Annotated in this window: 98 protein-coding genes, 2 tRNA genes and 3 pseudogenes; 39 read left to right on the forward strand and 64 right to left on the reverse strand. The window is 66.0% G+C overall.

Features of this window, described 5'->3' with window-relative positions; all coding sequences use genetic code 11:
• The 5 genes from CY652_RS08730 to CY652_RS08755 form a co-directional block, all read right to left on the reverse strand.
• On the reverse strand, positions 1 to 1,252 hold a 1,252-nt coding region (locus CY652_RS08730), incomplete at its 3' end, for an efflux RND transporter periplasmic adaptor subunit (protein WP_102130326.1).
• 430 nt (positions 1,253 to 1,682) lie between these two features.
• A complete protein-coding gene (locus CY652_RS08735) occupies positions 1,683 to 1,994 on the reverse strand; it encodes a putative quinol monooxygenase (RefSeq protein WP_102130327.1) in 312 nt (103 codons plus the stop codon).
• Positions 1,995 to 2,552: 558 nt separating this feature from the next.
• Positions 2,553 to 2,876: a DUF3861 domain-containing protein gene (locus tag CY652_RS08745; protein ID WP_102130329.1), complete on the reverse strand. Its 324-nt coding sequence runs from the start codon at positions 2,874 to 2,876 to the stop codon at positions 2,553 to 2,555.
• Positions 2,877 to 2,907: 31 nt separating this feature from the next.
• Positions 2,908 to 3,126 carry a tautomerase family protein gene (locus CY652_RS08750; RefSeq protein ID WP_102130330.1) on the reverse strand — a complete coding sequence of 73 codons (219 nt, stop codon included), beginning with the start codon at positions 3,124 to 3,126 and terminating at the stop codon, positions 2,908 to 2,910.
• Between the two features lie 60 nt (positions 3,127 to 3,186).
• The gene (locus tag CY652_RS08755) at positions 3,187 to 3,927 is read right to left on the reverse strand and encodes an SDR family oxidoreductase (RefSeq protein ID WP_102130331.1); all 741 of its coding nucleotides are present in this window, start codon (positions 3,925 to 3,927) and stop codon (positions 3,187 to 3,189) included.
• A gap of 205 nt (positions 3,928 to 4,132) precedes the next feature.
• On the opposite strand from CY652_RS08755, the gene CY652_RS08760 reads away from it, so the two are divergent.
• Positions 4,133 to 5,056 (forward strand): LysR family transcriptional regulator, encoded by a 924-nt coding sequence (locus CY652_RS08760; RefSeq protein ID WP_102130332.1) that lies wholly within the window; start codon positions 4,133 to 4,135, stop codon positions 5,054 to 5,056.
• Between the two features lie 154 nt (positions 5,057 to 5,210).
• Here the strand turns inward: CY652_RS08760 and CY652_RS08765 are convergent, their stop codons facing one another.
• Positions 5,211 to 6,134 carry a LysR family transcriptional regulator gene (locus CY652_RS08765; RefSeq protein WP_258002244.1) on the reverse strand — a complete coding sequence of 308 codons (924 nt, stop codon included), beginning with the start codon at positions 6,132 to 6,134 and terminating at the stop codon, positions 5,211 to 5,213.
• 156 nt (positions 6,135 to 6,290) lie between these two features.
• On the opposite strand from CY652_RS08765, the gene CY652_RS08770 reads away from it, so the two are divergent.
• A complete protein-coding gene (locus CY652_RS08770; protein WP_102130501.1) occupies positions 6,291 to 6,683 on the forward strand; it encodes a tautomerase family protein in 393 nt (130 codons plus the stop codon).
• A gap of 34 nt (positions 6,684 to 6,717) precedes the next feature.
• Here CY652_RS08770 and CY652_RS08775 read toward each other — a convergent pair whose 3' ends face one another.
• Complete coding sequence (locus tag CY652_RS08775; RefSeq protein WP_102130333.1) at positions 6,718 to 7,413, reverse strand: FadR/GntR family transcriptional regulator; 696 nt, start codon at positions 7,411 to 7,413, stop codon at positions 6,718 to 6,720.
• A 131-nt stretch (positions 7,414 to 7,544) separates the two neighbouring features.
• On the opposite strand from CY652_RS08775, the gene CY652_RS08780 reads away from it, so the two are divergent.
• From CY652_RS08780 to CY652_RS08800, 5 genes are all read left to right on the forward strand, one after another.
• Positions 7,545 to 8,426, forward strand: coding sequence for a fumarylacetoacetate hydrolase family protein (locus CY652_RS08780; protein ID WP_102130334.1), 882 nt, complete (start codon positions 7,545 to 7,547; stop codon positions 8,424 to 8,426).
• 203 nt (positions 8,427 to 8,629) lie between these two features.
• Positions 8,630 to 9,820 (forward strand): CaiB/BaiF CoA transferase family protein, encoded by a 1,191-nt coding sequence (locus CY652_RS08785; protein WP_102130335.1) that lies wholly within the window; start codon positions 8,630 to 8,632, stop codon positions 9,818 to 9,820.
• Between the two features lie 10 nt (positions 9,821 to 9,830).
• On the forward strand, positions 9,831 to 10,805 hold the full coding sequence (locus tag CY652_RS08790) for a hydroxymethylglutaryl-CoA lyase (RefSeq protein WP_102130336.1): 975 nt from the start codon (positions 9,831 to 9,833) through the stop codon (positions 10,803 to 10,805).
• A gap of 1 nt (position 10,806) precedes the next feature.
• Positions 10,807 to 11,202, forward strand: coding sequence for a VOC family protein (locus CY652_RS08795; RefSeq protein ID WP_102130337.1), 396 nt, complete (start codon positions 10,807 to 10,809; stop codon positions 11,200 to 11,202).
• A gap of 195 nt (positions 11,203 to 11,397) precedes the next feature.
• Positions 11,398 to 12,846 carry an MFS transporter gene (locus CY652_RS08800; RefSeq protein WP_102130338.1) on the forward strand — a complete coding sequence of 483 codons (1,449 nt, stop codon included), beginning with the start codon at positions 11,398 to 11,400 and terminating at the stop codon, positions 12,844 to 12,846.
• Positions 12,847 to 12,893: 47 nt separating this feature from the next.
• Here CY652_RS08800 and CY652_RS08805 read toward each other — a convergent pair whose 3' ends face one another.
• The 9 genes from CY652_RS08805 to fdnG all read right to left on the reverse strand — a co-directional run bounded on the left by CY652_RS08805 (position 12,894) and on the right by fdnG (position 23,894).
• Positions 12,894 to 13,811: a LysR family transcriptional regulator gene (locus CY652_RS08805; RefSeq protein ID WP_102130339.1), complete on the reverse strand. Its 918-nt coding sequence runs from the start codon at positions 13,809 to 13,811 to the stop codon at positions 12,894 to 12,896.
• A 52-nt stretch (positions 13,812 to 13,863) separates the two neighbouring features.
• Complete coding sequence (locus tag CY652_RS08810) at positions 13,864 to 14,151, reverse strand: putative quinol monooxygenase (RefSeq protein WP_102130340.1); 288 nt, start codon at positions 14,149 to 14,151, stop codon at positions 13,864 to 13,866.
• A 135-nt stretch (positions 14,152 to 14,286) separates the two neighbouring features.
• Positions 14,287 to 14,940 (reverse strand): oxygen-insensitive NAD(P)H nitroreductase, encoded by a 654-nt coding sequence (gene nfsB / locus CY652_RS08815; protein ID WP_102130502.1) that lies wholly within the window; start codon positions 14,938 to 14,940, stop codon positions 14,287 to 14,289.
• Between the two features lie 111 nt (positions 14,941 to 15,051).
• Positions 15,052 to 16,065, reverse strand: a complete 1,014-nt coding sequence (locus CY652_RS08820; RefSeq protein WP_102130341.1) for a zinc-binding alcohol dehydrogenase family protein — start codon at positions 16,063 to 16,065, stop codon at positions 15,052 to 15,054.
• Between the two features lie 545 nt (positions 16,066 to 16,610).
• Positions 16,611 to 18,044: an L-seryl-tRNA(Sec) selenium transferase gene (gene selA, locus CY652_RS08825; protein WP_102130503.1), complete on the reverse strand. Its 1,434-nt coding sequence runs from the start codon at positions 18,042 to 18,044 to the stop codon at positions 16,611 to 16,613.
• A gap of 145 nt (positions 18,045 to 18,189) precedes the next feature.
• Positions 18,190 to 19,122, reverse strand: a complete 933-nt coding sequence (fdhE, locus tag CY652_RS08830; protein ID WP_102130504.1) for a formate dehydrogenase accessory protein FdhE — start codon at positions 19,120 to 19,122, stop codon at positions 18,190 to 18,192.
• A 113-nt stretch (positions 19,123 to 19,235) separates the two neighbouring features.
• Entirely contained in the window at positions 19,236 to 19,862 is a 627-nt protein-coding gene (locus tag CY652_RS08835) for a formate dehydrogenase subunit gamma (RefSeq protein WP_102130342.1), read from the reverse strand.
• Positions 19,852 to 20,808, reverse strand: coding sequence for a formate dehydrogenase subunit beta (gene fdxH / locus CY652_RS08840; protein ID WP_102130343.1), 957 nt, complete (start codon positions 20,806 to 20,808; stop codon positions 19,852 to 19,854). Before fdxH ends, CY652_RS08835 begins: the two co-directional genes overlap by 11 nt.
• Before the next feature lie 14 nt (positions 20,809 to 20,822).
• Entirely contained in the window at positions 20,823 to 23,894 is a 3,072-nt protein-coding gene (gene fdnG / locus CY652_RS08845) for a formate dehydrogenase-N subunit alpha (RefSeq protein ID WP_102130344.1), read from the reverse strand.
• Between the two features lie 523 nt (positions 23,895 to 24,417).
• Here fdnG and CY652_RS08850 point away from each other — a divergent pair.
• Entirely contained in the window at positions 24,418 to 24,624 is a 207-nt protein-coding gene (locus CY652_RS08850; RefSeq protein ID WP_180970483.1) for a hypothetical protein, read from the forward strand.
• 99 nt (positions 24,625 to 24,723) lie between these two features.
• Here CY652_RS08850 and CY652_RS08855 read toward each other — a convergent pair whose 3' ends face one another.
• The 3 genes from CY652_RS08855 to CY652_RS24405 all read right to left on the reverse strand — a co-directional run bounded on the left by CY652_RS08855 (position 24,724) and on the right by CY652_RS24405 (position 26,209).
• Positions 24,724 to 24,984, reverse strand: a complete 261-nt coding sequence (locus tag CY652_RS08855; RefSeq protein WP_102130345.1) for a hypothetical protein — start codon at positions 24,982 to 24,984, stop codon at positions 24,724 to 24,726.
• Between the two features lie 350 nt (positions 24,985 to 25,334).
• Positions 25,335 to 25,628 carry a DUF1488 domain-containing protein gene (locus CY652_RS08865; RefSeq protein WP_102130506.1) on the reverse strand — a complete coding sequence of 98 codons (294 nt, stop codon included), beginning with the start codon at positions 25,626 to 25,628 and terminating at the stop codon, positions 25,335 to 25,337.
• 227 nt (positions 25,629 to 25,855) lie between these two features.
• The gene (locus CY652_RS24405; protein WP_180970485.1) at positions 25,856 to 26,209 is read right to left on the reverse strand and encodes a hypothetical protein; all 354 of its coding nucleotides are present in this window, start codon (positions 26,207 to 26,209) and stop codon (positions 25,856 to 25,858) included.
• Positions 26,210 to 27,069: 860 nt separating this feature from the next.
• Here CY652_RS24405 and galU point away from each other — a divergent pair.
• The 6 genes from galU (at position 27,070) to CY652_RS08905 (ending at position 32,689) form a co-directional block, all read left to right on the forward strand.
• Positions 27,070 to 27,957 carry a UTP--glucose-1-phosphate uridylyltransferase GalU gene (galU, locus tag CY652_RS08880; protein WP_102130349.1) on the forward strand — a complete coding sequence of 296 codons (888 nt, stop codon included), beginning with the start codon at positions 27,070 to 27,072 and terminating at the stop codon, positions 27,955 to 27,957.
• A 363-nt stretch (positions 27,958 to 28,320) separates the two neighbouring features.
• Positions 28,321 to 29,112 carry an SDR family NAD(P)-dependent oxidoreductase gene (locus CY652_RS08885; RefSeq protein ID WP_102130350.1) on the forward strand — a complete coding sequence of 264 codons (792 nt, stop codon included), beginning with the start codon at positions 28,321 to 28,323 and terminating at the stop codon, positions 29,110 to 29,112.
• Between the two features lie 14 nt (positions 29,113 to 29,126).
• On the forward strand, positions 29,127 to 30,182 hold the full coding sequence (locus CY652_RS08890; protein ID WP_102130351.1) for an SDR family oxidoreductase: 1,056 nt from the start codon (positions 29,127 to 29,129) through the stop codon (positions 30,180 to 30,182).
• Between the two features lie 197 nt (positions 30,183 to 30,379).
• Positions 30,380 to 30,664 (forward strand): hypothetical protein, encoded by a 285-nt coding sequence (locus CY652_RS08895; RefSeq protein WP_102130352.1) that lies wholly within the window; start codon positions 30,380 to 30,382, stop codon positions 30,662 to 30,664.
• Positions 30,654 to 30,971, forward strand: coding sequence for a hypothetical protein (locus tag CY652_RS08900; protein WP_102130353.1), 318 nt, complete (start codon positions 30,654 to 30,656; stop codon positions 30,969 to 30,971). The genes CY652_RS08895 and CY652_RS08900 overlap by 11 nt, the downstream gene beginning before the upstream one ends.
• Positions 30,972 to 31,030: 59 nt before the next feature.
• A complete protein-coding gene (locus CY652_RS08905; RefSeq protein WP_102130354.1) occupies positions 31,031 to 32,689 on the forward strand; it encodes a PepSY-associated TM helix domain-containing protein in 1,659 nt (552 codons plus the stop codon).
• Positions 32,690 to 32,729: 40 nt separating this feature from the next.
• Here CY652_RS08905 and CY652_RS08910 read toward each other — a convergent pair whose 3' ends face one another.
• Positions 32,730 to 34,937, reverse strand: a complete 2,208-nt coding sequence (locus CY652_RS08910) for a TonB-dependent receptor (RefSeq protein WP_102130355.1) — start codon at positions 34,935 to 34,937, stop codon at positions 32,730 to 32,732.
• Between the two features lie 354 nt (positions 34,938 to 35,291).
• Between CY652_RS08910 and CY652_RS08915 the strand changes: the two genes are divergently transcribed.
• The 4 genes from CY652_RS08915 to CY652_RS08930 all read left to right on the forward strand — a co-directional run bounded on the left by CY652_RS08915 (position 35,292) and on the right by CY652_RS08930 (position 40,389).
• Positions 35,292 to 36,236 (forward strand): LysR family transcriptional regulator, encoded by a 945-nt coding sequence (locus CY652_RS08915; protein ID WP_102130356.1) that lies wholly within the window; start codon positions 35,292 to 35,294, stop codon positions 36,234 to 36,236.
• Positions 36,237 to 36,306: 70 nt separating this feature from the next.
• Complete coding sequence (gene tcuA / locus CY652_RS08920) at positions 36,307 to 37,710, forward strand: FAD-dependent tricarballylate dehydrogenase TcuA (RefSeq protein WP_102130507.1); 1,404 nt, start codon at positions 36,307 to 36,309, stop codon at positions 37,708 to 37,710.
• Positions 37,697 to 38,875 carry a tricarballylate utilization 4Fe-4S protein TcuB gene (tcuB, locus tag CY652_RS08925; protein WP_102130357.1) on the forward strand — a complete coding sequence of 393 codons (1,179 nt, stop codon included), beginning with the start codon at positions 37,697 to 37,699 and terminating at the stop codon, positions 38,873 to 38,875. The genes tcuA and tcuB overlap by 14 nt, the downstream gene beginning before the upstream one ends.
• A 197-nt stretch (positions 38,876 to 39,072) precedes the next feature.
• Positions 39,073 to 40,389 (forward strand): MFS transporter, encoded by a 1,317-nt coding sequence (locus CY652_RS08930; protein ID WP_102130358.1) that lies wholly within the window; start codon positions 39,073 to 39,075, stop codon positions 40,387 to 40,389.
• 97 nt (positions 40,390 to 40,486) lie between these two features.
• Here the strand turns inward: CY652_RS08930 and cyoD are convergent, their stop codons facing one another.
• Genes cyoD through cyoA form a run of 4 tightly spaced genes read right to left on the reverse strand, consistent with a single transcriptional unit; the run spans position 40,487 to position 44,339 of the window.
• Positions 40,487 to 40,867: a cytochrome o ubiquinol oxidase subunit IV gene (cyoD, locus tag CY652_RS08935; protein ID WP_102130359.1), complete on the reverse strand. Its 381-nt coding sequence runs from the start codon at positions 40,865 to 40,867 to the stop codon at positions 40,487 to 40,489.
• A complete protein-coding gene (gene cyoC / locus CY652_RS08940; RefSeq protein ID WP_102130360.1) occupies positions 40,864 to 41,493 on the reverse strand; it encodes a cytochrome o ubiquinol oxidase subunit III in 630 nt (209 codons plus the stop codon). Before cyoC ends, cyoD begins: the two co-directional genes overlap by 4 nt.
• 3 nt (positions 41,494 to 41,496) lie before the next feature.
• Entirely contained in the window at positions 41,497 to 43,476 is a 1,980-nt protein-coding gene (gene cyoB / locus CY652_RS08945) for a cytochrome o ubiquinol oxidase subunit I (RefSeq protein WP_102130361.1), read from the reverse strand.
• A 5-nt stretch (positions 43,477 to 43,481) separates the two neighbouring features.
• On the reverse strand, positions 43,482 to 44,339 hold the full coding sequence (cyoA, locus tag CY652_RS08950) for a ubiquinol oxidase subunit II (protein WP_374703639.1): 858 nt from the start codon (positions 44,337 to 44,339) through the stop codon (positions 43,482 to 43,484).
• A gap of 374 nt (positions 44,340 to 44,713) precedes the next feature.
• On the opposite strand from cyoA, the gene CY652_RS08955 reads away from it, so the two are divergent.
• From CY652_RS08955 to CY652_RS08970, 4 genes are all read left to right on the forward strand, one after another.
• A complete protein-coding gene (locus tag CY652_RS08955) occupies positions 44,714 to 46,123 on the forward strand; it encodes an aminotransferase-like domain-containing protein (RefSeq protein WP_102130363.1) in 1,410 nt (469 codons plus the stop codon).
• A gap of 88 nt (positions 46,124 to 46,211) precedes the next feature.
• Complete coding sequence (locus CY652_RS08960) at positions 46,212 to 47,639, forward strand: aminotransferase-like domain-containing protein (RefSeq protein WP_102130364.1); 1,428 nt, start codon at positions 46,212 to 46,214, stop codon at positions 47,637 to 47,639.
• Positions 47,640 to 48,036: 397 nt separating this feature from the next.
• Positions 48,037 to 49,836: a nitrite/sulfite reductase gene (locus CY652_RS08965; RefSeq protein ID WP_102130365.1), complete on the forward strand. Its 1,800-nt coding sequence runs from the start codon at positions 48,037 to 48,039 to the stop codon at positions 49,834 to 49,836.
• Entirely contained in the window at positions 49,833 to 50,228 is a 396-nt protein-coding gene (locus tag CY652_RS08970) for a DUF934 domain-containing protein (RefSeq protein ID WP_102130366.1), read from the forward strand. Before CY652_RS08965 ends, CY652_RS08970 begins: the two co-directional genes overlap by 4 nt.
• Positions 50,229 to 50,621: 393 nt before the next feature.
• Here CY652_RS08970 and gcvA read toward each other — a convergent pair whose 3' ends face one another.
• Entirely contained in the window at positions 50,622 to 51,512 is an 891-nt protein-coding gene (gene gcvA, locus CY652_RS08975) for a transcriptional regulator GcvA (protein WP_102130367.1), read from the reverse strand.
• A 457-nt stretch (positions 51,513 to 51,969) separates the two neighbouring features.
• Between gcvA and CY652_RS08980 the strand changes: the two genes are divergently transcribed.
• Positions 51,970 to 52,746 carry an enoyl-CoA hydratase/isomerase family protein gene (locus tag CY652_RS08980; RefSeq protein ID WP_102130368.1) on the forward strand — a complete coding sequence of 259 codons (777 nt, stop codon included), beginning with the start codon at positions 51,970 to 51,972 and terminating at the stop codon, positions 52,744 to 52,746.
• A gap of 97 nt (positions 52,747 to 52,843) precedes the next feature.
• On the opposite strand, the gene CY652_RS08985 is transcribed toward CY652_RS08980, so the two are convergent.
• The 10 genes from CY652_RS08985 to selB all read right to left on the reverse strand — a co-directional run bounded on the left by CY652_RS08985 (position 52,844) and on the right by selB (position 64,219).
• Complete coding sequence (locus CY652_RS08985) at positions 52,844 to 54,052, reverse strand: CaiB/BaiF CoA transferase family protein (RefSeq protein ID WP_102130369.1); 1,209 nt, start codon at positions 54,050 to 54,052, stop codon at positions 52,844 to 52,846.
• Between the two features lie 63 nt (positions 54,053 to 54,115).
• Positions 54,116 to 54,553, reverse strand: coding sequence for a MaoC family dehydratase (locus tag CY652_RS08990; RefSeq protein ID WP_102130370.1), 438 nt, complete (start codon positions 54,551 to 54,553; stop codon positions 54,116 to 54,118).
• Between the two features lie 30 nt (positions 54,554 to 54,583).
• Complete coding sequence (locus tag CY652_RS08995) at positions 54,584 to 55,795, reverse strand: CaiB/BaiF CoA transferase family protein (RefSeq protein WP_102130371.1); 1,212 nt, start codon at positions 55,793 to 55,795, stop codon at positions 54,584 to 54,586.
• A 57-nt stretch (positions 55,796 to 55,852) separates the two neighbouring features.
• Positions 55,853 to 56,779: a dihydrodipicolinate synthase family protein gene (locus CY652_RS09000; RefSeq protein ID WP_102130372.1), complete on the reverse strand. Its 927-nt coding sequence runs from the start codon at positions 56,777 to 56,779 to the stop codon at positions 55,853 to 55,855.
• A gap of 107 nt (positions 56,780 to 56,886) precedes the next feature.
• Positions 56,887 to 58,419: a tripartite tricarboxylate transporter permease gene (locus tag CY652_RS09005; RefSeq protein ID WP_102130373.1), complete on the reverse strand. Its 1,533-nt coding sequence runs from the start codon at positions 58,417 to 58,419 to the stop codon at positions 56,887 to 56,889.
• A 3-nt stretch (positions 58,420 to 58,422) separates the two neighbouring features.
• Positions 58,423 to 58,911 carry a tripartite tricarboxylate transporter TctB family protein gene (locus CY652_RS09010; RefSeq protein ID WP_102130374.1) on the reverse strand — a complete coding sequence of 163 codons (489 nt, stop codon included), beginning with the start codon at positions 58,909 to 58,911 and terminating at the stop codon, positions 58,423 to 58,425.
• 66 nt (positions 58,912 to 58,977) lie between these two features.
• Positions 58,978 to 59,973 carry a tripartite tricarboxylate transporter substrate binding protein gene (locus tag CY652_RS09015; protein ID WP_180970487.1) on the reverse strand — a complete coding sequence of 332 codons (996 nt, stop codon included), beginning with the start codon at positions 59,971 to 59,973 and terminating at the stop codon, positions 58,978 to 58,980.
• 43 nt (positions 59,974 to 60,016) lie between these two features.
• On the reverse strand, positions 60,017 to 61,813 hold the full coding sequence (locus tag CY652_RS09020) for an FAD-binding protein (RefSeq protein ID WP_102130376.1): 1,797 nt from the start codon (positions 61,811 to 61,813) through the stop codon (positions 60,017 to 60,019).
• A 351-nt stretch (positions 61,814 to 62,164) separates the two neighbouring features.
• Positions 62,165 to 62,257 (reverse strand) — tRNA-Sec (locus CY652_RS24410).
• Positions 62,258 to 62,299: 42 nt separating this feature from the next.
• Positions 62,300 to 64,219 (reverse strand): selenocysteine-specific translation elongation factor, encoded by a 1,920-nt coding sequence (gene selB, locus CY652_RS09025; RefSeq protein WP_102130377.1) that lies wholly within the window; start codon positions 64,217 to 64,219, stop codon positions 62,300 to 62,302.
• A 344-nt stretch (positions 64,220 to 64,563) separates the two neighbouring features.
• On the opposite strand from selB, the gene selD reads away from it, so the two are divergent.
• Positions 64,564 to 65,637: a selenide, water dikinase SelD gene (gene selD, locus CY652_RS09030; RefSeq protein WP_102130378.1), complete on the forward strand. Its 1,074-nt coding sequence runs from the start codon at positions 64,564 to 64,566 to the stop codon at positions 65,635 to 65,637.
• A gap of 55 nt (positions 65,638 to 65,692) precedes the next feature.
• On the opposite strand, the gene CY652_RS09035 is transcribed toward selD, so the two are convergent.
• The 6 genes from CY652_RS09035 to CY652_RS09060 form a co-directional block, all read right to left on the reverse strand.
• A complete protein-coding gene (locus CY652_RS09035; protein WP_102130379.1) occupies positions 65,693 to 67,069 on the reverse strand; it encodes a hypothetical protein in 1,377 nt (458 codons plus the stop codon).
• Positions 67,070 to 67,319: 250 nt separating this feature from the next.
• Positions 67,320 to 68,573, reverse strand: a complete 1,254-nt coding sequence (locus CY652_RS09040) for an MFS transporter (RefSeq protein WP_102130380.1) — start codon at positions 68,571 to 68,573, stop codon at positions 67,320 to 67,322.
• Positions 68,573 to 69,655: an ACR3 family arsenite efflux transporter gene (gene arsB / locus CY652_RS09045; RefSeq protein ID WP_102130381.1), complete on the reverse strand. Its 1,083-nt coding sequence runs from the start codon at positions 69,653 to 69,655 to the stop codon at positions 68,573 to 68,575. The genes CY652_RS09040 and arsB overlap by 1 nt, the downstream gene beginning before the upstream one ends.
• Complete coding sequence (locus tag CY652_RS09050; protein WP_102130382.1) at positions 69,642 to 70,163, reverse strand: arsenate reductase ArsC; 522 nt, start codon at positions 70,161 to 70,163, stop codon at positions 69,642 to 69,644. The genes arsB and CY652_RS09050 overlap by 14 nt, the downstream gene beginning before the upstream one ends.
• A complete protein-coding gene (locus tag CY652_RS09055) occupies positions 70,160 to 70,618 on the reverse strand; it encodes an ArsI/CadI family heavy metal resistance metalloenzyme (RefSeq protein WP_102130383.1) in 459 nt (152 codons plus the stop codon). The genes CY652_RS09050 and CY652_RS09055 overlap by 4 nt, the downstream gene beginning before the upstream one ends.
• Positions 70,615 to 70,947 carry an ArsR/SmtB family transcription factor gene (locus tag CY652_RS09060; RefSeq protein ID WP_102130384.1) on the reverse strand — a complete coding sequence of 111 codons (333 nt, stop codon included), beginning with the start codon at positions 70,945 to 70,947 and terminating at the stop codon, positions 70,615 to 70,617. Before CY652_RS09060 ends, CY652_RS09055 begins: the two co-directional genes overlap by 4 nt.
• 162 nt (positions 70,948 to 71,109) lie before the next feature.
• On the opposite strand from CY652_RS09060, the gene CY652_RS09065 reads away from it, so the two are divergent.
• Positions 71,110 to 72,372 (forward strand): multidrug effflux MFS transporter, encoded by a 1,263-nt coding sequence (locus tag CY652_RS09065; RefSeq protein WP_102130508.1) that lies wholly within the window; start codon positions 71,110 to 71,112, stop codon positions 72,370 to 72,372.
• Positions 72,373 to 72,431: 59 nt separating this feature from the next.
• On the opposite strand, the gene CY652_RS09070 is transcribed toward CY652_RS09065, so the two are convergent.
• From CY652_RS09070 to CY652_RS09080, 3 genes are all read right to left on the reverse strand, one after another.
• The gene (locus CY652_RS09070; protein WP_180970489.1) at positions 72,432 to 76,745 is read right to left on the reverse strand and encodes an autotransporter domain-containing protein; all 4,314 of its coding nucleotides are present in this window, start codon (positions 76,743 to 76,745) and stop codon (positions 72,432 to 72,434) included.
• Positions 76,746 to 76,939: 194 nt separating this feature from the next.
• Complete coding sequence (locus CY652_RS09075; protein WP_102130386.1) at positions 76,940 to 78,133, reverse strand: EAL domain-containing protein; 1,194 nt, start codon at positions 78,131 to 78,133, stop codon at positions 76,940 to 76,942.
• Between the two features lie 36 nt (positions 78,134 to 78,169).
• On the reverse strand, positions 78,170 to 78,532 hold the full coding sequence (locus CY652_RS09080; RefSeq protein WP_180970491.1) for a hypothetical protein: 363 nt from the start codon (positions 78,530 to 78,532) through the stop codon (positions 78,170 to 78,172).
• Positions 78,533 to 78,605: 73 nt separating this feature from the next.
• Between CY652_RS09080 and CY652_RS09085 the strand changes: the two genes are divergently transcribed.
• Entirely contained in the window at positions 78,606 to 78,863 is a 258-nt protein-coding gene (locus CY652_RS09085; protein ID WP_102130387.1) for a helix-turn-helix domain-containing protein, read from the forward strand.
• A 345-nt stretch (positions 78,864 to 79,208) separates the two neighbouring features.
• Positions 79,209 to 79,622: a PPC domain-containing DNA-binding protein gene (locus CY652_RS09095; RefSeq protein ID WP_102130389.1), complete on the forward strand. Its 414-nt coding sequence runs from the start codon at positions 79,209 to 79,211 to the stop codon at positions 79,620 to 79,622.
• A gap of 53 nt (positions 79,623 to 79,675) precedes the next feature.
• On the opposite strand, the gene CY652_RS09100 is transcribed toward CY652_RS09095, so the two are convergent.
• The gene (locus tag CY652_RS09100; RefSeq protein ID WP_102130390.1) at positions 79,676 to 80,623 is read right to left on the reverse strand and encodes a LysR family transcriptional regulator; all 948 of its coding nucleotides are present in this window, start codon (positions 80,621 to 80,623) and stop codon (positions 79,676 to 79,678) included.
• A 157-nt stretch (positions 80,624 to 80,780) separates the two neighbouring features.
• On the opposite strand from CY652_RS09100, the gene CY652_RS09105 reads away from it, so the two are divergent.
• Both CY652_RS09105 and CY652_RS09110 read left to right on the forward strand, forming a co-directional pair.
• Complete coding sequence (locus CY652_RS09105) at positions 80,781 to 82,082, forward strand: MFS transporter (RefSeq protein WP_258002246.1); 1,302 nt, start codon at positions 80,781 to 80,783, stop codon at positions 82,080 to 82,082.
• Between the two features lie 69 nt (positions 82,083 to 82,151).
• The gene (locus CY652_RS09110; RefSeq protein WP_102130392.1) at positions 82,152 to 83,648 is read left to right on the forward strand and encodes a M81 family metallopeptidase; all 1,497 of its coding nucleotides are present in this window, start codon (positions 82,152 to 82,154) and stop codon (positions 83,646 to 83,648) included.
• Positions 83,649 to 83,827: 179 nt separating this feature from the next.
• On the opposite strand, the gene CY652_RS09115 is transcribed toward CY652_RS09110, so the two are convergent.
• Both CY652_RS09115 and CY652_RS09120 read right to left on the reverse strand, forming a co-directional pair.
• The gene (locus tag CY652_RS09115; RefSeq protein WP_102130393.1) at positions 83,828 to 84,610 is read right to left on the reverse strand and encodes an ABC transporter permease; all 783 of its coding nucleotides are present in this window, start codon (positions 84,608 to 84,610) and stop codon (positions 83,828 to 83,830) included.
• Positions 84,611 to 84,621: 11 nt separating this feature from the next.
• Positions 84,622 to 85,419 (reverse strand): ABC transporter ATP-binding protein, encoded by a 798-nt coding sequence (locus tag CY652_RS09120; RefSeq protein WP_374703640.1) that lies wholly within the window; start codon positions 85,417 to 85,419, stop codon positions 84,622 to 84,624.
• A gap of 842 nt (positions 85,420 to 86,261) precedes the next feature.
• Between CY652_RS09120 and CY652_RS09125 the strand changes: the two genes are divergently transcribed.
• Together CY652_RS09125 and CY652_RS09130 are read left to right on the forward strand one after the other, a co-directional pair.
• Complete coding sequence (locus CY652_RS09125; RefSeq protein ID WP_258002247.1) at positions 86,262 to 87,356, forward strand: ABC transporter substrate-binding protein; 1,095 nt, start codon at positions 86,262 to 86,264, stop codon at positions 87,354 to 87,356.
• 30 nt (positions 87,357 to 87,386) lie between these two features.
• On the forward strand, positions 87,387 to 88,715 hold the full coding sequence (locus CY652_RS09130; protein WP_102130394.1) for an acyl-CoA thioester hydrolase/BAAT C-terminal domain-containing protein: 1,329 nt from the start codon (positions 87,387 to 87,389) through the stop codon (positions 88,713 to 88,715).
• A gap of 915 nt (positions 88,716 to 89,630) precedes the next feature.
• Here CY652_RS09130 and CY652_RS09135 read toward each other — a convergent pair.
• The 3 genes from CY652_RS09135 to CY652_RS09145 are packed head-to-tail and all read right to left on the reverse strand — an operon-like array spanning position 89,631 to position 93,836.
• Positions 89,631 to 91,085 (reverse strand): efflux transporter outer membrane subunit, encoded by a 1,455-nt coding sequence (locus CY652_RS09135; RefSeq protein WP_102130395.1) that lies wholly within the window; start codon positions 91,083 to 91,085, stop codon positions 89,631 to 89,633.
• A complete protein-coding gene (locus tag CY652_RS09140; protein WP_102130511.1) occupies positions 91,082 to 92,263 on the reverse strand; it encodes an HlyD family secretion protein in 1,182 nt (393 codons plus the stop codon). The genes CY652_RS09135 and CY652_RS09140 overlap by 4 nt, the downstream gene beginning before the upstream one ends.
• Positions 92,264 to 92,279: 16 nt before the next feature.
• A complete protein-coding gene (locus tag CY652_RS09145; protein WP_102130396.1) occupies positions 92,280 to 93,836 on the reverse strand; it encodes an MFS transporter in 1,557 nt (518 codons plus the stop codon).
• Between the two features lie 134 nt (positions 93,837 to 93,970).
• On the opposite strand from CY652_RS09145, the gene CY652_RS09150 reads away from it, so the two are divergent.
• Positions 93,971 to 94,753, forward strand: a complete 783-nt coding sequence (locus CY652_RS09150; RefSeq protein WP_146010050.1) for an IclR family transcriptional regulator — start codon at positions 93,971 to 93,973, stop codon at positions 94,751 to 94,753.
• A 171-nt stretch (positions 94,754 to 94,924) separates the two neighbouring features.
• On the opposite strand, the pseudogene CY652_RS09155 reads toward CY652_RS09150, so the two are convergent.
• Positions 94,925 to 96,055: pseudogene (locus tag CY652_RS09155) on the reverse strand (IS3 family transposase).
• A 134-nt stretch (positions 96,056 to 96,189) separates the two neighbouring features.
• Between CY652_RS09155 and CY652_RS09160 the strand changes: the two are divergent.
• The 3 genes from CY652_RS09160 (at position 96,190) to CY652_RS09165 (ending at position 99,336) form a co-directional block, all read left to right on the forward strand.
• Positions 96,190 to 96,576 carry an MFS transporter gene (locus CY652_RS09160; protein ID WP_146010051.1) on the forward strand — a complete coding sequence of 129 codons (387 nt, stop codon included), beginning with the start codon at positions 96,190 to 96,192 and terminating at the stop codon, positions 96,574 to 96,576.
• An 817-nt stretch (positions 96,577 to 97,393) separates the two neighbouring features.
• Positions 97,394 to 97,579, forward strand: a complete 186-nt coding sequence (locus tag CY652_RS23920) for a hypothetical protein (protein ID WP_146010052.1) — start codon at positions 97,394 to 97,396, stop codon at positions 97,577 to 97,579.
• A gap of 227 nt (positions 97,580 to 97,806) precedes the next feature.
• Complete coding sequence (locus CY652_RS09165; RefSeq protein ID WP_102130399.1) at positions 97,807 to 99,336, forward strand: helix-turn-helix transcriptional regulator; 1,530 nt, start codon at positions 97,807 to 97,809, stop codon at positions 99,334 to 99,336.
• 73 nt (positions 99,337 to 99,409) lie between these two features.
• On the opposite strand, the gene CY652_RS09170 is transcribed toward CY652_RS09165, so the two are convergent.
• Complete coding sequence (locus CY652_RS09170) at positions 99,410 to 99,598, reverse strand: CsbD family protein (RefSeq protein WP_102130400.1); 189 nt, start codon at positions 99,596 to 99,598, stop codon at positions 99,410 to 99,412.
• 298 nt (positions 99,599 to 99,896) lie between these two features.
• Here CY652_RS09170 and CY652_RS09175 point away from each other — a divergent pair, with 298 nt between their 5' ends.
• Positions 99,897 to 100,574 (forward strand): sensor histidine kinase, encoded by a 678-nt coding sequence (locus tag CY652_RS09175; protein WP_102130401.1) that lies wholly within the window; start codon positions 99,897 to 99,899, stop codon positions 100,572 to 100,574.
• 40 nt (positions 100,575 to 100,614) lie between these two features.
• Here the strand turns inward: CY652_RS09175 and CY652_RS09180 are convergent, their stop codons facing one another.
• The 3 genes from CY652_RS09180 to CY652_RS09190 form a co-directional block, all read right to left on the reverse strand.
• Positions 100,615 to 101,694, reverse strand: coding sequence for a zinc-binding metallopeptidase family protein (locus CY652_RS09180; RefSeq protein ID WP_102130402.1), 1,080 nt, complete (start codon positions 101,692 to 101,694; stop codon positions 100,615 to 100,617).
• 88 nt (positions 101,695 to 101,782) lie between these two features.
• Positions 101,783 to 102,238 carry a hemerythrin domain-containing protein gene (locus CY652_RS09185; protein ID WP_102130403.1) on the reverse strand — a complete coding sequence of 152 codons (456 nt, stop codon included), beginning with the start codon at positions 102,236 to 102,238 and terminating at the stop codon, positions 101,783 to 101,785.
• Between the two features lie 117 nt (positions 102,239 to 102,355).
• Positions 102,356 to 103,537 carry an AI-2E family transporter gene (locus tag CY652_RS09190; protein ID WP_102130512.1) on the reverse strand — a complete coding sequence of 394 codons (1,182 nt, stop codon included), beginning with the start codon at positions 103,535 to 103,537 and terminating at the stop codon, positions 102,356 to 102,358.
• 988 nt (positions 103,538 to 104,525) lie between these two features.
• Here CY652_RS09190 and CY652_RS09195 point away from each other — a divergent pair.
• Positions 104,526 to 105,422 (forward strand): hypothetical protein, encoded by an 897-nt coding sequence (locus CY652_RS09195; RefSeq protein ID WP_102130404.1) that lies wholly within the window; start codon positions 104,526 to 104,528, stop codon positions 105,420 to 105,422.
• A gap of 31 nt (positions 105,423 to 105,453) precedes the next feature.
• Positions 105,454 to 107,847, forward strand: coding sequence for a catalase (locus CY652_RS09200; RefSeq protein WP_102130405.1), 2,394 nt, complete (start codon positions 105,454 to 105,456; stop codon positions 107,845 to 107,847).
• 515 nt (positions 107,848 to 108,362) lie between these two features.
• Here the strand turns inward: CY652_RS09200 and CY652_RS09205 are convergent.
• From CY652_RS09205 to CY652_RS24825, 6 genes and pseudogenes are all read right to left on the reverse strand, one after another.
• The gene (locus CY652_RS09205; protein WP_102130406.1) at positions 108,363 to 109,259 is read right to left on the reverse strand and encodes a diguanylate cyclase; all 897 of its coding nucleotides are present in this window, start codon (positions 109,257 to 109,259) and stop codon (positions 108,363 to 108,365) included.
• A gap of 827 nt (positions 109,260 to 110,086) precedes the next feature.
• Positions 110,087 to 111,262 (reverse strand): helix-turn-helix transcriptional regulator, encoded by a 1,176-nt coding sequence (locus tag CY652_RS09210; RefSeq protein ID WP_102130407.1) that lies wholly within the window; start codon positions 111,260 to 111,262, stop codon positions 110,087 to 110,089.
• Between the two features lie 350 nt (positions 111,263 to 111,612).
• Positions 111,613 to 111,807, reverse strand: a pseudogene (locus CY652_RS24810) (integrase core domain-containing protein); the annotation flags it as partial.
• Positions 111,808 to 111,869: 62 nt separating this feature from the next.
• Positions 111,870 to 112,073 (reverse strand): annotated as a pseudogene (locus CY652_RS24815) (DDE-type integrase/transposase/recombinase); the annotation flags it as partial.
• A gap of 86 nt (positions 112,074 to 112,159) precedes the next feature.
• Positions 112,160 to 112,414, reverse strand: a complete 255-nt coding sequence (locus CY652_RS24820; RefSeq protein WP_258002248.1) for a hypothetical protein — start codon at positions 112,412 to 112,414, stop codon at positions 112,160 to 112,162.
• Between the two features lie 92 nt (positions 112,415 to 112,506).
• Positions 112,507 to 112,701 carry a transposase gene (locus CY652_RS24825; protein WP_258002249.1) on the reverse strand — a complete coding sequence of 65 codons (195 nt, stop codon included), beginning with the start codon at positions 112,699 to 112,701 and terminating at the stop codon, positions 112,507 to 112,509.
• A 206-nt stretch (positions 112,702 to 112,907) separates the two neighbouring features.
• Between CY652_RS24825 and CY652_RS24830 the strand changes: the two genes are divergently transcribed.
• On the forward strand, positions 112,908 to 113,105 hold the full coding sequence (locus CY652_RS24830) for a hypothetical protein (RefSeq protein ID WP_374703643.1): 198 nt from the start codon (positions 112,908 to 112,910) through the stop codon (positions 113,103 to 113,105).
• A gap of 212 nt (positions 113,106 to 113,317) precedes the next feature.
• On the opposite strand, the gene CY652_RS09225 is transcribed toward CY652_RS24830, so the two are convergent.
• The 3 genes from CY652_RS09225 to CY652_RS09235 all read right to left on the reverse strand — a co-directional run bounded on the left by CY652_RS09225 (position 113,318) and on the right by CY652_RS09235 (position 115,306).
• Positions 113,318 to 113,680: an aldolase/citrate lyase family protein gene (locus CY652_RS09225; RefSeq protein WP_102130408.1), complete on the reverse strand. Its 363-nt coding sequence runs from the start codon at positions 113,678 to 113,680 to the stop codon at positions 113,318 to 113,320.
• A 76-nt stretch (positions 113,681 to 113,756) separates the two neighbouring features.
• Positions 113,757 to 113,850: transfer RNA gene (locus CY652_RS09230), tRNA-Ser, on the reverse strand.
• A gap of 205 nt (positions 113,851 to 114,055) precedes the next feature.
• A complete protein-coding gene (locus tag CY652_RS09235; protein WP_102130409.1) occupies positions 114,056 to 115,306 on the reverse strand; it encodes an aspartate kinase in 1,251 nt (416 codons plus the stop codon).
• Positions 115,307 to 115,343 lie beyond the last annotated feature (37 nt).

The following is a 115,343-nucleotide window of genomic DNA, read 5'->3' on the forward strand; positions in this document are numbered from 1 at the left end:
CGGCCGCGTCCGATGCGCGCGCGTGCCGGCGGTGGCCGCGAGCGCCGCTGCCCGCGGCCGGGCCCGACGCGTCGTCCGCGTCCGCCGCCGCGCCCGAGGCCGGCCGCGCGCCGGCGGCCCGGATGTGCGCGCCGTCGCTCAGGCGGTCGGTGCCGTCCGTGACGACGCGGTCGCCGACCGCAAGCCCGGAAGTAATGACCGTGTGCCGGCCGTCGCTCGGCCCGAGCACGACCTTGTGCACCGAGACGGTGTCGTCGGCATTGACGAGGTAGACGTAGTCGCCGGGCGCGCCCGTCAGCACGGCGGGCGTCGGCACGAGCACGGCGTTGTGCAGCGTGTCGACGAGCAGCTTCACGTTGACGAACTCGTTCGGGAACAGCGCTTCGTCGTCGTTGGGGAACGTCGCGCGCAGCGTGACCGTGCCGGTCGAGGTCGCCATCTGGTTGCTGATCGCGTAGAGCGTGCCGGTCGCGAGCTGCTTCGTGTTGTCGCTGTTGTAGGCGACGACGGACAGCTTCGCGCCCGAGTTGAAGCGCTGAAGCACGTTCGCGAGCGCGTTCTGCGGCACCGTGAATTCGATCGTGGTCGGCTTCATCGTCGTGATGACGGCGATGCCGGGCTGGCTCGACGCCGTGACGTAGTTGCCCGGATCGACGAGCTGCAGCCCGACCCGGCCCGACACCGGCGCCGTGATGTGGCAATACTCGAGGTCGAGCGTGTACTGCGCGATGCTGGCCTCGTCGGACTTGACGGCGGCCTCGTCCTGCTGGACGAGGAACTGCTGGTCGACGTAGGTCTGCTCGGCGATCGACTTGCTCTGGCTCAACTGCGCGTAGCGGGCGAGGTCGGAGCGCGCCTGGGCGAGCGAAGCCTGGTCTTTCGCGAGCTGCGCTTCGGCCTGCTGTTTGCTGATCTCGTACTGGCGCGGGTCGATCTGCGCGAGGAACTGCCCCTTCTCGACGTCCTGGCCTTCGCGGTAGCCGACCGCCGTCAGGTAGCCGCTCAACTGCGGCAGGACCGTCACCGTCGCGACCGGCGTCACCGTGCCGAGTTCGCTCAGCGTCTCGGGCATGTCGCCGGCAACCGCCGCGGCGACCGTCACCACCTGGGCCGGCGTGCCGCGATGCGGCGCCTTCCGGTTGAGCAGGTGGAAAACGACGAGCGCGATCACCGCAAGCAGCACGATGACGAAGATCCACCGCCGCGTTCGTTTCGGATGCGGTTTCGGCGCGTTCGCGGAAACGTCACTCATGCTGGGTTCCTCCGATCACGTGGGCCGGCACTGGACGGGCGGGATGGACTGGCGCAGCGCTCGCGCGGGATTGTCTGTCGGATAGCGACATGTGAGTTCAGGCAGTTGGGCGTCCCCGTCGACGACGGAGACCGGAATGACCAGGAGACGAACTGTATCCGAGCCCGGCCGGACTTTCGGTACAGGTATCTGACGGCAAATTTCAGTTTGTTACGGCAGGCGCTTGAGTAATATAACGTAACAGCTACGCCCCACTCCGTAACCGGGCGAGCCCGGCCGGCAAGGCGCGGCGGACGTTCGCCCGCCATGCCGGCGGATGGAAACGGCGACTCGCGACACCCCTCTCGCGCCTCCGATTCGGCAAAGACGAAAAGGTTGGCAGCCCCTGGCAACGTTGCCGCCCGGCGGGGCGATGCAAAAAACGCCGTGCTCAGGAGCAGGCCTGCAGCACGTTGATGACCCGGTTCGCGAGCAACGGCGCGGCATTGCGCCCGTATTCGGCCATGTGCGCCGAGGCGGCGTGCGCGCGCAACGCTTCCGCGCTTTCCCAGCGCTCGATGACCTTGAAGGTGTCCTCGCCGATCGGCGTCTGGTTTCCCCCGAAACCGGGCACGTCGACGACCGCCTCGTAGGCGATGCAGCCTTTTTCCGCGAGGACGGCGGGACGGTTCCGGTTGAACAGGGCAAGTACGGCGTCGCGCTGGCCGGGTTTGGCGGTGATCGTGGCAATGACATGAATCATCGGGGCATTCTCCTCCGTTGCGAAGACGGCATACGTAGCAGGGTGCAATCATAACCGCCTTCCGGCCTTCGAACATTTATGGTGTCGCGCCGACGCCAACGGCGCTCGCCGGGACCGGAGCACAGGCAGCAAAATCCTTGCCGGCGCGCAGCGCGAGGCCTTCCGCGTGCCATTCGACGCGCCCTCCGCGATCCGCTTCCGGAAAAATAAAAACCCCGCGAAAGGCCGGCCTCGCGGGGTTTCAATCTGCCGACAGCCAGGCTATGTATCGGCTGTGCGGTGGGCTGTATATCGCATGCCTTACCAATCAAAAATCCGGGGCGGATAATTTCCGCCTATGTCAAGCGACGAGGACGCTCTTGCCGCGCGCCCGGTTCGTCCCGATCGGCTCATGCGCCCGACGCAGCGTCGCCGCATCGACCTTCCCCGGCACCGGCCTCAGCGTCGTGCGCACGATCCCCTCGCCTATCAGATCTCGCGCGAGGCCCTCGCCCCCCGCGGATGCCGCGTCGACCGTGCCGCGCCGGCTGGGCGGCAACGGTCCGCGGTTCAGTCCGGTTAGTCCGAAGCGGGCGGAACCGACGGGGCGACCCGCGCTTTCAGGTCGCCGATGAACGCCCGGATCGCGGGCTCGACCCCGGCGAACAGCGGATCGCGACGATGCGCGAGCATCACGCCGCTGAACAGCTTGAGCCCGATCGCGAGGGCAGCCGCGTCGTCGGGCGGGAACGCCGTCCCCGCCCGGACCCGGTCCGCGATCGCGAGGATGTCGTCATGGCTCCAGACCTCGAACGCCAGCGGCGCGACGCCGTCCGACGGGCTCGCGTCCCCGTCCGCCCGCTCCACGCTGATCCGGAAGCGACAACCCGCTTTCTTCTGCATGAAAAACTCCTTCGTCTACGCGCGCGGCCGTCTATTTCGTCTGGCGCGTGATACCCATCTTCTCGAGCGTCAGCGTCTCGTCGGCGCGGCCCCAGCCGCCGTCGGCGACCTCTTCGACGAGCACCATCGAATACGGCCGGACGCTCTCGCCGAAATATTCGACGAACATCGCCGTCGTGCGATGGATGATTTCCTCCTTGCGGGCGTGATCGAGAATCCCTTCCGGGAATTTGTAGTTGGCAAACGGCATGACGCGCTCCTTCGGTTGAGTGTCGAGTGTTGCGTACGGCCTTCCAGGCCGGACCGGGATTCAGGCGAAGCCGCCGTTCACGCGCACGACCTGCGAATTGACCCATGCGCCGTCGGGCCCCGCGAGGAACGAGACGGCCGAGGCGATTTCCTCTGGCGTGCCGATGCGTTCGAGCGGCGCGAGCTTCGCGATCTGCGCGACCTGCTCGTCGGTCTTGCCGTTGAAGAACAGCTCGGTGGCCACGGGGCCGGGCGCGATCGCGTTGACGGTGATCTCGCGTCCGCGCAGCTCGTTCGCCAGCACGTGCACGAGCCCCTCGACGCCGGCCTTGCTCGCGATGTACGGCCCGTAGCCCGGAAACGATTTGGCGATCACGCTCGAGGAAAGCGCGATGATCCGGCCGCCCCGGCCCAGGTGGCGGGCCGCCTGCGCGAACACGAGGAAGGTGCCGCGCAGATTGGTGGCGATGGCGTTGTCGAACGCATCGAGGTGATGTTCGTCGATCGTCGCCATCGGCATGACGCCGGCGCTGTTGACGACCACGTCGAGGCGGCCGAAGGCGTCCAGCGTCGCGGAGAACAGGCGTTCGACGTCCTCCCGGCTGCCGACGTCGCCCTGGATCGCCACGGCCCGGCCGCCCGCGGCCTCGATGGCGGCGACGGTTTCCCGGGCCTTTTCCGCATTGCCGGCGTAATGGACGGCCACCGCGAAGCCGTCGGCGGCGAGACGCGCCGCGATAGCCCGGCCGATGCCGCGCGAGGCGCCGGTGACGATGGCGCTCTTCAGTGTAGGGTTGTTCATGAACCTGCTCTCCTTGTCAAAACGGGCAACGTCGCCCTCAGGTAGTAATTGTTCCCATTCGGCCGAGCCGGATAAAGACGCCGGCATTGGCAAGACAATTCAACCACTGCCAACAATCACCAGAAGTTCAGCCCTATAATTCAAAAAAACCGATTCGTCCCGACCCGGATTCGATCCGGACCCGTCCCATTTGCCGAGGGTCGCCATGGACCGCCTCGACGCGCTCCAGCTCTTCACCCGCATCGTCGAAACCGGCAGCTTCAGCCGGGCCGCCGACCTGCTCGACATTCCGCGCGCCACCGCCACCCATGCCATCAAGCAGCTCGAGGCGCGGCTCGGCGTCCGGCTTCTGGAGCGCACCACGCGCCAGGTGCGGCCGACGCTCGACGGCCAGGCCTTCTACGAGCGGTGCGTCCACGTGCTCGGCGAGCTCGACGACGCCGAATCCTCGCTGCGGCACGTGGCGGCCAACCCGCGCGGCGTGCTGCGCGTGGACATGCACGGCACCCACGCGACGCGAATCATCCTGCCGAACATCGACGATTTCCGCGGCCGCTACCCGGGCATCGATCTCGTCGTCAGCAGCGGCGACCGGCTCGTCGACCTCGTGCGCGAGGGCGTGGACTGCGTGATCCGCTCGGGCCGGCTGCGCGACTCGACGCTCGTGGCAAGGCCGCTCGCGACGATGCCCCAGGTGATCTGCGCGAGCCCCGGGTATCTGGCCCGCTTCGGCGCGCCGGGCCATCCCGACGACCTGCCGGCCGCGCAGGCGGTCCGGTTCTTCTCGAGCAGCGGCGGGCTCGACTATCCGTTCGAGGTGATCGTCGACGGCCAGCGCCGGACGTACCCGGTCAAGGGCGGGGTATCGGTCAACGACGCGGAGAATTACGTGATCTGCGCGCTGCGCGGCTGCGGGCTCATTCAACTGCCCCGCTTCCACGTCGAGGACCAACTGCGCGACGGGCAGCTCGTCGAGGTGCTCGGCGCATGGGCGAGCCCCGACATGCCGGTCACGGCGCTCTACCCCTACCGGCGGCAGTTGTCGCCGCGCGTGCGCGTGTTCGTGGAGTGGCTCGGCGAGCTCTACGGACAGAAATTCGGCCGGCTGCCGCGGGCCGAGGCGGCCTGAGACGGCACCCCTGGCGACCCGTTGGGAGACACCCTGGGCGAGACCTCTCAGGCCGCCCGGAACGGCCGGGCCCAGGCGGCCTGGCCGGCGGGCGAACCGCCCCGACCGTAGGCCATATCGCGCATATCGCCCATATCGCCGGCATCAGCCCGCATCACCCACGGCGGCTCCGGCGCGCCGCGCGAGGCCGCGCGAGCGACGACGACACAGCATCGGCCAGCACCTCGACGGCCCGCCGCAAATTGCCGACCGCATGCGGATGCGCGAGCCAGACGTCGATCGTCAGCGCGAAATCGCGGACGTCGACCACGGCGAGCCGCGACTTCCACGGGCTCGCCTCGAGCATTTCTCGCGGCACGAGGCCGAGGCCGAGCCCCGCCGAAACGAGCCGCATCTGCATGTCGCCGGCATGGGTGTCCACGCCCAGCCGCAACGGCGCGCCGGCCCCGGCCATCGCGCGCTCGAGCGCGGCCCGATATCCGCAGCCCTCGGGGTTCAGAATCCATTCGCAGTCCGCCAGCGACCGGATCGGCATTCTCCCCTTCACGAGCGGCTTGTCGCGGCTTTGCACGACCACCACGTTGAACGTCAGCATCCGCCGCGCCGCCAGCTCGTCGGGCAGCGGCGCGCCCGTCGCCAGCATCAGCACGGCGGCGTCGAGCGCGCCCGTTTCGAGCCTTCGCAGCAGGCCCGTGGTCCAGTCGGTCTGCCACCTCACGTCGAGCGCCGGGAACGCCGCCTTCATCGCCGTCACGGCATCGGGCAGCGCCATGTCGGCGACGACCTGCGGAAAACCGAAACGCAGCAGGCCCGACGGCGGCGCATCCTCGTTCGCGAGATGAAACAACTGCTCGAACCCGCGCAGCAGCGGAACGACCTGCCCGTAGATCCGGCTCGCCACGGCCGTCGGCTTCGGCGGTTTGGAGTTGCGGTCGAACAGCGCCGTGCCGAGTAGCGCCTCGAGACGCTGGATACGCTTCGAGACGGTCGACTGCGACACGCAGAGCCGGTCGGCCGCGCGCGTCAGCGAGGCATCGTCGACGACGGCGACGAACGATTTCAGCTCATCCAGCATCATTCCACTCGATCATGTTGATGATGAAAATTATGCGCTTGTAGAAACATCGTCCCTAGCCTACGCTCATCCCTGCTCGCGCGCCACCGCCAGCCGAAACGGCGCGCGCCGACCCTACCGGCGTAGCCGGCGGACCGCTTTCACCCCATGGAGACGAACATGCCGCTCGTGCGAATCAACCTCTCGAAAGACGCCTCGCCCGACGCCGTGCGCGCCATCGGCGATACGGTCTACGAAGCGATGATCGACGTCGCCAACGTGCCGCCGCACGACAAATTCCAGATCGTTTCGCGTCACGGCGCGGACGAGCTCGTCTACCCCGCCGAAGGCTACCTCGGCGTCACCTACACGCCGGGCATTGTCTTCATCCAGGTCACCTGGAACGCGGGACGCAGCATCGACGTCAAGAAGGCCTTCTACAAGGCCGTGGCGGACGGCATTCATGCGAAGGCCGGCATCCGCCGGGAGGACGTCTGGATCAGCCTCGTCGACGTCGCGCGCGAGAACTGGTCGTTCGGCAACGGCGAGATGCAGTACGCGCCGAAGGATTGAGCGCCCGCCGGGTCGGTGCCCGGTCGGTGCGGGGTCACTGCTCGAAGAGATTGCGCCGGATCTGCAGCAGATGCGAGCGCATCGTCGCGGTCGCGCTCTCGGCGTCGCGATCGCGCAGCGCCGCCACGATCTCGCGGTGCTGCGCCTCGTATTCGGCCCGGCGCGCCGGGCTCAGCGATTGCCGCTTCAATTGCCCCCACTCCGCGCGGGACCGCACCGCGTTGACGAGGTCGAGAATCTTGAGGAAGAACGCGTTGTGCGTCGCCTCGGCCAGCGCGCGATGCAGCTCGGCGTCCCACTGCTCGAAGTCTTCGAGCGACTGCGCCTGCTCGGTCTGCGCGAGGCATGCGTCCATTTTCAGGAAGTCGGAACGGGTCGCGTTGCGCACGATGAGCGCCGGCATCAGCGGCTCGATGAGCAGCCGCGCCTCCATCAGCTCGGCCGGACTCGTCTGCGACGAGGCGTCGTCGCCGGCAGCCGACGCGGTCGGACGGCGCACCGTCGCGGCCGCGGCCTGCACGAACGTGCCGCTGCCGACCGCCTTGCTCAGCAAACCACGGTTCGCGAATTCCTGCAGCACGCGCCGGACCGCCCCGCGAGACGTGCCGAATCTTTCGCTGAGCTCCCGCTCGGCGGGCAGCTTCATGCCCTCGCGCAGACGGCCGGCCGCCATTTCCTGCTGCAGATAGTTGGCGAGGGCCCGCGCCCCCGGCGCCCGCACCGCCGTCATTGTCTTGCCTCGTGCACGGCCACCCCCGATATAGACCAATTGGCCCCGATTATAGCGGGTTTCGCTGTTTCAGCAGGACCATATTGGTTATCATTTCCACCCTCACCCATTACCGCCACGGAGCGACAGCCATGCGCATTGCCACGATTCTCCAGAACGGCCGAAAGACGGTCGCCGTCGTCTCCGCCGACGCTGCCACGTTCTGGCCCGTCTCCGGTCTGGTACCGGGATTCGCCGGCGACATGGTCGAATTGGTACAACAATTCGATTCCATCCGAGACCGGCTCGAGCCTGTCACGCCGGGGCTGCCGCTCGCCGACGGCGCACTGCTCGCGCCGCTCGACCAGCCGCGCCGCAACGTCTTTTGCGTCGGCAAGAACTATTACGAGCACGCGGCGGAATTCCAGAAGTCGGGCTTCGACCACAGCGCGAAGGACGGCGAGCATGCGCCCGAGGCCCCGGTCGTGTTCACGAAGCCGGCCTCGGCCATCATCGGTCCCGGCGCGACGATTCCGCGCCACGCCGGCGTGACGAACCAGCTCGATTACGAGGCCGAGCTTGGCGTGGTGATCGGCCTCGCCGGGCGCGGCATCCGCAAGGCCGACGCGATGCGCCACGTGTTCGGCTACACGATCATCAACGACTTCACCGCGCGCGACCTCCAGAAGCTGCATCGCCAGTGGTTCATCGGCAAGTCGCTCGACGGCTTCTGCCCGATGGGGCCGTACATCGTCACGGCGGACGAGGTGGACGGACAGAACGTCGACGTGCGCTGCTGGGTGAACGGCGAGCTGCGCCAGCACGCTAACACCCGCCAACTGATTTTCGACATTCCGACGCTGATCGAAACGCTGTCGGCCGGGATCGAGCTGCAGCCCGGCGACGTCATCGCCACGGGCACGCCGGCCGGCGTCGGCATCGGCTTCAACCCGCCGCGCTTCCTCGACACGGGCGACGTCATCCGCATCGAGATCGAGGGCGTCGGCACGCTCGAGAACCGGGTCGGCACGTAAGACCGGCGTCGGGTCGCGCGCCGGACAGGCCCGACGCACCCGGCACATTCGGCGCCCCCCGGAAGGAGACTTTCCGGAACGGAAAGGGTCCTTGAGCATCCGTCGCTTATCGCCGCGGCCGGAATCGGCCAACATGGAGGCCCCGACGGATTCGAACCGCGGCATTCACGCGGCATTCCAACAGACAGGAAGGAGACAGAGTCATGAAGCGTCCTCTGGAGGGCGTCCGGGTGCTCGAAATGGGCCAGCTCATCGCGGGCCCGTTCGCCAGCAAGATGCTGGCGGAGTTCGGCGCCGACGTCGTCAAGATCGAACCGCCGGAAACCGGCGATCCGCTGCGCAAGTGGCGCCTGCTTCACGACGGCACCTCGGTCTGGTGGGCCGTCCAGTCGCGCAACAAGAAGTCGGTCACGCTCGACCTGCGCGCGCCCGAGGGGCAGGACGTCGCGCGCCGGCTGATCCGCGAAAGCGACGTGCTGATCGAGAACTTCCGCCCCGGCACGCTCGAGGAATGGGGGCTCGGCTGGGACGCGCTCAAGGAGATCAACCCCGGGCTCGTCATGCTACGCGTGTCGGGCTACGGGCAGACCGGCCCGTACCGCGACCGGGCCGGCTTCGGCGTCGTGGCCGAGGCCATGGGCGGCTTGCGGCACCTGAGCGGCGAGCCGGGCCGCACGCCGGTGCGCGTGGGCGTGTCCATCGGCGATTCGCTCGCGGCGCTGCACGGCGTCGTCGGCATCCTGCTGGCCCTGCGCCATCGGGACCAGCAGGGAGGCAAAGGCCAGGTGATCGACGTGGCGCTCTACGAAGCCGTCTTCAACATGATGGAGAGCCTGCTGCCCGAATACGCCGTGTCCGGCACGGTGCGGCAGCCGGCCGGCAGCAGCCTGCCCGGCATCGCGCCCACCAACGCCTACCGCTGCCGGGACGGCAAATACGCGCTGATCGCCGGCAACGGCGACAGCATCTTCCGCCGGCTGATGGAGCTGATCGGCCGGCCCGACCTCGGCGGCGACCCCGACCTCGCGCACAACGACGGGCGCGTGCGCCAGGTCGAGCGCATCGACACGGCCATCGGCGAGTGGGCGGCCCGGCACGCGCTCGACGACGTGCTCGCGGCGCTCAACGAGGCGCGCATTCCGGCGGGCAAGATCTACGACATCGCAGACATCGCGTCGGACCCGCACTACCGGGCGCGCGGCATGATCGTCGACGACGTGCTGCCCGACGGCACGCCGGTGCAGGTGCCGGGCATCGTGCCGAAAATGAGCGAAACCCCGGGCGGGATCTACGAAGCCGCCCCCGCGCTGGGCCAGCACACGGACGCGGTGCTCGACGCCCTCGGCATCGACGCGGCCACGCGCGCGGCATGGCGCGCGCGCGGCATCATCTAGGAGACACGGCATGTCCGGCAAAGGCAGGAAACTCTACATCCAGGAAGTCGCCACGCGCGACGGGTTCCAGAACGAGGCCCGATTCGTGGAGACGGACGACAAGATCGCCCTCGTCGACCGGCTGAGCCGGTGCGGCTACGCCAAGATCGAGGTCACGTCGTTCACCTCGCCGAAGGCGATTCCGGCGCTGCGCGACGCCGAGGAAGTCGTGCACCGCATCGAGCGCGTGCCCGGCGTCGTCTACACCGTGCTCGTGCCGAACGTGCGCGGCGCGGAGCGCGCGCTCTCTTGCGGCGTCGACGAGGTCAACCTCGTGATGTCGGTCAGCGAGAGCCACAACCGCACCAATCTGCGCATGACCCGCGAGCAGTCGTTCGCCCAGTTGCGCGACGTGATCGCCGTGGTCGCGTCGACGCCGGTGGCGATCAACGTGTCGCTCTCGACGGCGATGGGCTGCCCGATGGAAGGCGACGTGCCGGCCGCCGGGGTGCTGGACTGGATGCGGCGCTTCGCCGAACTCGGCGTGCGCGGCATCACGCTGTGCGACACGACGGGCATGGCCTTTCCCTCGCAGGTCGGCGCGCTCTGCCGCGCGGCGCGGGAGACCTTTCCCGGGCTCGAGCTCACGCTGCACTTCCACAACACGCGCGGCATGGCGCTCGCCAACACGCTCGCGGCGCTCGCCGCCGGCGTGGACCGCTTCGACTCGTCGCTCGGCGGCCTCGGCGGCTGCCCCTACGCGCCGGGCGCCACGGGCAACGTCTGCACGGAGGAGCTCGTCCACATGCTCGAACTCGACGGATACGACACCGGCGTGAATCTCGCCGCCGTGCTCGAGGCGTCGGCGCGGCTGCCCGCGTTGATCGGCCACGACGTGCCGAGCCAGTTGCTCAAGGCCGGCCGGCGGCTCGATCTGCATCCTGCGCCCGACTTCGCGGCCGCCGCCATGCCGGCGCAACGCGCCTTCGCCCAACCGGGAGCCTGACATGCCCCTGATCGACCACCTCGATCATCTCGTGCTGACCTGCGTCGACCCCGAGGCGACGAAGCGTTTCTACACCGAAGTCCTGCAGATGGAACCCGAAACGTTCGGCGCCGGCCGGCTGGCTTTCCGTTTCGGCAATCAGAAGATCAACCTGCACGTGCGCGGCGCCGAATTCGAGCCCAAGGCGCATGTGCCGGTGCCGGGCGCGCTCGACCTCTGCTTCATCGCCTCGGTCCCGCTCGACGACGTCATCGCGCATCTGAACCGGGTGAACTGGCCGATTGTCGAGGGGCCGGTCGAGCGCACGGGCGCCACGCAGAAAATCCGCTCCGTCTACGTGCGCGACCCGGACCTGAACCTGATCGAGATATCGGAGCCGCTGCGCGGCGCCCGATGAGGGCCGCCCGCTCCCCCCGCCCGGCCCCGACGATGCCGCCGCCGGGCGCGCCGCCGCTGCGGGATGCGAGCGCGCGGAGCCGCTCGCCCGGTTTGCGGCGAATACCCGACGCATAATGGTCGCCATCCCATGACGAACCGGGCGAAGACCCGCAAGCTGTCCCGCAGTACCCCTATATAAAATCCAGGAGACACCATGACTAGCAACCCGCTGAACCTGGGCGGCGAAGCGGCCGCCCACGCCGCGTCCGCTTCGTCCTCGCTATCCGCCCCGACCGCTCCCGCGAGCGCCCAAGGCCCGACGCTCAGCCGCTTCATGGACGACATGCCCGTCGGCGCGCTGCATCGCTTCGTCGTCTGGGTCGTCGGCATCGGGCTCTTCTTCGACATGTACGAGATCTTCCTCGTCAGCTCGATCGGCACCGCGCTGCAAAACGAATACGGCATCGACCGGCACAGCACGGACTTCAAGCTGCTGCTCGCGTCCGCGTTCATCGGCATGTTCTTCGGCTCGTGCTGCCTCGGCAGCCTCGCCGACCGCATCGGCCGCCGCCGCGCCTTCCTGTTCACGCTCGTGCTCTACAGCGGCTTCTCGCTCGTCGGCGCGTTCTCGACGAGTTCGGACATGCTCGTCGTGTGCCGCTTTCTCACCGGCGTCGGCGCGGGCGCGATCTACCCGGTCGCCGACAGCTTCCTGTCCGAAATCCTGCCGAAGGAACGGCGCGGCCGGCTGGCCGCCTGGGCCTACACCACGTCGTTCGTCGCCGTTCCGGCCGTGGGATTCCTGGCCGTCTGGCTCAATCCGATACACCTGGGCACCGTGGCGGGATGGCGCCTGATCCTCGCCATCGGCAGCCTCGGCGCGGTGTTCGTGCTGTTCGTGCAGCACCGCCTGCCGGAAAGCCCGCGCTGGCTGCTCGCCCAGGGCCGCGTCGAGGAAGCGCACGCCATGCTGCGCCGTTTCGCGCAAAGCGCGGGCGTTGCCGTGCCCGAACTTTCGCCCGACCCGCAACGGCAGGCGCCGCCCGGCCTGGGCGAGCGCATCGCCCTGCTGCGTCGGGCGCCCTATAACAGGCGCTACCTGATGCTCGTCGTGTTCCACCTGTTCCAGGCCTTCGGCTATTACGGCTTCGGCACGCTGGCCGCCACCGTGGTCAGAAGCCGGGGCATCGACGTGACCGACGGCACGTTCTTCGCCGCGATGTCGTTCCTCGGTTATCCCGTGGGCTCGCTGCTGTCGATCCCGTTGCTCAACTGGATCGAACGCCGCACGCTCGTGATCGTCTCCATTCTGTCGATCGCGGTTTTCGGCCTCGGCTTCGCCTACTCGAACAGCGCGACGCTCGTCATCGTCTGCGGCGTGCTGACGACCTGCGCCTCGAACGTGTTCAGCAACGCCTATCACGTCTACCAGGCCGAGATTTTCCCGGCGCAAGTGCGCTCGACCGCGATCGGCAGCACCTATTCGCTGTCGCGCTTCATGAGCGGCGCGTTGCCGTTCATCCTGCTGCCGGTCCTGAACGAGTACGGCGCCGGCGCCATGTTCGGCCTCGTTTCCGTCGTGCTCGCGGGCGTGGCGTCGGTCGTCCTCGCGCTCGGTCCGCGGACCACCCGGCGCAATCAGGACGAAATCAATCCGGTCTGAGTCCCGCGCGGCGGTAAGAAAACGGGCGACGGCCGGAGGCCCGCGCGTCAGGCGGCGGGCACCCCGGCCGTCGCCCCGGACAGGAAGTCGAACAGCCGTCCGGCCTCCGGGGTCAGCGCGCTCGCGTCGTGCGCGCCGACCCAGAGCGTGCGGATGGCCCACGGGTCCGCCAGCCGCACGATGCGCAGCCGCGTCGCGACGAGCTCGGGCCGCACGGCCGCGTGGGGCAGGATGCCGATGCCGAGCCCGGCCTCGATCATCCGGCAGATGCCGTCGAAACTCGAGACCTGAATCCGGAGCCTGAGCGGCAGCCCGGCCGCGAACGCCGCGTCGGTCATGCGCGCGAGCAGCGAGCTGCCGGAATTCAGGCCCACGTATTCTTCCTCGAGCGTCTGCGCGAAGGCCAGCCGCTCGTGACGCGCAAAACGATGCGACTGCGCAACGAGCAGCACGAGTTCGTCCTGACGGTAAAGCCGGCGCTCGATGCCGTGCGTGGGCACGTTGTCGGCGAACACGCCGAGATCGGCGCGCCCCGAGCGGACGGCCTCGACGATCTCGCCGCTCAGGCGCTCCTCGAGGCTGATCCGGATCGAGCGGTTCGCGTCGAGGAAATGGGAGAGATCGGCGGGCAGAAACTGGACGATCGACGACGTGTTCGCCCAGAGCCGCACGTGGCCCTTCACGCCGATCGCGTAATCGCCCATCTCGCTGGCCATGCTGTTGATCTCGTCGAGCACGCGGCTCGCATGCTGCTGCAGGCCGCGGCCGGCCGGCGTCAGCTCGACGCCGCGCGGCCGGCGGATCAGGAGCGCGCAGTCGGTGACGCTCTCGAGTTCGGCGATGCGCTTGCTGATCGCGGAAAGCGTCAGCCGGCCCCGCTCGGCGGCCTTCGTCAGGCTGCCGTGCTCGGCCACGAGGAGAAAGATCCTCAGCGACTGCAGATCGAAGTGGGTGGGATTGACCATGGCCGGAGCGCGCGACGCGCGGCGGGAGGCTGCGCCCGTCGTGTCGGGCGCGTCAGACGATCTTCGCAAGATCGAGGATGTCGAGCGACGCGCGGCCGTTCAGCACGCCCGAGAGCTGCCGGAACGCGGGCGCTTCGCTGTGGAGCTTCAACGCCTCCGCATCCTGCCACTGCTCGACCATCACGAACCGGCCCGGTTTCGACTGGTCGTGATGCAGTTCGTACTGAAGGCAGCCGGGCTCCTGGCGCACGACGGGCACGGCCGCTTCGAGCGTCTTCTGGACGACGTCCGCGTGGCCGGATTCGGCGGTAATCACGGCGACGATGAATTTGATAGCCATGGAAGTGGACTCGGTGAGAGGTTAACGATGCCCGGAAAGGGCCGTGCGCGCCGACTCGCGCCCGCCTTCGCCCGCAGGCGTATCGGCGGAAAGAACCACAAGAGGGAATCGGCGCGCCGGCCCTGCCCCGGAAAATCAGAGGTCGGTGAACACGACTTCGGCCGGCAGGCGCGACTTCGGCAGCGCCTTGTTGAAATCGCCTTCGCCGCTATAGCCGAGGCCGACGATGACGGCGCTCGTGAAGCCCTTCTGGCGCAGGCCCAGCTCCTCGTCGAGCGCTTTGGCGTCGAAGCCTTCCATCGGGCAGGCGTCCACGTCGAGCGTGGAGGCGCCGAGCAGCAGCGTGCCGAGCGCGAGGTAGACCTGCTTCTCCATCCAGTGCTGCGCGTCCTTCAGCTCGTAGCGGTGCACGTCCACGTAGGACTGTCGTGCCGTCTGCTGCCCCTTGCGCGCATCGGCGTTGACGAAGCGCCGGTCGTCGTCCTCCTGGCTGAGCAGGCCGGCCAGATGCGCGTCGTCCATCGCCGCGCGCGTACACAGCACGAACACGTGGGAGGCGTCGCGGATCTTCGGTTCGTTGTAGGCGAAACGTCCCTGCGCGGCCTTCGCGACGCGAGCCTTCGCCTCGTCGCTCGACGCAACGACGAAGTGCCACGGCTGCGAGTTCACCGACGACGGGCTGAAACGGATCAGTTCGCGCAGTTGCGCGATCGTTTCCTCGGGCACCTTGCGCGCGGGATCGAACGCCTTCGTGGTGTACCTTTTCTTCGCGTAGCTTGCAATATTCACAGCATTTACCTCGACAATCGATAAAAAGACCATGCGCCGCCCGACGACGGGCATGACGAAAAAGACCGGGGCGCCGTTCACGACACGGCCCCGGCAAAAAGACCAGCGGGTTCAGAATCCCTCGAGCACGATCTTGCCGCGCGCCCGGTTCGTCTCGATCAGCTCGTGCGCCCGGCGCAGCGTCGCCGCGTCGATCTTCCCCAGCACCTCCGTCAGCGTCGTGCGCACGACTCCCTCGTCGATCAGGTACGCCACGTCGTTCAGCAATTCGTGCTGGCGAATCTGGTCCGCCGTCGAGAACATCGAGCGCGTGTACATGAACTCCCAGTGCAGCGACACGCTCTTCCTCTTCAGCTTCCGGAAGTCGAACACCTCGGGGTCGTCGATCAGCGCCACGCTCCCCTGCGGGTTCACCGACGCCACGATCTCGTCGAAGTGATGATCCGTCTGGTTCAGGCTCGCGATGTAATCCACCCCCTCGAACCCGATCCGCTTCAGCTCCGCCGACAGCGGCTTCGAGTGGTCGATCACGTGATGCGCGCCCAGCTCCTTCACCCACTGCGTCGTCTCCGCCCGCGAGGCCGTCCCGATCACCGTCAGCCCCGTCAGCTTGCGCGCCAGTTGCACCAGGATCGAGCCCACCCCGCCCGCCGCCCCGATCACCAGCAGCGTCTTGCCCGTCGGCAGCGTCCCCTGCGGCGCCCCCAGCCGGTCGAACAGCAGCTCCCACGCCGTGATCGTCGTCAGCGGCAGCGCCGCCGCCTCCGCGAAGCCCAGCTTCTGCGGCATCCGCCCCACGATCCGTTCGTCCACCGCGTGCAGTTCGCTGTTCGTCCCCGGCCGCACCAGCGAACCCGCATACCACACCCCGTCGCCCGGCTTGAACAGCGTCACCGCCTTGCCCACCGAGCGCACCACCCCGCTCGCGTCCCAGCCCAGCACCCGCGCCTGACCGTCTTCCGGCGGCATGCCGCGGCGCACTTTCGTGTCCACCGGATTGACCGACACCGCGCGCACTTCCACCACGAGGTCGTGATCGCCCGCCACCGGCTCCGGCAACTCGAGGTCTTGCAGCGACTCCGCCTCGCCGATCGGCAGGCTCCGGTAATAACCAATTGCTTTCATGGTCCGTATCTCTGGCTTGATTGAGTAAAAGGATGGCGTCGACACGGCAGATCGGCAGGCGGCAGGGCAACCTGCCGGCGCCCTCGCATGCCCGGTCGAGCGTGCGCCGAACGACAGGGGAAAGGCCCGATCCCCGTTTCAGGACGACATTGAAAATCCCGCCCGACATCGCGCTTGCGTCCGCGTCGGCGCGTCGGCAGTTTTCAAAATTATCACGAAGGCGATTGTAGCGCTCGCACCCGCTCCGGCGCAGCGCGCCTCACCGCCGCGCCGTCGTCGGCCCGTCGCTGGCTTGCGCGCGGAGGGCGACCGGCACGGCCGGCCTGGACGAGGACGTGTTCGACGCGTTGATTCTCGTCGCGGCGAGCGGGATCGGCCCCGCCGCAATCGAGTGCGGCGCGTGCAGGTAGTTGACGCTCGGGATGGTCGCCGGCCGCCTGGACCGCCTTGGGCTACTCATCATGCCGCTCGGGTTCGCGCGCGGCCGGGCCGGGCGGCTGCCCGCTCAACACACGCGCGATTTCGCGCAACGCTTCGACGAACGATTACAGGCGCAACTGCGCGAGTTGCGCGACGAGCACCGCCTCGTCGCCAGCCTCGACGCAGCGCAGGTCGAGCCTCAGCGCATCGTCGGCGATGCGTCCGACGACGGGACGCGGCAACGCACGCAGCGCGCGCTCCAGCTTGCCCAGCGCGCGGCCGCTGCCGCCCGCGCGGCGCCCGGCGCCGGGATCGTGCCGCACGACGAGCCCGTAGCTCGGCAGCACGTCGACGGGCAGCGCGCCGCTGCCGATCTGGCTGAACATCGGTTCGACGCCGACGCGCCAGCCCTCGCCGAGCGCGCGCTGCAACACGGGCGACACGCGCATCGCCGCCGCCTGGATGTCGGCGCCCGGACGCGTCAGCAACCGCAGCGTGGTCAGCCGTTCGCGCAGGAATTCGGGCGCCCGATAGAGGCGCAGCACGGGCTCGAGCGCTGCGAGCGTGAGCTTGCCGACGCGCAGCGCGCGCTTGAGCGGATGCTTCCTGATCTTGCGGATCAGCTCCGCGCGCCCGACGATGAGGCCGGCCTGCGGACCGCCGAGCAGCTTGTCGCCGCTGAACGTCACGAGATCGGCGCCGGCCTCGACGGTCGCGCGCACGGTCGGCTCGGCGGGCAGCCCCCACTGCGCGAGATCGACGAGCGTGCCGCTGCCGAGGTCCACCGCCACGGGCAGCCCGCGCTCGCGCGCGAGCGGCGCGAGCTCGTCGAGCTCGACGCTCTTCGTGAATCCCGTGACCGCGTAATTGCTGCAATGGACCTTCATCAGCAAGGCGGTGCGCGGGCCGATCGCGTTCGCGTAGTCGTGCAGATGCGTGCGGTTGGTCGTGCCGACCTCGCGCAGCTTCGCGCCCGCTCGGCTCATGATGTCGGGAATCCGGAACGCGCCGCCGATCTCGACGAGCTCGCCGCGCGAGACGACCACCTCCTTGCCCGGCGCGAGCGCGGACAGCGCGAGCAGCACGGCCGCCGCGTTGTTGTTGACGACGGTCGCCGCTTCCGCGCCGGTCAGCTCGCAGACGAGCTCGTCGATGAGGTCGTCGCGGTCGCCGCGCTTGCCGGTCGCGAGATCGAATTCGAGGTTCGTCGGTTGCGTGAGCGCCTGCACGACCGCGCGCACCGCTTCGTCGGGCAGCAGCGCGCGGCCGAGATTCGTGTGCAGCACCGTGCCCGTCAGATTGAACACCGCGCGCACGCGGCTGCGGCCGCGCTCGTCGAGCACCCGCGAGGCGTCGGCCAGCACGCGTTCGACCGGGAATGCGCCATCGGCGCCCGCCGGCCCGTCCTCGCCGGCCGCCGCGGCGAACGTGCCGGCCTGCACCGCGCGCCGCCAGCCGTCGAGCGTCGAGCGAATCGCGGCCAGCACCTGCGTGCGCCCGTACTGCCCGATCAGCGGCTGCGCGGAGGCCGATGCGATCACGCGCTCGACCGACGGCATCTGCGCCAGCCGCGCGTTCAGCAACGACGACTCGTCCCGTTGCCCGGCGTTGCCTTCCGTCTCGTGTTGCGCCGTGTCGCTCACGTTGTCGTCGCTCCCCGCATGGTCGTCTCCTCGATGGTCCGCTTTCGCGTCGCGCGTCACGCTACGGCTCGCCCGGTACCTCGGGCCAGAGCAGCGGGTTCGGACTCGCGCGCCGATAACCGGCGTCGTTCATCAGCAAGTCGAGCGTGAGGCTCGCGAGATCGTCCGCGAGCGGCTCGAATGCGTAGTCTTTCTCGAGGTAGCCGATCTTGCGATAGGCCCGGCACTCGTCGCACGATTCCGCCTTCAGTGCGCCGCTACCGCCCTCGATCCCGTGATACGCAATACCCTTCGTCGAATCGCAATTCGTACACTTCACGCGCACCACGTGCGATTCGGTTCCGCACAGCCCACACTGGACGTAGCGATAGCCCTGATACGCGCCGCCGATCCGCACGACGCTCGCGACGGGCGCCGAGCCGCATACGGGGCAGATTCCCGGCGTGCCGACGTACGGCACGTCGCGCGCGTCGAGCCGGCTCGCGAGGTCGGTCCAGACGACCTGCAACGCGGCCATGACGAACGGCGCGCTCGCGGGCACGACTTCGGCGAAACGCTGCGCGAGCAGCGCGTCGGCCTGCGCATCGAGTGCTCCGGTGCTCGCCGCGCGCAGCGTGCCGAGCACGTTCGCGAGCGCCGGCGTCGCGGCGCCCGCCGCCTCGACTCGATCGAGCAGCCGGTGCAGCACGTCGCGCCACGCGGGATCGCGCCCGGACGACAACGCCGGGAGAACCGGCATCGAATGCCGCTGCGCCTGCTCGATGGCGGCGCGCTCGGGCATGCGTGCGTCGAAGTGCTCGAGCGCGCGCTGCTGCGCGTCGACGAGCACGGCCATCAGGCGCACATAGCCGCCGATCGGGTTGTGGTCTGCAAGCGACGCGAGCCGCGCGGCACGCGTTGCGAACAGCGTGCCGCGCGCAGGCAGCGTGATGCGGGGAATCGCGGTCGGGTCCTGCGACTGGATGGCTTCGGGATCGAGAATGCGCTGAGTAATAGCGACCTCCAGACGGATCTTCGGACGGAAAGCGGAAATGCCACGGCCGTTCCGGGCGAAGAGCAAAGGGCGAAAGACGGCGGCTCGCAGCGCGCCCGACGAAGCGTCGGGCGTTACTTGATGCTCTCGCGAAACCAGCGGCGATGATGCTTGCGCGCCCAGCCCAGCGTTACCGTGCCGCGCACCATCGCGCCGATCGAGCCCTTCACCCACAGCGCCGCGTAAATATGCACGATGATGCTCGTGATCAGCACGAACGCCGCCGCCGCATGAACGAGCGCCGCGGCCCGGATCACGAAAATCGGGAAGTACAGCGAAAAATACGCGCGCCAGATCACGATGCCGCTCACGAGCAGCAGCAAGAGGCACGCTACGAGCGTGAAGAATAGCAGCTTCTGTCCCGCGTTGTAGCGGCCGACTTCGGGCAGGTTGTCCTCGCGGTTCGCGAGCACGTCGTCGATCTGCGCGAGCCACTTGCGGTCGTTCGCGTCGAGCACGTTGTGGTGCCAGTAGCGGATCGTCATCACGAGGAACGACACGAACATCACGAGGCCGACGAACGGATGCAGGATGCGCATCCACTGGCCGCCGCCGAACAGGTTCGAGAGCCAGAACATCGCCGGATGGAACATCGCGAGCCCGGACAGCGCGAGCAGCACGAACGTGATCGCGGTGATCCAGTGGTTCGTGCGCTCGTTGGGCGAGTAGCGCACGATCAGCTTCGTCTCGTCATTTGACATGATGCGGCTCCTCGCGCTCGCTGGACGCTTTCCCAGCCCCGCCGTCGCGAATCTGCGCGGCGTCCCGTTCGGCCTCGGCCTCGTCTTCGGCACTCACTTCGTTCGGGCCGGTGCGCGTGTAATGGAAGAAACCCGCGAGCGCCGTGAGCGCCATGACGGCGAGCGCGAGCGGCTTCGCGATGCCTTTCCAGACCTGCACCATCGGACTGATGCGCGGGTCGTCGGGCAGCCCGTGGTACAGCGACGGTTTGTCCGCGTGATGCAGCACGTACATCACGTGCGTGCCGCCCACGCCCTGCGGATCGTACAGGCCGGCATGCGCGAAACCGCGCTCCTTCAGGTCGGCGATGCGGTCGTCGGCGGACAGCTTCATGTCTTCCTTCGTGCCGAACGTGATCGCGCCCGTCGGACAGGTCTTCACGCACGCGGGCTCCTGGCCGACCGCGACGCGGTCCGAGCACAGCGTGCACTTGTAGGCGCGGCTGTCGGTCTTCGAGATCCGCGGAATGTTGAACGGGCAGCCCGTCACGCAATAGCCGCAGCCGATGCAGTTTTCCTCGTGGAAATCGACGATGCCGTTCGTGTACTGGACGATCGCGCCCGGCGAGGGACAGGCCTTGAGACACCCGGGGTCCTCGCAGTGCATGCAGCCGTCCTTGCGGATCAGCCACTCCAGATCGCCGGCCGGGTTCTCGTATTCGGCGAAGCGCATCACCGTCCACGAGTGTTCGGTCAGGTCGCGCGGGTTGTCGTAGACGCCCGTGTTGATGCCCACCTCGTCGCGCAGATCGTTCCACTCCATGCACGCGGTCTGGCAGGCCTTGCAGCCGATGCACTTCGAGACGTCGATCAGTTTCGCGACGGTGCCGGTCACCGGCACGCGGTCCCCGGGCGGCGGCGTCGTCGTGGCCGACAGCCGCTTGATGTCGAGTGATTGCAGTGCCATCTCGTCGTGCCTCCTTAAGCCTTCTCGACCTTCACGAGGAACGCCTTGAACTCCGGCGTCTGCGAATTGCCGTCGCCGACGGGCGGCGTCAGCGTATTCGTCAGATACCCCGGTCTGGTCTGGCCGAGGAACCCCCAGTGCAGCGGCACGCCGACCACCTGCACCGTCTTGCCGTCGATCGTCAGCGGCTTGATCCGCTTCGTCACGACCGCGACCGCGACGATGTAGCCGCGGTTACTCGACACCTTCACGTTCTCGCCCGCGACCACGCCAACCTGCTTCGCCAGCTCCTCGCCGATCTCGACGAACTGCTGCGGCTGCACGATCGCGTTCAGTCGCGCGTGCTTGGTCCAGAAGTGGAAATGCTCGGTGATCCGGTAGGTCGTCGCGACGTGCGGGAACTCGCCGCCCGCCTTCGCGAACGACGACCAGTCGTCCGGGAACACGCGCGCGGCCGGGTTGCTCGTCGCGACCGGGTTCTTCGGATGCAGCGGGTTGTAGCCGAGCGGCGTCTCGAACGGCTCGTAATGCTCGGGGAACGGGCCTTCGTTCATCCCGTCGCGGGCGAAGAAGCGCGCCACGCCCTCGGGATTCATGATGAACGGGCCCATGTTCTGGTCCGGCGCCTCGTCGACCTTGTAGTCGGGAACGTCGGCCCCCGTCCACGCCTCGCCGTTCCACGCGATCAGCTTGCGGGTCGGGTCGAACGGCTTGCCCTGCAGGTCTGCCGAGGCGCGGTTGTACAGCACGCGCCGGTTCACGGGCCACGCCCAGGCCCAGTTCAGCGTCTGGCCGATGCCGGTCGGGTCGGCATTGTCGCGCCGGCCCATCTGGTTGCCCGCCTGGGTCCAGGCGCCGCAAAAGATCCAGCAGCCGCTCGACGTCGTGCCGTCCGCCTTCAGTTGCGCGAAGCCCGCGAGCTGTTCGCCCTGCTTCACGAGCACCTTCTTCGGATCGGCCGGGTCGGTCTGGTCGGCCAGCGCGCGGCCGTTGTACTCCATCGCGAGCTCTTCCGGCGTCGGGCTCTCCGGGTTCGAATACGGCCAGCTCAGCTTGACGATCGGGTCGGGATACGGGCCGCCGTCCTTCAGATAGGCGGCCTTCATGCGCAGATAAATACCCGACATGATCTCTAGGTCGCTTCTCGCCTCGCCCGGCGGCTCGGTGCCCTGCCAGTGCCATTGCAGCACGCGGCTCGAACTGACGAGCGAGCCGCGCTCCTCGGCGAAGCAGTTGGTCGGCAGGCGGAACACCTCGGTCTGGATCTGCGAAGCATCGACGTCGTTGTGCGGGCCGTAGTTCTTCCAGAACTCGGCCGTCTCGGTCGCGAGCGGGTCCATCACGACGAGCCACTTCAGCTTCGCGAGGCTCGCGGCCATCTTCGCCTTGTCCGGCGCCGACGCGATCACGTTGAAGCCCTGGCAGATGTAGCCGTTCATCTTGCCCTGGTGCATCAGTTCCTGCGCCTGCAGCAGGTCGTAGGACTTGTCGAGCTTGGGCAGGAAGTCGTAGCCCCAGTCGTTGTCCTTCGTCGCCGCGTCGCCCCACCACGACTTCATGAAGCTCACGAAGAACGCCTCGTAATGCTGCCAGTAGCTGAGCTGGTTCGGCCGCAGCGGCTGCAACGCCCGTGCCTTGATGTAGCCCCCGTAGTCCTGCTCGGCTTCCGAGGGTAGCGTCATGTAGCCCGGCAGCAGGTTCGACATCAGCCCGAGGTCCGTCAGGCCCTGGATGTTCGAGTGGCCGCGCAGCGCGTTCATCCCGCCGCCCGCGATGCCGATGTTGCCGAGCAGCAGTTGCACCATCGCGCCCGTGCGGATCATCTGCGAGCCGACCGAGTGATGGGTCCAGCCGAGCGCGTACATGATCGTGGCCGCGCGGCCCGGCACCGCCGTACCCGCGAGCATCTCGCAGACCTTCAGGAACTTGTCCCGCGGCGTGCCGCAGATCCGCTCGACCTCGTCGGCCGTGTAGCGCGAGTAGTGCTGCTTCATCAGGTTGTAGACGCAGCGCGGGTCCGCGAGCGTCGGGTCGGTCTTCACGTAGCCGTCATCGCCGTACTCGTAGTTCCACGTCGTCTTGACGTACGCGCGCTTCGCCGCGTCGTAGCCGGAGTAGATGCCGTCGTCGAACGCGAAGTCCTCGCGCACGATGAACGCGAAGTCCGTGTAGTTCCTGACGTACTCGTGCTGGATTCTGTCGTTCGACAGCAGATAGTTGATCACCCCGCCGAGGAACGCGATGTCCGAGCCCGGCCGGATGGGCGCGTAGAAATCGGCGACCGAGGCCGTGCGCGTATAGCGCGGATCGACCACGATCAGCTTCGCCTTGCGATGCGCCTTCGCCTCCGTGACCCACTTGAAACCGCACGGGTGCGCCTCGGCCGCGTTGCCGCCCATCACCAGGATCACGTCCGCGTTCTTGATGTCGACCCAATGGTTCGTCATCGCTCCACGGCCAAACGTCGGGGCAAGACCTGCCACCGTCGGACCGTGTCAGACACGCGCCTGGTTGTCGAATGCAAGCAGGCCCATGCTGCGGGCCACTTTGTGCGTGAGATAGCCGACTTCGTTGCTGCCCGCCGAGGCCGCCAGCATCCCGGTGGTCAGCCAGCGGTTGACGGTCTTGCCGTCGTCCGTCTTCGCGACGAAGTTCGCGTCGCGGTCTTCCTTCATCAACTGCGCGATACGGTCGAGCGCTTCGTCCCACGAAATGCGTCGCCACTCGTTCGAGCCGGCCGCGCGATGCTCGGGATACAGCAGGCGGCTCGGGCTGTGGATGAAGTCGATGAGGCTCGATCCCTTCGGGCACAGCGTGCCGCGGTTCACGGGGTGATCCGGGTCGCCTTCGATGTGGATGATGCTCGGCTGCGCGTTCTTCGCGCCGTCTCCGAGGCCGTACATGAGGATCCCGCAGCCGACGGAACAATAGGGGCAGGTGTTGCGGGTTTCGGTGGTTCGCGTCAGTTTGTACTGCCGGACTTCCGCAAGCGCGCTGTCGGGCGAGAAACCCATCAGCGCCAGGCTGGACCCTGCCAGCGTGCTTGCCGAAACCTTCAGGAACTGACGCCGGGACATCTGCAGCATGCTGGTCCTCGGCTCGGTGGGGTGATTGGCGTTTTCATTCTATACGACGTTTTTATAATCAGGTTTCCGTAGTGTACGGTCGACGCCGAATTTTCTTCCGACGTTCGAACTGAAGCCTCGCCGGAAAAATTCGGGCCGTCGGCACCGCATGCCGCCCCGCCGGAAAGCCGCTTCATGGCTCGGGTAGTTTTCTTTCCTGGCGTCCGGAAAGATTGCGCATCCGGGTAAATCCCGACCCGATCGAAATGCAAATGGCGCGGCCGAGCAATCCACTCAGGCGGATGTTTCGAAACGATCCGGTTCAACCCGCTCACCCGTTCGTGCCGCTTATCGGCATGTCGAAAGAATGACGGTCGACGCCTCGATCGCAGGCTTCGCGACGACGGCACGCGCGATGCGCCGTTCATGAGTCGCCGGGCTCGCCCATGCCGAAAGACGCGCGAGCCCGGCGTTGCGCGTTCGCGCCGCTTGCGGGACGGCGCGGGCGCGTGGTTCGCGGCGATCCCGCCAACGGAGAGCAATCATGAATCACCACGCAGGCCGTTCGCAAGACGAGCGCATCGCACAGCGCAAGCGCCAGAAACAGCCGTCGCAGGAACCGCCGGGCGGCGAAATGGCCGAGCACGGCACCGAGCCCGATGCCGAACACAGCAGCGGCCAGTTGTCCGAACGCGGCAAGGACGTCTGGCGTCAAGGCGCCGGCATCGACGGCGGTGGAAAAACGCAGTGAGTCGAGCACCGTCCCGCGACGACGCCGGTACTGCGCGGATTCCTATCGCTGCGATCGCTGCGGCTCGTCACCGGCCGGAGCGTTCGTCCGCCAGGTCGGTCAACGCCGTCCCGGCGGCTTGCCGGACTTCGCGTTCCGGTCCGCATGCGCGTCGTTTTGCGTGCGCTTCTGATAGTCGTCGCCGCCGCGCCGGTCGGTATCTTCCAGTCCGCGCTCGAGATCGTGATGCGCCTGGCGTCCGACCGAGCGTGGCTCCTGCTCCGGGCGCCGCGCGACAGGTTCGTCGCCTTCGTGACGCGGGCGCTTGCCGGTGCGCTCGCGCGCCGGCGGTTGCGGTTTCGGCTGGGGATGTTCGGTCATCGCATGCCTCCGTTGAGTTCGCGTGCAGCGGTAGCGCCCCGGAACGCGGAATGCGCGACGGCATGGCGCCTCGCCCGGAAAGGCGGCGACGCGCACGGACGCGGATAGCGTAGCCGCACGACGCCGGACGGTAACGCCGCGAGGAAAATCGCGGGAAAGACGAAGAGGGCCGCGGTGCCTGCGGCCATGCCGCCGAAACCGGACACCACGGCGATGATGGCGAGGGTGAAAAAAACGGCTGCGTATCGAAGCACGGTTTGAAACATGGGTTTTCTCCCGTTGCGGATTGAACGGTCCGACGTCTGCCCGCGCCATGAAGCTGGAGCCCTGCCGCGCCCGCACGGGAAGCCTCATTCGTCGACCAGGCGGAACTGTCCGCTATGCAGCACCACGCTGCCGCCCGTCTCGCGGATCGCGTCCTCGCATGCGGCGCGGATGCTCTCCCGGCCGCGTTCGAACGCGCCGCACAGCATGGCTTCGAGCGCCGAACGGGCGCCGAAGTGATCCTCGAGCGCCTCGACGGTAATCGCACAGACGACGGGCTCGCCGTCGAGATGGACGACGAAGCGCATCAGCATGCTCGCGCCGTCGAACACCGGCGACTCCTCAGGAAAATGCACCTGCATGACGGACTCCCTGTTCATGTTCGTCGACGTACGGACGATGGGCGATGGGCGATGCGCCGGCGCGAGACACGAAACCACTTCGGAGGCGGCGCCGGCGAACATCCTGCGTCCGCCGGCCTTCGCGCCGGTCGCCTCCGGGGCAAGCCGGGCGCCTTGCCGGCTGCAAAACCGGCACGCCCGAAGCCGGGCGCGATGCCGACGCTCAGGGCTGCATGCCGGGCTTGCCCCGCATGCCGCCCGTCGCGTCATTGCCCGGTGTTGTCGCGCTTCGAACTCGGCGGCACCGGCGCATGCGTCGAATCGCTGTTGCCGGACGTCGAGTTGGCCGGGTCCTGAGGCGCGGAATATTGCGTCGTGCCGCCCGCGCCGCCGTGCGTGACGCCCGGCGAGCCGTAGCCGCTGGTATCGCCGCCCGGGCTGGCGCTACCGCCGCCGGTGCCGACACCCGCGCCGCCGGGGCCGGTGCCGGCCGCGCTTCCCATGCCCTCGCCCGCGCCGCCGCCACCTCCACCGCCACCTGCCTGGGCAAACGCCACACTCGAACCCGAAAGTACCGTCGCCAACGCCAACGTCATCAGTTTCTTCATGGATCTACTCATCGTCGCTCTCCTTCTCAAGACGATTCCGTTCGTGGACACGGCACGCCGCCGGATGGGCCGACCGACGCGCCGCACGTGCATCGTCTTTCTCGCAAGCAGTGTGCCGCTCGCCGTAAAGAGAATGCGGGCGATTCGCGGGAACACCCGTTGCGGCACACCGCCCGGATCGTCGCATCCCGAATCGCCCCGACCGGAGGACTATGTCCGCATGAAGTCCCGTTCGTTCCGTTTCGAATCGCGCGCCTCAAGCACGCCTTGCATAACGCGACCGCCGCGCCGTCGTCGCGATTGCCGCGCAACGTTGCCCGGAGCCGCCCATGGATGAAACACCCGTGCGTTTCGCGCATCGTGGCGCGATGCCTATACGATTCTGACGGACCGTCCCGAATCAAACGGACAGTCGGCTGGATCTCGACGACGATCGCCGTGGTCGGGATCGAGGCCCTGGGTAAATCCGGTACGGGTTACACGGACGCGCACGCCGGCGCGCCGCGCACGACATCGGCCGGATCGGTCGCGCGATGCAGCGCGCCGTACGCCGCGTCGGTCGTCCGGAATTGGCGGCCTGCGCGATTTCCGCGATCGACGCCGCGCGAAAGGCGATCGGCAACTCGGCGCTTTTCGTCGACGCGAACGGCGCGTACGCGCCGAAACAGGCGCCGCGCCTCGCCGCTGGCTTCGCGAAGAACGATATAAAAGGGCGCTCTGCACAAAAACGTTAGCAATCATTTATCAGGCATGGCATGCCGAAAGGACAAGCGCGGCAAGGACTGCGCGGCCGGGGCTGCGCACCGGTCCGGACGCCCGATATCGAGGTGCTATACACTGCGGCGATCGATATTCAGCGGACAGGGGGCGCCATGCTCAGCGTGCGCAAGGCGGTATTTCCGGTTGCGGGATTTGGTAGGCGCTTTCTGCCTGCCACCAAGGCCAGTCCGAAGGAAATGCTGCCCATCGTGGACAAGCCGCTGATCCAGTACGCGGTCGAGGAAGCGATTGCCGCCGGCATCACCGAACTGATCTTCGTGACGGGACGCAACAAGCGCGTCATCGAAGATCACTTCGACAAGTCCTACGAGATCGAAGACGTGCTGAAGGCGCAGGGCAAGCAGTCCCTGCTCGATCTCGTGCAGAACATCAAGCCGGGCAACGTCGAGTGCATATACGTCCGGCAATCCGAGCCGCTCGGGCTCGGCCACGCGCTGCTCTGCGCCGAAAAACTCATCGGCGACGAGCCGTTCGCGGTCGTGCTCGCCGACGATCTGCTCGACAGCGACCCGCCCGTGCTTTCGCAGATGGTGCGCGCGTTCAGCCACTACGACTGCTCGCTCCTCGCCGTCAAGGAGCTGGAGCCCGGGGAATCGCTGTCGTACGGCATCGTCGACGGCCACTACTGGGACGAGCGGATCGTCAGCGTCGACAGCATCGTCGAGAAGCCGTCTCCGGAAACGGCGCTGTCGAACCTCGGCGTCGCCGGCCGCTACGTGCTCATGCCCGGCATCTTCGCGTATCTGCGCGCGCAACCGCCGGGCCCGAAGGGCAAACTCCAGTTGAGCGACGCCATTCAGACCATGCTCAGGGACGAGCAGGTGCTCGCCTATCACTTCGACGGCACCCACTACAACTGCGGCACCAAGCTCGGCTACCTGAAAGCGACGGTCGACTTCGCGTTGCGTCACCGCGAGGTCAAGGACGCGTTCGACCCGTGGCTGCGCAATCGGGTGGGCGGCATGGGGCCGGTCGCCTGACGATGCCCGCGTCCGCCGTCGGTTCGTGAAGTCTCCGGCATGGCGTCGTAGCCGGGGAACGGCCCATATCCGCCGCCCCCGTCCGATCCCGAAGACAGCGCCCCGAACGACAGCACGCCGGACCGCCCGCCCGCACCGCCCATTGTTCCGCTTCAGGATAGAGTCAATCGCCGATCCTTCCATTTAATCGATCGCCGTTCCGGGCGACAATAGGCCGGTTTCATTTCCACCGGCAACCGTGACTCACCCTCCCCCTCTCGCGCGCAGACACCGGCCGCCCGTTTCGTCGGCCGGCCCGCGTGGCCGCCTGCCGTCACGCCTAACGCGCGCGAACCCATCCTTGCGCAATCGGAGAACGGATTCATGCATATCGACCTGACAGGAAAAACCGCCATCGTCACCGGCTCGACCGCCGGCATCGGCCTCGCCGTCGTGAAGGGGCTCGCCGCGAGCGGCGCCGCGGTGGTGCTCAACGGCCGCTCGCAGGCGTCCGTGGATCGCGCGCTGGCCGCCGTGCGCGCCGAACAGCCGAAGGCGAAGGTGACGGGCTTCGCGCAGGACCTCGGCACGGCCGCGGGCTGCGCCGCCCTCGTCGCCGCGCATCCGGCCTGCGACATCCTCGTCAACAACCTCGGCATCTTCGAACTGCAGGATTTCTTCGAGACGCCCGACGAGACCTGGACGCGCTTCTTCGAGGTCAACGTGCTGTCCGGCGTGCGGCTCGCGCGCGCCTACACGCCGGGCATGGTCGGCAAAGGCTGGGGACGCGTGGTGTTCGTCTCCTCCGAATCGGCGCTGAACATTCCGGCGGACATGATCCACTACGGCATGACCAAGACCGCGCAGGTGTCGGTCGCGCGCGGGCTGGCCAAGCGCGTGGCCGGCACCGGCGTGACCGTCAACACGGTGCTTCCGGGCCCGACGCTTTCCGACGGTCTCGCCGACATGCTCGCCGACGAAGCCCGGAAAAGCGGCAAGTCGCTCCAGGAAGTCGCGGACGGGTTCGTGCGCGAGCATCGGTCGAGCTCGCTGATCCAGCGCGCGGCGACGGTCGAGGAAATCGCCAACATGATCGTCTACGCGTGCTCCCTCCAGGCATCGGCCACCACCGGCGCCGCGCTGCGCGTCGACGGCGGCACGTTCGACAGCATCTGAACGGAACCCCAGCCATGACGCAGACAAAGAAACACGCATTGGTCGCCGGCGGCCTCGGCGTAATCGGCCGCAATCTCGTCGAACACCTCGCCGCGCAGCCGGACTGGACGGTAACGGCGCTCTCGCGCCGCCGTCCCGAGTTCGACACGCCGGCCCGCTTCGTCTCCGTAGACCTGACCGACGCGACGGCCACGCGCGCCGCCCTCGCCGGGTCCGGCGACGTGACGCACGTCTTCTACGCCGCCTACCAGGAGCACGCCGACGCGCGCCGCCAGGTCGACGTCAACCTGACCATGCTCGCGAATACGGTCGACGTCGCCGAGGCCGTCTCGCCGGCCCTGCGGCGAGTCGTGCTCTACGAGGGCGCGAAATACTACGGCGCGCATCTGGGCGCGTTCACGACGCCGGCGCAGGAGGACGATCCGCGCCAGATGCCGCCGATGTTCTACTACGACCAGGAAGACTGGCTCCGGGACAAGGCGGCCGGCAAGCGCTGGGACCCGGTGGTGCTGCGGCCCGACGTGGTCTGCGGCTTCGCGCTCGGCAATCCGATGAATCTCGCCATGGTCATCGCCGTCTACGCGACGATCTCGAAGGAACTGGGCCTGCCGCTGCGGTTTCCCGGCACCGTCGATTGCTACGGCCGGCTCGCGCAGGTGACGGGCGCGGCGCAACTGGCCCGGGGCTCGCAATGGGCGGCCGAACACGCGGCTGGCGGCGAGGCCTACAACCTCACCAACGGCGACGTCTTCCGCTGGAACCGGCTCTGGGAAGCGTTCGCCCGTTATTTCGACATGCCGCTGGCGGCGCCGATGACGATCCCGCTCACGACGATGATGGCCGACAAGGGCGGCGTCTGGGAGCGCATCGTCGCGCGGCACGGGCTCGTTTCCGTTCCCTACGGGCAGGTCGCGTCGTGGGCCTTCGGGGACTTCATTTTCCGCTGCGACTGGGACGTCATTTCCTCGACGACGAAGATCCGTCAGGCCGGGTTCCATCCGGTCGTCGACTCCGAAACCATGTTCCTGCAGCTATTCGACGAATTCCGCACCCGCCGGGTCATTCCGTAGGATCGTCGGCGCGGTCGACGCTTACCGGATTCACCCCATCCGCCCCGCGAGCCGTCTTTCGCTCGCGGGGCGTTTCTTTTGCCGGCCGCCAGCGCTTTCGGTGGCATCATTCAACTGCTTTCGACCGACTGCCGTCGTGTATGATAATGATTCTCATTAATAAATAGACGGCATCCGGAAAGCCTTCCCGTTCACTCATGAAAGACAGTTTCATCGTCGTGCTGGCCGGCGCCGGCGCGCTGCTCGCGTACCTCGGCTCCTCCAGGCAGCGCTGGCTGCGCAGGCCGTGGCCCGCCCGCCCGACGCGCGTCGCGGCAACGCTCTGCCTCCTGGCCGCGTGCGGGCTCGGCGCGCAAGCGCGCCCCGTCGCCGCCGCGCTGTCGCTCGTCGTCACCGTCGTCATGGCCTGCCTGAGCGCCAGTCCGTTCGTCGGCCTGCTCGTCGAGCGGTGGCGCCACCGAGTGACCGCTCATGGCCGCTAAGCCGGCGAACCGCCCGCCCCGCCGTGCCGTGGAGCGCCACCTGCTGGCGAAATCGGCCGCCGGCATCGCGGGCGGCTTCGGCCTCGCCGTCGCCGCGAGCACGCTGCTCGCCCAACTGTCTCCGGGCGACCCGACCACGTCCGGCAAATTCCAGGCCGCCCTGTGGATGGTCCCGCCCGTCTGGATTGCCGTCGCGGCCGCCGCCCCGCTGTTCCGCAGCGGCCTGCGCGCGACGCTCGCGCTCGCGGCGGCCAACCTCGGGGCGTTCGCGCTCGTCGTCGCGTTCTGCCGGCATCCGCTCGCCTGACTGTTTCGCCGCCGCGCCGACCTCCGCGCAGCCGCCCCTTCCCAACGCCGTCCTTCACCATGCGCAGCGACGTTCTTCGTGCCTATAAGGCGATCCACACCTGGACCGGCATCGTCTCCGGCCTGCTCCTGTTCATCGCGTTCTACGCGGGCGCCGTCACGATGTTCAAGGACGCGCTGACCGTCTGGGCCACACCGCCGGCTGCGTCGGCCCAGCCCGCCGTGCCGCTCGCGCAGGCGGACGCGCTGATCCGGCGCACGCTGGCGGCCCATCCGGAGGCACAACCGTATTTCACGCTGTCGCTCGCCGACGGCGACCGCGCGCGACTTTCGTGGCCGCCCGCGCCGGGGCGGCAGGAAAGCGCGTGGCTCGACGCCCGGGGGCAATTGCGGACCGTCGTGCGCGCGCCGTCGGACGCCGCCCGTTTCGTCGACGTCCTGCACATGACGGCCGGCATTCCGGGCAGCTACGCGGTCGGCATGGGCGCGATGGGCGTCGTCTCGCTGCTGTACGGGCTCGCGCTCGTGTCCGGCGTGATCGTGCTGCTGCCGACGCTCGCGAAAGACCTGTTCGCGCTGCGCGTCGGCAAAAACCTCAAGCGCATGTGGCTCGACGTGCACAACGCGCTCGGCGTCCTGAGCCTGCCGTTCCATCTGGTGATGGCGCTCTCCGTCGTCGCGTTCGGCCTCGGCGACTACGTGTCCGGCGTTCAGGACACCTTCGTCTACGACGGCACGCTCAAGCCGCTGTTGCTCCGGCAGAACCCGTACTACGCGAGCGCGCCCGGCACCGCCGCGCTCCCCGCGATGCTGCCGCCGGAGCGGCTGCTCGCGCGGGTACGCCAGCGCGCGCCGCGGTTCGTGCCGACCGCGCTCGTCTACCGCCACGCGCTCGCGCCGGGCCGCACCGTGTTCGTGGCCGGCCACGACGACCGCTATCTCGCGCGCGACGGCGGCTTCGCGCTGATGGACCCGGCCACCGGCGCGTTCCTCAACGACCAGTTCCTGCCGGGCCGGGGCAACGGCTGGTCGGCGGCGACGAGCGCGTTCTACGCGCTGCACTTCGGCAGCTACGGCGGCGCGGTGGTCCGCTGGTGCTATTTCTTTCTCGGGCTCGCGGGCGCGGGCCTGTTCTACACCGGCAATCTGCTGTGGATCGAGAGCCGCCGCAGAAACCAGCGCCCCGACGGCCGGCCGGTCCTGCAGCGGCGCGCGGCATTCGTGCTGGCGGCGTTGACGGTGGGCGTGCCGCTCGGCTGCGTCTGCGGCGTCTCGCTGACGATCGCGGCCGGCAAGCTGCTCGCGCCGCACGTCGGCAATCCGCACGCGTGGCACGCGGGCGTCTATTACGCGACGTTCGCGGCGTGCATCGCCTGGGGACTCGCGCGCGGCGGCGCGCGGGCGTCGGTGGAATTGCCGGCGCTCGCGGCGATCGCCACCGCCGCCATTCCGGCCGCGAGCGTCATCGGCTGGCTCGCGCCGTCGACCGGCCTGTGGGCCTCCACGGCGCCCGGCGTCGATGCGGTTGCCGCGCTGGGCGCGCTGGGCTTCGGATGGATCGCGACGCGCGCGCGCCGGCGCGTGGCGACGGGCGGCGCCGATAGCGTGTGGTCGCTGCCTGCGCGACGCGACGCGCAGGCAGCGCCGGCTTGCCCCGGCGCCGATCGCGCCGGCGCCCGGGCGGGCGACCGCGCTGGAGACCACGCCCGGAACCGATAAGGCCCGCGGCCCGCCGCGACGTCGCCGATCAAAAGTCCGATCAGAAGTCCGTCGTCACCGACATCAGCAGCGTGCGCGGCGCGCCCTGGGTCAAGTAGCCGCCGATCGCCGACGCCCAGTAGGCCTTGTTCGTGACGTTCAGCACGCTCGCGCGGAACGTCGTCTGCTTGCCGAACACTACCGTGGCGTAGCGCGCGCCGACGTCGAAACGGTCCCACGCTGGAATCGACAGCGTATTCGCCGCGTCCAGGTACTGCGGGCCGGTATGGACCCAGCGCGCGTTCAGCGTCAGCCCCTGCAGCAGCGGCACGTCGTACTCGGCGCCGAGGTTGAACATGAAGCTCGGCACGCCGATCGGCCGGTTGCCGTCGGTACCGCTGTCCGTGTCGAGCTGGCGCGCGTCGAGGTAGGTCGCGCCCGCGATCACGCGCACGCCGCGCCAGGGTTCGCCGTACACCGACGTCTCGAGCCCGCGATGGCGCTCGTTGCCGTCGGCGACGAAGTACCCCGACGAATTCGTGAACGTGAACGGCTCCTCGATCTGGAACGCCGCGAGCGACGCGCCGATGCGGCCGTCGTCGTACTTCACGCCCATCTCGTACTGCTTCGAGCGCTCGGGCGGCAGCAGCGCGCCGGCGTTCAGCGCGGTCGACGGCGCCTGCGCGCCGGCCGCCAGCGCCTCGCTGCGGTTCGCGAAGAACGACACGTTGCGCCACGGCTTCACGACGAGACCGAACACGGGCGTCGTGATCGCATCGTTGTAGGCCTCGGTCTGCGCGCCCGTGTAGTCGTAGTTGTCCGCGACGATCGACTGGTGCCGCAGGCCGGCCGTGAACAGCACGCGGTCGCCGAGAAAGCCCAGCGTGTCAGACGCGGCGACGCTGCGCATCAGGGTCAGCGAGCTCGTGCCCGGGTTGGCCAGGTTGCCGCCCGAGTAGATCGTCCCCGGATACGGGAGCTGCGCCGTGTCGTAGAGGCTTGTCGCGTAGGTGCCGCTCAGCGTGTAGGCGTAATGCGCGTCGATGTCGACGATCGAGGCGCCGGCCGTCACGAAGTGCGAAACGGGCCCGGTCATGAAATGGCCGCGCACGCCGGCCTCGGCCGAGTTCGCGTCGTCGTCGCGCGGCACGCCAAGCCGCGAGGCCGTCGTCACGCCGTCGTCGCCGACCGACGGCGACGCATACTCGCCGCGCTCGTTCGTATGGCGCGCGCCGCCCGTCACGTAGGCGGTCCAGCCAGGCAGGAAGTCGTATTCGGCGCGCAGGATGCCGACCGTGTCCTCGAGCGTGCTGTCGCTCCACGTCTGCGCGTAGTTGTAGGTCGCCGACGGGACCGCCGGCACCTCGTCGCCGGTCACGTAGACGACGGGCCGGCCGTCGTCGACCTGCTGCTTCTGATAGAGGAAGTCGCCGTACAGCCGCAGCTTCTCGCCGCGCCAGTCGAGCGACACGGCCGTCGTGTCGTCGCGCCGGTGCTCGCCGTCGACGCTGGTTTCACCGTCGTGGTTCGCCTGATTCACGCGGATGCCGAACTGCCCTTCGCTGCCGAAACGCCGCCCGACGTCGACGTGCTCACCGATGCCGCCCGAGCCGGTCCCCTCGACGGTCACGCTCGTGAGCGGCGCGTCGTCCGCGCGCTTCAACTGCAGGTTGATCCCGCCGCCGATCGCGGAGCCGGCCGGCGAGGCGCCGTTCAGGAACGCGTTCGCGCCCTTGAACACGTCGACGCGGGCCAGCGCGTCGGTCGACACGAGCTGGCGCGGCGTGAGGCCGTACAGGCCGTTCAACGACACGTCGTCGCCGTCGAGCTGGAACCCGCGGATGACGAACACCTCGGAGAAATTGCCGTAGCCGTAGGCCGTCCGTACCGACGGATCGTTGGCGAGCACGTCGGCGAGCGTGCGGGCCTGCTGGTCCTCGATCAGCTTCTCGGTGTAGCTCGTCATGCTGAACGGCACGTCGAGGCTCTTCTGCTGGCCGAGCACGCCGAAGTCGCCGCCGCGCGCCACCTGCCCGCCGGCGAACACCGGGGACGCCGCGCCGGCCGAGATCCTGACCGCGGGCAGCGTGCTGCCCGGCGACGCCGCCGAGGCGGCCATGGCCGGCGCGGCCGTGGCCCCGGCGGACTGCGCGTGACCCAGCGCGGGCCAGGCCAGCGCCGCGATCGCGGCGACGATGGCGGCGCGGCCGGCCGGAATTTTCGGGGAAAGCGGAGAAGAGACGACAGACGGGTAGCGAGAAGCGGTCATGTTCGATTGGAAGCGTGTTGGTCGACGTACCGTTGCGGGACGCGCCTCGCGCCCGAACGCGGTATTCGTATGTGTTGTATCGGCCCGTTCGTGCCGGGCCGCCGGACTGGCACGGCCGCTCGATATGTCAGCCGATACGCCGGGCCGTGCGGCTGACGATTCTATATTAAATACGAATCATTATCATTAGTATTTGTAAGGTTGTCGAGACTTCCCGGCCCGCACCATAGTGAAAACGCGTACGCCGGACCCGCGCGGAAGCGCCCTATAATCGGGCCACCAGGCCGGCGGCGCCCCGCCGCCCCTCGTCCCGAATCCGCCGCCAGCCACCCTCCTCGCGAGCCCGCCCGCCCCATGGAACTCCGGCAGTTACGCTATTTCGTCAGCGTGGTCGAACACGGCAGCATGGGCAAAGCGGCACTCGAGCTGGGCGTCGTCACGTCGGCGCTGAGCCAGCAGATCAGCCGGCTCGAAGGCGAGCTCGCGACGCGGCTGCTGCGCCGGACCTCGGCCGGCGTCGTGCCGACCGACGCCGGCCTCGCGTTCTGGCGCCAGGCGCAACTGGCGCTGCGCCACGCCGAGGCGGCCGCGCTCGCGGCGCGCGAGGCGCGGCTGTCCGGGCACGTCAGCGTCGGGCTCGCGCCGAGCACGACCGGCGTGCTCGGCCTGCCGTTCATCGAGGCGATGCGCGAGCGCTACCCCGAGGTGCGGCTGCGCATGGTCGAGAGCCTGTCCGGCTACCTGAGCGCGATGCTCGGCGCCCGCCAGATCGACCTCGCGATCCTGTTCCAGACCGAACCCGCACAGCACTGGAGCAGCCAGCCGCTGCTGGACGAGCATCTGTTCGTGATCGGCAACCGCACGCTGGCCGGCATGCCGGCCGGCCCGACGGCGTCGCTCGCGCAGCTCGGCCGCCTGCCGCTCGTGCTGCCGAGCGGACCGCACGGACTGCGCGCGCTGCTGACGGCCGCGTTCCGGCGCGCGGGCTACGAGCCGGAGATCGCCGCCGAAATCGACGGCCTCGCGATGCTGATGGACGCCGTACGCGCGGGCCACGGCGCGACCATCCAGCCGGGCGCCGCGCTGGCGCGCCCGGAGAACTCGCAGCTCGTCAGCCTGCCGATCGTCGAAGCCGACGTCACGCGCCCAAACCTGATCGTCAGCACCTCCGACGACGAACTCTCGCCCGCCGGGCTCGCGGCGCGCGTCGTCCTCGCGAACGTCGCGCGGGACGTCGTCGCCGCGGGCCGCTGGCCCGGCGCGACGCTGCGCCCGGCGCCCATCCTTCACGAATCGTGAAGTCCTCTTGTCGCGCCGCGATGGCGGCAGCTCCCGCACGCCCGTACAGTGCGCGCCAAAGGAGACAATGATGGTCGACGTACTCGTCATCGGCGGCGGCAACGCGGCCTTGTGTGCCGCCCTCATGGCCCGCGAGGCAGGCGCCTCCGTGCTGCTGCTCGAAGCCGCGCCGCGCGCCTGGCGCGGCGGCAACTCGCAACACACGCGCAACCTGCGCTGCATGCACGACGCCCCGCAGGACGTGCTCGTCGACGCCTATCCCGAAGAGGAATACTGGCAGGACCTGCTGAAGGTCACGGGCGGGCAGACCAACGAGGCGCTCGCGCGGCTCGTCATCCGCGCGTCGTCGACGTGCCGGCCCTGGATGCACCGCCACGGCGTGCGCTTCCAGCCGTCGCTGTCGGGCGCGCTGCATACGGCACGCACCAACGCGTTCTTCATGGGCGGCGGCAAGGCGCTCGTCAACGCCTACTACCGCAGCGCCGAACGGCTGGGCGTGCGGATTCGCTACGAAACGCCGGTCGAGCGGATCGAGCTGGACGGCTCGCGTTTCGTCGCCGCATGGGCCGGCGGCGAGCGCATCGCCGCGCGCAGTTGCGTGCTCGCGGCGGGCGGCTTCGAATCGAACCGCGCCTGGCTCAGCGCCGCCTGGGGCACCAACGAGCGCGGCGAGCGCCCGGCCGACAACTTCCTGATCCGCGGCACGCGCTTCAACAACGGCACGCTGCTGCGCTTCATGATCGACGCCGGCGCCGAGACGATCGGCGATCCGGTCCAGGCCCACATGGTCGCGATCGACGCGCGCGCGCCGCTCTACGACGGCGGAATCTGCACGCGCATCGACTGCGTCTCGCTCGGCATCGTGGTCAATCGGGACGCCGAACGCTTCTACGACGAAGGCGAGGATTTCTGGCCCAAGCGGTACGCGATCTGGGGCCGCCTCGTCGCGCAGCAGCCGGGACAGATCGCGTATTCGGTGATCGACGCCAAGGCCATCGGCCGCTTCATGCCGCCCGTCTTCCCCGGCACGCGCGCGAACAGCCTGCCCGAGCTCGCGCGCGCGCTCGGCCTCGACGAGGCGCACTTCATGCGGACGCTGAACGCCTACAACGCCGCGTGCCGCCCCGGCACGTTCGATCACACGCAGCTCGACGACTGCCGCACCGACGGCATCGCGCCGGCCAAGACGCACTGGGCCCGCCCGCTCGACACCGCGCCGTTCTTCGGCTACGCGCTGCGCCCCGGCGTCACCTTCACCTATCTCGGCCTGAAGACCGACGAGACGGCCGCCGTCCGCTTCGGCGGGGAACCCAGCGAGAACCTGTTCGTCGCCGGGGAAATGATGGCGGGCAACGTGCTCGGCAAAGGCTATACGGCCGGCGTCGGGATGAGCATCGGCACCGCGTTCGGGCGCATCGCGGGCACGCGCGCGGCCGCGGCAGCAAGCAAGGAAGGCAGTCATGCAAGCGCTTGAAACCCTGATCGAACAGGCCGGCGAATGGACCGGCACGCCGGTGACGAACGCCGCATCGCCGCTCCTGCCGGTTCCCGAGGACGAGGCGTCCCGCATCCTGCAGATCTGCAACGCGTGCCGCTATTGCGAAGGCTTCTGCGCCGTGTTCCCGGCGATGACGCGGCGCCTCGAGTTCGGCGCCGCCGACGTCCATTACCTCGCGAACCTCTGCCACAACTGCGGCGCCTGCCTGCATGCGTGCCAGTACGCGCCGCCGCACGAGTTCGCCGTGAACGTGCCGCAGACGATGGCGAGCGTGCGCGGGCGCACCTACCGGCTGTACGCGTGGCCGCGCGCGTTCGCCGCGCTGTACGAGCGCAACGGCCTCGTGCTCGCGCTGGCGCTCGCGGCCGGCATCGCGCTGTTCCTGATCATGGCGCTCGCCCTGCGCGGCAACCTGTGGCAAGCGGCGGCCGGCGGCGCGTTCTACGACGTCTTTCCGCACGGCCTCATGGCCGGTATCTTCGCTCCGGTGTTCGTCTTCGCCCTCGGCGTGCTCGGTGTCGACCTGCGGCGTTTCTGGCGCGAGGCGGACCCCGGTCCCGCGAGCGGCGCGGCGCTCGCGGAAGCCGGCGGCGCGGTCGCGACGCTCCGCTACCTCGGCGGCGGCCACGGCGAAGGCTGCAACAACGACAGCGACCGTTTCTCGCTCGCGCGCCGGCACTGCCATCACGCGACCGCCTACGGCTTCCTGCTGTGCTTCCTGTCGACCTGCGTCGCGACGCTCTATCACTATGCGTTCAGGCTCGAAGCGCCGTATGCGTACACGAGCGTGCCGGCGCTGCTCGGCACGGCCGGCGGGATCGGCATCGCGCTCGGCACGCTCGGCCTCGGCTGGCTGAACCTGCGCCGGCACCCACTGCAGGGCGACCTCGCGCAAAAGCCGATGGACCTCGGGTTCATCGCCCTGCTGCTCGTCGTGGCCGTCAGCGGACTCGCGCTGATGGCGCTGCGCACGACGGCGGCGATGCCGATCCTGCTCGCGCTGCACCTGGGCGCGGTAATCGCCTTGTTCCTGACGCTACCGTACGGAAAATTCGCGCACGGGCCCTTGCGCGCGGCCGCGCTGCTCAAATGGGCGATCGAGCGCCGGCAGCCGAACCGGCTCGGCCTCGCGGAAGACTGAGCACGGCGGCGTGCCGTGCCGCCGTACCGGCACGCCGCGAGGTTTCGGGGCCGGACGTTCCGGACATGGACGGGCGCCGCGCGCGTCCATGTCCGGAGAGAATCCGGTGCGGGACCGGCGCCGGCGACATACGATACGGAAATCCGATGCGACGGACATCGGCATACCGACGAATAGAACACACATGGAGACGTACTATGACAACGACCACGGCCGTCCCGGCCGCCCCATCGCAACAGCAGATCTTCAAGGTCGCGCTCGCCAGCATCATCGGCTCGGTCATCGAGCAGTACGACTTTCTCGTGACGGGCATCGTCGCGGCGACGGTCTGGGGTGACGTCTTCTTCAAGCTGCAAAGCCTCGCGTCGATCGCCGCGGCCATCGGCGTATACGGCCTCGGCATCGTGATCCGTCCCGTCGGCGCGTTCCTCTTCGGCAACATCGCCGACCGCCACGGGCGCAAGAACGCGATGGTCTACGCGCTGCTGATGATGGGCCTGAGCACGCTCTTCATCGGCCTGACGCCGACCTACGACAGCATCGGCCCGGTCGCGCCGGTCCTGCTGATCGTGTTCCGCCTGATCCAGGGCATCAGCTTCGGCGCCGAGTTCGGCACCGCGTCGACGTGGGTCGTCGAGCAGGCGGCCCATTCGAAATTCCGCGCGTTCTGGGGCGCGTGGGTCGGCTTCGCCATTCCGCTCGGCCTGCTGCTCGGCTTCGGCTCGGTGATCTTCGTGAAGTCGCTGATGTCGGCCGCCGACTTCAACGCCTGGGGCTGGCGCATCTTCTTCTACGTCGGCTTCGCGGTGGCCATCGTCGGCATCCTGATCCGCACGCGCACGCGCGACAGCTTCGTGTTCGAACGCTTCCAGTCCGGCTCGGACACGCTCGCGAGCCCCGCCGTGCAGGTCTGGAAGGAAATGCCGGGACGCATCCTGCGCACCTCGCTCGTCAACGCGATGTTCGGCGGCGCGTTCTTCCTGTGCTTCGTGTTCGGCACGAGCTACATGAAAGCGGTCGGCTATTCCGGCAACCAGGCGGAAACGATCGGCTTCATCGCGGCCGGCGCGATGTTCGTGTTCATGGTGATCGGCGCGCTGCTCGCCGACCGGATCAACCGCCGCACGATCCTGCTGATCGCCGCCGTGGTGTTCCTCGTCTGGGCCATTCCGTATTTCTACCTGATCAACACCGGCAGCTACTGGCTCGCGGTGCTCGCGGAGGTGATCGGGTTCGGCTTCGTGTTCGGCTTCGGCTACGGCGCGATTCCGACCTTCTACACGGAGAACTTCCCGACCCGCTATCGCGCCTCCGGCGCGAGCGCCGGCTACCAGATCTCGCAGATTTACGGCGGCGGGCTCATTCCGATCATCGCGGGCCTGATCCTGCACGCGTACGGAATCCACCGCGCGTACATCTATATCGGGCTGTTCGTCATGGTGTACGCCGTGGCGGCGATCTGGGCCATCCTCGTGACGCCCGACACCAAGGGCGTCGATCTCGAGCGGAACTGACGGAGGGCCGACGGGCGGGAAGGTCCGCCGCGGCCGCCGCATGCGCGCCGCGTTGCGCATGCATGGCGCGCCATGCCGGCCAGCCCGCGCCGGCCGCCTACTCGTGCGCCATCGCGCCGTTCACCGACATCTGCGTGGGCATCATGTTCACGTTCGCGTTGTGCATCACCCAGAGCGAAAGCCCCACGATCACGGCGATGAGGAAAGCCGTGCAGAGGAAGATGCCCGTGTTCGAGCGCTGATCGCGCGCCGTGCCGATGTGCAGGAAATACACGAGCTGCACGACGAGCTGCGCCACGCACAGCACGACGATCGTCGCGAGGCCGAAGCCGCGCGGAACGACGCCGCTCATCACCGCGCCGAACGAGGCGAACGTCAGCAGCAGCGACAGCACCATGCCGGTGACATAGCCCTTGAGCGTGCCGTGCGCGGGCTCGCGGCCCGCTTCAGGTGCGATATTCGAATCGTGCTTGCTCATACAAATCCACGCAGATAGACGAAGGTGAAAACACAGATCCAGACCAGATCGAGGAAGTGCCAGAACAGGCTCAGGCACGCGAGCCGCCGGCGGACCACGCCGGTCAGGCCAAACTTCAGCGTCTGGTGCATCATGACGGCGATCCAGACGAGGCCGCAGGTCACGTGCAGGCCGTGCGTGCCGACGAGTGTGAAGTACGCGGACAGAAACGCACTTCTGTCCGGCCCCGTCCCGTCGTGAACGAGCTTCGCGAACTCGAACACCTCCATCGCGACGAAGCCCGCGCCGAACAGGAACGTGAGCGCCAGCCAGCCGATCACGCGCGCCTTGCGGGACGCATGCAGATTCAACATCGCGAGCCCGAACGTGAAGCTGCTGACGAGCAGCAGCAGCGTCTCGCCGAGCACGTAGCGCAGCTCGAATAGCCCGCTGCCGGCCGGGCCGCCGGCCGTCGCGTTGACGAGCACGCCGAACGTCGCGAACAGCGTCGCGAAGATCAGGCAGTCGCTCATCAGGTAGATCCAGAACCCCACCGTGGTTTTGGTGCCGTCGTCGTGACCGGCATCGTGTCCGTGGTCGTGTCCGCTATCGCGGCCATGCGCGTGTCGAATCGGAACGGTAGACATGGCTCAGGCCACCTCCTTCAGTTGGGCATAACGGGCGTTCTCGATGCGCGCCACTTCCGCGGCCGGCACGTAGTAGTCGACGTCCTGGTCGTAGCTGCGCACGAGCAGGGTCACGATGGCGCCGGCGAGTCCCACCGCCGCGAACAGCCACATGTGCCAGACGAGCGCGAAGCACAGCAGGAAACAGAAGGCCGCGATGATCGCCCCCGCTGCCGTGTTGCGCGGCATGTGAATGTCCTCGTAGGCGCGGGACGGCGGGACCCAGGCGCGTCCGGCCTGCTTGTTCGCCCAGTGCTGCTCGAGCGAGGTAATCTCCGGCACGTGCGCGAAGTTGTAGAACGGCGCCGGCGAGGACGTCGACCATTCGAGGCTGCGGGCGTCCCATGGGTCGCCGGTCAGGTCGCGATTGGCCTCGCGGTCGCGAATGCTCACGACGAGCTGGACGATCATCGCCAGAATGCCGGCGCCGACGAACAGCGCGCCGACGAGCGCGACCACCAGCCACGGATGCCATTGCGGCACGGCGTAATGGTTCATCCGGCGCGTCATCCCGTCGAAGCCGAGGATGTAGAGCGGCGTGAAGGCCAGCCAGTAGCCGACGAGCCAGCACCAGAACGACACCTTCCCCCAGAACTCGTTCAGCGTGAAGCCGAACACCTTCGGGAACCAGAAGCTGATGCCGGCCAGCATGCCGAACACGACGCCGCCGATGATCACGTTGTGGAAGTGCGCGACGAGGAACAGCGAGTTGTGCAGCACGAAGTCGGCGCCCGGCACGGCGAGCAGCACGCCCGTCATGCCGCCGACCGCGAACGTCACCATGAAGCCGATGGTCCACAGCGTCGCCGAATGGAAGCGGATGCGGCCGCGATACATCGTGAAGAGCCAGTTGAACAGCTTCACGCCCGTCGGGATCGAAATGATCGTGGTCATGATCCCGAAGAACGCGTTGACGTTCGCGCCCGAACCCATCGTGAAGAAGTGGTGCAGCCAGACGAAGAACGACAGGATGCCGATCGACGCCGTCGCATAGACCATCGACTTGTAGCCGAACAGCGGCTTGCCCGAGAACGTCGGGATGATCTCCGAGAACGCGCCGAACGCCGGCAGGATCAGGATGTACACCTCGGGGTGGCCCCACACCCAGATCAGGTTGATGTACATCATCCCGTTGCCGCCGGCCTCGTTCGTGAAGAAATGCATGCCGAGGTAGCGGTCCATCGTCAGCAGCGCGAGCGTGGCGGTCAATACCGGAAACACGGCGACGATCAGGATGTTCGTGATGAGCGAGGTCCAGCAGAACACCGGCATCTGCATCAGCTTCATGGTCGGCGCGCGCAGGCGCAGGATCGTGACGATGAAGTTCACGCCGGTGAGCAGCGTGCCGAGGCCCGACGCCTGCAACGCCCAGATGTAGTAGTCCACGCCGACCGTCGGGCTGTAGCCGAGCTCGGAGAGCGGCGGATACGCGACCCAGCCCACGGCCGCGAAGTCGCCGACCCACATCGAGATCATGACCAGTACGCCGCCGACCACCGAGAGCCAGAAGCTCAGCGAGTTCACGAACGGGAAGGCCACGTCGCGCGCGCCGAGCTGCAGCGGCACGACGACGTTCATGAGGCCGAGGATCAGCGGCGTCGCCACGAAGAAGATCATGATGACGCCGTGCGCGGTGAAAATCTGGTCGTAGTGATGCGGCGGCAGGTAGCCCGCGGCGTCGTTCGACGCCATCGCCTGCTGCGTGCGCATCATGATCGCGTCGGCGAAGCCGCGCAGCAGCATGACCAGCGCGAACACGATGTACATCACGCCGATGCGCTTGTGATCGACCGACGTGAACCATTCGCGCCACAGATAGCCCCACTTTCCGGCCCAGGTGATGGCGGCGAGTATCGCGATGCCGAGCACCGCGACGACGACGCCCGTTCCCATGATGATGGGCTGGTCCCAGGGAACGGCGTCGAGCGTAAGTTTTCCGAACATGATGACTACTCCGCAGCCAGGGCCGCGCGAGGCTGCGCGCCGGCCCGTTCTTGAGAAACCGCGGGCGCATTCGTCCCGCACATCGGATTGCCTGCGCCGTTGCGCATGTACTGGTCGACGACGCGGTCGAACAGGCCCGGGGCGACCGACGAATAGACCGTCACGGGCGCCTTGATGCCAGGTTGCCGCAGCGCCTGATACGCCGCCTCGCCAAGCGTCAGCGGCGAGCGCTTCGCCTTCGCGATCCAGGCGTCGAATGCGCCGCGGCTCGTCGCGAGCGTGTCGAAATGCATGTCCGAGAAGCCCGGCCCGCTGAACGCCGAAGAACGGCCCAGATACACGCCCGGCTGGTCGGCGATCAAATGCAGTTGCGTCTGCATGCCCGACATCGCGTAGACCTGGCTGCCCAGTTGCGGGATGAAGAACGAATTCATCAGCGACTCGGCCGTGATCCTGAAGTCGATCGGCGTATCGACGGGAATGGCCAACTGGTTCACCGACGCGACGCTGTAGTCCGGGTAGATGAAGAGCCACTTCCAGTTCAGCGCGACGACTTCCACGCGAACCGGCCGCTCCTGCGAGTCGATCGGCCGGTACGGGTCGAGCGAATGGGTCGAGCGCCAGATCAGCACGGCGAGCGCGATCACGATCAGGCAGGGAATGGTCCAGACGACCACCTCGATGGCCGTGGAATGGGCCCACGTCGGCGCATAGGTCGCGCGCGTATTGGCGCTGCGATAGCGCCAGGCGAAATACAGGGTGAGCAGAATGACGGGGATGACGACGAGGAGCATCAACCCCAGGGCGAGGAGGATCAGGTTCTTTTCCTGTACGCCGATATCGCCCTTCGGATCGAACAGCACCCAGTTGCATCCGCCAAGGAGGCCGGATGCCCCGAGCGCCGCCACCCGGAGCACGGCCGGGATGCCCCGCCCCGCCCGTCCGCCGTCGGGCGGTCGCCCCGTTGCGGCAGGAAAATGTCTTCTTCGGAAAATCGGATTCCGCATGTCATGTACCTTGTTGATCTATCGACATGATCCATACATGAACCCGCCACGGTCGACATGAACGTCTGCAAGCCATTCGTTTCAGACCAGGATGTCCTGAGTTACCATGCAACAGACAGGCCGTGGCGATGCGAATCACGTATGGATTAATACGCTGCGACCGGCATAGTAATTTAAAACATTACCCATACATTCCGAGATAACTGCGCGGCATTTTGACGCCAAAACACATGCAAGACCCATACATAAAACCCACCTGGCTCACGGAACTCCGGTCCGGCACCGGTCCCCGCTACGTCCAGATCGCGGACATGCTCGAGCGGGCCGTCGCCACGGGCGTACTGCGGCCCGGGCAGCGTCTTCCGGCGCAGCGCAAGCTCGCGGAACTGCTGCAGATCGACCTGACGACCGTGACGCGCGGACTCAACGAAGCCCGCCGCCGCCAGTTGATCGACGCCCGGGGCCCGCTCGGCACGTTCGTCTCGCGCCCTAGGGTCCAGCTCGCCGCGCGAATGGACCTGAGCATGAACATCCCGCCGCCGCCGGCGCACGTGGACTTCGAGGCGCTGCTCAGGGACGGCATCGCGCAGGTGCTGACGAGAAGCAACATCGACCTGCTGATGACCTATCAGGTCGGCGGCGGCAGCGGCCCCGACCGCGCGGCGGCCATCCAGTGGCTGAAACTAGCGCTCGAACAGGTCGATCGCGAACGCCTCGTCGTGTGTCCCGGCGCGCAGGCCGCCCTCGCCGCGATCCTGCTGGGCGAAACCGCCCCCGGGGACGTCGTCCTGACCGAGCCGCTCGTCTACCCGGGGCTGGCGCTCGTCGCCTCGCAGCTTGGGCGGCGGATCGAGGCGGTCGGCGTCGACGACGCCGGCATGCGTCCCGACGCGTTGCGGGCGGCCTGCCGGACCCACGGCGCACGCCTGATCTATCTGAACCCGACGCTCCAGAACCCGACCGCCGCGACGATGCCGGAAGCGCGCCGCCGGGACCTCGTCAAAACGGCCGCGGAATGCGACGCGAAAATCATCGAGGACGATCCGTACTGGCTGCTCGCCGACGACGCGCCGCCGCCGCTCGCGCGCTTGATGCCGGGGCAGGTCTACTATCTGTCGACCCTGTCCAAGTGCCTCTCGCCGGGACTGCGGACGGCGTTTCTCGCGCTTCCCGAAGCGGCCGTGCGCGACCGGTTTCTGACCGCGCTGCGCGCGGTCGCGTTGATGTCGGCGCCGCTGATGAGCGCACTCGTGACGCAATGGATACACGACGGAACGGCCGCGCAGTTGCTGGCCGGGATCAAGGCCGAATCGCGTGCCCGTCAGCAGCTTGCCGCGGAAATCCTGCCGGCCGGCCCTGCCGCCGCCGACGCTGCCGCCGCCGGTCAGGGCATTCATCTCTGGCACGTGCTGCCGGCGCACTGGGCCTCCCAGGACCTCGCCAACGCGGCGCTACGGGAAGGACTCGTCGTTGCCCCCTCGCGGGCGTTCCATGCCGGCCCCGCGGGATCGGCCCCGCCCAATGCCATCCGGATCTCGCTCGGCGGCGGCTCATCGCAAACGGAACTGGCGGATGCGCTGCGGCGGCTCGCCAACATGCTCACGCGCAAGCCGGCCGATCATCAGGACATCGTCGTTTGAAGCGGGACGATTCGAATCGGCTGCCTTTACCGCCGGGCAGTCGGCCCAACTTTCGCCGCGGCAAAAACGATGCCGCCGACCGGAACCCATGACCCGATATCGCACCCTGGCCCAGACGATGGCCGACGAGATCCGCTCCGGCAGCATTCCCGTCGGCGCGCGCATGCCCTCGCTGCGCCACGTCATGGCCCAGCACGACGTGAGCCAGGCCACCGCGTCGCGCGCGTACTACCTGCTCGAGGAATGGGGCCTCGTGCGCGCGCAGGAACGTTCGGGGTACTACGTGGCTCCCGGCGCGCGCGTCGACGGGCAAGCCGCGAAGCCGCGCGAATCGGCCGGGCTGTCCGGCAAGGTGGACATCAGCGATCTCGTCTTTTCGGTGCTCGACGCGGCGAAGCATCCGGGCATTGTCCCGCTCGGCTCCGCTTTCCCCTCGCCCCATCTGTTCCCGCTGGAACGCCTCGGGAAATCGCTGTCGCATTCGGTCAGGCTCATCGACCCGTGGAGCACGGTCGTCGACCTGCCGCCCGGTAACGAGCACCTGCGACAGCAGATCGCCCTGCGTTACATGGGGATGGGCATCGGACAGCCGATCGGGGAAATCGTCGTCACCAACGGCGCGCTCGAGGCGCTCAATCTGTGCCTGATGGCCGTCACGCGGCCGGGCGACGTCGTGGCGGTCGAAGCGCCCGGGTTCTATGCGGCGCTCGAGGCCATCGAAAGGCTCGACCTGCGCGCGATAGAAATCCCGGTCGATCCGGTGACGGGCCTCGATCTCGAGGCGCTGTCGAACGCGCTCGACACGCATCCGGTTCGGGCATGCTGGTTCATGACGAACTTCCAGAATCCGACGGGGGCCACGCTGTCGCTCGCCCGGAAAAAGGCGCTCGTCGAATTGCTCGCGAAGCACCAGGTGCCGCTCATCGAAGACGACGTGTACGGCGAACTGCATTTCCAGCCCGACTATCCCCTGCCCGCGTTCGCCTTCGACCGCGAGGGCCTCGTGATGCATTGCGGCTCGTTCTCGAAGACGCTGGCGCCGGGTTACCGGATAGGCTGGGTGTCGGCCGGACGCTTTACCGCGCGGGTTCAGCGTCTCAAGCTGATGACGACGCTCTCCGCCAGCATTCCGGCGCAGGCCGGCATAGCGGACTACCTGCAGCACGGCGGTTACGACCGGCATCTGCGCAAGCTGCGCGGCGCGCTGCATCGCCAGCTCGACGCCATGGACGCCGCGATCCGGCGCTGGCTGCCGCGCGACGTCGTGTACGCGCCGCCCGCCGGCGGCTATTTCGTCTGGCTGGAATTTCCGGAAGACATCGACGCGATGGCGTTGCACCGGCTCGCCATCGCGCGGGGAATCAGCCTCGCGCCGGGCCCGATCTTCTCGGCAAGCCGCGGGTTTCGCAACGGTATCCGCCTCAATTACGGCCACCCGTGGTCCCCGCAGATCGACGACGCGATCCGCGTGCTGGGAAAACTCGTGGCGGACACCACCGTGCGTCCGGCGGCTTGACCGGGCGGGCTGCCGGACGGACATCGGCGGGCATCGTTGAGCGGCCTGTCCGGCTCCGGATATTCGACGCGCGCCGCGCGGCCGGTCCCACGGATGCCGGCTCGCGCGGTACCGACCGTGCCGACCCGCCACTGCTTCCATGAAATTTTCGCCATCTGCTCCTTCCCGGATACGGCGCGCCGGCTTACCGTGCAAAGTCCGCGCCGCAAGGCGCGCGGCCCCGCCGCCGGCAATCCCGAGTCCGCGAAGCGTGGTTCGCCAGGTTCGACCAAAGCGGGTTCGCTCCTCCGGACTCGAGGCGTCCGCGCGCAACGACGCCGATTCCGCGCCCTCGCCCGGCCGTCGATCGGGGCGCCTTGCGCCGACGACCACAACGTGAACGATTTTCCGCCCGACGATGTATCGATATAACGAGTTCGACAAGGCCTTCCTGCGCAACCGTGCCGCCCAGTTTCGCGACCAGATCGCGCGCTGGCAGCATGGCCGCCTGAGCGAGGACGCGTTCCGCCCGCTGCGCCTGCAAAACGGCTGGTACGTGCAGCGGCATGCGCCGATGCTGCGTGTCGCCGTGCCCTACGGAGAGCTGTCGGGCGTGCAACTTCGCGTCCTGGCCCGCATCGCGCGCGAGTACGACGAACCCGAGGCCGAGGTCTATCGCCGCGCGCTCGATGCGCAGCGCCGGCTCGGCACCGTGCGGCTAGCCACGCATCACGCGCATTTCACGACGCGCACCAACGTCCAGTTCAACTGGATTCCGCTCTCGAAAGCGGCCGACGTAATGGACCTGCTCGCGACAGTCGACATGCACGGCATCCAGACGAGCGGCAACTGCATCCGCAATATCTCGTGCGACGAGCGCGCCGGCGTCGCGCCCGACGAAATCGCGGACCCGCGCCCGTTCGCCGAAATCATGCGCCAGTGGACGACGCTGCATCCCGAGTTCGCGTTCCTGCCGCGCAAGTTCAAGATCGCGATCACGGGCGCACGCGAGGACCGCGCCGCCACCGACTGGCACGACGTCGGCCTGCGGCTCCGCTACGACGGGCACGGCGAGCTCGGCTTCCGCGTGACGGCCGGCGGCGGCATGGGTCGTACGCCGGTCGTCGGCACCGTATTGCGCGAGTTCCTGCCGTGGCGGCACATCATGAATTACATCGAGGCGGTGGTGCGCGTGTACAACCAGTACGGCCGCCGCGACAACAAGTACAAGGCGCGCCTCAAGATTCTCGTGAAGGCGGAAGGCCAGAAGTACCTCGACGAAGTCGAGGAGGAGTTCCGCCAGATCGTCGAGCAAGACGGCGGCCCGCATACGATTCCGGAGGCCGAGCTCAAGCGCGTCGGCGCGTTCTTCGTTACGCCGTCTCAACTCGCCGCTCCAACTCGCCGTGCCGGCATCGACCCGCAGGCTGCGCAACGCCTGCGCGAAGCGTCGGCCCAGACGCCGCCACTCGCACGCTGGCTCGAGCGCAACGTCGCCGCTCACAAGGACCCGTCGCTGCGGATCGTCACGTTGTCGTTCAAGCGTCCGCTACAGGCGCCGGGCGACGCGTCCGCCGATCAGCTCGACCTGCTGGCCGATCTGGTCGAGCGCTTCTCCGCCGGCGAGGCGCGCATCACGCACACGCAGAACGTCGTGCTGCCGTGGGTTCGTGCGGACGATCTGCTCCCGCTGTGGGAAGCGGCCCGCGACGCGGGGCTTGCCAGCGCGAACGTGCATCTGCTGACCGACATGATCGCGTGCCCGGGCGGCGACTTCTGCGCGCTCGCGAACGCGCGCTCGCTCCCGATCGCCGAGGCGATCTCCGGGCGCTACCAGGACCTGGACGAACTGGAGGACATCGGCGAGATCGATCTGCACATCAGCGGCTGCATCAATTCGTGCGGCCATCATCACAGCGGCCACATCGGCATTCTGGGCGTCGACAAGGACGGCGCCGAGTGGTACCAGGTGACGCTCGGCGGCTCCGACGGCTCGGCCGCGAGCGGCCCCGCCCAGCCGGGCAAGGTGATCGGCCCGTCGTTCTCCGCGCACGAAGTCCCCGATGCGATCGAAGCCGTACTGGAAACCTATCTGCAGCTACGCCAGGCGGTGGGCGCGCGCCGCGAAACGTTCATCGAGACGGTGCGGCGCACCGGGCCGGACCCGTTCAGGGCCGCCGCGGACCGCATCCGCTCGTCGGCGGAGAACGTCGCATGAACGACGGACAGCGCATCCGCCTGCTCACCGTCGCCGAACACGCGGCGGACACGCACGACGGCGTCGTGTCGCTCGCGAACGACGTCGATCCGCTCACGCAGCGCGACGCGATCGCGCGCGCCCGGCGCGTCGAACTTCACTTTCCTGCTTTCACGGACGGCCGGGCCTACAGCCAGGCTTATCTGGTGCGACGCCGGCTCGGCTTCTCCGGAGACCTGCGCGCGACGGGCGACGTGCTTGCCGACCAGTTGCTCCAGATGGAGCGAACGGGCTTTTCCAGCGCGGTGCTCAAGGACGACGTCGATCCCGCCGACGCGCAACGCCAGCTTGCGCGTTTCCCCTCCTTCTACCAGGGGGACGTGACGCGCGATGCCCCGTTCCGGCATCGTTAGCCCGATCCGATAGCCGTCGGAGCCCGGCGGAAAGCGGCGGCTATTTTCGGGCGCTCCGTAAAAGAAGCCCCGGCACGGGCGTGCCGGGGCTCAGTGCCTGCCGCGCGACCGGCAAAGGTACCGCAGGCTCTGCGGGTTTTTAAGGGGTGATGACCCGGGCACTCGCGCAGTAATCCCAGTGCGTTCGTGCGCGCCAAACAGGTATGACGGGAACGATTGCACTGACGGAATTATTGGCCGATACGATGCTTCGGTATAGAAGCAGCAGGCGCGAGTTGGAGCGCAGCAGCACCGGAGACGGTCGGGCGACCCGATCCTCATGGACCGCGACGGATCGCACGTCGCGGCACGGACCAACCGATCGCCGTCGGAAGCGGCCGATCGGCGCGCCGTTCACTCCGCCGCTTCGTTCAGCACCCACTCGCGGAAAATCTCGAGCTTCGGATCGCTTTTCTTCGCGGCCGGATAGACCAGAAAATAGGCATCCTCGACGACGAACGTGTCGCCGAACGGATTGACCAAGCGGCCCAGCGCAACCTCGTCGACGACCAGCACCCTCGGCAGCAACGCCAGCCCGAGCCCCGCGACGGCCGCCTGCATGACCATGTAGACGTGCTCGAAGCGCGGGCCCGCCCACGCATTGACGCCCGGCACGCCGTGAAAGCGCAACCAGTCGGACCAGCGGTTATAGCGCGTCGTCTGCTGCAGCAGCACGTGATGCTGCAAATCCGGGCCGACAGTGAGCGGCGGATTCTTTTTCGCGTACTCGCGAGAGCACACGACGACCAGCTCCTCGCCCAGCAGCCGGTCGGCAATCACGTCCGGCCAGTCGTTGCGGCCGTAGTGGATCGCCATGTCGAACCGTTCGGCGTTGAAATCGAACGGCTTCGCGCGCGTGGAAATGTTCAGCATGATTCCCGGATGCTGGCTCGAGAACCGGTCGAGACGGGGAATCAGCCATTTCGAGCAGAAAGCCGGAGGGGACGCGAGATTCAACAGCCCGCCCCGGCCCTTGTTCGCCAGCAGATTGACCGTCGCCGCACTCATCTGGTCGAGGCACGCGCGAATGTCGGCCACGTAGCTGCGGCCCGCCTCGGTCAGGATCAACGTTTTATTGACCCGCTGGAACAACAGCACGCCGAGATAGTTCTCCATCTGCCGAATCTGCCGGCTGACCGCGCTTTGCGTCAGATTCAATTCCGTGGCTGCCCGCGTGAAGCTCAAATGGCGAGTCGCCGCCTCGAAGACACGCAATGCCGAAAGAGAAGGAAGTTGCCAGCTCATTCCAGTCCGTCGATGAATGGTCCGTGACGGAAACCCGGCACATGGGCAGGGTGCCCCGCATGTCCGGCAAGGCCGGACCGGGCAGGCCTGCCGGCCGCGCGCAAGAGACCGTCGACAGAAAAAACGACCTAGGGTAAAACAGGACCGCCGCTCCGCAAACGGATTGGGCCGCCCGATGCGTTGGACGAGCCGCTGTCGGAATGCAGATTGTAACCGGACGCAAAGACGTGCCGGCACCGCCGATTTCCACGCCGGAAAAACGGGCAGCGCACGCAGACTCGACGCCATCGCATTGCGACAGACGCTCCGTATTTTTAAAAATATTCAGTATTCCCTATGACAAGTCGATGCGATAATGATCCTCTAAAAATAGCGTTCTTCAACGTACGGGGCATGACGATCCGATGGTTCGAATCCGTTCGTCGATCCCGCATCTCAACTCACTGGAGGAGCCACCATGGAGATTCTGAAAACGACCCGCCGCGGCAGCGCGCTGATTCTGACGATGAATCGCCCGGAAGCGCGCAATGCGCTGTCGATTGCGCTGGTGCACGCGCTGCACGAAGGCGTGACGGCCGCGGGCGGGCAGCGCGACGTACGAGCCGTCATCATCACCGGCGCAGGCGACAAGGCGTTCTCCGCGGGCATCGACCTGAAGGAGCGCGCGACTTTGTCCCCGGAAGGCAAGGCGATACAGAGCCGCTCGCTTCTCACGCTCGGCGAGGCCATCTCGGCCTCGCCGAAACCGGTCATCGCCGCCGTCGGCGGCTGGTGCCTCGGCGGCGGCAGCGAATTGGCCCTGGCCTGCGATTTGCGCATCGCCGCGGACGACGCCCGTTTCGGATTCCCCGAAATGACGCTGGGCGCCTATCCCGGCAGCGGCGGTCCCGTCACGTTGAGCCGGCTCGTGGGCGCGGCCCGGGCCCGGGACATCCTGTTCACCGCCCGGACGCTGGACGCTGTACAAGCGGAACAACTCGGCCTCGTGCAACGCGTCGTCCCCCGGGATGCGTTGCTCGAGCAGGCGCTGGCATGGGCCGGCGAAATGGAGGTCACCAGCCCGCTCGCCCTGGCGGCGCTGAAACGCTCGATCAATACCGGCATGTCGATGTCGCAACACGATGCGCTGGAATTCGATCAGGCGCTGCGCCGCCCGCTGGATCTCACGCGAGACTACGCGGAAGGCATGCGTGCCCACTTCGAGAAACGCAAGCCCGTGTTTACCGGCGAGTAGCGGTCCGTGCCGCCTCCGTGCAAATACGTGGGCGACACGCAACGGTATCCGCCGCCCGCCAGCGTGAGCCGCCCGGACCCGATCGGGCCGACCCGGCTCAGGCAGGCTCGATGATCCCATCGCCCGCGAGATCCGCGATGTCCGACTCGTCCATTTGCAGCCAGTCCCGCAAAACGGCGGCACGATGCTCGCCCGGCTCGAGCGGCGGCGCGGTCCAGTCCTGCTCCACGTCGAAGCCCGAATAACGGACGGCGGAGGCCATCTGCGGAAGCCGGCGCCCTTCCGGGCCCGGCACATGACGAACCATTTCGCGATCGAGGTTATCGCGGCAGCAGGACAGCGCGTCCGCAATGCTGTTCACGCGCGCATGATTGACCCCTGCGCGCGCAAGCCGGTCGACGAGTTCGTCCGTCTCCCGGCGGCGCACCGCTTCGTCGAGAATCCGGTAGAGTTCGACGCGATGCCGCGCGCGTAACGCCGGATCGGCGAAGCGCGGATCGCGGCCCATCCCCGGCCGCTCGAGCACGGCGACCAGTGCCGCGAAAGACGTCTGCTCCGCGGCCGAGATCAGCAGCCAGCCGTCGGCCGTCCGGAACACCTTGTGCGGGGCCTCGCGTGCGTGAGCGGCACCGTGCCTGCCGGGCAATACCGACGTCGTCAGATACTGCAACGCCACGTCGGCCAGACACACGACCTGGGACTCCAGCAAGCTCGTCTCCACTTTCTGGCCGCGCCCCGATACCCGTCTCTGCAACAGCGCCGCCAGAATGGCCGCCTGACAATTCATCCCCGCGGCCAGATCGAATGCCGACGTGCCGAGTTTGATCGGCCGCCCCTCCGGATCTCCGGTAATGCTCATGTATCCGCCGAGCGCCTGGATGGTCAGGTCGAATGCGCCGCTCAGGCTGTCGGGACCGTCCGCGCCGAAGCCCGATATCGACGCGTAAATCAGGCCCGGATTCTCCGGCTCCAGTTGCCCGTAGCCGAGACCCAGACGCGCCATGACGTCCGGGCGGAAATTCTCGACCAGCACGTCGGCGCGCGCGCATAGCCGGCGCGCAAGCGCTGCGCCGCGTTCCGATTTCAGATTCAGCGTCAGCGATCTCTTGTTCCGGTTGGCGGCAAGATACGTCATGCCGTTGCCATGCAGAAACGGCGGCCCCTGATGGCGAAGCGGATCGCCGCCCGACGCGGACTCGATCTTGACCACGTCCGCGCCGAGGTCGCCCAGCAGCATCGTGCAATACGGCCCGGCCAGCACCCGGGTGAAGTCGATCACCTTGATGCCCGAAAGCGGCTTCATCATGGGTATGAACGAACGTTGTCCGGCAGCGGCGCCGGGCGGCGGCTCGCGCCCATCCGGGAGGCATCAGTCCACATAGGCGCGGATGTTCGTTGCGACGGCCGCGAGGTCGCCATGCTGGTTCACGCATCTGACGTCGGCCATGACGCGACGCCTGGCGAGGTCCGTCGAGGCGATGGTGTAGGACGTCCTGATCGTGTCGCCGAAACGCACCGGTCCGACGAAACGCACCCTGTCGTAGCCGAGCGAAACCGTCCTGCCGATCCGCATCCGCGCCGACGCCGTGGACATGAAACCGAGCAGCAGCGTGCCGTGCGCGATGCGCCCGCCGTATTGGCCGGCCTTCATATATTCCTCGTCGATGTGGTTCGGCGAAAAGTCGCCGGTGATGCCCGCGTACAGGTAGACGTCGGACTCCGATACGGTCTTGGTGAACACCACGCTGGTCCCGACGACGACGTCCTCGATCTTGCCGCTGGGTAACTGAAAATATTCAAGCTCCATCTGCTTTCCTCGCTCGCGTCGCCGCGTTGACTAGATGATTTTTTCCTCGCGCAGGCGCCCGATCCGCTCGTCCCCGTAGCCCAGCCAGTCCTTCAGGACGCCGTCGGTATGCTCGCCGACCAGCGGCGGCGCCGTCCAGCCGTCGGTCACCTCGAATGCCGAATAGCGCGCGGCCGGCCCGAGCGTCGGCACGGCGCCGTAGGCCGGATGCCGCAGTTCCCGGCGAAGCTGTCGATGCTGGACCTGGCGGTGCGCGAACACCTGTTCCATGTTGTTCACCGGCGCGCATGGAACCCGGGCCTCCTCGAGGGCCGCGATGATTTCCGCCGTGGCGAACCTGAGCACCTCGGCATCCAGAATCGCGTAGAGCGGCTCCCGGTTCGTCACCCGCCCGCTCATCGTGCTGAACCTCGGGTCCGACGCCAGATCCGGGCGGCCGAGGATGTTCACGAACGCTTCGTACAGGTTCTGGAATCCCGCCGCGATGACCGCCCAGCCGTCGGCGGTCCTGAACGCCTTGTACGGCACCTGCTGCGCATGCTCGGAGCCCCACTTCTGCGGCTCGTTGCCGGTAATCAGGAACTCCAGCGCGGCATTCGCGAGAAACGCCACTTCGCTTTCGAGCAGGCTGGTTTCGATCTTCTGCCCGTGGCCCGTAACCGCGCGCTGGAGCAAGGCGGCCAGGATGGCGGACTGGCAGTTCATGCCCGCCAGCATGTCGAACGCCGACGTCCCGAGCTTGATCGGCGCGCCATCGCGATCCCCGGTAATGCTCATGTAGCCGCCGAGCGCCTGGATCGTCAGATCGAACGCGCCCTGATCCGCATCGGGACCGTCCGGCCCGAAGCCGGAAATCGACGCATAGATCAGCGAGGAACGCTCGCGGGACAGGCTCTCGTAATCGAGCTTGAAACGCTTCATGACCCGGGGGCGAAAATTCTCGAGCACGACGTCGGCCTTCATGCACAACGCGCGGGCCAATTCCTGCCCGCCCGCCGATTGCAGATCGACAGTGACCGAACGCTTGTTGCGATTGGTCGCGTAGTAGGTGATGCCGTTGCCGTGATGGAACGGCGGCCCCTGCTGACGCAGCGGATCGCCGGTGACGGGCGACTCGATCTTCACGACGTCGGCGCCGAGATCGCCGAGCAGTTGGGCACAATACGGACCCGCGAAAAAGCGGGTGAAGTCGACGATGCGAATACCGCTGAGCGGCTTGTTCGACGTGGGCGAAGCTTGCATGATGGCGGTCTTCCTCTGATATGCCCGGCCGATGACAAGATCGGCCGGGCGCGGATTTCAGCGTTCGAGCGCGTTGTCCTGCTCGAGCAGGCGTCGCGCCACCGGCTCTACCGCGCGCCGATCGTCTTCGGAAAGATTGGTCAGCATCGGCAAAATCGGCCCCATGTCGGCAATCCCGGCAAGACTGACCGCGTCGTGCAGCACCCGGATCGGGTTGATGCTGTCCCGTGCATCCTCCATCGGCAGATAGCGGCTGCGCAGCGTTTCGGCGTCGTCGTAGCGACGCGCCTTGAGCAGCGCCAGTAATCGCGTGGAGCCGCGCGGCGCAATGCAGACGCTCCCCGAGGTGAATCCGGCCAGCCCGAAATCGCGCAGATGCGAGATCGCCGGCCGCTCCCCGATGCCGCTGACGATCCGGTCCGCACCGACCGCCGAAATCAGCGACCGCAAATACGGATCGACCTCGGGCGTCTCGCGGACCACCGCATACTTCACCGCCGCGACTCGCCCTTCTTCGGCCAGCCGCTGCAGCGTCTGCGCCTCGATATAGCCGTCTTTCTTGACGTAGAGGACGAGCGGCTTGCCGAACGCGTCCGTCAGGCGCCGCACGCCGTCCGCCACGCCGGCATCGGTGTACGGAAAACCGATGGGCAGCAGCATCGCAGTCGGAAACGCCCGGCTTCGGAGAATCCGGAGCTGGTCCTGCGCGCGTCCGTAGTCGGGTCCGATCGACGGAATGACCCACGTGTCGTCACGCACCGCTTCGCCGAGAAAATCCAGCAGTCCCGCGTATTCGTCGACGCCGACGTGATAAAAATTGGCGTTCCCGCCATACAGCAGCGTGCCGACTCCGCCCGCCTCCATATGGCGGATCAACGCCCGGTTCTGGGCATGATTGACGGTCAAATCGCCGTTGCGGGCAAGCGGCGGGACGGCAATGACCGAGCGGCACAGATCTTCACGAGTAACTACACTGGTTTTCAAGGGAAACTCCTATCGTCGATTGGACCGGAACAGGCGGTACACGGTGGTGACGCGGACACGACAGCCCCGTGCGCAACGCTCGCCCCGCCGCCTGCGTTGCATGCGTTTCAACTGCGCTGATCGACGGCAATCAGCGTCGCGCGGCGGCGCCGATAATGGCGACGCACGCCGAAGAAAATCTGAACGAGTATCAGCAGGCCGCTTGCCGCGAGGAACACGGCGCTGATCGGGCTGCGCACCAGCACCGTCAGATCCCCATGCGAAACCAGCAGCGCACGGCGGAAGTTTTCTTCGATCATCGGGCCCAGCACGTAGCCGAGCAGGATCGGCGCCACCGAGAACCGCAACGCGATCAGCACCGCGCCGAGCACGCCGAACACCAGCGTCTCTCCGACCTCGAACAGCGCGTTATTGGTGCTGAAAACCCCCACCGCGATGAAGAACAGCGCGGACGGGTACAGATACCGGTAAGGCACGCGCAGCAGTCTCACCCAGACGCCGATCATCGGGACGTTGAGCAACACCAGCAGCACGTTGCCGATCCAGAAGCTCGCTATCAGCCCCCAGAAAATGTCCGCATGCTCGCTGATCAGTTGCGGCCCCGGCTGAATGCCCTGAATCAGCAACGCCCCGAGAATCAGCGCCATGACCGCATCGCCCGGAATGCCCAGGCTCATCGTCGGAATGAAATCGACCTGAGTCTTCGAATGCGATGCCGCCTCCGGCGCCGCGACCCCTTCGGGCGCACCGGCGCCGAAGCGCTCGGGATGCCTCGACAGCTTCTTTTCGAGGGCATAGGCGATGAAGGTCGTGATCGTCGGCCCGGTGCCGGGCATCGCCCCGAACAGCGTGCCGACCGCGGTGCCGCGCAGCATCGGCAGGAACGACTGTTTCATCTCCGCGCGACTCGGGCGCATGTCGCGGAATCTCAGCTTCACGCCGGTGCCGACCACGTGCATGCGATTCACGTTGCTGAGAAAATCGGCCACGCCGAAAAGGCCGAGGGCCAGCGCGACCAGCTCGACGTTGTCGGACAGTTCGGGAAAACCGAACGTGAACCGCATGACCCCGCTGTTGACGTCGGTGCCGACCATCCCGATCAGCAGGCCCAGACCGGTCATCGCGAGCCCCTTGAGCGCCGGGCCGCGCGACATCGTTCCGCCCGCGACGAGGCCCAGCAGCATGATCGAGAAAAGCTCGGGCGCGCCGAATTTGAACGCCATCCGGACGAGCAGCGGCGAGGCGAAGATCATCACGACGATGCCGCACGAGGCGGCGAAAAACGAGGCCATCATCGTGATGCCAAGCGCGCTTCCGCCCTTGCCCTGTACCGTCATCGGATAGCCGTCGAGGCAGGTGACGGCGTGCGGCGGGTGGCACGGCAGATTGAGCAGGATCGCCCCGATGGCCCCGCCGTATTGGGACCCGTAGAAAATGCCCGCCAGCATCAGGATCGCCGGAACGGGGTGCATCGTGTACGTGAGCGGCAGCAGCATGGAAATGGCCGACAGCGCCCCCATCCCCGGCAGCACGCCGATCAGGTTGCCGACCAGCACGCCGAAGAACGACCACATCAGATTGTGCGGCTCCAGCGCGACGCCGAAACCGTGCGAAAGATCGCCGATAGTCTGGATCAGCATGGCTCACCCTCCCCACGCGAACAAAGGGAGCTGCAACTGCAGGGCCCACCAGAACACGGCGGCGCTGACGACGCACATCGCCGCGGCCAGCAGCCCCGCCTGCGTGACGGAATTGTCGCGATCGCCGAGCGCCGCGATGAAAACGATGGCAAAGGTGGCCGGCAGGAGCCCGCCATATTTACCGATCAACACGAACGCGACGATGCTCAACCCGATACAGGTCCAGCCGCGCCACTCGGGCGGACGGTGGCGCTCGTCCGGATCGGCGCCTTCGTCCTCGCCGCGCGCATTCAGCGCAATCAGCACACCGAGGACGACCATGAACACGCCGACCGCGACGGGAAAGAAGCCGGGCCCCATGTTCTGCAGCGTGCCCGTGTCGTAGCCGATGCCGACGTGCACGGCGGCCAGCCCGAGGAACATGATCAACGCCCCACCGTAATAGTCGCGGTGAAAGCGGCGAAATCCGCTGTGCTGCTTGACGGGTGCCATTGCTTCTGTCTCCTTCCAGCCTCGTATCGAACCGGTCGCGAATCGAGATCTGCCCGATTCAGGCCTCTACTGGGCCTTGATCTGGGCGTCCTTGATGACTTTCAGCCACTTGGCGGATTCGGCCTGAATCAGTGCGGCGAACGCTGCCGACGTGTCCGGCTGCGCCTCGACGCCCTGCGTCGCCAGCAACTTGACCAGCTTCGGATCGGCCAGCGCCTTGTCGAGCGCCTGGCTGAGCTGCGCGATCACGGGAGCGGGCGTGCCGCGCGGCGCGACGAGACCGAAGTGGCCGGCCACCTCGAAGCCGGGATAGCCGGATTCCGCCATCGTCGGCAAATCCGGGAACAGCGGCGAGCGCTTGCTGCTCGTGATGACGAGCCCGCGCAAGGTTCCGTGCTGCACGTAAGGCGTCAGCACCGCCACGTTTTCGAAAGTGGCCTGCACGTGGCCGGACAGCAGGTCCGACAGGCCCGGGCCGCCGCCCTTGTACGGCACGTGCAGAAGATTGACCCCAGTCGCCGACTTGAAGAACTCGCCCGCGAGGTGGGTCGCGCTGCCGATCCCGGCGGATTCGTAGGTAATCGCGCCGGGTTTCGCCCGCGCAAGCGCAATGAACTGGCCGACCGTCTTCGCCGGCACCGAGCTGTTGACGGCCAGCATGTACGGCACCGTGCCGATCATCCCGATCGCCTCGAAGTCCTTGACCGGGTCGTACGGCAGTTCCTTGTACAGCCCTGCCGCCGCCGTATGCGGCAGGGTATTGATGATCAGGAGGGTGTAGCCGTCCGGCTCGGCGCGCGCAACGAAGTTCGAGCCGATCGTTCCGCCCGCGCCGGGCCGATTGTCGATGACGATCTGCGTCCCGACCGTCTTCGCCAGCTCGGGCGCGAGCATGCGGGCGATGACGTCGTTGCCGCCGCCCGGCGGATAAGGCACGACGAGCCTGACAGGCCGGTCCGGATAGCTTCCGGCGGCGAACGCGGTTGCGCTCGCCGCCACGAGAAACGCAAGCACGAACCGGCTCACGATACCGGCATATCGTCTCTTCCCAATTGTGATCATGCTGTCTCCTGTATGATTATTTTGTACAAGCATTCCTTAATGATTATTGGACCGGCGTGTACTCCTGTAGCGGTGCACTATCGTTACCGGCCCGAAAACTGACGTGACGTAGCCAGTTTCTGTCGTCGGACTCGGGAAAGTCCGTGCGCTGATGGGCACCGCGGCTTTCCGTACGCACCAGCGACGCCTCGACGATCATCTGCCCGACGAGCGCCATGCGCTGAACGCCGATCAATTCGATCGCGTCCGGCAGCGTGTCCGCGCTCGCGTGCGCGAGCGACGCCGCCAATGCCTGCAGCTTGCGCTTGCCGTCGGCAAGACTCTCGCCGTTGCGCCAGATGCCGGCGGCACTCGACAACGCGCATCGGATCGCCTCGCGGACATCGTCCAGCGAGCCTGCGCCTGGCGCTGCCCGCTCGATCCGGCTGGCGAGTCTCGCCAATGCCTGCTGCTCGATCTCGGCCCAATCGCGAGGGCGCATCGCCGTCATGCCGGCCGCCGCGCCTTCGCCCGCAACGCCGCCGAATACCAGGGTATCGCTGCCGCCGTTGCCGGCGATCCGGCTCGCGCCATGCACGCCGCCCGCCGCTTCCCCGGCGACATACAGACCGGGAACGCCGGACCAGCACTGCTCGTCCACGGCCACCCCGCCCATCAGGCTGTGCGCGGCCGGCGCGACCAGCGGCCGTGCCGTCACGGGATCGAGACCGGCCGCGCGCAGGCGCTTGCAGTGGGACACGTAGCTTTCCAGTTGTTCGGCCGCCAGCAGCGTGGTGTCGAACTCGACCCCCCCTGCAGGAAAACCGCGTCCCTCGTCGATTTCCCTTTGAATGCACAGGGCCAGCCTGGCTTTTTCGATCAGGCGCTCGGCATGGGGCGGGTTATACGCCAGCATAAAGCGCTCGCCGAGCCGGTTCAGCAAGTGGGCGCCGTCGCCGAGCATCGCCGTGGGCATTTCCATGCCCCGGCAGCCTGCCGGCCAGACCGTGACAACCGGCTCGAACTGCACGAACTCCATATCGATCAGGCATGCCCCGGCTTCGAACGCGAGGCCGAGCGCATCGCCGCTCACGTCCACCGGGTAGGTACTATCGGCATACAGGCGTCCGATACCGCCCATGGCCAGCACGACCGAGCGCGCGCGAACCGCGATCAGATCGTGGCTGTGAGGCTTGTATAGAAGCGCGCCCACGACTTCGTCGCCGTCGCGCAGCAGATCGACGACCTTGTGGCCCGGGACGATTTCTACACCCATTTCACGCGCGTGGCTATTCAGGATGCCGATGATTCCGTTCCCGGTTCCTTCCGGTATATAAACCGAACGCGGATAGCTATTGCCCGACAGATGCCGCTGCAATGCCCTGCGCCGCACGCTGGAACCGCCAGTCAGGGACGACACGGTCAACCCTTCGTCCGCGCAGGCGAACGGCACGCCAAGACGGACGAGTTCCTCATACGCCTCGATCGACCGATTCGCGAGTACCCGCACCAGCCTCCGGTCGCTCAATTCATAACCGCCCCTCACCACGTCGTCGTAATAGATCTGCGCATTGTCGCGAGGATCGGCGTCGCCGAGCGGAACGTTGAAACCGATGACGTACGGCGAAGCGCCCCGCGCGCGATACGCCATGACAACCGACGCTCCGCTCGCGCGTGCCGAAACGGCCGCCCGATAGCCGGTCATGCCGCCGCCCAACACGAGCACATCCGTTTCGATATGCGCTGCCTGTAGTCTCGTCCCCACGAATCGCCGCCCTTTGATCGCACTTATTTCTTGTTGCACAATGCCGCCGCCCGCTTCCGGGCCCGGCGGGATGCCTGTCTCCCTCACCGTACCCATTATGCGAACGGGCTGCGCCGCTGGACAGCGATTGTTCGTCGTGCAATCGTGAGTAAATGGAATGATCGAGGCAGGCGGCACCGTGCGGTGCAACAATGGATCGATCGCGCGGCGCTCCGCAGAACCATGATCGCGCGAAGCATCGGGCGTTACGCGGTAAAGCGGATGGGAGATTTTCCGGCGGCCGCGCGGCGAACCATGGCGGCATGAACCCGGCGCTCGGGCCGGGTTCGCTTGAATGCGACTGCGGGCGATAACCGATGCGCGCCTATTCCTGCACGACGTGGTCGGCAACCTGACGCACCGCCGGCTTCCGCACCCGACGGCTCAATCCCGGGTCAATCGTCAAGGCGGAAGGCAGCCAGAGTCGAACTGACCAGACGTGGGCTGACCACATCTACTGGGTTTGAAGCCCAGCCGCACCACCCGATGCGAATGCCTTCCTCTGAATGGGGAGAACGCGCCGTGCCGCGCCGGACGGCGGCCTCATAGCTGATCGCGCAACCGGCTGTCCGGACGCAACAGGTGCAAATCGCGCTGGAAACGAGTATAGCCAACGCGATCGAAGAACTCCAGAATCTGGATGGCGCGCTTGCGGCCCAATCCCGAAGCATCCCGAAACATCACGGCGCTCACCGCGCCGGCGTTCTGCCCGGCGATGCCGGCCGCGAGCGCCGACAGCTCGCGCACCGCATCGCGCGCATAGAACAGATCGCGCACGACCTGATACACGGCGCCGAGGCGCGCAAGCTTGCGCAGCAGCGCACGCACGCGCGCCTCGGGCTCGCCGGTCGCGCGCGCGAGGTCGCGCACCCACGGCGGATCGAAGCGTCCTTCGGACAACTTCGCCTGCAACACCGCCGCGAGCGGCGCCTCGCCGGCATCGAGCGCCACCGAATGCGCGGGCAGATGCAGCCACGGCCCGCTCCTCGACACGACGCCATCGCGCACCAACGTGTCGACGAGCGCGCGCCACATCGCGTCCGGAACCAGCGGCGCCGCCATGCGACGCAGCCGTGCCGCATCCGGCCCCTGCTCGTCGGGCCAGCGCTCGTGGAACGTCGCGAGCGTGTCGACGATGCCGGCCGTCATGCGCGCCCAATGCCCGCGCGTCATCGCGATCGCCTCTTCCGCGCGCCCCTGCGGCGCGATTTCGAGCGTATCCGGCGGCAGCGGCAACGCGTCGGGCGGCAATCCGGTTAGCTGCATCAACGTGCTGCGTCCGATACCGCGCGGTGCCTCTGCGAGCAGCGGCGCGAGGCGCGCGCCGTCGAGCCAGTCGCGCAGCGCGTCGAGCCACGCGCGCCGCTCCGGCGTACGCCGTCGCCGTGCCGGCCCGAACGGGTCGAGCACGCGACCGCCGCCGATCGTCTGGCTCGCCTGCGCATTGCGCACGATGAAGCGGTCGCCCGGCACCGCGCAAAGCGGCGCCTCGAACGACAGTTGCACGCGCGCGGCCTGCCCGGCCGCGAGCGTCTCGCCTTCGAGCAACGCCACGTGCGCGACGCGATGCAGCGTCCCCAGATGCACGTGCACCGGGCTCCAGTGCTGCAGCGTCGTGGCGCTATCCGGCAGCATCTGCAACTCGACGTCGAGGCGCGTCGACGTCTGCGCGAGCCGCGCATCGACGATCCAGTCGCCGCGCGCAATCCGCTCCCGGTCGATTCCCGCGAGATTGAGCGCGCAGCGCTGTCCTGCCCGGCCCGTGTCCGCCGCGCGATTCTGCGCGTGAATGCTGCGCACGCGCACCGGCTGCGCCGCCGGCATCAGCAACACCGTATCGCCGACGTTCACGCGGCCGGCGAACACGGTGCCGGTCACGATCGTGCCCTGCCCGGCCAGCGTGAACACGCGATCCACCGCGAGACGAAACAGCCCGTCGTCGCGGCGGGCCCGCCACGCGAGCGCGCGCTCGCGCAGCCAGGCATCGAGCTGCGCGACGCCGGCATCGTCGGGTTGCGTGGCCCGCGTCTCGAAGACGGGCGCGCCGGCCAATGCCGTCGTCGCGAGCCAGGCGCCGATTTCCCCGCGAACCTGCGCGGCGCGCCCGGCATCGACGCGGTCGGTCCTGGTCAGCGCGACGGCGCCATGCGTCACGCCGAGCAGTTGCAGAATCGCCAGGTGCTCGCGCGTCTGGGGCATCACGCCGTCGTCGGCAGCAATCACGAGCAGGGCGAAGTCGATTCCGCAGGCGCCCGCCGCCATCGTATGGACGAGTTTCTCGTGCCCCGGCACGTCGATGAAGCCGAGCACGTCGCCGTTCGCGAGCGGCGTATAGGCATAGCCGAGTTCGATCGAGATGCCGCGCGCCTTTTCCTCTTTCAGGCGGTCGGTGTCGACGCCCGTCAGCGCGCGCACGAGCGTGGTCTTGCCGTGGTCGATGTGTCCCGCGGTACCGACGATCACGGGCGCGGCTCCGCATCGTCGGCCTCGCGGCCGGTGTTCGCCGGCACTATCGCGCGAATCGGACGGCAGACGCGCGGCGGTCGTGTTCCTGCGCATCCGTTGTTGCCAGTCCGATGTTCCAGGACGTCGTTCATGTTGTTCCCGGGCTGAAATTACCGTTTTTTCCGCAACGGCTCCGCTTCTCGCACCCCAGTATAGACACATCGCCGTCGGCCTGATCGCGGCACGGAGTGCGATAATCGTCCGTGCATTCACCGCCTCGGCACAGGCCGTCGGCGAGATCGCGGACGGGCTCTCGCCGACGGCTCAGGCGCGCCGCCCAGCCGCCCGAACAAGGAACCCTCATGGCCCCGACCACCGCAACCCCCACGCCGCTCCCGACCGAACCGAGGCTGACCGATCTCGCGCACGGCGGCGGATGCGGATGCAAGATCGCGCCCGGCGTGCTGGCGCAGTTGCTGCGGCGCTCGGCGCCGGCCGCCGTCTTCGCGGATCTGCTCGTCGGCAACGATACGTCGGACGACGCGGCCGTCTACCGGATCAACGACGAGCAGGCCATCGTCGCGACGACCGATTTCTTCATGCCCGTCGTCGACGATCCGTTCGATTTCGGCCGGATCGCCGCCGCCAACGCGCTGTCCGACATCTACGCGATGGGCGCGCGCCCGCTCTTCGCCCTCGCCCTCGTCGGCATGCCGATCAACACGCTGCCCCCCGAAACCATCGCGCGCGTGCTGGAAGGCGGCGAATCGGTCTGCGCCGCCGCCGGCATTCCGGTCGCGGGCGGACACTCCATCGATTCCGTCGAGCCGATTTACGGCCTCGCGGCCATCGGCATCGTTCATCCGGAGCGCATCATGCGCAACGACGCCGCGCGCGCCGGCGACGTCCTCATTCTCGGCAAGCCGCTCGGCGTCGGCATCCTGTCCGCCGCGCTGAAAAAGCGCCGGCTCGACGACGCGGGCTACCAAGCCATGATCGCGGCGACCACCCAGCTCAATCGCACGGGCCCCGCGCTGGCCGCGCTCGACGGTGTGCACGCGATGACCGACGTGACGGGATTCGGCCTGCTCGGCCATACGCTGGAAATGTGCCGCGGCGCCGGCATCGGCGCCCGCCTTCGCTTCGACAGCCTGCCCTGGCTCGAAGGCGTTCGCGCGCTGGCGGACGACGGAACGTTCACGGGCGCCTCGACGCGCAACTGGCAGTCGTACGGCGACGACGTGCGGCTGGCCGACCCTCTCCCGCCGGCCGCCCGGGTCCTGCTGACCGATCCGCAGACGTCGGGCGGCCTGCTCGTCTCGTGCCGTGCGGACGCCGCCGACGCGGCGATTGCGCTACTCGAAGCCGACGGGTTCGGCGCGGCCTGCGTCGTCGGCGAGATGGTGGCGGGCGCGCCGCGGATCAGCGTGGCGTAGCCGGATCGGCCGGGCCGGCGAGGCGCGCCTGCCGCGCCTGGCGCGCCTGGCGCACTTAATAGCCGGGATACATGAAGGGGCGTATGCGGCTTTTGATGGTTTCCTCGTCTTCGGGCGACAGCGACCAATAGCGCATTTGGCTCGCCACCTCCACCACGAGCGACCCGGCGTACCTGCCCAGATTGCGGGACGTGGCACGATCGAGGATTTGCGACACGGTCGCAACGCGATGTTCGGGCGGCAAGGACGGAATTCGTCCGAGGCACGTTTTCATGATCTCGTAGCGATCCTCACGGTTTGCCGGCATCTGCAGCTTCGGCACCCCTGTCTCAGTCACCGCGGCGGCGGTGTCCGGCTCGCCGATCAACGCGAGCATGCCTTGCGCCGCATGTCGTTTGCCCAGCGACGGCAACACCCCGGCGAGGTTGCCGACCCAGAACGACCGATGTTTCTCGTCCAGGCCCGCGACCATGGCGAGGCAACCGGAAAACGCGCGGACCCGATGGTCCGGCAGGGACCGAATCTTGTCGATCAGCTCGCCGAGCGGCCAGGTATGGTGCTTGTCTTCCCTGGCCTGCGCCAGAACTCCGAAAAAGTAATGCGATTGCTGTTTCTGCGGCAATTCGTCGAGATGTTTCGCCAGCGTGCCGAGCAGCGACGCGCGATCGACGGGCGGCATGTGCGGCGTCCGTTCGAGCGAATAGGTAAAAATCCGTTCGTGGCACGACGTATCGTCGAGGCTCGGGTTCTCGAGCAGCTTTTCCAGCGTTTCGCCGTTCAGCGTGTGAGGGTCCTTCCCGATCTGCTCCACGATTCCGGAAAAGTAATGCGATTGCCGCTCCGGCGGCAATTCGTCGAGATGCTCCGCCAGCGTGCCGAGCAGCGACGCGCGATCGACCGGCGACATGTGCGGCATCCGCTCGAACGAATGGGCGAAAATCTCTTCGTAAAGCGCCGGACCGTCGGCGCTGGCGTTCGGGTTCTCGAGCAGCCTTTGCAGCGGTTTGCCGCTCAGGGAGTACGGCAAGGACGTGATCCCGCCGAGGACGAGCGGCTTCCTGAACGCCTTGCCCGTCGGCGAAACGGACAGCGAGACGGTTCCGTCCAGTACGTCCCGCGGCGACGGCGCATTGCGGAATTTGCGCCCGGCGACGCCCGCCAGCAGCACGCTGTGCCGTTCTCCCTCCAGCGCCTGCTGATACCAGCGCGAGGTCGACGCGAGGGCGGTCGTGCCGCCCGGGCCCAGATGCCGGGCAACGTACGGCATGATTTCCGGTCCCAGACGTTGGCCGAGCGCGTCGCCGGTTTCGCCCGACCGGGGCGGACGGGGCGGCAAACCGCCAAGTCGCGCATCGGTCTCGCGATGCGTCGGAACTGGAGCGCCGGCGCCGGCAGGGCGCTCCGACGGCGGCTGGTCGGCCGCGTCGCCCATCGAGCCGTGCGAAAAAGCATCAACGTCGCGGACCGGTGTGGTCATCTCGATTCCCGCATCGTGCCAATACCATGATGCCGCCGATGCTAACCCCGCTCGTCCGCTCGATCCGCGCCCGATGCGAAGTTTCTTCCCGAATAACGAAGCCGGCCGGACAACGCGCGAGTCACGCGGGCAACGCCTCGACCATCGTGCGCGCCCCGATCGCCGTCGCGCGATCGACGTCGACCGGCACTTCGTCGGGCGACCGCTATTCGGCGACGGCGTCCATCGGCATGGCCGGGCGCCGGGCATGCAGCATGGCGATGCCGAATGCCGCCGTCGACACGAGGGAAACGAGCAGGATGCCCCACTCCACGGGCCGATAGCCGTGCCCCATCGCCCAGATCGCCGCCGCCGAGATCGGCGCGATGCCCTTCGCCATGTTGGACGGCGTCGCCAGCAACCCGTTGATCGCGCCGTACCCCTCGACCCACATCAGATCCTGCACGATGGTGCCGCGCAGGATCGTCATCATGCCGTTCGCGCCGCCGTAGACGATCGCGAACAGGATCAGCAGCACGGGCGACGCGCCGGCGAAAAGCAGCAGGACGACCGACGCCGGGAACGCCGTCGTGATGACCAGGCCGACGATTTTCGGCGACACGTTCCGGCCGAACATAAACCACAGGATGCGGGCGAGCACCTGCGCCGGACCGATCGCCGCCATCGTCGCGAGAATGACGGACTGCGGGACGCGCCGCCCCGTCATCAGCGGAACGAGGTGAAACGTCAGCGCGGCGAACGTCGCGTAGTACGCGGTGAAGCAGACGGCGAGCGCCCAGAATACCGGCGAACGCAGCGCGCGCCTCGCGGCCCCGGCGTTCGCGGCCTTGAGCGCCGCCCGCTCGTCGCGCGCGGCAACGCCGGCGGTCCCGCCCCTGCCGTTCTTGCCGACGTCGATCGCCAGCGCATGGACGGGCAGGCAGACGCAGAGGTTGATCGCGGCGAGCGCGAGCAGCGCATGACGCCATCCCAGCAGGTCGATCAGCCCCTGCGTGAGCGGAATGAAGGCCGTGCTCGCAAAGCCGCCGACGAGCGTGATCAGCGTGATCTTCGTCCGGAAGCTGTCCGGATGGCGCCGCGTGACGACCGCGAAAACCGGGTCGTAGAGCGTCGCGGCCATCGCCGCGCCGAGGCCCGCCCAGGCGACGAACAGCATCGCGAGACTGTCGGCCTGCGACCAGAGCGCGAGCATCGCGGACGCGAGCAGCGACCCCGTCGTCATCACGGCCCGGCCGTGTCCGTGATCGATCCACCGGCCGACCGGATAGGCGACCAGCCCGGAAACGAGCAGGCCGACGGACAGCGCCGCGTCGGTCGAGGTCCGGCTCCAGCCGGGCCCGTGCTCCATCGGCACGACGAAGAGCGAGAACGCGTAATAGATCGCGCCCCACGAAACGAGCTGCGCCGTCGCGAGCGCCCAGGTGGCCGTCACGCCCCGATCCCGCGAGATGGCGGACATCACGTCTCCCGAATGCCGCGCGGGGCTTCGTACCAGTCCCGCGAACGGTTGACGATGCCGACGACGAACAGCATGACCGGCACCTCGATCAGCACGCCCACGACGGTGGCCAGCGCCGCGCCCGAGTGGAAACCGAACAGGCTGATCGCAGTCGCGACGGCCAGCTCGAAGAAGTTGCTCGCGCCGATGAGGCTCGACGGTCCCGCGATGCAATGCGCGACGCCGAGCCGGCGGTTCAGCAGATACGCGAGCGCGGCGTTGAAGCAGACCTGGATCAGGATCGGCACGGCCAGCATGACGATCACCAGCGGCTCGTCGACGATGGCCCGCCCCTGGAACGCGAACAGCAGCACGAGCGTCGCCAGCAGCGCGCCGATCGACCACGGGCCGAAACGCGCGACGGTCCGCCGGAAATGGGCCTCGCCCTGCGCGAGCAGGCGGCGGCGCAGCCATTGCGCGATCGCGACGGGAATCAGGATGTAGAGCGCGACGGAGATGAGGAGCGTGCTCCAGGGCACCGCGATCGACGACAGGCCAAGCAGCAGCGCGACCAGCGGCGCGAACGCGACGACCATGACCGCGTCGTTCAGCGCGACCTGGGAGAGCGTGAAATACGGATCGCCGCGGCACAGTTGCGACCATACGAACACCATCGCGGTACACGGCGCGGCGGCCAGCAGAATCAGCCCCGCCAGGTAGCTGTCGAGCTGCGCGGCCGGCAGCCACGACGCGAACGCGTGCCGCACGAACACCCAGCCGAGCAGCGCCATCGAGAACGGCTTGACGAGCCAGTTCACGAACAGCGTCACGCCGATCCCGCGCCATTGCCGACCGACCTGCGCCATGGCCGTGAAGTCGATCTTCACGAGCATCGGCACGATCATCACCCAGATCAGCAGGCCGACCGGCAGGTTCACCTGCGCGACCCCGAGCCGGCCGATGGTCTGAAAGACCTGCGGCAGCGCCTGTCCGAGCAGGATGCCGGCGACGATGCAGAGCCCGACCCAGACCGTCAGATAGCGCTCGAAGCGGCCGATGGCCGGCGCTCTGTCGACGGCGGGCACGGCGTCAGCGCGGCTCATCCGCATCCCCGGTCGCCCGCTCGCCGATGGCCCGCATCGCGCGCGCGATCGCGTCGTGGTCGAGCGTGGCCAGCGGCAAGTTCACGAACTGCGTCACGCGGCTCGTGATCTGGCGGAACACCCGGTCGAACACCTCGCGCTTCTCGTCGTCGGCACCCTCGAATGCCGCCGGGTCCTCGAACCCCCAATGAGCCGTCAGCGGATGGCCCGGCCAGATCGGGCAGACTTCGCCCGCCGCCTGATCGCAGACCGTGACGACGAAATCCATTCGCGGCGCGTCGGGCGTCGCGAACGCGTCCCAACGCTTGCTGCGCAGCGTCGACACGTCGTATCCGAGCGCCGCGCAGCACTCCGCCGCAAACGGGTTCACCGTGCCGACCGGATGGCTGCCCGCGCTGTACGCGCGGAACCGGCCCCTGCCGAGGACGTTGAACAGCGCCTCGGCCATGATGCTGCGCGCGCTGTTGCCCGTGCAGAGAATCAGAACCGAATACACCGGGTCCGTCATATGCGCCTGCCCAGCGTAACGACCGATTGCGCCGGCGCGCAACAGGCCGACGACGACGGGGTTGCCGCGTCGCGCGAACTACCGTAAACCGGCGCCGACTCGAGCGTGCGGAACGTTTCCCACGCGACGCCCTGCGGATCGACGGTCCACGCCTTGTCCGACTTCGCGTAGCAGCAGGTCGTCCCGACCTGCTGCGCGACCGGCAACTGGGCGGCGGCGAAGCGCGCATTCATCTCGGCCAGCTCGGCGTCGGTCTCGACCTGGATGCCGAGGTGGTCGACGCCCGGCTTCGCGCCGCGCTGCGAGATCGAGAAATTGACGGCCGGATCGGTCAGCGACCACTTGCAGTAGTCGTGCTTCAGCACGGCCGGCTCGACATTGCCGAACATCGCGCGATAGAACCGGATGCTTTCGTCGAGGTTCTCGACCGACACGTGGATGTGCATGCGTTTCATTGCCCGTCTCCGCAGACGTTGGAGAGATCGCCCGCGACGCAGCTCGCGCCGGCGCAGCAGTTCTCCGTGAGAAAACCGACCAGCGCGTTCATCGCGCCGAAGTTCGCCGTGTAAATGACGAAGCGGCCGTCCTGCCGCGACTTCACGAGATCGGCGTGGGAGAGATCCTTGAGATGGAACGACAGGCTCGACGGCGCGAGCCCCAGCCGCTGCGCGATTTCGCCGGCGGCGAGACCGTCCGGCCCGGCGACGACGAGCGCGCGAAAAATCGCGAGGCGGGAATCATGGGCAAGCGCGCCGAGGGCGCGCACGACGAGGTTCGAGTCCATGTCCGGAACGATACACCGTAAATTTCCATATTTCAATTATTATCGAAATGTTAATGCCGATTCGAAGCCAGGTCGATTTTTCCGACAACAGGCACAATACGCGGCGACGGCGCCGTGCACCTGCCGATGGGCGCCGTCGGAATCCGCTCCCTCAATGCCGTCATGAACCCCGAAACTCCCCACCGCCCCGCCCTGCCTGCACGCGTGTCGAACTCGCCGCGTTTCCTGCTGTTCCTGATCTGCCTGTTCGCCTCCGCCGGACAGCTCGCCATCGACATCTACGTGCCCGCCCTGCCCGCGATGGCGCGTTACTTCGCGACCTCGCCCCAGGCGATCCAGTCGAGCGTGTCCGTCTACATGGCGGCCTACGCGTTCGGCCAGCTCGTCTTCGGGCCCGTCGCCGACGCCTACGGACGCAAGCCCGTGCTCGCGTTCGGGCTCGTGATCTTCACGATCGGCTGCCTGCTGTCGCTCGCCGCGCCGAACCTCGAGACGTTCATCCTCGCCCGCTGCCTGCAGGGCTTCGGCATCGCCACCACCAACCTGCTCGCGAAGGCAATCACCACCGATTCGTTCTCCGGCCCGGCGCTGATGCACGCGTTCACCTACATGTCGATCACGTGGGGGCTCGCGCCGATCATCGCGCCCGTGATCGGCGCCCATCTGCAGACGTGGTTCGGCTGGCGGGCCTGCCTCGTCTTCCTGCTCGTCTACTCGCTCGTCATGTGGGGGCTCTGGTGGCGCTATCGCGAGACGTTGCCCCGCCGGGTGCACCTCGAGCCGCGCACGCTGCTCGCGAATGCGGGCAAGGTGCTCGCGAGCCCGGTGTTCCGCTGCTGCTTCCTCGCCCAGGGCCTGTGCTACAGCATCCTGCTCGTGTTCAACATCGTCGGGCCGTTCATGGTGCAGAACACGCTGCACAAGCCGCCGACCTTCTTCGGCTATCTCGCGCTCGGCATCGGCATGATGTACTTCCTCGGCGGCCTGTCGAACCGCGTGCACGCGCAGTGGCTGCCCGGCGCGGAACAGCGGCTGCACCTCGGCGTGCGCGCGATGGCGGCCGCATCGGTCGCGATGCTCGTGCTCGCGCTGACGGTCGGCCTGCGCATCTGGACGCTCGCCACGCCCGTGCTCGTGATGGCGTTCTGCGCGGGCGCGATCTATCCGACGCTGATGGCCAAGGGCAACTCGCTGTTCCCGCACATCGCGGGCCTGACGAGCGCGATCCTCGGATGCGCGCTGCTGCTCGTGTCGTCGGCGATGATGGGACTCGCCGGCTTCGTGTCGGTGCAGATCCTGACGCCGCTCGCGATATTCTTCGTGCTGCTCGCGGTCACGGTGGTCGGGATGGTGACGATGCTGCTGCGGCATCTGGCGCAGGAGCAGGCCGAAGCCGGCATGCGGCGGGGGAGCGAGGCGGCGTGAGTCATGCCTGACTGCCGCGAACGGGCGGGACGGCGACGCGTCGTTTGCGCCGCTCCGACTCAGAAGCGATAGCCGACCCGCATGCTGCCCTCCTGCGCCGAGGCATGCGTCGTGTTGACGAGCGCGTCGTAGTCGAGCGAGACGTCCAGGTTCTTCACCGGATGCATCGTGATGCCGCCACCCAGCGTCAGATAGCCCCGCGGCAGGCTCGTGCCCGGCGCCGCGAACAGCGTCCCGTCCTGCGAGGCCACGCTCATCGCGCGATTCCCGTCGAGCAGTTCGTGCGCATAGCCGAGCCTCAGCTCCACGTTCACCGGCTTCAGCGCATTGCCGAACGCGCGGTCCACCGTCACGCCCACATACGGCTGCAGGCTGCGCACGTTGTCCGTGCCGACGTTCAGATCCTCGCCGCCCGCACCGCTCTCGCCGAACGCGTCCGCATGGAAGTACGCATAGCGCAGCCCCAGCTTCGGCGTCACCGTCACGCTGCCGAACGTCATCGGCAGGCTCGCCTGGCCACCCACGTTGAATTCCTGCCCCATGTGGTCGCCCTCGGCCGTGCCGGCCGAACCGAACGGCCGCTTCTGCGACAGGAAGTCGAGTCCGGCACCGAAGGTCGCGCCGAGGTCCACCGGCCCCACGAAGCGGCTGCCGTACAGCGCCGCGCGCAGCGTGTCGGTCGTGCCCGAGTCGCCCGTGCCCGATTCGTCGATGTCTGCATGGTCGTAGCCCGCGGCCACGCCCGCCGTGTAGGCGCCGAACTGCTGCTGGAGCCCGGCCAGGAATCCGTAGCGGTCACTCTGGAAGCCCGGCGCGTCGCCCGTGCCGCCCACCGTCGTCTGGGTGCCCGTGGCCGTGATCCAGCCTGAAGGCGCGGCCGGCGCGTTCGAGGGGGCGTCCAGCCGGTCGAGCAGCGCGGCGCTTTCGGCCTGCGCCCCGAGGATCGCCGTCGTGCCCAGCGTCGTGTAGATGCTCGTGCCGGTCGGCGCCACCACGTTCAGCGCAAGGTCCACGCTGTCCGGCCCGTAGGACACCGACGGCCCGAGGCTGCCGAGATTCGCGGCGCCGACGTTCACGATGCGGCTGAACGTGCCGCTGATACCCTGCGCCGCCGACAGCAGCGTGTACTGCTTCGCCGAATAGGTGCCCGGATCGTAAGTGATCGCCAGCACGCCGTTCAGCGTCGCGCTGCCGTTGACCATCAGCTCGGACGCGGCCGTCGGACTGACCTCGATGGCCAGCGTCGCGTCGGCCGCCTGCGCGTAGTTGCCGTCTACCGTCAGCGTGCCGATCGTGCCGCCGGGCGCGACCGTGCCGCTGTTGCTGACGTTGCCGCCGACCGTGCCGTGGCCGCGCAGCGTGCCCGCCGTATCGACCGTCACGCTGCCGCCCAGCGCGGCCGTCGGCGTGTCCGCATCGCCGATCTCGAGCTGGCCGCCGGCCACCTCGGTCGTGCCGGCGAACGACGCGCTGTCGCCGTCCACCACCAGCGCGCCGCTGCCCTGCTTGACGATCTCGCCCGCCCCCTCGAACGCCCCGCCGAACGTGGTATCGCTCGCGTTCGACAGCGCAAGCGTCTGACTGCCGAGCGCGACCGCGCCCGTGCCGGCCAGGTTGGCGATCGACGTGCCGCCCGTCGTCTGCGAAACGTCGAGCACGCCGTTGTCGGTGACGCCGGACGACGCCGTGATGCGACCCGCGCCGGTCAACGCGAGCGTCGCCCCGTCCGCGACCGAAGTCGCGCCGGTATAGGTGTTGAGGCCCGAGAACGTCTGCCGGCCGCCCGAGAGCGTCAGGCCGCCGCTGCCGCCGATCGAACCGCTGTAGTTGCCGCTCGCGTTCGACAGGGTCAGCGTGCCCTGGGCGCCGAGCGTCACGCTCCCGCTGCCCGCGAGGCTGCCGACGACCGCGCCTTTGGCGAAGCTGACCTTCGCGTCGTCGCTCGCCAGTTCGCCGGCGATCACGGCCGTGTCGCCGAACGTCACGGTCGCGTTCTCGCCGGCCTGTACCGATCCGGCGACCGAGGCGGGCCCGCTGAACGACACCTGCGACGACGTGCCGGCCTGCACGTTGCCCGTAACCGGCGCGCTGCCGGTGTAGTCGAACGACGCACCGTCGGCCACGCTGACGTCGTTCAGCGGCGCCGTCGTGCTGCCGCTCCAGGAGGCGCCGGCGTCCTCCGTGAAATTCACCGTGCCGCCGCCGGCGCGATTGCCGCTGCCGTCGAGTCCGTCCGTGTCGACGATGTTGCCGCTGGCGACGGCGCCGGCCAGCAGCGTCAGGTTGACGATGCCGTCCATGCCCGCCGTACTGCGGTTGACCTGCAGCAGCGTGCCGTCGTTGTCCGTCAGGTTCGATCCCGCGCCGATCTCGATGTTCTGCGTCTGCCCGGCGCTTTCGAGGTCCGAGACGATCGAGGCGCCGGCCGCCTTGACCGTGGTATCGGTCAGCGTGACGGTGCCGCTGTCGGTGATCGCGATGCCGTCGGACTGTGTCGAGGTGAGCGTGCTGCCGTTCACGTTCAGCGTGCCGCCGCTCATGACGGCCGCGGCCGCCGAGCCGACGCCGCTCGCCGTGACCGTCGTGTCGCGCAGGTTCGCCGTGCTCACGTATTGCGCGAGCGCGCCGGCGGAATCCGCGCCGCTCGTGGCGATGCTGCCGCCCGTGAAGTCGAGGGTGCCCGCCAGCGTGCCGTCGGCGGCGCCGGCCGACACGCCGGCGGATTGCGTCCCGGTCGTGGCAACCGCCACGTTGCTGGCTTCGATGACGGGCACCTGGCTGGCCTCGTCCGAGGCCGACATCATGCCTTCGGCTTCGTCCCCCGTCGTTTTCACCGTGCTGTTGCTGATGTCGACGACACCGCCGTCCCACGCATAGACGCCCCGGCCGATGTCGCCGCTGGTATTCACGCTCACGTCGTCGGCCTCGACCTCGCCGCCAACGTACTGGCCGAACAGCCCGTACGAGTTCGTGCCGGACGTCGTCACCGCCGAGCCGGCGTCGATCGTGATGAGCGTCAGGGCGGGATCGGTCGCGCCCTCGAGCTGCCACGCCAGAACCGCGTGGGAATCGTTGCCCGTGGTCTCGACCGAGGTGTCGTGCAGCGTGACGGAACCGCCTTCGCTCGCGAGCACGCCGTACGAACGTTCCGTGCCGTCGGCGACGATCGACGAGTTCTGCAGCGTCACGCTGCCGGCGGAGAAAGCGATGCCGGACGGCTCGCGATCCTCTCCCGTGTAGGGCTGGACCGTGCTCGACGCCTCGACGCCGTACGACGCGTTGCCGCCGCTCGTGCCCGACCCGTCCATGACGACCGAGACGTTGTCGCCGGAAATCTCGCCCGAAGACGCGAACAGGCCAACGTCCTGCGTTCCCGTGTCGTGGGTGTGAACCCGGGTGTTCGAAAGCGTGACCTGACCGTCGTCGTTGGCGAACACGCCGTATGCGAGCGAGCCGTAGGTGTCGATCGTCGTATCGTCCGCCGTGACGGACGACGGCGCGAGACTGACGTAATCGACGCCGGCCGATTCGATGCCCGCCGCGTCGGCGCCGCTCGTCGACAGCGTGGTCGGGCTGCCGGAGCCCGACGCGCCCAGCGCCATGACGCCGCCGGTGTAGGCCTTGGCGGCGTCCGCGCCTTCTCCGGACGTCGTAACCGCCACGCCGTTCGCGCTCAGGCTGGCCGGCGTCGGCGATCCGCTGCCGGCGGAATCCTGCGAATACAGCGCATGGGCCTCGTCGCCCGCGGTGGCGACGGAACCGCCCGTCAATTCGACGATGCCGCCCGCGCTGCTGTCGGCCCACGCGTAGGCGCCGTAGCCGAGCGCGCTTGCGGTGGCGATCGCCACGTCGACCGCCTCGAGCGTGCCGCCTATCTCGGCGCGCACGCCGATCGTGCCGCCGTCGGTGCCGGTCATCGTCACCGAGCCGCCGCTCAACGCGACCGTGCCGCCCGATTCGGCATCGGCGCCGATCGGCGCGTTGCCGCTGCTGTAGGTTGGCGGCACGTCGGCCGGATCGGACCCCGCCACCGTGACGTTCGTGCCGCTCGCGCTCACCTGCGTGCCCGTGCCGTTCGCGTAGATGCCGTAGGTCTTGGCGCCCGTATAGGTCTGATCGACCGTGTCGTCCTGCAGCGTCACGTTCGCGCCACTGGTCGCCTCGACCGCATACCCGGGACCGGACGACGAGCCGTTGCCGTCGCCGCTGGTGATCGTCGTATCGGCCGGGACGGTGACGGGCGAGCCGCCGCTCTCGACGATGCCGCTGCTCGTGCTTTGCGCATGCGCCGGCGAGAAGACGGTCACGATGGCCAGCGACAGCGCAGACGCGGCAAAACGATTCCCCGTGGACCGGACGCCGACGCGTGACACCCGTTTTTTCGATCGTATGCTTTCCTTCATGAAGTCTCCCGTGAAGCGCGTGTCGACAGCGCTTCCCGCGTCCGCGCGAGCGGACGAAACCGGGAAGCGATGTTCTTCGGATGAATCCGCCCGCGAGGCCGCATCGCGACGCGAAAGCGGAGGGTCGGCGGCGCCGGCGGCCGGTAACGGAGGTATGCCGGGACTTACACGGCGGCGGCGCGCATGCGCCCCTGTCCCCAGCGGGCGCCGCATGCTTCGGCGAGGCGCAGATCGTCGGCGGTTTCGATGCCTTCGACGACGACCGTCGGAACGATCGACGAGGCAAGCGCGACGAGACGTGTGAAACAGTCCCGTGCGCGGCTCGTCTGCCGCGCGCGATGCAGCCAGCTCGCGCCGATCTTGGCGACGTCCGGATTCAGCCCGGCGAGGACGTCGAGGTTGCTGTGATGCGAGCCGACGTCGTCGAGCGCGATCCGGCAGCCGCACGCGCGCATCGATTCGATGAAGGCGACCGCGTTGTGCAGGCCCGGCAGCGCGGCGGTTTCGGTGATCTCGATGGTCAGGCGCGCGGCGACGTCCGGCCGGCTCCGCAGCGCTTCGACGAAAGCCGCCCAGTACCCGTCGACGACCGCGCTGCGCGCCGAAATATTGCATCCGAGCGCGAGCGTGGCGTTCACTTCCAGCGCTTCGACGGCGCGCGCCGTCGTCCAGCAGTCGAGCCGCCTCACGAGTCCGGTTCGCTCGAGCGCACCGATCGCATCGGCGGGAAGCCAGTCGCGCGCCCCGGTGCGATCCCGCAGCAGCAGCTCGTGATAGAGCACCTCGCCCCGGCCGGCGACGTCGAACACCGGGTCCCGATGCAGCGCCAGGAGGCCCTCGTCGAGCGACGCGTACAGGCGCGCGACGCTCGCCATGTCGCTCCGGTATTGCTGCTGCCAGGCCTTGCCCGGCGAATGCGGCGGTTCGATGCAATCGTCGCCGTCGTCGATGTCGAACGGCGCATCGGCGAAATCGGCGACCCGCGCCGACACCGCGGGGAAAATCCGGTCCCGGCCGAACGCGATGGCCTCCGTCGTCGTCAGCGACAGGACGCGGTCCAGTTGCGCCGCTTCCCGCGCAGCCCGGCTGTCGTCGCGGTCGGCTTCGGTTTCGAGGAGCAGCAGGAAGCGGGGGCCGCTGGCCGTGACGATGCCGTTGCCCCGCGCGCAAAACGTCCGCAGACGCTCGTGCAGCACGGACCGGACGGCCATCGCGAGCGTCGGGCCGTAGGCCAGTTGGAGGTGCACGTAGTTGTCGACGGACACGACGATGCACACGGGCTGCGGCTCCCGCATCGCCCGGTCTTCGCGAGGCACGACCCGAAGCCGGGGTCGGCACGGCGCCAGACTTTCGTTCATGAATGTTCTCCTCTGCCCGTCGGGTCCTGAACCGCGTTAGCGCGCGTCGCCGCCCTTTCTGCCGTGGGCGCCGTTCGGTCCGATCGAGCGTTCGCACACCCGGTAAATGGAGTGGCCGATGAGGCCGTGGTGCCGCAAGGCCTGCAGCCGCTCGCGGCGTACCGGTGCCGGCAGCGTGTCGTCGCCGACGGTCCGCCAGACGGCAGAGATCAGCGTCTTGCGCACGCGCCTGCGCAGCACGAAATAGATCGCCGCGGCCAGCGGCCCCGTACAGAGACTCGCGATCACCCAGCCAGGCCGGCGAATGCCGACCCGGTTGACCCTCAAGCCCGCCATATCGGCAGCAATGTAGAGCGCGAGGCCCACGGCCACCACCAACCAGATCGCCTCTATCCCCATCAGCGTCCCCGATCGTCTCGAAAATGTATTATACGCATTCAGTATATTACGTATACCCATTTAGAATCCAGCCATGGTCCACCCTATCCACGATCCCCGCTATCAGCGCATTGCCGATCTGCTTGCGGAATTGCGCAAGGAACGCGGCCTGCTGCAACAGGACGTGGCGGATCGGCTTGGCCGGCCACAGGCTTTTGTGTCGAAAGTCGAGAGCGGTCTGCGTCGTCTCGACCTGATCGAATTGATGGATTTTCTGGCGGCGCTCGACGTCGATCCGCAGGAGTTCATGGATCACATCGTTTCGTTGTCCACGGGACCGAAACGCCGCTGATGCCGGGCGCGCCGCGCTATCGCGCGACCGGCCCGCGATGGCGCGCGCGAACCCGCCGAAGCACGCCTCGCATCGCGGGATCGACACCGACGACCCGGGCAGAAAATCGGCCGAACTGATCCGCCGCGCACACGGGCACCGACTCACGACGGCGCCGCTCCGGCGCCGCATAATCCGGAAAGGTTTCCACCACCATCCGCCGTTTGTCCTGCAACAGTCCGGCCCGGCGAACGGTCGACGACGACGCATCCCGATGGAGGTTTTCGGTGCGTAAAAAAGAATCGACGGGAATCGGTCCGAATCGGCGGTAACGGCAGTAACCTGCATTCCGGAGGCGCACCGAACATGCAACCCCATCCTTTACGCCTTTCCCCCGGCGACGACTTGCGCGTCGCAATCGAAAACCTGCCGCGTCGGCGCGGCCTGGACGCCGCGTTCGTCCTCCAGGGCATCGGCAGCCTGAGCGGCGCCAACCTGCGATTCGCCGGCGTCGAAGCGCCGACCGTGCTGCACGGCGACCTCGAAATACTGACGCTGGCCGGGTCGGTCTCTCCCGACGGCGCTCATCTGCACATGAGCGTTTCCGACGCGCGCGGCCAGGTGTTCGGCGGCCACGTCGCGCGCGGATGCACGGTCCGCACGACGGCAGAACTGCTGCTCGTCCTGCTTCCCGGACATCGCTTCTCCCGCGAACCCGACCCGGGTACCGGGTTCATGGAACTCGTGGTTAGGCGCCGATCGGACGACGGCACGGCGTGACTTATCAGGAACCGGATCGCACGGATCGCGGCGCCCGCCTCCCTCTTCTTCTTTCAGGCGCCGACCGCCGGGTCCGCGTCCGCGGGCACGCCGGCGTCGAACATCGGCATCCGCTCGAGCGTCCAGCGCAACAGCGCGTCGGCGGCGGCCGACAGCGGCCGGCCCGAGTGCACCAATACGCGCGCCTTCGCGGATAGAAACAGCGGGTGCTCGACGCGCAGCGCGACCATCTCGCCCGACTCGACCTCGCACCGCGCGCCGAAGGCGCCGATCAGCGTCGCCCCGTTCCCGCAGCGCACGAAGCGCTTGAGCACCGCGAGCGAATTCGTCGTCAAGGTCGGGCGAATCTGCAGATTGTCCGTGTACGCGAGCATCTGCACGATCTGGCCGAGCCCGTACGACGGCGGCATCAGCGCCAGCGGACAGGCCAGCATCTCCGCGATGCTCACCGGCGTGCCGCGTCGTGCGAGCGGATGGTCGTGGCGCACGAGCATCACGACCGGCTGCGCGGCGCTCGCGCGGAACTCGACGTGCGCGTGGGCCGGCGGGTTGTACGCGAGACCGAGATGCGCGCGGCCTTCGGCGACCTCGCCCACTACGTCGTTGACCGGCAGCACGTCGACGCTCACCTCGAGCCTCGGATAGCGCGCACAGAAACCGGCCAGCACGTCGTCCACCAGCGGGTCGACGTAGCCTTCGCTCGCGGCCACGCGGACGTAGCCCAGTTGCAGGCCGTTGAGCGCCTGGAGACGGCTTTCGAACTGTTCCTGCTGCGCATGGCAGGCCTGCCAGAATTCGTCCAGATGGCGGGCGGCCTCGGTCGGCGTCATGCCGCGCGCGCGGCGCTCGAACAGCGTCGCGCCGATTTCGTCCTCGAGCAGGCGGATCTGGCGGGCGATCACCGAAACGGCCGTATTCAGGCTGTCCGCCGCGCCGCGAATCGAGCCGTGCGTCAGCACCTCGTGGAAATAACGCAGACGCCGCTGATTGATTTCCCGCATTTCCTTACGCCCCCATGACGACCGCGCCGGCAACCGCCAGCAGCGTTGCCCAAAAAGCAACTTTACCGAATCACAGTTGCTCTTGCTCTCCACTTATTGGCTGCCGAGGATGGCCCGAACCGTTGCAGTCTTCCCACCCCTTTCGTGGAGATTGTCCGTGCCCGCCGCCTATCCCGACTCCCTCAGCACCGGCCGCCTCGCGACCGTCTACGGACAGATCAACTGGCGCATCCTGCCGTTTCTCACGATCTGCTACCTGTTCGCCTGCCTCGACCGGCTGAACATCGGCTTCGCCAAGCTCCAGATGCAGAACGCGCTCGGGCTGTCCGACGCGGTGTACGGGCTCGGCGCGGGCATCTTCTTCCTCGGCTACATGCTGTTCGAAATTCCGAGCAACCTGCTGCTGCCGAAGGTCGGCGCGCGCCGCACGATCGGCCGGATTCTCGTGCTGTGGGGCCTCACGTCCGCCGCGATGATGTTCGTGCACAACGTCGCCACCTACTACGCCCTGCGCTTCCTGCTCGGCGTGTTCGAGGCCGGCTTCGCGCCGGGGATGATCTTCTATCTGACGTACTGGTACGGCGAGGCGCGGATGGCGCGCGCGATCGCGATCGTGATGCTGGCCGGCCCGCTGTCCGGCGTGGTCGGCGGGCCGCTGTCCGCGTGGTCGATGACCGCGTTCGCCGGCACGCTCGGCCTTGCCGGCTGGCAGTGGATGTTCGTGATCGAGGGGCTGCCCTGCGTGCTGCTCGGCATCGCCGCCTGGTGGATCCTCGTCGACCGGCCGGAGGACGCGAACTGGCTCGACGCCGACGGGCGGCGCGCGCTCGCCGCGAGCCGGGGCAAGCCGCGCGCGCCGCACCATTCGTTCGCGCAGGTGCTGCGCGACCCGCGCGTGTGCCTGATGGGGTTCGCCTATTTCTGTGTGATCTGCGGCATCTACACCGTCAACTTCTGGCTGCCGAGCATCCTGAAGGCCGACGGCGTGACGAGCACGATGGAGATCGGCCTGTATTCGACGATCCCGTACCTCGTGTCGATCGTCGGCATGATCGCGTTCGGGCGCAGTTCCGACCGGCGCGGCGAGCGGCGCTGGCACAGCGCGCTGCCCGCGCTCGTCGGCGCCGCCACGCTCGCGCTGGCGGCCGCGGCGAGCGGCCATCTCGTGGCGTCGCTCACGTGCATGACCGTCGCGACCGCCGCGATGTGGATCGCCTACACCGTGTTCTGGGCGATGCCGTCCGACTATCTGAAGGGCGACGCCGCGGCCGGCGGCATCGCGCTGATCAACACGATCGGCCTGTTCGGCGGCTTCCTGAGCCCGACGATCATCGGCTGGGCGCGCACCGCGACCGGCAGCATGGCCGCCGGGCTGTACGTGATGGTCGGGCTGCTCGTCGTCGGCGCGGTACTGCTGTTCTCGATCCGCCTGCCGGCCGCGGCGCGCCCCGCGAACTGAATTTCCCCGCGCGCCGCACGACTTTGCGCTACGCGAGCGGCCGCCGCTCTACCGAGGAGGACAGACCCGTTGGCCAAGACCATCCTGATCGCCGGTTTTCAGCATGAGACCAATACGTTCGCGCCGTCGAAAGCGACGTACGAGAATTTCGTCCGCGGCGAAGGCCATCCGGCGCTGCCGCGCGGCGCAGCCGTGCTCGCGCTGCGCGACGTGAACCTGCCGCTCGGCGGCTTCGTCCGCGCGGCCGAGGCCGCCGGCCATACGTTACGGCCGGTGCTGTGGGCCGGCGCGAGCCCGTCGGCCCACGTCACGAAGGACGCCTACGAGCGCATCGCCGGCGAGATCGTCGCGGCCGCGCGGCAAGGCGGCTTCGACGCGATCTACCTGGACCTGCACGGCGCGATGGTCGCCGAGCACGTCGACGACGGCGAAGGCGAACTGCTCGAACGTCTGCGCGCCGTGGTCGGCCCGTCGATTCCCGTCGTCGCCTCGCTCGACCTGCACGCGAACGTGACCGAGCGAATGCTCGACCATGCGGATGCGCTGGTCGCCTATCGCACCTACCCGCACGTCGACATGGCCGCCACCGGCGAGCGCGCGGCCGCGCTGCTCGACCGGCTGCTCGCGTCTCCCCGGCCGCTCGCCAGGGCCTCGCGACGGCTGCCGTTCCTCATCCCGATCAACGGCATGTGCACGCTGCTCGAACCCGCCCGCTCGATGTACGACGCCCTCGACGCGCTTGAGGACGACGCCGTGCTGTCGCTGTCGTTCGCGCCGGGCTTTCCGGCCGCGGATTTTCCGGAGTGCGGCCCCGTGCTGTGGGGCTACGGCGAGGACGCGACGCTCGTCGAGCGCGCGGTCGGCACGCTCTACGAGCGGATGCTGCGCGACGAAGCGCAATGGCAGGTGCCGTTCCTCGCGCCCGACGATGCGGTCGCGGAGGCGGTCCGCATCGGCGCGCGCGCGACGCGGCCCGTCGTGATCGCGGACACCCAGGACAACCCCGGCGCCGGCGCCGATTCGAACACGACCGGCATGTTGCGCGCATTGCTGCGCCACGAAGTCGAAGACGCGGCGCTCGGCCTGCTGTGGGACCCCGAAGCCGCCGCGCAGGCGCATGCGGCCGGCGTCGGCGCGACGGTCGAGCTGACGCTCGGCGGACGCTCCGGCGTGCCGGGCGACGCGCCGTTCGCGGGCCGCTTCGAGGTGCTCGCGCTGTCCGACGGACGCTGCCGCTACGACGGCCCGATGATGCACGGCATGGAGGCGGCGTTCGGGCCGTCCGCGTGCCTGAAGATCGGCGGCGTGCGCGTCGCGGTGTCGTCGACGAAGGCGCAGATGCTCGAACGCAACCTGTACAGGATGGTCGGCATCGAACCGGAAGCGATGAAGATCCTCGTGAACAAGAGCTCCGTGCACTTTCGCGCGGACTTCGAGCCGATCGCGCATGCGGTGCTCGTCGCGAAAGCGCCCGGGCCGATGCTCGCGGACCCAGCCGACTTGCCGTGGAAGCGGCTCGCGCCGGGTATCCGGCTGCGGCCGGTCGGCGAGGCGTTCGCGGGTTGAAGGCGCGGGCCGCGGCGCGGTTGCGGCTGTACGCTGGACTGTGTCTCTACCCGAATCAGTCGTTTTCGACGGCCGGAAAAACAAAAACCCCGCAAAAGCCGCGACTCTACGGGGTTTCACCACCATGTCTCCAGCGGAGACGGAAGAAGACCATATCCCCGTCCTGCCGGACGGCCCGCTCAGTCGCCGCCTGTCACAGCGCCGTCGCGCCGCTCCCAGAACACGACGCGACGCTGCACGATGCGTACGAGCTGTGCGCCGCCAACGCCGATCGCGGCCAGCAGCAAGGCGCCCGCGAACATCGTCGCGACGTTCATATTCACCGACGCCGAGCTGATCAGATAGCCGAGCCCCCGTTGCGACGACAGGAACTCGCCGACGACCGAGCCGATCAGCGCGAGCGACACGCCGATCTGCAGTCCGCTGAAGATTTCGGGCGCGGCGCCCGGCAGCTTCACATGGAAAAACAGGAAAGTCCGCGATGCCGAGAACGCGCGGCACGCATCGAGCAGATCGGGGTCCGCGCGCTTCAGGCCGTTGACCGTGTTCACGAACATCGGAAAGAAACAGACCAGCACGACAAGCACGACCTTCGACTCGATGCCGTAGCCGCACCAGACGAGAATGACCGGCCCGAGCGCAACCTTCGGCATCGCCTGCAGACCGGCGAGCAGCGGGAACACGAAGCGCTCGAACACGCTCGACTCCGCGAGCAGCGCGCCCGCCGCCACGGCCAGCGCGCTGCCGATCGCATAGCCGAGCACCGTCTCCTCGAGCGTCGCGCCGATGTGCGGCCACAGCGTCCCGTCGGCGAAACCGTTCGCGAGCGCATGCCAGACCGCAAGCGGCGCCGGCAGCACGTAGTCCGGAATCGCAAACAGCACGACGGCCGCCTGCCAGCAGGCGATCGCTACCGCAAGGCTCGCGAGCGGAGAGAGCACCGCCGGTACCGCCCCGCGCATTCGCCGCCCCGTCACTGGAAATGCCTCCGTAAATGCGCGCATGCGTCGACGAACGCGACGTCGCTCATCGTGCCCGCATCGCGCGGACGCGGCAGCGGCACCGCGAGTTCGTCGACGATGCGGCCCGGCCGCGCCGACATCACGAGCACGCGGTCAGAAAGAAACACGGCCTCCGGAATGCTGTGCGTGATGAACAGCACCGACTTGCGCTGGGCCAGCCAGATTCGCTGCAATTCGAGCGTCAGTCGCTCGCGCGTCAGTGCGTCCAGCGCGGCGAACGGCTCGTCCATCAGCAGCAGTTCCGGGTCGTGCAGCAGCATCCGCGCGATGCCGACGCGCTGCTGCATGCCGCCCGACAGTTCCGCCGGATAGTTCTGCACAAACGCGTCGAGCCCGACGAGTTGCAGCAGCTCGTGAGCGCGGCGGCGCGCTTCCTCCATCGGCAAGCCCAGCGTGCGCGCGGGCAACAGCACGTTGTCGAGCACGTTGCGCCACGGCAGCAGGTTCGGCTTCTGGAACGCGACGCCCACCCGACGGCCCGGCTTCGCGAGCGGCACGCCGCCGATGCTCGCGCGCCCCGACGTCGGCGCAACCAGCGCTGCCGCGACTTTCAGCAACGTGGACTTACCGCAGCCGGACGGTCCCAGCAACGCGACGAACTCGCCGGCGTCGATGCGCAGATTCACGTCGACGAGCGCGTCGATCGTACCGGTGCGCGTCCGATAGCGCACCGAGATGCGATCGGCCTGAAATGCGCTGGCCGGCGCGTCCGGCATATCCGGCCCGCCCGCCCCCTCCGCCACGCTCATCGTCCGTCCGCCTTCGTGAGCGGCTCACCTATCCACATTGAAGCAATCATGTGCGCATGGTAGAGAGGCCTCGATCTTTTGATAACGAAGAAAACGGACAAACGATGTACGCGATCGGGATAGCGTGAGCCGCCCAGTCAGCGAGGCATCGGTCTCGAAGGCCCATGCCGCATCGGGCGGATGCGCGTAAACGCGTTCGCCTGCACGACGACCCCGAGCGCATCGGCATTGTCCTGCGCGGCTCGTGCAACGTCATGCGCGACCGCGAACGCATGCACCCGGCCCGCAATCGCTCCCGCCCCCGGCACGATGGCCGGCCCGCGCCGGGTCGAGCACGGCGTCGCCGGTTCCGGACGACTCCACCGTCGCCGTCGGACGCGTCGCGACCAGAACCCGCGAGCGCGGCGATCGACATAGGCCGGCATGCGTCGGTGAGCTCATCACGTCAGCCCCGGCAGCAATAAGCTATCTAATATTCCCGATTTGCGATTCGCCGTGCGAACCCTAGACTGGCGGTTTTCCGTTGCCGGACGGGCATGCCCGATCCGTGCGTCCCGAGCCGATCCACCTCGCCCGCCGTGAAAAAATCCGTCCGCCTGAATGCCCTGCCGATGCACCGCGTCGCGCATCTCGCGCCTGGCCAATGGAGGACAAACGGCGAAGCGCGCCGTCGATTACCGGACGCTCGCGTACCGGACCGGCCTCGCACGACGGCGACGAGCCGGACACGTGCTGCAACAGGCTCTTTTCCGCCGTTGCCCGGCTACCGGGCAATCCTTCGGACGCGACGTATCGCAACGTCGCGCGCCGCCCCCGTTTCCGTTCATCGCCGAGGAGTGACATTGCAGACTTACCCGGTACGCCGCGCGCTCAACGCCGTCGCGGCAACCTTAGCGCTAACCGGCGCGTTGCTCGCGCAGCCCGCCTTCGCCGCCGATACCGTCACCGTCGCGCTCGCGATTCCGCCGACCGTCACCGACGGCGGCATCTGGTCGATCGGCAACGAGCTGGGCATCTGGAAGAAGGAAAATCTCGACGTCAGGACGCTGACCTTCGACGGTGCCGGCGCGCTGGTGCCGCAAGTGGCGTCCGGACACGTGACGATCGGCCTGCCGGTGGTCGATCCGATCCTCGCATCCTACGCAGCCGGGCGGACCGATCTGCCGGTCCGCTATTTCTACAACGCGACGCCCGCCTACACGATGGAGTTCGCCGTGCTCGCCGGCTCGCCGATCAAAACGCTCGCGGACCTGAAAGGCAAGAAGATCGGCGTCGGCGCGCTGACGTGGGGCACGATTCCGAGCACGCGCGCCGTGCTCAGGGAAGCGGGTCTCGCGCAAGGCGATTACGACATCCTGCCGGTCGGCGTGCTGGGCCCGGGCTTCCATGCGCTGATCACCGGCCAGATCGACGCGCTGAACTACAACAGTAGCTGGCACGACATGCTCGAACTGTCAGGCACGCCGCTGCGGCGCATCGTTTATCCGGGCATCTTCGGCCAGATGAATGCAAACGGCTTCATCGCGAACACCGCGGCATTGCAGGCGAATCCGGGCTTGTACGCGCGGTTCGGGCGGGCCTACACCGAAGCGCAGGTCGCGTGCGCGGCGAACGTCCAGCTATGCGTGGAGTCGTTCTGGCGCCAGCATCCGGAAGCGAAGCCGACCGCCGGCGACCCCGCGACCAACCTGAAGAACGCCGAAGAACTGGTGCAGCGCCGGCTCGCGCGCGTCATGTTCGATCCGTCCGGACACGAACGCACGCCGGGCGAATTCGATCTCGCCATCATCCGCCAGTTCGTCGCGCGGATGGCCGCCGACGGCGAATTCGCGTCGACTCGCGTACCGGTCGACGCGCTGTTCACCAACGAACTCGTGCCGCAATTCCGCCAATTCGACGAGAACGCGATTCGCGCCGAAGCGCGCGCCGCGCATTGATCGCCCCGCTTAACGCACAAGGACACTTTCATGACGACCGTTGCGCAACCCGCCCTGACCGTCGAACCCGCACGCGCGCTGATCGACGTGCCGCGCACCGTCCGCCTCGCGCATTTCCCGTCCGGCCCGGTCCGGATCGACGCCACGCTCGCGCATGCCGACGGCAGCATCTGGCGCAGTCACGCGAACTTCGTGGTCGGCGCCGACGGATCGCTCGATCTCGCGCATGCCGTTCCGGCGGAAGGCAGCCGTTATCGGCACGCGTCGGCGAGCGGCCTGATCTGGTCGCTCGCGCTGGAAGCCGGCCAGGAAGCGGTGCGCGCCGACGAAACGATCGACACGCGCACGATCGAGCTGCGCGCGAGCGGCGCGCACGGCGCGAGCGCATCGGCACAGCTCGTGCAGGAGATCGTCGCGGACGGCGTCTCGCGCGAAGCGATCCACGCGGACGGTCTGGTCGGCACGCTGTTCCGCCCCGCCGGTGCGGGACCGCATCCGGTCGCGATCGTGCTGAACGGTTCGGGCGGCGGCATCAACGAGGCCCGCGCGGCGCTGCTGGCCGCGCACGGCTATGCGGGCTTCGCGCTAGGCTATTTCAATGCGCCGGGGCTGCCGGGCTACATCTCGTCCACGCCGCTCGAATACTTCGCGAAGGCGCTCGCGTGGACGCGCGAACATCTGGCTCCCCAACACGGCTTCGTCGCGGTGCTCGGGCATTCGCGCGGCGCGGAGCTTGCATTGCTGCTCGGCACGACGTATCGCGACGACATCTCCGCGGTGATCGGCTACGTGCCGAGTTCGGTGCTGAACGGCACGCTGCGCGCGGGCAGGCCGGGCGAACACCCGGCGTCGCCCGCGTGGACGCTCGACGGCAAGCCGCTGCCCATCGTCTGGAACGACAATCGCACGGCAGACTGGTCGGCATTCGATAGCAAGGCATCGCCGGTACGGCAGGCGCCGTCGTTCGTCTCCGCGTTGCGCGATCCGGACGCGGTACAGCGCGCGCGCATTCCGGTCGAAAAAATCGCAGGGCCGGTGCTGCTGCTGTCGGGCACCGACGACGGATTCTGGCCGTCGTCCGACATGGCCGACAGCATCGTCGAACAGTTGCGCGCCGCCGGGCATCCGCATGCGGTCGCGCATCTGCGCTACGACGGCGCCGGGCACGCGATCCAGTTTCCGTTCGTGCCGACGACGCGGATCGTGAAGCCGCATGCGGTCGCGAAAGTGGACCTGACCGGCGGCGGCACGCCGGAAGCGAATGCGCAGGCGAACGAGGATTCGTGGCCGCGCGTGATTGCGTTCCTCGATACGGCGGTTGCCGCGCGCGCGGCGCCGCGCTCGACGGCACCGATCTGACGGGAATTACAATTAATCAGAGTCGAATCGTTATTGCAGAAATGACCTGGCTTAGCGCGACGTGGGCGTGATGCAAAAAACGACAGGTTGTAATCGCGGATCTTTTTACAGCTTGCAAGTTGCCCGCACTAGCGTATCATAGGGTTTGTACCTAGGCATTAATACCTAGAAACCAACCCTGAAGGGAACGCCATGAAAGCAACCACGACTCTCCCGGCCTCGAACAACAGCCTGTGGGCAACCATCCGTCGCGAACTGCGTCTTGCGTGGCAACTGCACCTGTACATTTGCTCGATTCAGGCCGAGTCTTTTCGCCGGTAAAGACGCGCCGGAAAAAGCGGTAAACCGCCGTTTAGTGCCGCGTGGTCCAGCGGCAACGATGCGGCACTGTGCCGGGTCGCCCGGTCTGCGGCGTCGCGCTCGGGCGGATTATTCAGAAAGAGCCTGGCTCGCATCTGAACCGGCATGTAAAGCGGTAACACACGCCTCGCGGTACGGCCGGGGACTGTAGCCGCCGGCCAACCGGTCCGCGGCGTTGCGAGACGAATGGCCAAAGTCGCGGATTTCGACGTCGCGTGCATAGGCGAAGGACAGCCCCGGGTTCACTTCGCGGCAGCCATCATATTCCGCGGAAACGGCCGGCCCGGTCAGCGGCTGGCCGTTTCGGCACGGGATTTCGATGCAGTCGAAGGCATTACCAAAGCGGGCGGTGTTCGAGATTCTCCAGTCTCCCCGCTGCCCGTAACGTCGAGCTGCATGCCGAAATTATTGCGCTTTCCCGCCTCTATATAGACCGTCGACACGGCGTTGGCACAAGTCCCGGCTTGCGGCAAACGTCTCCCCTGGCTGTTGCCGATCGCAAATCATTGCCAGGTCGGTAGCTTCGCCAGATTGAACGAGGTCTGTACGACTCGATCAGCCCGCGATTGACCACCCGCCGCCAAGCGCCTTGTACAGTGCGACGAGATTCTCGCGCAGTGCCATGTCCGTCTGCGCGAGACTGTCTTCGCCCGCCAGCAGCGCACCTTGCGCAATATCCACGTCGAGAAAGCTCGAACTTCCCTGTTCGTAGCGTTGCGTCGCCGCCGTCAACGCATCGCGCTCGTGGCTGACCGCCTCGGCAAGCGCGTCGCGGCGCTGCTGGGCGTTGCCGTAGGCCGTCATGGCGTTATCGACGTCGCGCCACGCCTGCAACACGGTCTTCTGATACTCGATGGCAGCTTCGCGTTGCTGCGCGCGGCGCAGCTTCAACATACCGCGCAGCCGTCCGCCTTCGAAGATCGGAATCTCGATCGAAGGGCCGACCGAAAACGTCCGGCTCGCGAGACTGAAGAGATTCCCCGCTTGCAGGCTTTCGGTGCCCATGCTGCCGGTCAGGCTGATGTCGGGATAGAACGAGGCAACGGCCACGCCCGTTTCGGCGGTCGCGCGGTGCAGCCGCGCCTCGGCCTCGCGAATGTCGGGGCGCCGGCGCAGCAGATCCGACGGCAACCCCGCGGGCACGCGGGGCGGCAACAGCGGTAGAGCGCGCGCCGGCGCGAGCTCGCCTTCGAGCGCGCGCGGCGGCTCGGCCAGCAATAGGCCGATTGCGTCGATGGCCTGCTGCTCTGCGGTATGCAGTTCCGGCAGCAGCGCGGCGATCGAGTCGCGCCGCGCCTTCGCGCGCGAAACGTCGAGCGTGCTGCCCACGCCGTTGGCGTACTGGTTTTCGACGAGCGCAAGCGCGTGTGTCGCGGTATCGAGGCTGCGTGTCGCGATGGCTTCGCGCGCCTGGGCACCGCGCAAGGTCATGTAGTCGGCGGCCAGCTCCGCGAGCGCCTCGAGCGCCACGCCGCGGCGTGCTTCGACCGCTTCGTCGGTGCCCGCGTCGGCGGCCTCCACCGACCGGCGTACCCGCCCGAAAAGATCGAGCTCCCATGACGCCGAGAGTCCATCGCTCCAGTCGTCGTACTCGAGCGGCGAGCCAGGCGGACGCGAGACGAGCGTCGCCGCCCCGGTCGAACTCACCCGGTCGTGCGCTTCGGCAACCGATGCGTCGACTTGCGGCATGCCGGCGGAGCCCGTCACCTGGCGCGCCGCCTGCGCCTCGATCACCCGTTCGCTCGCGCTCGCGAGGTCGAGATTCTGGCGCACGAGGCGTTGTACGAGGCTGTCGAGAACCGGATCGTTGAAGCTCGCCCACCACGTCGGATCGATGTCGTCGTGCGTGACTTCGCTCGTGCCGTCGCCGGGCGTGACGTGCCATACGGAAGGCGCGGACGGCGTGGGACGCTCGAACTGCGGACCGACCGTGCAGCCGGTGAGCAGCAGGCCGACGGAACACGCGAGACGGCACGCATGGGCCTGCATGAAGCGCGTCATCATGCTCATGCCCCCGCGGCGGCAACGCCGGACGCCGCGACGGGCGAGGAAGTCCCGACGGCGGCGCTCGCGTGATACGTATCGCGCAACTGGCCGACCACGTCGGCAAAGTTGGTGTGCACCGTGGTTTCCACCGACATGCCGAGCCTCAGCAAGCCGACGTCCGGTTGATTGGGCGCGAACACGATCTTCACCGGCAGGCGCTGCACGATCTTCGTAAAGTTGCCGGTGGCGTTATCGGGCGCAATCGGCTCGAATACGGCGCCCGTTGCGGGCGGAATGCTGTCGACGATGCCGTCGAGGTCGATGTCGTACGCATCCACCCGCACGCGCACGTGCTGGCCGGGCATCATGTGCTTCAGCGCCACCTCGCGGTACTGCGCCTCGACATACATGCCCCGCGCGGGCACGAGCGCCATCAGCGCCGTGCCCGGGCTCACATAGTTGCCGGCCTCGACGGCGCGCTCGCCTACATAGCCGTCCATCGGCGCGACGATGCGCGTGTAGCTCAGGTTCAACTGCGCCTGCTGCAGTGCGGCCTCGTCGGCATGCACAGTGGCTTCGGCGGCTGCCTGCTGCGCCTTGAGCAGATCCCACTGATGACGAGCGGCACGCACTGCGGCCTGCGCCTGCTCGAGCTGCGCCATCTGTTCGCGCAATGTCGCGTCGGCCGCTTGCGTGTCCTGCTTCGAGCCCGAGCCGAATGCGGCGAGATTGCTATAACGCGTGGCGTTTGCCCTCGCGAGATCGAGGCGCGCCTCGATCTGCCGGACCTGCGCGTCGTTTTGCGAGATCACGTCCGGCTGGCGTTGCACGGAAGCGGCCGCGTCGTCCACCTGGGCGCGGTCCCTGTCGAGTTGCGATTGCGCACGCTCGACGGCAGTGCGGTAGTCGCGGTCGTCCAGCGTAGCGAGCAACTGGCCCGCATGCACGGGCTGGTTATCGTCGACGAGGACCGTCTCGATCTGTCCGGCGACGCGCGGCGCGACAGTGGTGTAGTGCGCAGTGATGCGCGCGTCGTCGGTCGAAACATCGGAGCTGGGAACATAGACGATCCAGCATACGACGGCGACGAACGCCACGATGACGGCAATGCCGATGAGCAGCGGCCAGCGGCTCTTGCGCCGCGCGGCTTCGTGATGAGCGCCGTGAGGCGCGTGTGCGGGCGCGCCGGAAGGTTGGGGCATATCGTTCATAAACGGATCAGGTCGAGGACTTTTTCAACAGGGCGATACGGGGAGGCCAGGTGCGCTGCGGCAGAACCAGCAGCACGGCGAACACGACGGCGGCGAGCGCGGCCAGCAGGAGATAGTCGTCGCTGATGACCATCGTGGCGCGCTGCACGTCGATCGCGTGGCTGAACGCCGAAAGGCTGCCGGCTGCGCGCTGCGCGCCATCGGGCAGTAGCGGCGGCAGGTGCCGGGGATCGATGCCGCTCGCCTCTATGACGCTGAAGCGGCGCGTGCCGGCGCTTTCGAGCAAACGGGTGGCGTGGAGTTGGCCGCGAAAGTGCGCCATCAACTCGAGGATGCAGAGACCAACCACCTCGCTCAGTCCGCGCGGCATGTTGACGAGCGGGGAGGCGAACGGCCCTTCCGGCGGCGCCACGACATTAGTGGCCATCATCAGCAGCGAGAGGACGACGCAAGCCTGTCCGAAGCCGGAAATGGCCTGCCACAGATAGAATTGCTCGCGGCTCCACGTCGAATCGAGCATGCTCGACCCGACGCAGGCCGCGATCAGGCAAAGCAGCCCAAGGCCATTGATCCAGCGGCTGTCCACCCACTCAAGGTCCAGCACCTTCACGAGCAGCGGCAGGAAGACGAGCTGCAGCGCGGCGACCTCAGCCATCAGGGAATACGTCTGCAGCGGCCGGAAGCCCTGAACTTCGATGAGGTACTCGGACGGCACCGTGGATGCCGACATGCCGATGATCACGAAGCTGAAGAGCGTGACGACGCCATAAGCGAAGTTGCGGCGCTTCAGCAATTGCGGCTTGAAGAGCGGCAATTCCTGTTTCCACTCGTTCACGACCAGCAAGGGAATGGCGACCGCGCTGATGAGCGCCAGCGTGCAGATGAGCTTTGAGTTGAACCAGTCGAGCCGGCTGCCGTGCTGGAGCATCGTGGTGAGTGCGCCGAGACCGACCACGACGAGCAGCGTTCCGGGCCAGTCGTATTTGCGCAGACGCTCGTAATGCGGCGGGTCCTGGGGCATGCCGTACCAGACGCACAGCGCCGCGAGCGTGCACATTGGGATGGCCTCGAAGAACACGAAACGCCAGCCCACCACGTCGGTCCACAGCGCCGATACGGCGGCGCTCAGGTTCGGAAAGAAGGTCGCGGTCAACGCATAGCACGAGAGCCCATAGAGACGGATGTTGGGCGTCAGATACTTCAACGCGGTGGTCATCAGGAGCGGAATCGTCAGGCCTTCCGCGAGACCCTGCACGGCGCGCAACACGAGAAAGCAGGTCACGTCCGGCGCGAACGGAATCAACGCGGTCGAAACCAGGTTGAGCGCGATGGCGAACAACACTGTCCGCCGCAGCGTCACGGCGGCGGACCACCAGGGCGAGATCGCCATGCCGATTACCATTCCCGACAGATACAGGCTTTCGATCCAGATGCCGGTGTCGTGGCCGATGCCGAGGGCGCCGCGCACGTCCACCATCGCGTTCGATCCGACCAGATCGTTGAATTCGGCCGACATCGCTGCCACGATGACGCCGGCTAGACCAATCAGCGGTTTCTTGTCCAAAATCTGTTCCTTCAGGCAGCGTTAGCAGCGGCCGGAACGCGCTGCGCCGTCCGGCCGGGTCAGATCAACCCACAATTCGATGCAATGTATCACAATGCGGTTAATGCTGCTGTCGTCTTATCCGAGTGGAGTTCATGGTTAAAAAAAGCACGGACAACAAGGCCCCCTCCGAGGAGCGTGCGGACGATGCGCGCTCCGGCATCCAGGTTATCCGGCGCGCGGTCACGGTGCTGCGCATGCTCGCCGGACGAGGTCAGAACGGCCTGTCGCTTGGTGAAATCGCCGCTGGCGTGAACCTGCCGCGCTCGACCGTGCAGCGCATCGTCGGCGCACTGGAGGAGGAAGGGATGGCGGCGCAAGCCATGTCGGGAGGCTTCTGCCTCGGGCCGACGGTGGGCGTGCTTGCGCGCGGGATGGGTGCCGATCCTGTTGACGCATTCCACAGCGAGATGACGGAACTGCATGCCACGCTCAACGAATCGGTGATCCTCAACACGATCGCCGATGGCCGCGTCCTGGTGCTAGAGGTGCTGAGTTCGACGAAGCCGCTGCGCGTGGTGCTGCCGAAGGTGCTCGAAGTGGATTTGCTGACGAGCGCGCCAGGCAAGGCGATCCTCGCCATCCTCGCGGAAGATGTGCGCGAGGCGGCCATCGCTGCGGCAGGCAGCCCCTTCGACCGCACTGACCTCCTGGCCGAACTGGAGGAGACCCGCCGGGCGGGCTACGCGATCGAAGAAGATGTGCCCTATGAAGGTATTTCGGCCTTGGCTATCGCGTTGCCGATGGCTGGCAAGCCCTATGCGATCACGGTGGCACTGCCTACGGGCCGCTTTGCTGCGGAGCGAGCCGTGATCGCGGACGCGCTGCTTGCAAGCGCCGCGACGTTGGCGAGGCGGCTTTCGGGCATGCGCAATTGAACCGGGCACATGGGACGCCGGCGCTCTGCCCGACTCTGTCGCGTCAGGGCGTTGAGGCAAGGAATAGGACTAGACGCGGCCTCATTCGAGGCAATACCGCCAGAACATTTACTGATGGACCAAAAAAGAAAAAGCCCCGTAGAACCTGGATTCTACGGGGCTTTGTTGACCTTACCCCGCCGAGTACACCATTCGTAAGTTAGTGGTCTCGCCGGTTTTCGGTTGATGCAGTTGCCGGAATTGGTCCGGCGCCAGTTGCTCCAGGGCACGATGCGGTCGCACCGAGTTGTAGTCCGTGCGCCACGCTTCGATTCGCGTACGTGCATCGTCGAGACTGACGAACGCATGCTGGTTCAGACATTCTTCGCACAGTCGGCCGTTGAAGCTCTCGATGTGCGCGTTTTCCACCGGCTTACCCGGACGGATGAACTGCAGCTTGACGCCATGTTCGTGCGCCCATGCGTCAAGCGCCTTGCTGACGAACTCCGGCCCGTTATCAACCTGAATCAGGTTCGGGCATCGCCCCCGCTGACGCAGTTGCTCCAGCACGCGCGCTACGCGAGCACCCGTCAACGAGAAGTCGACCTCGATGTGCGGACACTCACGATTCCATGCGTCGATGAGGGGCAATATAGCGAATGCGTCGTCCATGCACCAGCGCATCAGCAACAAAGTCCATCGCCCAGCTTTCGTCTGCGCCGTTGGGCGTCGGCATGACCACACGCAGATGACTCGGGCGCTTCTTTCGCCGTTTCAGACGAAGCGACAGGCCTTCTGCGCGGTACAGCCGCTCAGTGCGATTGTGGTGCTGGACCAGCCCCTCCCGATGTAGCAAGACATGCAGGCGGGGCGAGCCAAACCGTGGCCGCTCCTGTGCCAGCTCGCGCAGCCGTTGCCGGACTTCGCGGTCGGCGTCAGGCGACACCGGCCGCCGGAATGTCCGGCGATTCAGGCCAACGAGCGCGCACGCCCGGCGCTCCGAATAGTCGTGCTGTTCAATCACCTGCTGCACGACTTCCCGACGCTGCGCGGGCGAACTCACTTTTTTCCGGGAACGTCCTTCAAAACCTGGATGTCCAGCGCCTGGTCCGCGACCAGCCGCTTGAGACGCTGATTTTCCTCTTCCAGTTGCCGCAATCGGCGTGCTTCCGGCACATCCATGCCGCCGTAGCAGCTACGCCAGTTGTAGAACGTCGCATCCGATATGCCGTACTTGCGGCACAGGTCTGCGACCTTCATGCCCGCATCGGCCTCCTTCAGCACCCCGATAATCTGTTCTTCGCTACACCGCGACTTCTTCATGACAAGGTCTCTCCTGCGACCTTGCCACTAACTTTACCGTGGGATACTTCAGAGGGGAAAGGTCACTCGTCTTTTTCGTTCGCTATGAAGACAGGCTCGCGAAGCACGGTGGGGCACCTCTCATCGACAGTTCCTTGTTCCACGACAGCCGTTTCATGATCGGCGTCGTTACGGTCTTCCTGCTCTATTCGGTGATCGCATCGTTCTTCTCGCTGACGATGTTCCTTCAACCCGGACTCGGTCTCTCACCCTTCGCAGCAGGGCTCGTCTTTACGCCGACTGCACCGTTCTTCTTCACAGGTTCTCTTGTCGGGCCGAAGATTGCTGGCCACATCGGCAATACGGCGCCCCTGACCGGCGCAGCGATCTTTGCGGCGAGCATTGCGCTTACCGCGATTGCCGGTGCATTCGAACCGCACTGCACGCCGCCGCTGATCGTCTCGCTGATACTCAACGGGTTCGGTCAGGAACTCGTCATTCCACTTGCGACTAACGTTAGGCACTTCTATTTCGCGTCATGACGAAGAGGCTGCGCACTCTCGATCCATTCACATTCACAACCCTGCGCTTTGAAACAGCCACACTACTTTTTTCCCGTGCTGCTTTGACAACGTGTCAGTCGGTAATCTTTTCACCACCAAGTAAATGCCGATCCTTCGAGCACCATGGCCGGAGTCGCCATGACGGGCATAGCCTCGTGGAGCACGAGGAACGCAATCCCCCCACAAGCGGCACGCGAAAGAACTGTGCCAACACGCACGATGCTTCACCGCCCCGACGCGGCAGGGAGCAATATCGTGGTGCACTCCTCCATCGTGAAACACTCCAAGTCTACTTTGATAACCATGAGGTGTGGATTCCTCCTTGAAGCAATATATGCCGCACGTCGTACTCTGTTCATATTCGAAATGAACGATTCTTCTGGGGTCAACCCGGGACCGAGTGCCTGCATCACCTCAAAGGACACGCTTCCCACTCTCAGAACCTGATTGTCCAAGATGGCGAAGGAAAATATTTTCCATTTTTCTATAATCCTGGGCCTTGAAATATGAAATTTACTAAGCATATTTTTAATTACCATATAAAGGAAATTAGCGACATTCCTCTATAATTTATTTTCATATTCAATTAAGCGAAAGAGATCCCCGCACTACGGCATCAGTACAAAAAATACTAGCCTGCGTGCTATCCGGGATATCCATATGGAAAAGGGAAAATCCGTGACGAAACTACCAGGCGAAATCATTCAATTCGATCTATTCGGAACAAGGCTTTGCATTCAGGATCTGAATTGCAGCATCGCGCTGCAGATTTACATACATACGAAAGGAGATATCGATGAGTACGATTCACAAACCCGGCGATGCCGGAGAGTTACCCAGCACGGAGAATCCGGGCCAGCCCGGTCGGATCCCGGATATGGCCCCCGGCAGGAATGCCCCGGTTCAAACGCCGGAGCCCGATAAGGACGCTCCCGGTCACATCAAACCCGAGCCGGGTCAGGGCACACCGGAAAACAACTGACACTGGGATACGCCGTAACGGCTAACAACCGACTGGACGCTCCCGAGGCGTCCAGTCTTTCTCCTCTTCAGTCCGTCAGTCTCCGCACCGACAATGACACACTGCCCGGGGGCTAGCCCACGCCCAGGACACCGAATGGTGCCGGCAATCTTGTCATCGGATGCCACCGTTTACGACTGACATGAGAAACTGCATTGGAGATCGGTACAACAACAGGTAATACGCCCATGGACTCCGCATCCAGCAAGCCTCAAGTCGACAGGCGGCAGCTACAGCAAATCGTTGCCGGACTCACCGAAGGAATCGTCCTGAGCGACCCCGACGGTACGATCGCCTGGGCTAACGAAACAGCGCTGTCGATTCACGGCGTCGAAACTCTCGCGGATTGCGGCGGTAACGTCGCCGGTTATCAGGAACGCTTTACGCTGAAGTACCGCAATAATCACCCGCTGCAGCCCGAGCAATATCCGCTGGCACGCGTGCTGGGCGGCGAGGTGTTTCACGACATGATCGTCGAAGTGACCAAACCAGCGGACGACGCGTTTCGGCGCATCCACCAGATCCGTAGCCTGGTGTTGACCGATGCATCCGACGAGCCGCAGTCTCTGGTGCTCGTGATTCAGGACGTCACCGAACGTTTTACCGCCGAGGAGCGCTTCGAGAAAACATTCAACGCGAATCCGGCACCCGCCGTCATCTGCCGGATTTCCGATCTGCGGTACGTGAAAGTCAACCAGGGCTTCCTCGAAATGACCGGCTACGCACGCGACGAAATCGTCGGCCGCCCGGCTTATGAATTCGACGTGCTGGAGGGTGCGGAAAGGCGCGATCAGGCAATCGGATATCTGAACGAGGGCCGCACGATCCCGCAGATGGAAAGCGTGCTGCACATCGCAGACGGCGGCAGCAAGTTCGTGATTGTGGCGGGCCAGCCGATTGAGATAGGCGACGAAAACTGCATGCTTTTCACGTTCATGGATCTTGAGCCGAGGCGAAAGGTCGAAGCCGCATTGCGGCAGACCGAAGAACGCTTTTCCAAGGCGTTTCGCCTCGCTCCCGTGCCGATGACGGTCAGCTCGCTGGACGACATGCTGTTTCTCGACGTCAACGACGCTTTCGTCTCCGCGACCGGCTACGAAGCAGAAGAAGTGATTGCCCGCGATCCATCGGCGTCGGGACTGTGGGCGGACCGCGCCGCGTTCGATCATTTCCGGAAGACCGTGGAATCCGCCGGCAGCATCCGCAACGTCGACATGAAATTGCGCACGAAAAGCGGAGACACGCTCGACTGCCTGGTGTCCGCCGAGACCGTGACGATCCACGAGCGGTGCTGCCTGCTGTGCGTGCTACAGGACATCACCGAACGCAAACGCACGGAGAGCGAGCTGATCGCGGCCATCGAAACGGTGATGCAGGATACATCATGGTTCAGCCGAACCGTGATCGAAAAGCTGGCCGAGATCCGCCACCCCGCTCGCGCGGACGAGCCAAGTGCCGTGCTGGCGGACCTCAGCCCGCGAGAACTCGAAGTGCTGAGCCTGATATGCCAGGGCTGCGACGATGCAAAGATCGCGGAAACGCTGCATCTGTCGCGCAACACCGTGCGCAATTACGTTGCGGCCGTCTATAGCAAGATCGGCGTCAACCGCCGCTCGGCGGCCATCATCTGGGCTCGCGACCGCGGCATCGAGCGCTACAGCCAGGCGGATACGCTGCAACGTCTTCGGCGCAAACCACGTGGACCGGGCCAAACGTAGACCGCACTCCTCATGCCCCGCCAGGCGACGCGGCGCTGCACGAACGCGACCGTGTCCGCGCAGCGCAAAGACGTCAGTCGTCCTTGTTCAGCTTGTCGCGCAGTTTGTCCTTCGCTTCGCCAACGTTGCGCTGCACCGTGCCGGTCGCTTTCTCAATCTTGCCTTCCGCTTCGGTTTTCCGATTGCCCGTTACCTTTCCAGCGACCTCCTTGATCGAGCCTTTGATCTCTTTCGCCGCGCCCTTGATGCGATTATTGTCCATGATTGCTCTCCATTCGATAAAGAGGAAGCCCATGCCATGGCGGCAGGGACAAGCCCAGTCTAGCGAAGCGGCAAGCCTTGCGACAGAGTCAGATATACCGGGTGAATCGGTGTCCCTGTCACGAACACCACACCCGTATCGTCTCTAATCGGACTGCGTGATCTGCACTCAAAATAACTTGCGTCGTTAGCCAGTATGGCAGCACCAGGTCGAACGGTACACGAGCATCTATCCAGCGTGCGGAACGGGCGATACAGTGGCCACCTCGGGTAGCCCATCGCGTCGCGCTGGTCGCCTCATGCCGGCACTCCTCTCTTTTGCCATGAACCCACCATCTGATCATCGCCCGGATTTCGCGAAAATTCCACAAGACGAAGCCCAGTCGGTGCAGGCGTTGCAACTGCGAGAGGTTCATCACCGCATGCGCAACAGTCTTCACCTGATTGCCTGTACGCTGCAGCTCCAGTCGCGCCAATCCGGCAATGCCGAAACGAGACACGCGCTCGATATCGCGGCACGACGCATCGATAGCGTCGCGCGAGTCCACGAACATCTTTACGGTAACGGACTGCGCACCGGCCAGCTCGCGAGAACCTATGTATCGAGCCTGCTCCAGGACCTGCAAGGGGCGTTGCTGGACCCTGCGAGCCCACGCACGTTATGCCTCGCGCCGGGCGAAGCGTTCTCGCTCGATAGCGACGCCCTCCTCTCGCTCGGCTCCATCGTGACGGAGCTGGTGACCAACGCGGTCAAGTACAGTGCGGGCCGCGTCCGTGTGGCGCTGGCGTGGGGCGCGGGTCGCGTCGAGATCCTCGTCGAAGATGAAGGAAGCGGATTCCCGCCGGGTTTCGATCCTGCTCGCGACGCCGGTTTCGGTCTTCGACTCGTGCATCATCTGTGCACCGCGTCGGGCGGCACCCTGACGATCGACACGAAGGCGGGGCACGGCAGCGCCAAAGCAGTACTGGTTCATTAGGACATCACCGCGCGAAACGGATGGCGCACTACTGTCGCGCTCAGGAACCGGCCTTCGGCGGCGGCTCCCCGTGTGACGCCGCAACCACCTCATGCACGAAACGCAGCTTGTCGATGATCGTGGAGGCCAGTGTGAACGGATAGGCGTCCGGCATGCCCATACTCCGGTTCAGGCTGTTGAGCGCATACGTCAACGGAAACCACCGGCCGATGAGACTGGCAAAACTCGCCTCCTCGACCGAAGTCTGATCGGATAGCTGCGGCAGCGACGTATCGACGGGCGCGAGCACGAGGCCGCACGCGGTGGCGGTGTCGAGCGTATCGAAGATGTGCAGGTAATGCGCCCAGGTCTCGGCCCAGTCTTCCCACGGGTGCATCGTGGCGTACTCGCTGATGTACGAACTTTCCCAATCGTCTGGTGAACCGTTCGCGTAATGCGCGTCGAGCGCCGCCTGATAGTCGGCCCGCTCGTCGCCGAACAGCTTGCGAAACGGTTCGATCCAGCCTGTGTCGTTCACGAGCCGGTCGAAATAATAATGGCCGATTTCGTGACGGAAATGCCCAAGCAGAGTCCGGTACGGTTCGCCGAGTTCGGATCGCACACGCTCTCGCGCCGCGTCGTCGGCCTCCGCCAGATTGACCGTAATCACGCCATCCGCGTGACCGGTCATGATGGGCTCAGCCTCGGTCGATTCCTTGAACACGAAGCTCATGCCTCGCCCCGGCTCCGGTCCCTGCGGTTCAACCGGCAGCCCGAGCATCAACAGCGTGTACAGCAATCGCCGCTTGGCCGTCTCCAGTTTGTACCAGAGCACTTGATTGCCCGGTTCGGTCAGATCGGGAATCACCTGGGTAAGCGAGCATGCGGCGCAGAGAGCCGAACTGGAGTCGGCCGGGATCATCCAGTTGCAGACGTTTTCGACCACATAGTTGTGGCATTGCCGATAGGTCTGGTCGAGCGCATCGGCATGCAGACTGCGCCACAAACCCTCGCCTGCGGGTTCGAATGCACTGATTTCGCCGATCTCTGGCACGTAACCGAGCAGCGATCCGCAATGCTCGCAGGTCACGTTCTCGAAGAACACCGGTTGGGAACACTTTGCACAGTGGAATGTTTTCATGATGCAGCCCTCAACGGTTCTGGTTTCGCGGCCGTTGCCCGCTCCTTTCGTCTGCCCGAAATCGTCACGGGATGGCTGCACAACGGTGTTATTCGTTCAACAGCGTTCCCCGCATCTTCCCGTATTCCCTGCGATATTGACGGGCAAGCTTCGCTTTGGACGCGTCGCTCAGGATCTTGCCGGAAATCTGGAAGAATATTTTCTCCTCCTCTTTCAGGTGCTCGTGCAATTCTCCGGACAATTTCTTCAATGTACTCATCCAGCCGCGTGCACTACGGTCCCGGCCTCTCAGATCAGCAACGATCTCGTCCATTTTGTGATGATCGGCAAGCGCGTCGCGTGCCGGGAACAGACCACGATCGTCCATCAGAATTGGCACATATAGATAGCGTTCTTCCGCTGCCTCATGTGCGCCGAGTTCGACCCTCAGCGTCGTAAACAATTGGTCTCGCCGTTCATCAGGGCGGGACAGCATCAATTGCCGGATCAAGGTACGCTGGATTGCGTGGCTCTGCCTCAGTGCATCGAAAATCGTTTCTGTCATAGACACCTCCGCGCGTGCAGATCAATCGATGTGAGTCAGGGCGCCCAGATTTTCGTTCCATATATACGGGTGTTTCGCGATAGCGTGTCTGCACACCGTACGGCCGTCCCGACTCGCTTACCGTGTAAACGGCTGCTCTGTGCGCGGTAGCTGCTGCCGGTACGCTCTCAAGTCACGTTCGTTGCCCTCGCCGTCTTCATCGTCGTCTGGAATCGGGGTGTCCGCATCATGTGTCGAAGACATCGGCTGCACGTCTTCGGAAAGCGAGATATCCCAGCAAGAAACGAACAGCGCGGCGACCAGCGGCCCAATGACGAAACCATTGATGCCGAAGACGGACATCCCGCCCACCGTCGAAATCAGGATGACCCAGTCGGGCAGTCTCGTATCCTTGCCGACGAGAATCGGCCTCAATATATTATCGACCGCACCGATGACCAGCGTGCAGAAAAGCGCCAGCACAATGGCCTTCCACAACGGCCCGGCGAGCAAAAAATAAACTGCGGCCGGCACCCAGACCAGCGCCGAACCAACGGCTGGCAGCAATGAAAGAAAGGCCATCAGGGTTCCCCATAGCAGAGCTCCTTTAATGTCGAGGCACAGGAACGCCAGCCCACCCAACGCGCCCTGCACGGCGGCGACGGCGATATTGCCTTTCACAGTCGCCCGAACGACCGTCGCAAAACGACTCAGCAGCTTTTGCTTGTGAGCGTCGTCCAGCGGAATAGCCTGCCGAATCTTGCGTGAAAGCGGCACACCGTCGCGCAGAAGGAAGAAGACCAGGTAAAGCATGATGCCGAAACCGACCGTAAACTGTAGCGTGTTCTGACCGATGATCACCGCCTGCGTGCCGATCAACTGGCTCAGTTTCGCCGCACCTTCGGTAAGTTTCGCCTGCAGGCCCGCCATGTCCCCCACGCCCAGGTTAGCCAGTCCGCGCTGCGCGAAGGCCGGAAGCGAGTGAACCCCTTTCTCGAAAAGCAGCGCAAAGTTCCATTGACCGCTCTTTATCTGCTCGTAGGCAAACGCCGTCTCCTGCGCCAGGGTTCCTGCGATCAAGACCAGTGGAAGAATGACGATCACCACGCACAACACAAGCGTTACGAGCGCTGCCAGGTTGGAACGGTTGTCGAACCGCGCAGTTAAGCGCCGTTGCAACGGCTGAAAAATGACAGCGAGAATCACGCCCCAGAAGAGCGCGCTGAAAAATGGCAGCAGTATCCAGACCAGTGCAGCCGACACCACGCACAGGAGAAAATGAAAAGCCGTCCGGTTCCGCTTTCCGTTCACGCCATTCATCATGGGAGGACACCCCGTTTTCAATCGCCCGGAAGCACGTGCCACCGCGACTGGAAGAAAAAATCCAGGATTCGCATTTTCGGCTTTGCCCGTGCCTGGTACATTCCACCCGGCCGGGCGACACGCGAATATCAAGCCAACATGCACAATTTATTGGTAGAAGAGCGGTCTCGCCAGATATTTCTATACCGGTTTGACTAGTTCTTCCTTACTGGTCAGGTTCGCCCATGCTTGTATCCCGTGAATCAGTAGCGCCTCGATTTTTTCTTCTTAAGTTCGTACTCCACAGTACGCCACGTTCCCGAACCCGGACGATGTAACTCGCTTGCCGGCAAACACCTGTCTTCGTACAGATCCTCGATACATGATTGCGGACGGCAGTCTAATGAGGACGCCCGGGATTGGAAGCTACAGCGGCGGCCGCCATCGTTGCCACTGCCGTTAGCACCGTCCATTGCAGTCAGGCGCACTCTCGGCCAGGAACGATAGATGCTCTGCTTCTTTACATCCACATCAGATAGTTAGAGCTTGAAATGAAAACCGTCAGGATGGTCGGGCCGCGCGCGCATAGTAATCGATTGTCACCGTCCCGTGATGCTTTCAGCCATCGAGGCCAGCGCGGCGAACAGCGAAAAGTATGAGTCAACATCCCGCGACCAGTTATTTTTCTCAAGCCATCAGATCGCCTCTATATAAAAAGGACACCATATCATTGAAATATTTTCAAGACGGATTATCCTTTTAAAACAGAGCAACAAAAAAATCCCGTCGTGTCTGTTTTTAAATATGGAAACGATGGCTAGTTGCCCGGACTACGGAATCGATTTCTGTGTTTTTCTGCAGCACCGAAGGGCTTTCAACAAGGAGACATCATGCGATCCATTCTCTTGTGGCTGCTAGGCGTACCCATCCCCATCATCATTCTGATTGCCATCTTTTGGCACTGATCCACGGTGCGTGTGGCCTCTACACGAATAAAGGAAATGTCATGCAAACTACCCAGCCTTTGACTCACTATCCCACCGATGCGACAGGCATGGAATCGGCCCGCTCGGCGGTCTCGTGGGCAGCAGTCATTGCCGGCGCCGTCATTGCAGCATCCGTATCTGTGATGTTGCTGACGGGTGGCACCGGACTTGGTTTCCTGTCGATGTCACCATGGCGCAACACCGGTGCAAGCGGTTCGGCGCTCGCCATAGGGTCCATCGTCTGGCTGCTGATCACCCAGATCATCGCGTATGGCGTGGCCGGCTACATTACCGGCAGGCTGCGCACCAAGTGGACGGATGCGGCCAGCGACGAGATCTACTTTCGCGACACTGCCCACGGCTTTCTGGTTTGGGCGCTGAGCGCCGTTGTTGGACTGGTGCTGCTGGGTTCGACTGTCACGTCCGTACTGTCGGGAACCGCCCGGGCCGGCGCGACGCTGGCGGGAGCTGGCGCAGGCGCGGCAACGGCCGCGGCCGGCCAGGCCGCACATGGGGATACAGACAATCTTTCGCTGGACTATTTCACAGATGCGCTGCTGCGCCCCAATGATCCATCGGGGTCCGCGAGCCAGGGCGACGTGCGGCAGGAAACGTCACGCATTCTCGCGCGCAGTCTCGTGAACGGCCAGTTGTCCGACGCTGACCGGTCCTACCTCGTCAAGATAGTCGCCCAGCGTGCCGGTGTGGACGAAGCGACCGCCCAGCAGCGGCTCACGCAAGTCGAGACGCAGGCGAAGCAGGCCGCCCAGGAAGCCGAACAGAAGGCACGCGAGGCTGCCGATCAGGCGCGCAAGGCCGCTGCCGCGTTTTCGCTGTGGGCATTCGCATCGCTGCTGATCGGTGCCTTTGTCGCGAGCTTCACCGCGACTCTCGGCGGGCGCGCACGCGACCGCTAACGCATTCCGGTCATCCGTCAAGGAGTCGCACATGGCAACCCGCAAGCGTCAGCAATCGAAAGACCCGCAACAGTCCGCACTGGATACCGCGTACCTGAACTCGGACAGCGGTCCGGCACTGCCTCCTGCCGCCAGGGCGACCCATCCGGCCTTGAAACAGGCGCGCACAGTCGGGCAGTTGGCGAGCAGCCTGCCCGCGAATGCGAACAAGGCGGCGGAGTACGGGGACAATGCGGCACACCCGCCGGTCGGCAATACGGTCGAACCCACGGATGAATCAGCCACCGCCAGCACGCTGTCGGAAAAGAACCAATCCGGCAAAACAGGCGCCCAGGCCAGCCGCGGCATCAATGCGGCCAGCGGCGAGCTGCCTCGTGTGCGGGCCGACAGCGACGGCCAAGCCATGACCACGAATCAGGGGGTTCCGGTCGCGGACAACCAGAGCTCCCTGAAAGCCGGTCTGCGCGGCCCGGCGTTGCTCAAGGATTTCATCCTGCGCGAGAAGATCACCCACTTCGACCACGAACGTATTCCCGAGCGGATCGTTCACGCGCGCGGCTCCGCCGCGCACGGCTACTTCGAGTGCTACGAACCGTTGGCCGAACTGACGAGCGCGTCGCTCTTCGCGGAAGCGGGCAAGCGCACGCCGGTGTTCGTACGCTTCTCCACGGTGGCCGGCGAGCGGGGCTCGAAGGACACCGCCCGCGACGTACGCGGTTTCGCGGTGAAGTTCTACACCGATCAGGGCAACTGGGATCTGGTCGGCAACAACATGCCGGTGTTCTTCATTCAGGATGCCGTCAAGTTTCCCGATCTGATCCATGCGGTGAAGCCGGAACCCCATCACGGCATGCCCCAGGCGGCGTCCGCTCACGATACGTTCTGGGACTTCATCTCGCTGATGCCCGAATCGACCCACATGATGATGTGGCTGATGTCGGACCGCGGCATTCCCCGAAGCTATCGCATGATGCAGGGCTTCGGCGTCCATACGTTCCGGTTCGTCAATGCCGAAGGCGTCTCCAGGCTGGTCAAGTTCCACTGGAACCCGAAACTGGGGACGCATTCCCACGTCTGGGACGAGGCCGTCAAGATTTCCGGCGCCGATCCGGATTACCACCGGCGCGACCTGTGGGAAGCCATCGAAGTGGGCGAGTATCCGGAATGGGAATTCGGCGTGCAGATCTTCGACGAGGCCCAGGCGGATACATTCAGTTTCGACGTGCTGGACTCGACCAAGATCGTGCCCGAAGAACTGGTTCCCGTCACGCCCATCGGCCGCATGGTGCTCGATCGCAACCCGGACAACTTCTTCGCCGAGACCGAGCAGGTCGCGTTCTGCACGGCCCACGTGGTGCCGGGCATCGACTTCACCAACGACCCGCTGCTGGCGGGCCGCATCCACTCGTACGTGGATACCCAGATAACGCGGCTGGGCGGCCCGAACTTCCACGAGTTGCCGATCAATACGCCACTCGCGCCGATCCACAACAATCAGCGCGACGGCATGCACCGGCAGACCGTGCATCGCGGCCGCGTGGCCTACGAGCCCAATTCGCTCGCGGGCGGCTGCCCGTTCCAGGCGGGCTCCGCCGGTTTCGTTCCGTTTCCGGAGCCGGTGGCGGCCGACGAACTCCGAGGCAAGCCGGAGAAGTTCGCGGAGCACTACAACCAGGCCACGCTCTTCTACGAAAGCCAGGCCGACCATGAGAAGCAGCACATCATCGAGGCGTTCTCGTTCGAGCTGAGCAAGGTGAAAGTGCCCGGCATCCGGCAGCGTACGGTGGCGACACTCCGCAATGTCTCGGAGGAACTCGCGACAGCGGTGACAGCCAACCTCGGCATGCCCGAGCTGCCGGCGCCGTTGCCGAGGGCGGTAACGGAGGCGGTCGAGCCCGAAGTCACCCAGTCGGCATTCCTGTCACTGCTGGCTCGTCCGGGCGAAGGCGGAATCCGTACGCGCAAGATTGCCGTCATGGTCACCGATGGCGTGAACGCCAAAACGACGCGCCAAACGGCACAAGCGCTGATAGCCGCGGGCGCGGTCGTCCGTCTGGTCGGCCAGCACGTCGGGCTGATTCAGTCCGAAGACGGGGAAACCCTGGACGTGGACGCCTCGTTCAAGAACAGTCCGGCCGTCCTGTTCGATGCCGCGCTCATCCCAGGCGGAGAGGCCGCCGTCGAGGCATTATGTACGGACGGACTGGCCCTGGAATTCGTCCGGGAGCAGTTCAGACACGGCAAGTCGCTGTTCGTCGTCGGTGCCGGCATTCGCTTGCTTGAACAGGCGGGGATTCCCGTCGACGGCTCCGATCCTGGACTGATCACCGCTGACGACGCGGGGAAGGACAGTCTCGCGCTGTTCATTCGGGCGGTGGAAAAAGACCGCCATCCCGTTCGCGAATCGGACCCGCCGACAGTGTAGGCGCGCTGCACGCCGGGTCACGCCGGCGCGGCCCCAGCCGCGAAACTCACATCGACCGGTCCCACGAGCCTTCAGGTAGCGGACGACTCCTGTTCTCTGGCATACCCGTCCGGCGAATCGCTATCGGCCGGGTGCACAACCCATTCACGCTGGTCCGGCGCCACGCGCGACGCTGCCACCACGTCGTGCAAAAATGAACTTGTCGAGATTGCCGGACGCGAGCGCCAATGGATATGCCTATCCTTCCCCAACGATGGACGCGCTTCAAAAGATCCTTAAGGTAGTAGCAGCTCATCAAGCCAAACAACATCAGCGGCCGAATTGATTACGACAGAGGAAGCCGCAGTCGTGGCAATCCAGCAAAAAACGGCCGCCCGAAAACGGCGGCCGAGTGTACTTCGGTGGATCAGGGCTTTCGTCGACTCACCGCTATCCATACTCGCACCAGATCGTCCAATTCTCAAGCGTTTGCAACTAACCTTGATGGAAATCTCTTTAATGGTATATGCCGATCATCACCGATCAATATTTCGAACTACGTATCGATCTCGTCCTTCCGACTTCACCTCATACAATGCCTCATCGCTTTGCTTGATCAACCACGAGGCGGAAAAATCATTTTCGCCAGCAGCAAATACCACGCATCCGCAACTTATTGTGATGTACCCCACCGGTGAGCCACTATGTGGAATTCTGAGTTGGCGAACCGCTAGCCCGACATTCTCCAGAAGCGGCGACGGATTCGTAACATGGCGACCGATGATCATGAATTCCTCGCCGCCATAACGAGCAACAACATCCGATTGACGGCAAGCCTTCTTCAATGCCATTGCGACGAGGCAAAGCGCCCTGTCGCCCTCGGAATGTCCATACATGTCGTTGTAAATTTTGAAGTGGTCAATATCAATCAAGACGACACAAAATCTTGTCGAACGATCCCTATTGCCGATGCAAATTCTTTCCTGGCTCTTCAGTTCGCGCTCCCTGGACTTCAGGCAGTGGATATCTGTGCAGGTGCAAAGCCACCCCGTACCAATACCGTGAAAATTGACGATAAACCATCGTCCATCACCACGACAATTTACCAGTCGGCACTCCAGGGTCTCATGCCTCAAGTCAGCGCATGCACCCCGCAGCCTCAAAATTGCATCGTACCGGTGCTCCGCGTGGATCAATTCGACCCATTGAAGTTGACCGATAGCATCGATGGGCAGACCAGCATAAATCGCCCATGCGTCATTGATGCTTACGACCTGTCCGTCCCGATTGAAATAGCATGCAGGCGTCCGGAGAGCATTGACTACACTGGCGATCTGAAGATCGTTATGGTCTGCGGGGAGCATCTGCTCCATCGAAATGCCCTCCGTTTCGGGCTTTAGACTCGCAATACCAATGATGTCTGGATGGTCCATGATGCATCCCCGACAAAGATTTCTGTTTTTTTAAATGTAATCCACTCTGATTTCTTACAAAACCTACACCGCTAACATGAGCATCAAACATCTGAGCTCCCGGAAAGCCCCAACAGATATCACTCGATTTATGCTCATACTTTTTACGTTGACATTGACTCCGATGTACCGGCAGATTCCTTTAAAAAACGACTGTTGCTGAAAATATTGAAAAATGATTGAACGGCCATTAATCACAGGATGCACGATTCATTCGCCGTGTCCTAGCTTGCTCAGCTATAGAAAAAACCTTTTTATCCGCCGGAAACGTAGGGTCGTCGGAATGCCCCGTTGCCTAAAACATTCGGAGGATAAGATTAACAATTTCGTAATGCCTGATGGTGCGTCGTCGAGTACGAAAGAGTTTCCCGCCCTACTTAACCGCACCTGATCTCAATATATGGGTTTTAATAGGGCGATTTTTCTTGCGAGCATGGAAGAATTTTCATCTACTTTATTTCATCGCAGGGATAGATGAAAGACTAGTTCACACCACAGTTTCTGGTCAAAAAATACTATCTCTCGCCTCCGGCGTGTGTGAACCTGTTGTCGACAATTCTGCATCTATTTCGCAGCGCCCAATACCGGGAGCAAGCCACACCATTGCAGCGCACCCGATGACGTCGCCGCTTTTCAGGGCAGTGCATCCAGCGACCTCGCGCAGGGCGGCAGCAAAGTCAACTTACTGCCCACAGCCGGATCCTGTCAGAGGCACACACTGACCGGGTTGGTCACTTTTTTTGTGGATCTCAAACGCCCATCGCTTCGATGGTCCCGGTTTCCGACCATCAGCGAGCTTTTTTTCGTTTCTTTGGCAACTCATGCTCCGATATGCCTCGCGCTCGCGCCCAGACCACCGCCCCGGTTCGCCTGTGAACGCCGATCTTCGTGTAGATCCTCGACACGTGATTCCGAACCGTATTGCGGGAAAGCCCCAGCGTCGCGGAGATATCGTCGTCGGTCTGCCCTTCGCACATCAGACCCAGCACTTCGCGCTCGCGAGAGGTTAGGTCGGCCAGTTCCGATTCCGGATAGGCTATCCGGCGAGGCTGACGCAGCTGGGCCAGTTTCTCGATGACGGCCTGACTAAACCAGCTCGTATCCTTCATGACACTCTCGATCGCCTGCATCAACTCGGTCTCGGAACGTTTACGCTCGGATATATCCTGAAATATCGCAAGCATGCAACGCTGGCTCTCGACGGTGGCTACCTCCACAGAGAGAAGGCAATCCAGAAGCCCTCTCTTACTAGTGGGGAGTTGCACCTCCATACTCCTCAGGCTATCAGTCTTGCCTAGCGCCACCCCGATGCGCCTCCACGTGGAATCGTCGAGCGCTCCGACTTCCACGATCTCCCGCCCCCGGAGGTCTTCGAAGGAATAACCCGTGGCTGCGACGAAGGCGCCGTTGACATCGATAATGCGACCATCGACAAGCGTGGCAATAACCATGGGCATGGGCGTCATAGAAAATGCCTTGTGCAACGGCACATTCTCGTGCTGCGGATTCTCCTGATCTGGCGACGGCAATAAACGATCCCGCGGACCATTAGTAGACGCCGTCAAGACGCCCTCGCGTCGGGATTCGTCCGCCTTGCGCTCCGAGATATCACGCATGACCAATACGATGCCGGAGGCCACGACGTCTCCTTCGCGCTGTGCCATGCGCGCGTTCACTTCCATCCACGCATAACTGCCGTCCTTCCTTCGCATACGTACTTCGGTCGGCACAGTATCCGCACCGGTCAACAACAATCTCCCGTGCGCTGCACCTACTGTGGGCAGATCTGGCGGAAAAACAAAGGCGTCCGGCCCCTTTCCCACCATTTCGTGCGGCTTCCAGCCGAGGATCCGCTCGCAGGACGGAGAAGCGTATTGCATGACCAGATCGAGTCCCACCAGACAAACCATGTCGGCACTATTTTCTGCCAGAAACTTAAAATCGTCTTCATCCTGTTTCGGCATATCTCCGCTCCGGTGGTTTCAGGCTGCATCCTTTCATTGAATAATATTATTTAAATGCTACATACGATGCCATTTTTATTATACAAAACCGCATCTCATATCGTGAGTTCGTGAATATAAATTTACCCAAGAAAATCACTTCTTATAGAGTTAAATTCCAATCAGCCTACCAGCAGGAATGGCCATCGAATGTCAGGAATAGTTAACTCTCTTTCGGCTCACGTGGCCCTGTCACTAATAAGGCGCGTCACTAAGAAATGACCTTTATCCGATAAATAATTCAGTTCAAAAGTTGAGAAATTCGTCATGATGGGAATCCCCCCACTTTTAACGCGAGACAGAAGTAGAGGTTATGCTGCGGCCATGAGCCGCTGTTTCGGTGTCACGCCGCCAAGGCCCATGTTGGGGCGCTCGTGATTGTATTGCCACATCCATTCGGTCGCGAAGTGCTGCACGTGTGCGAGGTCATCCCAGTAGTACTGCGACAGCCATTCATATCGCACCGTCCAGTTGAACCGCTCCACGTACGCGTTTCTGCTGCGGCTTGCCGGGCTGGATGTAGTTCAGCGCTATACCCGTGCGTCATTGCCCGCTGCGCGATCGCTTCACTCAGGTATTCAGGGCCGTTATCGCACCGTATCACCATCGGTTTTCCCCGCCAGCCGATGATCTGTTCCAGAGCCCGTATGACTCGCGCCGAGGGTAACGAGAAGTCGATCTCGATGCCCAGTGCCTCCCGGTTGAAATCGTCGATCACGTTGAGCAGCCGGATACTGCGACCGTCCTTCAACTGGTCGTGCATGAAGTCCATCGACCACACCGCATTCACCGACGCCGGCACCACCAGTGGCTGCGGCGCCTGCCGTACAAGCCGCTTGCGAGGCTTGATGCGCAGGTTCAGCCGAGCTCCCGGTAAATCCGGTACACGCGCTTGTGGTTAAACTCGAAGCCCTTCACGTTTCGCAGGTACAGGAAGCACAGCCCAAAGCCCCAGTTGCGATGATTGTCGGTCAGCTTTAGCAGCCAGTCGGCGATCTGCTCATTCTCTTCATTGCGCAGCCGCTCGTAGCGGTAGCACGTCTGGCTGATGCCGAATGCCTCGCACGCAAGCCGGATCGATACGCCCCGGCGTGCTACTGCGTCTCTGGCCATCTCGCGGCGGGTAGATGACCTCAATCTTTTTTTGCCAGCGCCTCCGCGACGATCTCGGCCTTGATCTTCTCTTCGACGTACATCTTGCGCAGTCACGCGTTCTGCGCCTCAAGCTCTTTCATCTTCGCCATCAGCGACACGTCCATACCGCCATACTTGCCGCGCCAGTTGTAGAAGGTTGCGGTGCTGATGCCCAGCTCGCGGCAGATCTCCGGCACGGCAATGCCCGATTCCGCCCGCTTGAGCGCTTCCATGATCTGGCTGTCTGTGAACTTCGACTTCTTCATTGCGTAGAACTCCCTTTGCTGGAAACTCTACTTCTGATCTCGCTTACTGCAGGGGTGGATTACCGTGGGACTACTGCCAACGAACCAACCGCACTGGTCGACATCTACGTCGATGCGGCTTTCAGCCAGTTGCCAAGTTGGCGAAGACACTTGATACGCCCGTCTACACGTTGATCGAGGAGCGATACGGCATCAAGGTGACGCGAGTGGAACAGGAAATCCAGAGCCAGCTAATCGGAGGAATCCAGGCCGCTGCACTTCAGGTACCAGACGGATCAGCTGGGCTACGCATTGTCCGGACCTACTTCGTGCGCGACCAAATAATCGAAGTCACAACTGGTCTTCATCCCGCGAGCCGCTTCAGCTACTCGATGACCTTTCAACTCACTCAGGCTCAGGGATAGGCATGACGCGACACAGCTATTTGTGTACGGCTGGGACGAATAGAGACCGTCTCTGGTCGATCTATTGTGAAAAACTCCCGTGAATCTGGAGTATTGACCATCCTAGAAACCATCAAATGACTGAGTTTCCCTACTCAGAACAAAATTCGTTTCCCGGGGACAAGCTCATTCGCCCCCCTTCTTATCTCCTATCGCTACATCACTGCCCCACGTTACTTGTTAACCTGATTCGATCGTACAATTTCGCCGACCGAGGTCCGCCCACGCAACAACATTGACTGGTCGGAACCAACAATAAAAGGCCGGACGCCCATGTCGGTGAACCCGTGCACCTGCTCTGCTGCGGCGACGAACACGCCACACGCGATGCCGGAACGATGGGCCGCAAGGACAACCCTGCGCACCGCATCTTCGATTACGGGCTCGTCGATAGAATCCACCCCGTAGGCTACGGCGAGATCCGCGCGGCCAAGCACCGCATCGATGCCTGGGGTATTGACGATCTCGTCGACTCGGTCAACTGCCTGCGTCGGCGCGGAAGATGCCGAGAAGGTCCACCGGAATCCGACTATCATTTGATGGTCGGTTTGTGGGTCGTAGAAAAACAAAACCCCGCAGAGCCTAGACTCTGCGGGGTTCCACCGCCATTTCTGGCGGAGACGGAGGGATTCGAACCCTCGATCCAGGTTTTGGCCCAGATGCTCCCTTAGCAGGGGAGTGCCTTCGACCTCTCGGCCACGTCTCCCGAACCTTCGCTCGCACCAGGGAGGCAGCGCGACGAAGCCAAGATGATAGCGGGTTCGCCCGGCAAGGTCAATTTTCCAATCCCGCTTTTCCCGCGGGTGTGAAGCCCGTGTCATCCGGGCGTCATACGGAAGACCGCGGAAGAACCTACAAGAAAAAACGCGCGGAAAATCCGCGCGTTTTTTCCCCGCCCAACCCCAGGCAACTCAACCCTGATCGAGCTCGAACACCTTGTGCAGCGCGCGCACGGCCAGCTCCATGTACTTCTCGTCGATCAGCACGGAGATCTTGATTTCGGAAGTCGAGATCATCTGGATGTTGATGCCCTCCTCCGACAGCGTACGGAACATCTTGCTCGCGATGCCCACGTGCGAGCGCATGCCGACGCCGACCACCGACACCTTCGATACCTTCGGATCGCCAAGCACCTTCTCCGCCTGCACGTGCGCCTTGACCGTGCCGGAGAGAATCTCCATCGCGCGCTGGTAATCGCCGCGGCCCACCGTGAACGTGAAGTCGGTCTTGCCCGCCACGCTCTGGTTCTGGATGATCATGTCGACGTCGATGTTCGCTTCCGCCACGGGGCCGAGAATCTGATACGCGATACCGGGCTTGTCGGGCACGCCCATCACGACGATACGGGCCTCGTCGCGCTGGAACGCGATGCCCGAGATGACTGCTTTTTCCATGGTGTCGTCTTCTTCAAAAGTAATCAGGGTGCCGGAGGCCATCTCCGCCTCGAGCGGCATCAGCGGGTCGGTCAGGCTCGAGAGCACACGCGTTTTCACCTGATACTTGCCCGCGAACTCGACCGAGCGGATCTGCAGCACCTTCGAGCCGAGGCTCGCCATTTCCAGCATTTCCTCGAACGTGACGCGATCGAGCCGGCGCGCCTCCTCGACCACGCGCGGATCGGTCGTGTAGACACCGTCCACGTCCGTATAGATCAGGCATTCGTCGGCCTTGAGCGCCGCGGCCACGGCGACGGCCGAGGTGTCCGAGCCGCCGCGCCCGAGCGTCGTGATGTGGCCGTCCGGATCGATGCCCTGAAAGCCCGTGACCACGACCACCTTGCCGGCGTCGAGGTCGCGCAGCACGCGCGCGTCGTCGATCTCGCTGATGCGCGCCTTCGTGAACGCGCTGTCGGTTTTGACCGGCACCTGCCAGCCCGTGTAGCTGATCGCGTCGACGCCGGCATCCTGCAGCGCGATCGCGAGCAGACCCACGCTCACCTGCTCGCCAGTGGACGCGATCATGTCGAGTTCGCGCGGGCTCGGCTGGGACGAAATCTCTTTCGCGAGCCCGATGAGCCGGTTGGTTTCGCCGGACATCGCCGAAGGCACGACGACCATCCGGTGGCCTGCCTTGTGCCATTTGGCGACGCGTCTGGCGACGTTCTTGATGCGCTCGACCGAGCCCATCGAGGTGCCGCCGTATTTGTGTACGATGAGTGCCATTGTCGTTCTGAACTGAAGGTGTTGCCGCGCTGGCGCA

It is taken from the genome of Burkholderia sp. WAC0059, from assembly GCF_002870125.1.
Lineage (GTDB): Bacteria > Pseudomonadota > Gammaproteobacteria > Burkholderiales > Burkholderiaceae > Paraburkholderia.

Coding starts and splice junctions, on each gene's coding strand:
- CY652_RS08735 (WP_102130327.1), bottom strand. CDS start 1,994: ATGATTCATGTCATTGCCACGATCACCGCCAAACCCGGCCAGCGCGAC.
- CY652_RS08745 (WP_102130329.1), bottom strand. CDS start 2,876: ATGCAGAAGAAAGCGGGTTGTCGCTTCCGGATCAGCGTGGAGCGGGCG.
- CY652_RS08750 (WP_102130330.1), bottom strand. CDS start 3,126: ATGCCGTTTGCCAACTACAAATTCCCGGAAGGGATTCTCGATCACGCC.
- CY652_RS08755 (WP_102130331.1), bottom strand. CDS start 3,927: ATGAACAACCCTACACTGAAGAGCGCCATCGTCACCGGCGCCTCGCGC.
- CY652_RS08760 (WP_102130332.1), top strand. CDS start 4,133: ATGGACCGCCTCGACGCGCTCCAGCTCTTCACCCGCATCGTCGAAACC.
- CY652_RS08765 (WP_258002244.1), bottom strand. CDS start 6,134: ATGATGCTGGATGAGCTGAAATCGTTCGTCGCCGTCGTCGACGATGCC.
- CY652_RS08770 (WP_102130501.1), top strand. CDS start 6,291: ATGCCGCTCGTGCGAATCAACCTCTCGAAAGACGCCTCGCCCGACGCC.
- CY652_RS08775 (WP_102130333.1), bottom strand. CDS start 7,413: ATGACGGCGGTGCGGGCGCCGGGGGCGCGGGCCCTCGCCAACTATCTG.
- CY652_RS08780 (WP_102130334.1), top strand. CDS start 7,545: ATGCGCATTGCCACGATTCTCCAGAACGGCCGAAAGACGGTCGCCGTC.
- CY652_RS08785 (WP_102130335.1), top strand. CDS start 8,630: ATGAAGCGTCCTCTGGAGGGCGTCCGGGTGCTCGAAATGGGCCAGCTC.
- CY652_RS08790 (WP_102130336.1), top strand. CDS start 9,831: ATGTCCGGCAAAGGCAGGAAACTCTACATCCAGGAAGTCGCCACGCGC.
- CY652_RS08795 (WP_102130337.1), top strand. CDS start 10,807: ATGCCCCTGATCGACCACCTCGATCATCTCGTGCTGACCTGCGTCGAC.
- CY652_RS08800 (WP_102130338.1), top strand. CDS start 11,398: ATGACTAGCAACCCGCTGAACCTGGGCGGCGAAGCGGCCGCCCACGCC.
- CY652_RS08805 (WP_102130339.1), bottom strand. CDS start 13,811: ATGGTCAATCCCACCCACTTCGATCTGCAGTCGCTGAGGATCTTTCTC.
- CY652_RS08810 (WP_102130340.1), bottom strand. CDS start 14,151: ATGGCTATCAAATTCATCGTCGCCGTGATTACCGCCGAATCCGGCCAC.
- CY652_RS08820 (WP_102130341.1), bottom strand. CDS start 16,065: ATGAAAGCAATTGGTTATTACCGGAGCCTGCCGATCGGCGAGGCGGAG.
- selA (WP_102130503.1), bottom strand. CDS start 18,044: ATGCCGTCGGTCGAGCGCGTGATCGCATCGGCCTCCGCGCAGCCGCTG.
- CY652_RS08835 (WP_102130342.1), bottom strand. CDS start 19,862: ATGTCAAATGACGAGACGAAGCTGATCGTGCGCTACTCGCCCAACGAG.
- fdxH (WP_102130343.1), bottom strand. CDS start 20,808: ATGGCACTGCAATCACTCGACATCAAGCGGCTGTCGGCCACGACGACG.
- CY652_RS08850 (WP_180970483.1), top strand. CDS start 24,418: ATGAATCACCACGCAGGCCGTTCGCAAGACGAGCGCATCGCACAGCGC.
- CY652_RS08855 (WP_102130345.1), bottom strand. CDS start 24,984: ATGACCGAACATCCCCAGCCGAAACCGCAACCGCCGGCGCGCGAGCGC.
- CY652_RS08865 (WP_102130506.1), bottom strand. CDS start 25,628: ATGAACAGGGAGTCCGTCATGCAGGTGCATTTTCCTGAGGAGTCGCCG.
- CY652_RS24405 (WP_180970485.1), bottom strand. CDS start 26,209: ATGAGTAGATCCATGAAGAAACTGATGACGTTGGCGTTGGCGACGGTA.
- galU (WP_102130349.1), top strand. CDS start 27,070: ATGCTCAGCGTGCGCAAGGCGGTATTTCCGGTTGCGGGATTTGGTAGG.
- CY652_RS08885 (WP_102130350.1), top strand. CDS start 28,321: ATGCATATCGACCTGACAGGAAAAACCGCCATCGTCACCGGCTCGACC.
- CY652_RS08890 (WP_102130351.1), top strand. CDS start 29,127: ATGACGCAGACAAAGAAACACGCATTGGTCGCCGGCGGCCTCGGCGTA.
- CY652_RS08895 (WP_102130352.1), top strand. CDS start 30,380: ATGAAAGACAGTTTCATCGTCGTGCTGGCCGGCGCCGGCGCGCTGCTC.
- CY652_RS08900 (WP_102130353.1), top strand. CDS start 30,654: ATGGCCGCTAAGCCGGCGAACCGCCCGCCCCGCCGTGCCGTGGAGCGC.
- CY652_RS08905 (WP_102130354.1), top strand. CDS start 31,031: ATGCGCAGCGACGTTCTTCGTGCCTATAAGGCGATCCACACCTGGACC.
- CY652_RS08910 (WP_102130355.1), bottom strand. CDS start 34,937: ATGACCGCTTCTCGCTACCCGTCTGTCGTCTCTTCTCCGCTTTCCCCG.
- CY652_RS08915 (WP_102130356.1), top strand. CDS start 35,292: ATGGAACTCCGGCAGTTACGCTATTTCGTCAGCGTGGTCGAACACGGC.
- tcuA (WP_102130507.1), top strand. CDS start 36,307: ATGGTCGACGTACTCGTCATCGGCGGCGGCAACGCGGCCTTGTGTGCC.
- tcuB (WP_102130357.1), top strand. CDS start 37,697: ATGCAAGCGCTTGAAACCCTGATCGAACAGGCCGGCGAATGGACCGGC.
- CY652_RS08930 (WP_102130358.1), top strand. CDS start 39,073: ATGACAACGACCACGGCCGTCCCGGCCGCCCCATCGCAACAGCAGATC.
- cyoD (WP_102130359.1), bottom strand. CDS start 40,867: ATGAGCAAGCACGATTCGAATATCGCACCTGAAGCGGGCCGCGAGCCC.
- cyoC (WP_102130360.1), bottom strand. CDS start 41,493: ATGTCTACCGTTCCGATTCGACACGCGCATGGCCGCGATAGCGGACAC.
- cyoB (WP_102130361.1), bottom strand. CDS start 43,476: ATGTTCGGAAAACTTACGCTCGACGCCGTTCCCTGGGACCAGCCCATC.
- CY652_RS08955 (WP_102130363.1), top strand. CDS start 44,714: ATGCAAGACCCATACATAAAACCCACCTGGCTCACGGAACTCCGGTCC.
- CY652_RS08960 (WP_102130364.1), top strand. CDS start 46,212: ATGACCCGATATCGCACCCTGGCCCAGACGATGGCCGACGAGATCCGC.
- CY652_RS08965 (WP_102130365.1), top strand. CDS start 48,037: ATGTATCGATATAACGAGTTCGACAAGGCCTTCCTGCGCAACCGTGCC.
- CY652_RS08970 (WP_102130366.1), top strand. CDS start 49,833: ATGAACGACGGACAGCGCATCCGCCTGCTCACCGTCGCCGAACACGCG.
- gcvA (WP_102130367.1), bottom strand. CDS start 51,512: ATGAGCTGGCAACTTCCTTCTCTTTCGGCATTGCGTGTCTTCGAGGCG.
- CY652_RS08980 (WP_102130368.1), top strand. CDS start 51,970: ATGGAGATTCTGAAAACGACCCGCCGCGGCAGCGCGCTGATTCTGACG.
- CY652_RS08985 (WP_102130369.1), bottom strand. CDS start 54,052: ATGATGAAGCCGCTTTCGGGCATCAAGGTGATCGACTTCACCCGGGTG.
- CY652_RS08990 (WP_102130370.1), bottom strand. CDS start 54,553: ATGGAGCTTGAATATTTTCAGTTACCCAGCGGCAAGATCGAGGACGTC.
- CY652_RS08995 (WP_102130371.1), bottom strand. CDS start 55,795: ATGCAAGCTTCGCCCACGTCGAACAAGCCGCTCAGCGGTATTCGCATC.
- CY652_RS09005 (WP_102130373.1), bottom strand. CDS start 58,419: ATGCTGATCCAGACTATCGGCGATCTTTCGCACGGTTTCGGCGTCGCG.
- CY652_RS09010 (WP_102130374.1), bottom strand. CDS start 58,911: ATGGCACCCGTCAAGCAGCACAGCGGATTTCGCCGCTTTCACCGCGAC.
- CY652_RS09015 (WP_180970487.1), bottom strand. CDS start 59,973: ATGATCACAATTGGGAAGAGACGATATGCCGGTATCGTGAGCCGGTTC.
- CY652_RS09020 (WP_102130376.1), bottom strand. CDS start 61,813: ATGGGTACGGTGAGGGAGACAGGCATCCCGCCGGGCCCGGAAGCGGGC.
- selD (WP_102130378.1), top strand. CDS start 64,564: ATGGCCCCGACCACCGCAACCCCCACGCCGCTCCCGACCGAACCGAGG.
- CY652_RS09035 (WP_102130379.1), bottom strand. CDS start 67,069: ATGGGCGACGCGGCCGACCAGCCGCCGTCGGAGCGCCCTGCCGGCGCC.
- CY652_RS09040 (WP_102130380.1), bottom strand. CDS start 68,573: ATGTCCGCCATCTCGCGGGATCGGGGCGTGACGGCCACCTGGGCGCTC.
- arsB (WP_102130381.1), bottom strand. CDS start 69,655: ATGAGCCGCGCTGACGCCGTGCCCGCCGTCGACAGAGCGCCGGCCATC.
- CY652_RS09050 (WP_102130382.1), bottom strand. CDS start 70,163: ATGACGGACCCGGTGTATTCGGTTCTGATTCTCTGCACGGGCAACAGC.
- CY652_RS09055 (WP_102130383.1), bottom strand. CDS start 70,618: ATGAAACGCATGCACATCCACGTGTCGGTCGAGAACCTCGACGAAAGC.
- CY652_RS09060 (WP_102130384.1), bottom strand. CDS start 70,947: ATGGACTCGAACCTCGTCGTGCGCGCCCTCGGCGCGCTTGCCCATGAT.
- CY652_RS09065 (WP_102130508.1), top strand. CDS start 71,110: ATGAACCCCGAAACTCCCCACCGCCCCGCCCTGCCTGCACGCGTGTCG.
- CY652_RS09075 (WP_102130386.1), bottom strand. CDS start 78,133: ATGAACGAAAGTCTGGCGCCGTGCCGACCCCGGCTTCGGGTCGTGCCT.
- CY652_RS09080 (WP_180970491.1), bottom strand. CDS start 78,532: ATGGGGATAGAGGCGATCTGGTTGGTGGTGGCCGTGGGCCTCGCGCTC.
- CY652_RS09085 (WP_102130387.1), top strand. CDS start 78,606: ATGGTCCACCCTATCCACGATCCCCGCTATCAGCGCATTGCCGATCTG.
- CY652_RS09095 (WP_102130389.1), top strand. CDS start 79,209: ATGCAACCCCATCCTTTACGCCTTTCCCCCGGCGACGACTTGCGCGTC.
- CY652_RS09100 (WP_102130390.1), bottom strand. CDS start 80,623: ATGCGGGAAATCAATCAGCGGCGTCTGCGTTATTTCCACGAGGTGCTG.
- CY652_RS09115 (WP_102130393.1), bottom strand. CDS start 84,610: ATGCGCGGGGCGGTACCGGCGGTGCTCTCTCCGCTCGCGAGCCTTGCG.
- CY652_RS09120 (WP_374703640.1), bottom strand. CDS start 85,419: ATGAGCGTGGCGGAGGGGGCGGGCGGGCCGGATATGCCGGACGCGCCG.
- CY652_RS09130 (WP_102130394.1), top strand. CDS start 87,387: ATGACGACCGTTGCGCAACCCGCCCTGACCGTCGAACCCGCACGCGCG.
- CY652_RS09135 (WP_102130395.1), bottom strand. CDS start 91,085: ATGAGCATGATGACGCGCTTCATGCAGGCCCATGCGTGCCGTCTCGCG.
- CY652_RS09140 (WP_102130511.1), bottom strand. CDS start 92,263: ATGCCCCAACCTTCCGGCGCGCCCGCACACGCGCCTCACGGCGCTCAT.
- CY652_RS09150 (WP_146010050.1), top strand. CDS start 93,971: ATGGTTAAAAAAAGCACGGACAACAAGGCCCCCTCCGAGGAGCGTGCG.
- CY652_RS23920 (WP_146010052.1), top strand. CDS start 97,394: ATGAGTACGATTCACAAACCCGGCGATGCCGGAGAGTTACCCAGCACG.
- CY652_RS09165 (WP_102130399.1), top strand. CDS start 97,807: ATGGACTCCGCATCCAGCAAGCCTCAAGTCGACAGGCGGCAGCTACAG.
- CY652_RS09170 (WP_102130400.1), bottom strand. CDS start 99,598: ATGGACAATAATCGCATCAAGGGCGCGGCGAAAGAGATCAAAGGCTCG.
- CY652_RS09175 (WP_102130401.1), top strand. CDS start 99,897: ATGCCGGCACTCCTCTCTTTTGCCATGAACCCACCATCTGATCATCGC.
- CY652_RS09180 (WP_102130402.1), bottom strand. CDS start 101,694: ATGAAAACATTCCACTGTGCAAAGTGTTCCCAACCGGTGTTCTTCGAG.
- CY652_RS09185 (WP_102130403.1), bottom strand. CDS start 102,238: ATGACAGAAACGATTTTCGATGCACTGAGGCAGAGCCACGCAATCCAG.
- CY652_RS09190 (WP_102130512.1), bottom strand. CDS start 103,537: ATGAATGGCGTGAACGGAAAGCGGAACCGGACGGCTTTTCATTTTCTC.
- CY652_RS09195 (WP_102130404.1), top strand. CDS start 104,526: ATGCAAACTACCCAGCCTTTGACTCACTATCCCACCGATGCGACAGGC.
- CY652_RS09200 (WP_102130405.1), top strand. CDS start 105,454: ATGGCAACCCGCAAGCGTCAGCAATCGAAAGACCCGCAACAGTCCGCA.
- CY652_RS09205 (WP_102130406.1), bottom strand. CDS start 109,259: ATGGACCATCCAGACATCATTGGTATTGCGAGTCTAAAGCCCGAAACG.
- CY652_RS09210 (WP_102130407.1), bottom strand. CDS start 111,262: ATGCCGAAACAGGATGAAGACGATTTTAAGTTTCTGGCAGAAAATAGT.
- CY652_RS24820 (WP_258002248.1), bottom strand. CDS start 112,414: ATGGCCAGAGACGCAGTAGCACGCCGGGGCGTATCGATCCGGCTTGCG.
- CY652_RS24825 (WP_258002249.1), bottom strand. CDS start 112,701: ATGAAGAAGTCGAAGTTCACAGACAGCCAGATCATGGAAGCGCTCAAG.
- CY652_RS09225 (WP_102130408.1), bottom strand. CDS start 113,680: ATGATAGTCGGATTCCGGTGGACCTTCTCGGCATCTTCCGCGCCGACG.
- CY652_RS09235 (WP_102130409.1), bottom strand. CDS start 115,306: ATGGCACTCATCGTACACAAATACGGCGGCACCTCGATGGGCTCGGTC.